Below are 115,343 nucleotides of genomic sequence, written 5' to 3' on the forward strand. Positions count from 1 at the left end.
GGCGAATGCTACTTAAGAAGGCTTGAGGGGCTGTTTTTTCAGCCCCGCCTTCCCAACAGATTTCCTCAATGAGGAATCAATCAAAGCCAGATGGGTAGCTGAGCACGAATTTCATCTGGCTGGCTGTCGACCAGGTTTTTACCGGTCTCTCCGGCAACGGTGGCACGAGTGGGCGTTTTCAATGCATCGCGCAAGCTCCCCACCATATAGGGTTCAGCCACAATATATAACTTTTCAAAGCGGCCTTCTTGGCGCCCACGCTCCAGTGTATGGGCAATTTTCCTGGCAAAATCTTCACCACTGCGGCGGTGTAGATTTGCAAAATTTCCCATCGCATGGCGGCCCTGGCCGTAGCTGTCGAAGCTGCGTCCAGGTGCATCGCTATCTATTTCGCGTCCTGATAGTCGGGACTCTGGATGGAGTAGGGCTTGAATTTCATGGAGGTTGCCGGCGCGTTTTTGTGCTTCAAATATTCTGGCTTGCGATTGGTTGGCCACAAGAACCCATGCTAAAGCCATGAGCGTATCCTCATTCTTTTACTCTCTCTTATCCTAGTTAATTTCAGCGCCATCCACTATCTGTCTGGATTTAATTGGGTAACTATCTGTTTTTTTTTCATTTTCCAGAATATTGGAGAGTTAATTGTGGATAGAGGAGTGGGATTTGCCTGCGATGCTTTTCGGTTCATTTCGTAGAGCGTTATAGATTTTCTAAATAGATGAAATCTAAATATTCACAGTTGTCTTTATGCCTTTTGTGATGGTTATTGCAGGCACATATTCCTACCGAATGGCGTGAGATTACCTAGAATGAAATCAAGATGTGAGAGGCGCAAGCCGGATCCATGGGTCTAGCTTGCGCCTCTTGCGACATAGCGGTAGATGGAGGTTGTAAGTATGAGTCTGATACCCAGAGGTTCCCTGCTGGATCTGGATAATATGTTTGAGCAGATGTTGTCACCTGGCCGCGCTATCGGCAGTGAAAGGGAGGGATTTTTCTCGCCACGTATTGACGTGAGTGAACGGAAAAACAAATATGAAATCAGTGCCGAACTGCCAGGTGTTGGTAAGAATGATATCAATATCACTTTGGAGAATGGAGTTTTAACCCTAGAAGCGGAAGTACATCGCGAGATCAAGGAAGAAAAAGATGGCCGGATTCTGCGACAAGAGCGCCGTTATGGCAAATTCCTGCGTAGTTTTAATCTGGGGGAGGATGTTCGAGAAGATGAAATTGATGCGAATTTCAAAGATGGCATTCTGACGCTGACTGTCCCCAGACACGAGGGACATCCGCCACAGAGAAAGCGTATCGAAGTGCACTGATTTTTTCATGCGACGGGCTTCCGTCGCTTTAAAAGTATGTTTTCAGTATTAGTTGAGGTAAAGAAATGAAAGTGAAACAGGCAATGCACCAGGGTGTGACCTGGTGTACACCAGATACCTCTCTACAGGAATTGGCAAAAATCCTGCGGGACGAGGATATCGGAGCGGTTCCCATCGGTGAAAACGATCGATTAGTGGGTATGGTAACCGACCGAGATATCGTATGTCGCGGTGTTGTGCAGGGAGGCAATCTTTCTTCCCTAACTGCCCGTGATGTAATGACTGAGGGCATTGAATGGTGCTGGGAAGAGGATGACCTTCTCTCCGCGGTACACAAAATGGAACAGCAGCTGCTACGGCGAATGCCAGTTCTAAATAGTGAGAAGCGCATGGTCGGCATTCTCAGTCTCGGCGATATCACCTCAGCCATTGCCAGTAAGCAGGGTGGTCACTTCGCCTCTGCGGTTTCGGCTCACCACTAGTTTCCGTAGCCCCATTATGGGGCTTAACTTATTTTTCTGGGCCCTGTGGGGAGAATTCTCCGATGGGGCCCAGTCTTATTTTACTTTCTTATTGATTCATAGGTTCTGGTAGGGTTGCACGAATTAGCGAGTGAGGGCGTATACTCCGCACTTTTTGAGGTAATCCATGGCGGTCAGTCAGGAACAGCTGCTTCAGCGCAGTGGTGGTCAGTGCGAACTCTGCAAAGCTCAGGATAATTTGGAAGCTTATGAACTGCCGGAGTCCCCTGTCGGGACGGAGGGCCATTTACTCCTGTGCCAGACCTGCCGCGATCAGCTGAACAATCCAGCCGAACTCGACAGCGCTCATTGGCAGTGTTTATCTGACAGCATGTGGAGCCAAGAGCCGGCGGTGCAAGTTTTGGCCTGGCGGCTTCTCAAGCGCCTGTCTACGGAAACCTGGGCGCAGGATTTACTAGACATGCTTTACCTGGATGACGATCTTCTTAACTGGGCCCAAGCCGGCGCACTACCTCAAGCGGGCGACATTCTTGTTCACCGCGACAGCAACGGCGTGCAACTGCAGGCAGGTGATAGTGTGACCATTATCAAGGATCTGGATGTAAAAGGGGCCAGTTTGGTGGCCAAGCGCGGTACTGCAGTTCGTGGTATCAGTTTAACGGATAACCCAGAACACATTGAAGGGCGTGTCGAGGGGCAGCGTATCGTTATTCTGACTAAGTTCGTCAAGAAAATTGGTTGAAACTCTATTGATTGCCAGCTTTGGATATAGGACTAGTTTACGAAGGGAAGGGGTGTTTCCTGTCACATTTCAGTCTTGTGAAAGATTACTGGAATAAATTTGCCCTGTTATCATCCCTGGAATACTTCCCTAGGACTTTAACCGCCTGGCATTGCCCGTAGATCCCAATGCTAGCTGGTGCGCATGGCTATGGCTGTGGTTGTAGCTGTGACAGGCAGTGGAGATGGATTGATGAGCCCAACCTATGAAATTCGCAGCGGCACCCTCGCGGGTTTCAACACTCTGGTTCCCCAGTTGGGCGGAATACCTTCGGATTTGCTCGCTGAGGTTGGCCTACCCGCGGATTGTATGCGTCGCCCGGATATCTTGATTCCAATCTCTACTCTGATCGACCTGTTAAACCTGTGTGTGCGTGAGCTGCAATGCAATGACTTTGGCTTGCGGCTGGCGGAGCAGCAGGGCCTGCGTATGCTTGGAGTGTTGGGTAAGTTGGTGCTCAAAGAGAAAGACCTGGATGCCGCGCTGAGTGCCAGCCACCGCTACATGGTATTACACAACCAGGCTGATCACTGGCGAATAATTGAGCGCGATAGCAGACTCTACGCTTATCGCATTAGCCATTATGAAGGGCTTGGAGTTACTGAGCAGTACAGCGAGCTGGCCTTGGGCGCCGCCTGCAGGCTATTTAGGGAGTTGGCTGGAGCGGATATTCGCCCGCGCCAAGTGCATTTTTGCCATGTACCGGTTTCTTCACTCCAGCGTTACCGTGAGTACTTTGAAGCTGAGGTATTTTTTGCCCAGGAATATGATTGTCTCGTGTTTGATGCTGAAGTGTTAGAAAGGCCTTTGAATGCGGCTAGTGAGGGATTGATGCAATATTTTGAGGAATTTACCCAGTTGCTCATTCAGGGGCAAAGGGGGGATATAGCGAGTCAAGTGCGAACGCTGATCTTGCAGACATTGGGGGCCCAACAGCATAACCTGGCACAGGTTGCCCAACTGGTGGATACCCCTGTTCGAACTTTGCAGCGCCATTTACGTGCTGCCGGCACCTCTTTCAAGCAGCTTTTACAAGAAGCGCGCATGGAAACGGCTCGATGGCATTTACGGTCCTCAAATATTGATATTGCTCTACTGTCGGCGAGCCTTGGTTATACCGATACCAGTGCCTTCTCCAAAGCTTTTCGCACTGTGCATGGGAACTCCCCCTTACAATGGCGCAAGCTACAACATTGATTTTTACTTCTAGGTTTTTCAAAGGGTATTTACCCGGCAGTGTCCCGCCTCATTTCAGTATCCTATTTTGTCCTTCCCTTTTTGCCTCATAAATACTGGCAGGCTATGCTGGGCACCTGTTGATTGAAACAACGACTAGTAAGGAATAACACCATGGGTGCAGAGACGATTCGCTGTAAAGCTGCTGTGGCCTGGAAAGCGGGCGAGCCGCTTTCTATCGAGGAAGTTGAGGTGATGCCGCCGCAAAAAGGCGAGGTACGTATCAAGCTGACGGCTACCGGGGTCTGCCATACCGATGCTTTCACACTTTCGGGGGAGGATCCTGAGGGTGTCTTCCCTGCGATCCTTGGCCATGAGGGAGCGGGTGTTGTGGAGTCGGTGGGTGAAGGAGTTACCGGCTTAACGGTTGGGGATCATGTTATCCCGCTATATACCCCCGAGTGTGGCGAATGTAAGTTTTGTTTGTCTGGCAAAACGAACCTCTGCCAAAAAATTCGAGCAACCCAAGGTAAAGGTTTGATGCCGGATGGCACCACGCGTTTTTCTATCAATGGAAAGCCCATCTATCACTATATGGGCACCTCCACTTTTTCTGAGTATACGGTATTACCGGAAATCTCCCTGGCGAAGATTAATCCCGAGGCGCCACTTGAGGAAGTTTGCCTTCTTGGCTGTGGTGTCACTACGGGGATGGGAGCGGTGATGAATACCGCTAAGGTAGAAGCGGGCTCAACCGTTGCAATCTTTGGTTTGGGTGGAATTGGCCTATCGGCAATTATCGGGGCCAAGATGGCGGGTGCTGAGCGTATTATTGGCATTGATATCAATGAAGATAAATTTGCCCTGGCAAAAAAACTCGGCGCGACAGAGTGTATTAACCCCAAAAATTATGAACAACCCATCCAGGAAGTCATTGTCGACCTTACCGATGGTGGAGTGGATTACTCCTTCGAATGTATTGGTAATGTAAATACAATGCGGTCTGCGCTGGAGTGCTGCCACAAAGGTTGGGGCGAGTCTGTAATTATTGGCGTTGCCGGTGCGGGTCAGGAAATCAGCACGCGCCCCTTCCAGTTGGTTACTGGTAGGGTGTGGCGCGGCACTGCATTTGGCGGAGTGAAAGGTCGCTCTGAACTTCCGGATTATGTCGAGCGCTATCTGGCCGGGGAATTTAAGTTGGATGACTTTATTACCCACACGATGCCCTTGGATAATATTAATGAGGCCTTTGATTTGATGCACAAAGGCAAGAGTATTCGCAGCGTCATTCATTACGAAAACGTTTGAGTGGGATAACCTATGTCAATTAAGCTTGTCAGTAGCACCAGATTGTTTGATGGGTTGCAACAAGAATACCGGCACCGCTCCGCTGTGTTGAATTGCACTATGCAGTTTTCTATTTTTTTGCCCCAGGGTACAGAAAGCGAAGAAGGGCATCGCTATCCGGTGCTTTATTGGTTATCGGGCTTGACTTGCACCGATGCTAATTTTAGCCAGAAAGCGGGCGCCCAGCGTATGGCTGCAGAGCTGGGTATTGTGCTGGTCATACCAGATACCAGCCCTCGTGGAGAGGATGTTGCCGATGACCCCTCCTACGACCTTGGCCAGGGAGCAGGGTTCTATGTGAATGCCACTCAGGAACCCTGGAAGCAGCACTACCGCATGTATGACTACATAGCGGCTGAATTACCGGCGCTAATTGAAGGGCATTTTCCGGTAAATAAGAAGCGCGCTATCAGTGGTCATTCCATGGGAGGTCATGGCGCCCTGGTTATTGGCTTGCGTAACCCTGAGCGATATACCTCAGTTTCAGCATTTAGTCCGATCTGTAATCCGATCGCTTGCCCCTGGGGAGAGAAAGCGTTTGGTGCATATCTGGGCGCGGATACAACCTGCTGGGAAGGTTACGATGCGAGTGTTTTAGTAGGGCGAGCGACAACGCACCTCCCGATACTGGTCTCCCAGGGGGATGAAGATCAATTCCTTGAGCAGCAGTTACGACCCGAGGCCCTGCAAATGGCCGCCGAAGCTTGTAGCTATCCTCTGCGACTGGAGCACCATGCTGGATATGATCATAGCTACTTCTTTATCGCCTCATTTATTGAGGAACACCTGCGTTTCCATGCGGATTACCTCTTGAGTAACGATAAAATTCCTGCCTAAAGCTGCTGTCATATCGTTTAGAGCTGCGCTACAACCGGGCACTTTATAATTGCCCGGTTGTAATACATGAGCTTTTTATCGAGCTTATCTGGGTGTCTTTCACCTATCTGATTGAGCGGCAACTGCACGACATTCACCGTGAATCTCTGCCCGGCCTTTCTCGAAAGTCTGTTCAATCAGGAACCAGCCGTTAGAACAGAATCCATTTTCATTTGTGAGGAGTTCCACCCTCGCCATTGCCATTTTCTTAATATCGCCTGAGTTTGATTGACTGTGGCCAGGTTTACCAGAGCTGGGTTTGCCCCTTGCTGGCTTACCCTTACCGCCCATTCCGGGGCCACCGTTATGTTTACTGCCGTGGCTTCCATCGTCATGGGGCGCTGCCCCCAGGCTTGCCTTATATACAAAGCGTTTGTGTCCTAGTTCAGTGATGTTAGCAACAAAAGATTCGTTAGTGGGAACCTTAGGCGTGGAGCTACAGCCGAAGATGAGCAGGGAAGCTCCCATAGTAGAGAAGAGGTTAGCCTTCATTGTTGTTATCCTGTGAGTCATTCGTTTCCAGTATGACCTTTGCCCTGTACTAACGTCGGTTAAGCAGAGTAAACAATTGTTAAGGTCAATCAATTCAACAAGGTGTTTCTTTCTTAGGGGCCTTTACCGGATATTTTCTTCTTACCTAAATAAGTTACTCTTGAAATCTGTGTTTTTATATATGCGTAGAGGTCTACCCAGATTATTTTTACTCTAATCTATGGCTTGATAATGGGATAAGGGCCTAAAGAATAAAATAATTTTATAGTTCTATGACGATTTATAGAGGAGAAATAGAGAGCAGATTTTCGGGTTTGATTTTAGGGTGCACAGTGTCTCCTCGGCAGCTGGAGAGGCCTATTTTTCTGACGCGCTAGGAAATTGTCCTCGGTTACAAAGACCTGTAGAAAAGTTATAATCTGACAACAAAGTGTGGCACAAGCATATAAAAATGCTTTTTTCAACGAATTCGCCCTGGTATTGGTCGGCGGCGGCAATACGTCCTTGTATTGTCTCACTTATCTACTGTGATTTACGGTGAGGAACTATAGTTTTCCTAGGCGCAATAAAGTTTTATCAGGCTCGTCGTCTCTGAAAAGAAAGCAATCCGACAGCAGTCAGCGTTTTTAATACTGAGGTCCAAGCACTCATATTTGGTTTCGTTGGCTTTCCTTTGCCAATAAGGGCCAGCTGTTGTTCGTACCAAGTGACATCCAGCATAGCCATAAAATCCAGTCTGGGAATACCTGTGGTGAGCTTTTTCAATGTTATCTTATGGTTGCCATCCGATAACAGTTTGTGCGATAGCCGTGGGTCAACCGCTAATGGGCGGGCTAGGCCGATCATATCCACGGCATTTGATACAAGGGCGGCCTCCATGGCAGCTGCGGAACGGAAGCCACCGGTGACTACGACAGGAATTTGCAACTGTGCACGTGCCTTTTCTGCATAATCGATAAAATAGGCCTCTCGCTTGATAGTGCTTTCTTTCACATTGGCACCAACCATACTTGGGTTTTCATAATTGCCGCCGGAGATTTCAATTAAGTTAATACCTTCATCCTGCAGGGCTTTCAGAACCTGCATGGATTCCTCTTCACTGAACCCACCTTTTTGAAAATCTGCTGAATTGAGTTTTACGCCTACCGGAAAATCTTCACCAACCGCTTCGCGAATAGCGCTATACACCTCGCGTAAAAATCGTAAGCGATTTTCTAAGGTACCTCCCCACTGATCATTTCGCCGATTGTGGTGAGGGGATAGAAACTGATTGATCAGATAACCATGAGCAGCATGTATCTGAATCCCAGTAAATCCAAGTTCTTTCGCCTGTGCTGCGGCCCAGGCAAATTTTTTAATGATAATTACTATTTCATTTTCAGTGAGTTCTCTCGGGCGGTTGAACGTTTTCTCTAAGCCATTAGCCAATGGAATTGCAGAAGGTGCGACGGGTTCGGTACTTAAAAAGTTGGGTGTTTGCTTGCCTGGATGATTTAATTGCATCCAGATTTGTGTACCGTTTTGGCGCCCAGTTTGGGCCCATTTCCGGAACAGGGAAAGGTCCGACTTCTCGTCTAATACCACATTCCGCGGCTCACCCAGAGCTGTTCGATCAACCATGACGTTGCCGGTGACCAGTAAACCTGTGCCTCCTTCTGACCATGTGCGATATAAGTTTATCAGCTCCTCGGTGGGGGCATGATTGGGATCCGCTAATTGCTCACTCATAGCAGATTTAAACAAGCGGTTTTTCACACTGGTTCCCGGCAGAATACTCAGTGGACGAGCGAGAGGTGTAGCTCGATCGGTGTTTTTTAAGGCGTTGATACTATTTTTCAAAATGAATGTCCTGCCTGTAAGTTTTAATACTGGCCAGTGTTTGTTCCCCTTGTTGCGTCACCAAGGTGCTAAAAAACGTCCGTAGCTGTCTGAGTAAATCATTGGGATCACCGGATACCTGGTATTGCAGAATACTGCCCTGCCAAACGCTATAACACAGTGTCGCAAGGTTATCGGCGGGGACGTCACTGCGTAGATCTCCTTGATCTTGTGCCAAATGTAATATCGACTGAAGATTTTCCAGCCACCTGTGCTCTACAGACTCAATGGCTTCACGGCAAAGAGGACTGGCCTGGGCTACCTCGGCCGACATCGCGCCGAGTAGACAGGCACAAGACTGACCAACTTTTACTTTGTTTTGAATACGGTTATGAAAGCAGCACCAGAGCTGGATCAAGCCAGGTGCCTGATTGAGGTTTATTATCGTCTGCGCTAGTTCCGCATCAATCTGCTGGCCGTAGCGGTGAATAATGCTGGCTACGAAGGCCTCTTTACGGGGGAAATAGTTGTAGAACGAACCTTTGGGTACACCTACTGCATCCAAGACCTGCTTGATACCAGTGCCGTGATATCCCTGGCTGGTCAGCATCGCGGTGCCTGCTTCTAACAGTGCTTCTTTGGTGTTTTCGCTTTTACGTGGTCGAGCCATGAATATTAGACCGGTCGTATATTAATTGGTGGTCAATATATGACCGATCGTCTTGGAATGCAAGAGGGAGTGTTTTGTTTTGGTATTTTCTAGGCTAGGGATCAGGAAAAGGTTGCTAATATGGGGAGATTGGCCCCGACGGCCTATTAATCATTGGCCACACACAATAGTTTACTGAAATCGAAAATACTCTTTCAGAATAAAATTTATTCAGGGATTTTGAATCAATATAAAGCTTTTTGTGCTCTTTAATTGGTTATTTTTGGTTTAAATTACCTGCTTTGGCAGGGGCGCTACTCTTTTCATCGCCGCATACTGAGATGGTTCCTCTATCAACTTGCCTGCTCCGACTATAGAGTCTCCCACAGAGTTAGATAAGTAAATGGATCGATTGTGATTGAGTTCGCGGTGGAAACTGGGAAGGGCTGCGACCTGGATATCTTTGGCGGCAAATTGTTATGGAAGGAGGTGAGAACTGTTTTAATAGAAGAAGTAGGTTGGTTCTTCTTATTGATTTTGTTTCGCCAAAAGCCAGCCCCAAGATTGTCTTCAGGCACTGCGAATATCGATGATGCAGAGTAAATGACGGTAAAGTAAAACAATTGCAGAAGGTTTGATTGTCACTCTGTTAAATTCAGAAAGAGAGCTTGATGCCCTCCGTTATCTGGAGATTACATTGTAGAATTCAAGGACTTTGTTGCTTGCAGAGAAAGTGGTTTAACGCCTTTCTTAACGCAGATTTGCGCCTAGCATAAAACACTAAAACAAAGAGCCCTTCTATGAAAAGAAAACTGCTTGCCCTACTTAGCTGTACAACCTTTGCGGGACTCTGTTCCGCGGATACGTTGACTATTGAGCGAATATTCTCCGATCCGGCCCTTGGAGGCACAGCGCCACGTGCCCTTGAGTACTCTCCCGATGGTAGTCGGGTAACTTTTCTGAAGGGGCGTGATGAAGACTATAACCGTTACGATTTGTGGGAATATAACATTGCCGATAAAGAGTCCCGTATCCTGGTGAATTCCGATAGCCTGCACAGTGGTCATGAGGAATTGTCCGATGAAGAAAAAGCCCGACGCGAGCGCCAGCGAATTTATGGCAGTGGCATTATGGAATACAGCTGGTCGGAAGATGGTAAGTCCCTGTTATTTCCGTTAGCTGGAGATGTTTATTACTACGGCCTGGATAGTAAATCCGCGCGGCGCTTAACTGAAACTGAAACTTTCGAAACCGATGTGCGGGTTTCCCCTAAAGGGCGTTATGTTTCTTTTATTCGCGACCAGGATATTTTTGTTGTTGACCTAAAAAATGGTAAAGAGCGTGCATTAACCAGTGATGGCCACGGGCCTATTAAAAATGGTATGGCCGAATTTGTTGCTCAGGAAGAGATGGGGCGCATGAGCGGATACTGGTGGTCACCAGATGACCGTCATATCGCCTTTCTGCAGGTGGATGAGTCTCCGGTGGATAAGGTGACTCGCAGTGAAATCTATGCTGATCGCATTGACCTGATTCAGCAACGCTATCCCGCCGCAGGGAGAGCGAATGTAAAAATTCAGCTGGGCATTCTGAATGTAGAAACCGGTAAATCCCGCTGGGTAAGCCTTGGTAATGAGCAGGATATTTATATTCCTCGCGTGCAGTGGGCGCGCGATAATCTACTGACTTATCAATGGCAGTCCCGCAATCAACAGAAGTTGCAATTGCGTGCTTTTGATCTGAAGACGAACACTGGTAATACCCTGTTGATTGAGTCCAGTGATACCTGGGTAAATTTGAGTGATGATCTTCATTTCTTGGAGAATAAAGATCAATTTATCTGGTCTTCAGAGAGAGATGGTTTTAAACATCTCTATCTCTATGATCTAAGTGGTAAATTGTTGAATCAGATCACTCAGGGTGACTGGGTAGTGGATGAAGTTGAAGCGATTGATGAGAATCAGGGCCTGGTGTATTTCACCGGGCGTAAAGATACTGTGATAGAGCGACATTTGTATCGAGCGCCATTCAATGGGGATGGAAAGATACAACGTATCTCTAGCAAGAAGGGAATGCATGATATTGAGTTTTCCCAAGATGCCTCGGGTTATATCGATAAATTTTCCAGTGTAAATACCCCGCCTCAAGTAAGCTTGCATAATGCCAGTGGCGAACTAACGACCTGGCTGGAAGAAAATGCGGTTATTAATGGGCACCCTTTACACCCTTACAAAGCTGGTTGGATTACTCCTGAGTTCGGTACCATTGAATCCCCTCTGGGGCATCAGCTTAATTATCGACTTTATAAGCCAGCTAATTTTGATGCATCAAAGCGTTACCCGGTTATGGTTTATGTCTATGGTGGACCCCATGTTCAGGTAGTTACCAATAGCTGGGATAAAGCCTTTAACCAGTTTATGGCCCAGCAAGGGTATGTCGTTTTTTCTCTGGATAATCGAGGTTCTGCTAACCGCGGAACGACTTTTGAGAACCCCATTTTTAAAAATATGGGTAGCCCTGAAGTTGAAGATCAGGTTACTGGAGTGAAATTCTTGCGCACACTACCTTTTGTTGATAGTGAGAATATTGGTATCTTTGGGCACAGTTATGGGGGCTATATGGCTATTATGAGTATGTTTAAAGCGGGTGACTATTTTAAGGCAGGTGTATCCGGTGCTCCTGTTACCGATTGGTCCCTTTATGATACCCATTATACTGAGCGTTATATGGGGAACCCCGATACCGATGCGGATGCCTATCAGGCTTCATCAGTTTTTCCGTACACTGAGGGACTTAAGGGCTCCCTGTTGATTTATCACGGTATGGCGGATGATAATGTCTTGTTTACTAACACCACCCGACTGATCAAACAGCTACAGGATAATGGCCAGCAGTTTGAATTGATGACCTACCCGGGCAAGAAGCATAGTTTGCGCGGTAAACAAACTCGGATTCACCAGTACAGAATGATCAGAGATTTCTTTGATCGACATTTACGTTAAGACAGCTAATTTTAGTTATATTATTTTCTGTATATCAGGACCCCAGGCAAATAAAGCTTGGGGTTTGATCAGTGAAGTACTGATATCATCCTTATCCCTTCTACATTTTTTGTACCAAGTCTCCAATCATCCCAAGAACATCTCTATTTGTCTCATATGGTGTTCAATTATTTTTGGTGATTGATATTTTCTGTTTACTTTCTTTCTCATGGATTATGTTGTTTGAGGAAATTGGGAGTGCAAATAATCTACTAAGTGATTTTTGGTGGATCTGTTCAGGAATATATTGGGTTAGGGTGAATTATGTTGAATAGAATTGGTGGTAGATTTATTGTATTAGCTGCATTAATAAGTTTTTTTGGATGTGCTGGTGTTGGAACTGAAAAAGAGATGCCGTCACAGGAAGTAAGTCGCGAAATGGTGGGAGTTGAAGCAGGACTACTATCTGCTTATATGCAGGACCAATCCCTATTGACTCTAGTTGATGCGCGAACAGTGGGGGAATTTGAGGCTGGACATGTAAACGGTGCAATTAATGTCCCTCTAGGTGATTTCGATGAAATGAGAGAGCATTTAACAATAGGTCTTGACGAGATGGTATTGGTTTACTGCAAAAGTGGCACACGGGCAAAAAGATTGGCAAATAAATTATTTGCAGTCGGCTATAAGGATGTCAGAGTTATATCATCGCACCAGTTGAAATTTATTGAAGGAGAAATAATTTTTGCAAACTTGGATTAAAGTTTGATGTGGCTAAAAGAGACAAGGTAAACCGGCTGATATGCTGGTTTACCTTGAAGTAATTATCGTAAGAACCATTTACTGACTAGCTGTGTCAAAACGATCCAGATTCATTACCTTAGTCCAGGCTTTAGAAAAATCCTGCACGAATTTCTGCTGAGAGTTATTGAAGGCATAGACCTCAGCGACTGCTCTGAGCTCGGAGTTGGAGCCAAAGATTAGATCTACAGGGGTTGCCGTCCACTTTACCTTACCGGTTTTGCGGTCGCTACCCTCATAAACCCCCTCTGCTTTATCGGATTTTTTCCATATTGTGGACATGTCTAGTAAGTTGACAAAAAAGTCGTTAGTGAGTATTCCTGGTTTATCGGTAAAGACGCCGTTTTTCGATCCATCAGTATTGGCGTTCAGCGCGCGCATACCGCCAATCAAAACCGTCATTTCCGGTACAGTGAGGGTCAACAGGCTGGCGCGGTCCACCAGCATCTCGGTGGGTGTACGGCTATTATTACTGCTGAAATAATTGCGAAAGCCGTCGGCTGTGGGCTCAAGCATGGCGATGGAATTAACATCAGTCTGTTGCTGGCTTGCATCGGTACGACCGGGCTTGAAAGAAACGCTGATCTTTTGCCCCCCATCCGCAGCTGCTTTCTCAACAGCGGCAGTGCCACCGAGAACAATAAGGTCGGCGAGAGAGACTTTCTTACCCCCAGATTGGGCATTGTTAAACTCTTGCTGAATTTTTTCTAGCTGTGCTAGAACCTTGGCAAGTTCCTCTGGGTCATTGACTGGCCATTGTTTCTGGGGATCCAGCCGTATACGTGCGCCATTTGCTCCTCCACGCATATCTGAGCCGCGAAAAGTCGAAGCAGAGCCCCAGGCCGTTCTTACCAGCTCAGGCACGGTAAGGCCAGAGGAGAGGATTTTCGTTTTAAGTTGGCCGACATCATTGTCATCTATTAGAGGGTGATCAACTTTTGGTACTGGGTCTTGCCAGATCAGATCTTCTTCGGGAACTTCCACACCCAGATAACGCGCTTGTGGGCCCATATCGCGGTGAGTCAGCTTGAACCATGCCTTGGCGAAAGCGCGTTTAAATTCCTCAGGATTTTCCTGAAAGCGCTTGGCAATTTCCCGGTAACTGGGATCAAACTTTAAAGATAAATCGGTGGTAAACATGATTGGTGCATGCCGCTTGTTTTTATCAAAAGCGTCTGGCACCAAGTTGGCCGCAGCTTGATCATCGGGGATCCACTGTACTGCACCAGCGGGGCTCTTGGTTTTTACCCAGTTAAACTTGAATAAATTATCCAAGTATTGTTGGCTCCAGTTAATAGGAAGGGCCGACCAAGCCCCTTCAAGCCCAGAGGTCATTGTGTCATCGGCATTACCCTTACCACACTTGTTTTTCCAGCCCAGTCCCTGTTGCTCAATTGGGGCTGCTGCCGGTTCTGGGCCTAAGCAATCGGCTTTTACCGCGCCATGAGCCTTGCCAAAAGTATGGCCACCAGCGATCAGAGCAACCGTTTCTTCATCGTTCATGGCCATACGGGCAAAGGTTTCACGAATGTCGATAGCCGCAGCCTTGGGATCAGGATTACCGTTAGGACCCTCTGGGTTTACATAAATCAATCCCATCTGAACGGCCGCCAGTGGTCTTTCTAACTGGCGATTACCGGTGTAGCGCTCATCGGCCAGCATCTTTGTTTCCGGGCCCCAATAAACCAGATCTGGCTCCCAGTCGTCTATACGGCCACCGGCAAAGCCGTAGGTCTCAAATCCCATGGATTCAAGAGCAACGTTGCCAGTGAGCACCATTAGGTCAGCCCATGATAGATTGGCGCCGTATTTCTGCTTGATAGGCCACAGCAGGCGCCGTGCTTTATCTAGATTGGCATTATCTGGCCAACTATTCAGAGGGTCGAATCGCTGCTGCCCCCCCCCTGCGCCTCCGCGTCCGTCGTTAACCCGGTATGTACCTGCGCTGTGCCAGGCCATTCGGATCATAAAGGGGCCATAATGCCCATAATCCGCAGGCCACCACTCCTGGGAAGTTTTTAACAGCGTTTCAATGTCACTCTTTACTGCTTTGAGATCCAGTGTTTTAAAAGCCTCGGCATAATTAAAGTTTCCTCCCATGGGGTTAGACTTTGGGGAGTGTTGCCGCAAGGGGCGCAGATCCAGCTGGTTGGGCCACCAGAATTGGTTTGATTTAGGTTGGAAGTCCTTTGGGCCCTGGCGGGTGACGGGATCGGTCACTACCTCCTCCTCAGCAGAATACGTATTTGACGCCAATAATGACAGTGTGATGAAAAGAGCGGTACCAAGTGAAGCTCTATAGAATCGCATTGCAATCATCTCCATACGATAAGGAATGCAGATTACAGCTTTTTAATTTGGTCTTTCTTACGAATTTAAAGAGGTATATAGCCTATATTGGCGACGTAATTTTTGCGAGCTTTGTCGGACCAAGCAGCTGAGAAAGAGTTTTATTTCCGGTGGATGATAAATAAATAATATTGGCTAGCGTGGTTTTTTGGGGGCGATATTGGACGTTATCCGTATTTATCTATCGTGATTTTATAGGTACTAATCACCTTTGTCTTTGATGAATAATTTCTAAGGATTAAATGTAATCTATTTGGTTGTTAAGCTTCTTTAAAAACTTAATTGTTGAAAATGACGAAATAAATACGGGTGCCTAGCACTATTTTTTAATATTGGTGGCTTTTATGATGTGTGAGCGATAGCTTCTTTGGGAAGTTAAAACAAGACCACCTCAATACGCAGAGATAAGCTGTTGCGTTCAGGTGTGCTGGCCCATGATTCTATTTTCTTATTCTAGGGCTAAGCCTATGGCAATGATTTATAAGGAGATTCTGTATGCGTATTTTTTTTATTTTTGGGGTGCTTTGTCTTTTATTGATGGCTTGTGGTGAATATTCACAAAAAGCGACCAAACATTCTGAGGAACTGAATGCCAAAGTTAAGCCGGCGAGTAAAGTTACCAAAGCGCATAACTTGTCTGTAGCGAAGCAATTGCCTTTCTCCAATGACTTGGATTTCCGCCTAGCCAAACGTGGGTTTATTGCCACGATTCCGGGAGCACAGGTTACAAACGCTATGGGAAGAGAGGTCTATGGACTGGCTCAGATGCAATTTCTAGATGGGGCGCCAAAGGATACAGTTAATCCGAGTCTTTGGCGGCAGGCTCAACTTAATGCTTTGAACAATGGGTTGTTTGAAGTTGTTGAAGGGATTTACCAGGTTCGCTCACTAGACCTAGCCAATATGACCTTGATCAAAGGGGAAACGGGATGGATTGTTATCGATCCCTTAACCTCTATGGAGACAGCTGCTGCTGGCTTGGCCCTGGCTAATAGGGCGTTAGGCAATAGGCCTGTTAGCGCTGTAATTTTTACCCACAGCCATGCGGATCATTTTGCCGGTGTAGCGGGAGTTCTCACCATGCAACAGCTAGCCGAAGGAAGTGTGGAAATTATCGCGCCTGACGGATTTTCCGAGGAGGCAATCAGCGAGAATGTCCGCTCGGGCAATGTGATGCAGCGGCGGGCGCTCTACCAATTTGGGGACCTGTTACCATCCAGCCCAGATGGATTTGTGTCCTCGGGTCTTGGCAATCGCGTGTCTGATGGAGAGCACGGTATTGCAACGCCTACACAGTTGATTCCCGAAGAAGGGGCAGAGATGAAAATAGATGGTGTAGATATCATCTTTATGAGCACCCCTGGAGCCGAAGCTCCCACTGAGATGGTCTTCTTCTTTCCCCAGTTTAACGCCCTATGTATGAGTGAGATTGCCAATCACACTTTACATAATATCTATACGCTTCGCGGTGCTAAAACTCGGGATGCGCTGGCGTGGAGTCGCTACATAGAGAGAGCCATGGAAAAATTTGGTGGAGATACCCAGGTGGTTTTCAGTAGCCATCACTGGCCCACCTGGGGAAATAGTGAGGCGCTGGATTACCTAGTAAAGCAACGAGATCTCTACAAATATATTCACGATCAGACTCTACGCCTGGCTAACCATGGCCACGACATGATCGAAATCGCCGAACAAATACAATTGCCAGAGGCGCTCTCCCACACCTGGGCTAACCGGGGTTATTACGGTACGGTCAATGTGGGCGCAAAAGCGGTGTACAACCGTTATCTAGGATATTTTGATGGGAACCCTTCCAATCTACACCCACTCCCTCAGGAAGAAGCCGCGCTTCACTATGTAGAGTATATGGGGGGGGAAGAAGAAATAATGAAACGGGCACGGCAGGATTTTTCCCAGGGAAATTACCGTTGGGTGGCGATGGTGTTAAAGCACTTGGTTTTTGCTGAGCCAAAAAATCAGGAGGCACGTTATTTATTGGCGGATGCTTTCGAACAGCTGGGGTATCAGGCGGAGTCTGGAATTTGGCGCAATTTTTATTTAAGCGGTGCCAGGGAGTTACGCCACGGAGTTGAGTTCCGTGAAGAGATGCAGCCGCCGGAAGAAATTGTAGCGCGGGTGCCTCTACAACTTTTATTCGATGCCATGGCGGTGCGCCTTAATGGGGAGAAGGCGGCGGAAGCGGATATCCGCTTAAATATTGAGATGACGGACAACAAAAATAAATACTTAGTGGTCGTTAAAAATGGAGTTTTACACGGTTATCCAGATCGACACAGTGAAGATCCCTCAGCGAGTTTGGCACTAAGTAGCACCGACCTGCGACTGATGTTCAGTGGTTTGGTCGGTGCTCCCACCATGATCAAGGAGGGGCGCTTAAAGGTGCGCGGCAATCCCTTGGCTTTGATCCAGTTTGGCAGACTCTTCGATAAGTTTGATAGGAACTTCAACCTGGTGACCCCTTAATTGGGAGATGCCGGGCAAGGTGGGCAACAGTTTGTCGGGCCTCATATCACCCGTTAGTCGTTGCGGTATGAGTCCCTGATAAGTGGAAGCGGCCGGCTTCGCTTTTAGAGCAAAATTGTTACAAGTAGCCTCAACTTTGAGTGCCGGTGACATGCCGCTTTCCTTGGAAGTGAAGTCCACACCGTTAATACCAGTGCGCGCGGCAATAACAAGCCCGGTATTTATACCGCTAAGCCAACTATTGAGAAGCCCGGAAGACAGAAGATCGATACTTTCTAAACCCTTATAAAAAGGCACAAAGCTCTCTGCCAGATTGCCACGTACCGATGAGCCCCCCACAGAGTTCCAGGTGGCGTTTTCCTCACTCCAGTTATTGGCGGCCTGGTAGATACCGAAAGTGCTACCCGATCGATTCGTGACATTCAGCTGCAGAGTGGCAGAGCTGATAGAGGAGCAGTCGGAAAGACTGCCTAGATCAAATTTAATCAGTGTGTAGAGTGTCCCATAGGTGTGGTCACTCCCATCGGCCAGTAGTCCTTCGGGGTCATGGTTAAAATTACTTGATGCGTAACGGGAGGAGATAAACACATCATCGCTTATTGGTAGGGAAAAGCTGCCGTTACTATCTGAGCTCTCTTGAATCACGGTGCGGCCAGCGTTATTAGCGATCAAATTCATGGATTCCCCCAGGCGGTTGGCGGTCCACCAATTCACATTATCTGGCAGGATGAGTGGATCGGCGGCACGCGCCTCCCGAGTCAGAGTTTCTGCAGTGTCATCGAACTGTGCAGTGCGCACTACCAGTCCACTTTCACTCACCTGGATGACCTTAAACTGCTGGATACTGGCCATGTCGATGGTCCAGGTTTTGGCGTCGTTAGCGGAACGCGCTGGAGCGCCCCAACTCCCTTCCCCCACGTAAACGGTACCGCCGTTATTGGTGGTAGAAAAGTTAATGCCACTGGGTATCACGGCCTCAGTCATTTTGGTGAGATGAGTATCGGATTCCACCACCAGGTTCATCGCATAGTCGTAAAATGACTGCGCCCACCAGTTAAATAAAGTGGGATTGTCAGACTTGCCGCTGTAATGGGGGAACATGGGCTTGTGATATTGGGCGAGACGCCAGCTGGCGGCGCTGCCATAGCTGGATAAATCGCTCGACAGCCAATTATTCATTGCGCTGGCGTAAGAGGACCATCCACTATTCTGAAACTGGCTATTTAAGGTGTAAATACGCAGTAAAGGTGACACCTGCACGGCACCATAAGTGTCGCTGGGCGAACAGTCTCCATCGCCATTAAAATCCACGCCGAAGACTTCGCAGATGGTCGAGTAATTATCATCTTCGTGATTGCCGTGAGTGGGGATCAATGGGTAGATTCGCTTGTAGCTATAACCATCAATCGTATCGCTGGAGTAAGTCAACTCCCAGTCGTCGAGGAATTCTCGCATTTCTGAGGCGCTATTGGCATTGGTGAAGTCGCCGCCATGCATCACTGCGAGAGGGCGTATTTTAGCTAGCAGAGTATTTCCCTGGCGACGAGTGGTATGTCCTGTGCGGGTATCACCACCGGCAATTACTACAAAAGGCGCGTTTTCTGCTGGAGCTGTCCTAAACCAAAATCGCTCACCACAGCCATTTTGGTCACATACACGAAAATAAACAGGAGAGTCCGCATTCAAATCTTGCAGGCGTACAAAATGGCTGGTGATACCGCTATCGAATGTTTCGCTATTGCTGACAAATGCGCTGTTCCAGCTGCTTTCATTGGTGGAGTAACCGTAGCTGACATAGGGATTACTGCTGTTGCCATCTGGAGAAAAACCGATGACAGCACTGCTGGAAGCATCGCCATCCCAGGCAAGGCGGTAGTGTTTGGTGGCGGCACTGACGTTGACTGCCAGCAACAATGTCGAAATAGTGAGAGCGGGGCCTATATATCGTCTCATTGCGGAAATTCCTCTGCAAAGTTGGGACTTTTTGTGAGAGGCCACCGCCTGGAGGGGGCAGGTTGGTGGCGCGCAGGAATTATTGGGGAACGATGTGACAGATGCTTGAACGATTGGTTACCAAGCGTGTGAAAGCTGCATTGCGATAGGGAATTGTGACGGTTTGCCCATTTATAAAATTGACCGCTGCGCCACCGACTTTTAGATAGGAGTAGATGCCTTCGAGGGGGAGGTCGCCATCACTGGTCCAGTAATCACCGCGCTGGGTTTTGGGGAAGTATCCAGTTTCGATACTGGGGCTTCCCGGCTGTGCGTCTGGAGCCACCAGTGAACGCAGTTCGCTGGAGGAGGGCAGGCGCCAATGTTTTGCATCACAGAGTTGTTCCCGGTTAGTGTGCCGGATTAAATCCTCTGTGTCACAGCGCTCTGCTTCGAAATAACAATCTCCATTATTGGCAACGCCCTGATTGTTTAATAGTCGCGAATAAGTCCAACGTCCATCGTGAATGTCCTCACTATCTGTCTTGACCTCCCACAGCAGACCGCTGCGGCTATCGCAGACACAGGACCAGGGGCCCTCCCAGGTATCCATTACTTTTCCCTCAGCGCTCACTTTTAGAAGGTGGTATTGCTGCGGTTTTGGAGCCTGTGGTGTGTGGATAACGGCAGCACCAATCAGACAGGCGGGGAGAATAAAAATCAAAAAGAATCGCGTGATCATAGCGCTTTACTCAGATTCAGTTGGATGGCTCTGGTATGACGGGTGTGGGCAACTTGTGCGCGATCAAATGCGGAAACCCACAGGCAGGTGCCATCTTCGATAGAAATGTCCAGGGGAGAGGCTGTATTTAATTTGCGTACAAGCTCTAGCGACCAGTATCCATCACGCCAAATACCTTTGGCTCTAACATCCGCACGATCACCCTCGAAGCGATTGGAGGTATAAAGTACCGAAGGCATAAGAGTACCTGGTGCTATCAGGTCGCTTTCTGCTGAGTAAGGTTGGTAATCAAACCAGGAGATGGTCCAATCAAGCTCCTGGCCTTCTTTAACATTTTGAAAGGGAGCCAATACATTAGCATCACTAGGCAAGCGTTTAGGAGTGATGCCAGTGGGGGAATACCATTTCCAGTTCAGTAAATAAGCACCGGATTCCTTTGCATCCTGTTGGTAACCTGCGGTGTAGCGGCGTTTACCTGCACGCACTTTATCTGGCGCGCCGATAAAATTGTCATCCGCCAGATACATTTTATTAGTGCGTACTGCTTTCCAGTGCCAAAGATCGTGAAGTTGCCCCGATTGGCTGTAGTGATACCCCTTGCCATGCCAGTTTGATGGCTTGTTTGCCAGTGGTGAACGTCCGAGATGGGCGGTGCCAGCACCTCCGAAGTCACAGTGACTGGAAAGTAACAAGGCAAATTTGTCTTCGTAAAAATTCTTTTCATCAAAATTCTCAAAGCCTTGCTGCTTGATCTTCCAACCTTGATCCGTTTTTTTCAGGGGTAAATGAGTCAGGCTTTCTGTGGGATCCTGCCAGGAAATATGAAAATAAATCTCCTCACCATTTTGCAGAGCTTTGAGATGCACATCAGTACGACCCTGATAAAAATTTGCGCCGCCATCGGTACTGATTTTTAGTGGCTGAGCTTTTGCCCATTGGGGTTCATCGGCATGGCCATCAATATCAATGATCGTATGTATAGGAATTGAGGTTACCGGCAGTTGATAATAAGAAAATTTGGTCAGAAGCAGCCAACCGCCGAGCAGAAAGATGGGCAGCAAACTACATAGCAATGCCAGTTGAACTCTTCTGTTTGTGGCTGGCTTGAGGATATAGAGAAGAGCACTTTGCCCGAACTGCAGTAGATAAACGCCTGCGTGTAGAAAAATATAGACGCTGAGTCCAAGCGCGGCGAAAAAATGTAATATTCGGACCAGTGATAACTGGCCTATCCCAGTAAAGAGCAGCCAGCCACTGGCCAACGAGATGCCAATGAGGCTAATGCCCCCCCAGGTGACTACTCGGTGGTAATTCCATTGTTTATGAGCGCATGATTGTTCAATTCGATAAAGTCGAATAGCATTCGAGTATAAATAGGAAAGGGCAACCAGCGAAAGCAGGAGTGCAGAGAAGAAATGTACACTGTGTACCTCTCCCTGGGGCAGCAGTTCTTCAATTGAGGCAATGGCGGGTTTAGTGAGTGTGGCAATACGCAACCCACTGAAAAGACTGCAGATCACTGCTATTGCTAATGCAGCATGCAGCAGTATCCACATGGGGCTTTTTGATCTGTCAGACATAATTAGGCCCTAAAAAAGCCCACAGGCTATCGGCGGGATATGACAGTTTAGAGAAACTTATGTGGCTCTGAGAAATGGTTAAAACTCATTACTCCGCCAAAATGCAGTCTTTGCTAGAAAAGTGATGTAGGGAGATACGTTGAAAATATTTAAGTCATGCTTAATTAAGTTGAAATTGCAGGCAGTCTTGGCGACGCTAAGTTTTACTTACAGATTTAAGAGCTAAGTTAGTCGCGTAATGGCGTTATTTTGAAGCTTTCTCGTACTTCGAGGATTTCTGATAGGGCGCTTAGTTGTGGCCTATCTTTGCGCCAGTTGAAGTCTTCGTGCCGAAAATCTAGGTATGAAAGTGCTGAGCCGAGCGCAATTTGTAGAAGACAAAATGTCTGGGGAAATTGAAGGACTCTGGCTTCAAAAAAATCCAGGGTACGATTGATTGCACTGTTGTAGCGCTGCCACCAAAATTCTGAATGAAGCCCTTCACGCCCGCGAATTTTCTCTACCTGTCTGTGAACCAAGATCTCCATTAGACCTGAGGACACACTATAGAGTGTTTTTAAATTCCAGTCATTGTCTATCGCAGAGCTGAGGTGGCCATCTCCAAGTTGTTTATCTAGGAACTCACAGATCACTTCGCTATCCATAATAACGTTGCCGTTATCTAAGGTCAGGCAGGGAACTTTACCTAAAGGATTACTGGATATTAAATCATTTGTATTGTGAAAAGGGTGAGAAAAAACTTCACTAACGCGGGAGTGTAACTTGAGTTCTTCTATAACAATTCGGGTTTTTCGGGCAAAGGGGGAGGAGTAAGTCAGAAAGAGTTGCATAACGGCGCTTAATCACTCAGCCACTCTATATGGTCGGCATTGGTGATGAGGCGCCGCTAATTTTGCAAAATAACTACTAATGATGGGGAATGACATCAGTAATACGGTTATAGAGGTGTTGTTTGAGATAGGCGCGTTGTTTTTTTAGTCTTGAATAGTGATCGTCATCAGTGCCGATGCCACTATCCTGTAGTCCTCTAATTTGTTTATCCAGTTTTCGATATTGGTCGTTATCTAGCTTGAATTCTACGTCATTCCTGATCAGGTGCTTGATAGTATCGGCGTACTCGGGAAAATCCAACTCCAGCTCATGCGCGGCTATGGACATAGAAAACCTCCCCTCCATTCAGTTAAAGCATCAAGGGTAATATTAGTTTGTGAATTTAAAGTCACAAAAATCACCACCAAGAAGCAGACTGGGCTGCTAATCATTGGACGATGATTTACCCCCGTTGTTTCAAGCTGATAACGTATTAGGCGGCTAATTTTTAGGTGTGAAAAGGTTGTTCAATTATAGGATTTCTTGAAGGCGGTATTCTTTATGAAGAAAAATTCTAACAAAAGAAAATTTTAGAATGCCAGTTTTTTTAGAGAGTATGCTTGTGATTGATCAGAAGTTTACTCTGAGTGTGTCGTTTATGACATTGTAAGGCGAAAGCGATGGTGAAATGTTAATGGCTTTCAGTATTGCCGCATTCGTAATTTTTATATTGATAAAAAATGAAATTTAACTAATTGGAAGTTTTGTTGGCTGGGTACACAAAAAAGCCTGGCAAATATTATTGCCAGGCCCTAGGTGTGTCGATATTATCTAAATTTTAATTAATAAAATTTAGGCTTTATGCAGAGGCTTCTAATGGAGCAAAGCGCAACTGACGTCTTTGCAACAGCTCTCCGAGATACAGCTTTAAGTAAGCTGCAGCGGCACGCTTGCCCTCTGCGGCGGCTTCCTCGGTAATTCTTCCGAAACGCGAGTATGCCTGGGAACAAAACGAATCATTGATATTGATGGCGCACATAAAACGGTCGCGCCAGTCCTGTGATGGAGGCAACTCAAATTCACGAGACAGATTCTTAATCAAGGTATCTGCCAAGCGCCAGTTGTTTTCCATCTGTAATTGACGTAGAGCCCAGCTGGACTGTGGCCCGTAGTGTACTTTGAGTGCGGAGATATTATCTTCGTAATAACTACGCACTAAGTCGCACAGGTGGTAGAGCATATCTTGCCAGCTATCCGCTGGTGAGAAATCAGAGTGCCCCAGTACCACATCGCCAAATGACTTGTAGTGACGTTCCGCCAGAGCGGTAAGGCTGGCATCTACGCTTGGGAAAAAGTGGTACACGGATGCAGCTGGGACCCCAGCTACCTGGCTCAGATTGGCTAGACTTATGTCCGTGGAATCCTGCTCGGCAATGAGGGTTTCCAGCGCGTCGAGAAGCTTTTCATACTTCTCACGGCCGTTTTTACGTTGTGGTTTGCGCGGACTAGCAGTGTCGCGCCGGCTAATAGCACGTCGATCGATTTGGTTCAAATTCACCTCCCCTTAGACAAGCGCAGTTGGCAAGCGCCAGAAGTGCGCTTTACTTCCTTGTAAAAAATTGTCTTCTGGAATTGATGATTATTATCGTACCAATTTCGGGGAGCAAGGGGATTTTGTTCGAATTGTGGGATAGTTCCGCGCTGGCGGATTAATTTTGATCAAGTGTTACTATCCCACACAATTCGAAAAAGGTTGTGCTAATGGTAGTGAAGTTCGGAAGCTTTACCGCGAAACACATAGTACGAGAATGCCGTATAGATCAGTATGATCGGCACTACAATCAGGGCGCCCACTAAAATGAATTTCAGTGAAGCGGTGGCACTGGCTGCCTGCCAGATATTCAGCTGCCCAGGCACTATGTCGGGAAAGAAGCTAAAAGCCAGGCCGATAAAGCACATCAGAAAAATAGTCACTACCAATGTGAAGGGCAGCGCACTGTGCCTATCGTTGGCTTTGGGTAACCTGGCCAGCAGGAGGTCATTAAAAATAAAAGCCAGAAAACACAGGGTGGGTATCAGGAGTACGAACATCACCAGTGGATAGCTGAACCAACGATCAAAAACGGCTGGATTGACCAGTGGATTGATCGTGGAGACTGAGACTACGCCAAGGAGAGTCGCCCGCCCAGCCCGACGCGCCCAGCGTACTGCCCGTTCCTGCAACAGTGACTCGGTTTTCAATACCAGCCAGGCCGAGCCCATATAGCTGTAGGCGGCAGTTACCCCCAGGGCACTGACTGCAGAGAAAAGCTGTGCCTGCCAGCCAGGCTGGAACCCCATCACATATTGCCCCAGCATATAACCCTGGGCCAGGCTGGTGATTATGGATCCTGCTTTAAACGTCCTGTCCCAAGCGAGCTTATGCCCCACGGCTGCTTTGGCGCGAAAGTCAAAAGCCACGCCGCGCAAAATCAGCCCCACCAGCATTATCGCTGCTGGTATATAGAGATGCATCAGCACTAGGTTGTGGGCGATGGGAAAGGCGATAAGCAGCAGGCCGATGGCGAGCACCAGCCAGGTTTCATTGGCATCCCAGAAAGGACCAATCGAGGCAATCATGGTGTCCCGCTGGGGCTCGTCTTCCTTACCCAGGGGGAGGAGAATACCCACCCCAAGGTCGTAACCATCCAGAATGGCGTAAACCAGTACTGCTAGACCCATTAGGCCGATAAAGACAACGGGTAGCCAATAGGCTGCGGATGATGCGGCCTCATTCATGGGATTCCCCCTTGGATTGCTCTTGGGTGGATTTCGGTAGGTTGGTCAGGCTGCCACCGGCGAGAGGTTCTTTGGTTTCAAACTCCTCCACTTTGACAGATTTCAAAGCCATTACTTTTAGGGTGTGAATATAGGCATAGAGCAGGATGACATAGACAAGCAGATATAGGGTGAGAGAGAAGCCCACATGGGAAGGTGGAATCTGGGTTACGGCATCTGCGGTTTTGAGAACCCCGGTCACAAGCCATGGTTGCCGACCAATTTCAGTGACATACCAGCCTGCTAAGGTGGCTACCCAACCCGCGAACGTCATTCCTACCAGGGTTTTGAGCGCCCAGTTGGGTAGCTCTTTGCGCCGCCAGAGGAGGTAGCAACCTCCCCAGGCGACAGCCAGCATTAATATCCCCATACCCACCATAATTCGGAAGGCGAAGAAAACGGGTGCAACCGGCGGATGATCATTGGGGAATTCTTCGATACCTTTTATTTCTCCATTTAAATCATGGGTCAGAATAAAGCTGGCCATTTTGGGGATAGCTATCTCGAAATGATTGGTCTTCTTCTCACCATCGGGTATTGCAAATAGTAATAGTGGCGCGCCCCTTTCGGTCTCCCATACTCCCTCCATTGCCGCCACTTTCTGCGGCTGGTACTTAAAAGTGTTAAGACCGTGTAGGTCGCCGACAAAAATCTGGATTGGAATAAAAACAGCTGCCAATACCAACCCGGTTTTTAGTGCTAGCCGCGGTGCACGCTTTGGGTCACCTTTAAGTATCCGGTAAGCAGAGATACCTGCGACAAAGAAGGCTGCAGTGAGACCCGAGGCCAGTAGCATATGAGTGAGGCGATAGGGGAAAGAGGCATTAAAAATAATAGCCAGCCAGCTCTCGGGGTAGGCGACACCATCTCGTAGTTCAAAGCCGGATGGGGTCTGCATCCAGGAATTGAGTGCAATGATCCAGAAGGCGGAAAGTGTGGTGCCAATAGCTACTACAAAGGCTGAGAAGGTGTGAACTTTGCTGGGGACACGATTTATTCCAAACAACATGATACCTAGAAAAGTGGCTTCCAGAAAAAAAGCGGTAAGCACTTCATAACCCAAGAGAGGCCCGGCGATATTGCCAACCCGTGCCATAAATCCTGGCCAGTTGGTACCAAATTGGAAAGACATAGTGATGCCACTAACGACACCGAGCGCGAAGGTTAGGGCAAAGACCTTTACCCAAAAACGATAGGCTCTCATCCAAACAGGATTATCAGTTTGGTCGTAGCGAAGCTTGAAGAAAACAATAATCCAGGCGAGGGCTATTGTGATGGTGGGAAAGAGAATATGAAAACTGATATTGGCCGCAAACTGTATTCGGGAGAGGATCAGAGTATCTAGCATGGGAGCCTCTGCTGGTCGGACTAATTTATTAACCAGATAACCGGGCGACTCTTCCTGATAGGCCCGGGGGTGCCCGTTAAACACCATTGCAGGAGTATGGACCCACGGTGTTTATTGAGCGGCTGCCGACGTTGTGTCGGCGGCGGTTTATCCTTTTACCGCCTGTCTTGGTTGCCCAGCGGGCAATTCAGGTATAGGTTTATTCTGGAGCCTTTCCTCCTGTCATTTTACTTTTCAGCTCCAGTAGCTTGACGATGCCGGAGCCCAGTTTCATTAGCTTGAGTAAATCGTCGTGTTCCAGCTTGCTCAGGGTGTTGGCAAACTCTTCAAGTAATTCCAGCAGACTGTAGACTTCTTGAATTTTTTCCTGGGCCTGTGCTTCTTGTTCATCCTGAGGCTCATTGAGCAAGAGCTGGCGCAATAGGCTCAGGGTGGGGTCCAGTTCACGTTTACGTCGCTCTTCAAATACAGTTCGAGCAAGCTCCCAGATGGACCCTGCAGCGGTGAAATAGTCTTTTCGGTCACCTGGCTGGTGCTGTAGCTCAACAAGGCGCCAGGCTTGCAGTTCTTTGAGGCCCATACTCACATTGCCGCGACTGATCTTCAGTGCCTGAGCCAGCTGCTCGGCATTTAGGGGGGAAGGGTGGATGGTAAGCAGGGCAAACATCTGGCCCACGGTGCGATTAAAACCCCACCGGCTGCCCATTTCTCCAAAGTGCAGTACAAAAGCCTGGGCTTGACTGGATAGTTTCATTATCTTCTTAAGTTTCAGAAATTTCTGAAAATTGTAAATATAAATTGATCCAAGTCAATAAATAATTGGAAAAATTTTGCTTTAAGTTTTTTGCTGTGGGCTTTAGATAAGTAAATTGGTAGGGAGGGCGGGCCCACAAGTAGTGGTAGGCAGAAAGTGTTTTCTCTCAGGACGTTATGGGTGTTTCTGTGGGAATGATGCCTGTGCTCTACGCGGCCAGTCGCTAGGCACAATAAAGCCGCGACCCATTTCACCTTCTTGGCCCATAAGAGCAAAACATAGAGGCTTATCAATTGCTGAGCTCTGAAGTCCGGCCATAAGTTGCTCAAAAGAGACGCCGTGGGGTTCTTCCCATTCTATTGATGCTAGCCAGGCTTTTTTGGGAAGTTGGAGCCAGCGCAGGCCTGCTGAGATATTTCCTTGAGTGGCAAGGTTTCCGAGGGTTTCCAAGTCGGTCCACCAATTACTATTGCATAGTTGTTTCAGATTACCCCCAGCTGTCCGATTACCAAGAGTTGGTAATCGGTTAAAGAGTCGGCCTGGCATCAGCGTCCACTGCCGATCAATATAAAGCTCCTGAGCTTCTAATAGAGTTTGTACGGATTGTTGCTGGATGAGAGGCAGTTGATGTTCCGCCATACGCTTTAATTTGATATCCAGGCGATCCTTGAGGCCTGGGCCAACCCAGAAGCCGACGGGCTGAGCGAGGTAGAACTTCACCGCAACCTCCCAGTGCTCGCAGCGATTACTGGGTAGGTGATGAACCACAAAGTCCAGTTCGCCGAGAGTTCTACCCTCAATACGCAGGGGCAGGTTCTGGTGCAGCAACTGGTAATCTGGGTGGTATTGAAAAGCGAAAGACCAGAGTCGCTCAAAGTAAACGCCAAGCCGGTTGGTGGGTTTGTGTCGGTCGCCTTCAATCAGGTATGTTTCGAGCTTATCTATTAATTCTTGTTTGACTTCTTTGTGGGAAAAATAAGTGTGCAATTGGTTGCGGCGAGCCATAGGTAGCCATGGCAGGTCAATGGTGCTAGTTGATTTGTCACTAGTATCAACAATATCGCTACTGCCCAGGGACCAAAGTAGGTTGGACCAGTCATCTACAATAGGGCTGGGAAGTCGATTGGTCATATAAACCCTGTTAGCGGCAAAAAAGCGCTCTGATTCTACCAGAATCGGCACTTGACTTGGGACTGTGCTAGGGTTCATCTTCCAGAGAGATATTTAATAATAAAACTGCTGTCCCCCTATATCTCACCTCGTGTGGATTACACGTTTTTGCCAAAGCGTAATCTACATGGGATATGGGGAAATATAGCCAGACAATAATAAAAAGAGGAGGTGAATGTGGAATCAGGGCCTATGATCTCGATCGGTCTACCCATCGCACTGTTTATCATTATGGTGGGCATTGGAATGACCCTGACCGCCAGGGATTTCCACCAGGTGACGGTAAAACCAGGTGGGTTAGTGGTGGGCACACTTGCCCAGATTGTACTTATGCCACTTGTGGCTTTTGTTCTGTGTTGGGCGCTCAGTTTACCCGCACCGATAGCTGTGGGTTTGGTGATTATTGCAGCCTGCCCGGGTGGAACGACCTCAAACCTTTTTACGTTGCTCGCTCGCGGTAATGTAGCGCTCTCCATAGTGTTAACGGTTTCGGCAAGCCTAATTACGATTCTGACCCTGCCATTCTTCACCAATTTTGCCCTGCGCCAATACTTTGGAGCAGAGCAGGAAATCGTTCTCCCTTTTGCCAAAACTGTCGCCATGTTATCGGTGATAGTCTTGCTGCCCGTGGTGATTGGTATGTTGATACGGGCTTGGAACCCTCATTTAGCCAGCCGCGCTGAGGGCATTGTAAGTATTTTTGGGGCGCTGGTACTGGTCATTTTAGTGGTGGGATTGGTGTGGGGTATGAGAGACCGGATTGGAGAGCTCATGCTGTTGGCCGGCCCCTCTACAATTTTGCTGAATTTACTGGGGGTGTTGACTGGCTTAATCATCAGCCACTTCAGTGGGCTTTCCCGGCGGGATGGTCTGGCAGTAGCTACCGAGCTGGGCATCAAGAACGGGACTATTGGTCTCATGGTGACCCTCACACTGATGCACTCCAGTGAAATGTCGGTGCCTTCAGCCGTATATGGAGTACTTATGTTTCCATCGGGGATGTTGCTTGCCTATTATGGCCGCAAGAAAGCGCGCGAAGCTGGTGAGGCAGACGCGGCGCAAGCTGGCGAGGTCGGATGAAATCCTCTCAGTCCAACAGCTTTATATAGGTATCCAAGTGCGAGATATCCGGCACACTGATGCGACCGTAAGAGCACTCTATTAGTCCCTTGGATTCAATATTCTTTAATACCCGGTGTACTCCCTGCCGGGTCATCCCCATGGTGTTGGCGAGTAGTTCTTTGGTGAGGCGGAAACTGGTTGGGCCACTTTTTTCGCCGCCGTTGTGCATTTGGGCCATAAAAAGCAGACGTCGAGCAATTCGCGCTTCGGTACCACGTAGTACGTCGTCCTGGATAATGGACATTACTGTCCAAAGCCTGAGGCTAATTTGTTCCAATGCTATTGGGTAGGCTTCGGGGTGTTGTTTCATTTTTGCCCTCAAGATTTCACCCGGAATATCGACTACAGCACAGTCAGCGTGAGCGCATGCACCAAATACTCGCGGAGTGCCAGGGCAAAATACGGTATCACCAAACCAAGCTCCACTATCTAAAATCGCAAGGGTCGCTTCGCGCCCGGCAAAATTACTGGAGCATATTCTTACTTGTCCTTCAGCGATAATTGAAAGGCGCTCCTGATGGGAGCCCGAAGGGTAGATGCAATCACCCTGAGAAAAGTACTGGCATTGTGCCTGTTGGGCTAAGAATTCTCGACCCTCACCGGGTAGGCCAGCTAGCAGTGGGCATTTATCAAGGAAACTAACGTTTTTATTCATTTGCCAAGTGTAAACAATTTGACAGTGTTTACAGCAGGGATGATTCAGAATTTGAGCTCTAATAAAGCTGGGGAGAGGACGATGAAACTGGAAACCATACCTTCACTTAAGGGACGTGTTAGGGATGAAGAGTGGCAATTGCGTATAGATTTGGCTGCGGCTTACCGATTGATCGCCTATTTTGGGTGGGACGATACTATTTTCACTCATCTCTCTGTACGTATTCCTGGGCCAGAATCACACTTTCTTATTAACCCTTTTGGAATGTTTTTCGACGAAATTACTGCTTCAAGTTTGGTAAAAATCGATTTGCAGGGGGATAAAGTGGATGAAAATGTGGCAATGGTGAATCCTGCAGGGTTTACTATTCACAGTGCAATTCATGAAGCGAGGAAAGATGCCCACTGCGTTATACATACCCATACTACTGCCGGGGTAGCTGTATCTGCTCACGCAGAGGGTTTACTGCCAATCTCGCAGCAATCACTATTTCCCCTTGCAAGTATTGCCTACCACGACTATGAGGGAATTGCTGTGCGCAAGGATGAAAAGTCACGTTTGGTGGCTGATCTGGGATCAGCGAACTATATGATCTTGCGCAATCACGGACTGTTAACCTGCGCTTCTACTATTCCTGATACCTTTTTAGCAATGTTTATATTGCAGCGTGCCTGTGAAATTCAGGTCACAGCTCTTGCTGGCAACCCACCACTCACTCCGGTGCCCCAGAATATTGTGGATAAAATAGTGAGTGAAGGAGATATGGTTACCAGTAATCAAGGGGGGCTATTGGCTTGGCCTGGATTTTTAAGGAGGTTGGATAGAGTTAACCCTGGGTATAATGAATAGCATTTGTCTCAAATGCCCTGAATGTGATTTTTAGGCTCTATATTTCTGGGCATTGATCAACAATTTAAACTGGATGTTGGGGAATTAGGCGCCACAATCAAAGGCTCCCTGATTTAGGTCTGGCTAATGGACTTTACTTTCAACAAAATGGAATTAATGTGGGCTTATCGTCACCAATGAGTCCTCGAAGGCTAATCAACGGTATTCCAACATGCTCCAGTATTTTCTTAAAAAAAGATTAAAAAAACATGATTCTAATAATAATTTAAAGGTGGAGTCTCTGGTTTTAGGTCATCTTCTAGGCTTGAAGGCTCTGAATTGCGAGTCATCCGGCATTGGCAATGATAAGCCACATAATATAGTCGTTTCACTGACTTCTTATAATAAGCGTATTTATGATATTTACTTATGTATAGAAAGCCTTTATCAACAATCCTTGAGAGCAGATGCGATAGTTCTATGGTTATCCTTACGTGATTTCCCCGATAGGAGATTACCTGAGATACTTCGAAAACAGCAGGCTAGAGGCCTACAAATTCATTTCGTGGAGAATGATTTTGGGCCTTATATGAAATATATGTATGCCTTTGATATGTTTCCAAATAGTCTCATCGTCACTGTGGATGATGATGTGCTTTATCCTTCAGATACTATCGATTTACTATATCAATCTTATTTGAGAGCTCCCTCACATATCCATTGTCATAGGGCACATAAGATTCTGTTAAACGGAAAAGGGGAATTGAAACCTTACGAAAGTTGGCGCTCTTATGGGCTAAATAGTGAGCCATCTCCTTTCCTTTTTGCTACGGGAATGGCTGGGGTTTTGTACCCTCCGGATTCATTACATGAGGATGCTTTCAATAGTGAAAAATTTATGGAGTTATGTCCTGCTGCTGATGATGTTTGGTTGAAGGCGATGAGTTTATTGCGAGGAAAATATGTTACTAGGGTTCCAGACTATCGATACTGGAGGGAACGCTTTCTTACTATTCAGGGGTCACAGATTCAACAGTTAAAGGAGATTAACTTGAGAGGCACAGGTGGTAATGACTGCAAGATTAAAAGGGTGTTTTCAGAGTATCAATTACTTGACTATTTACAGGAGCGAAACCAGCCTGTTTTAAGTCCTCACTAGGAGGTGAGTTGGGTGAAAGATCAGAGCTGCCCTAGATAGGGGTAAGCTACTCAAGCACTTTTTTTTAGGTGAAAGAAACTGCCCCTCGGCCTTTAATTGGGTTTTTGTCCTAAATATGGTGTTTGAGTGGCCATTGGCTGTGGCATCTGGCATAATCTGCCAAGTTTGTACCCACTTCCGCCCTCTTCTCTTTTGATGGTGTTCCCAAGCTGAGCGGATTGCTGTTCGGCTATTCGGTACAATAGGTTGAGTTTGCTGGATGGCCCTGAATGTTCCAATATTTTTTAAAGAAGCGCTTAAAAAAGCACGACCTAAACAATAATTTGAAGTTGGAAGCACTTGTTCGCTGCCAGTTGCTTGGTCTACACGCTTCAAGCAATACAGATCTTGGAGTGGGAAATACTAAGAGAGATAATATCGTTATATCTCTAACGTCCTTCGATAAGCGAATCCACGATTTATATTTGTGTATTGAAAGCCTTTTCCAGCAATCCCTTAAGGCTGATGCAATTGTTCTGTGGTTGTCTACCAAGAACTTTCCAAATAAGACCTTGCCCGAGACCCTTAAAAAGCAACAGAAAAGAGGACTGCAAATATTTTTTGTTGAGGAAGACCTGGGACCCTATAAAAAATATGCTTATGCTTTTGAAAAATTTCCTGATAGTTTGATTGTTACTGTTGATGATGATGTTCTTTATCCGCCGGATATGATTGATTTACTTTATCAGGCATATGAAAAAGATCCATCCAAGATTTATTGCCACAGGGCTCATCGAATGCGTCTAGATAAAAAAGGAGCACTACTGCCTTATGGAAGTTGGGAAAGTAGTATAAGGGACACAGAGGCATCTCATTTAGTCTTTCCAACAGGCATGGGAGGGGTTATGTATCCTCCAAACTCTTTGCATAAGGATGCGTTTGACCCCGAAAAATTTATGGCCTTGTGCCCAAATGCAGATGATATTTGGTTGAAGGCAATGAGTATTAAAAGCGGGACTTTGGCTGCGCGTATTTCTGATTCCCGTAGCTGGAGACATCGCTTCTTAATGATTCAGGGCTCACAAGAATATGCATTAATGAAGGAAAATCATAAGAACCGTCAGGGGAATGATTGCAAAATTAAGAAGGTTTTCTCTGAATATGACATCTATGATTTGTTAAAATAGTAAAAGATTGAATTGTCGTTGAGATTAGAAGCTAGAGTCTACCATTTATAACGAAATCCAAGCTCCAGCCCTCCCACAAAACTGTCCCCAATACTCTCCAGGCCGCTGCTGAAAAATAATTCGGTATAAATGGAACAGTGGTCCCCGCATTCCTCATAGCTAGCCCCCATTCTTAAGTCTACATACCAAAAGTCTGGTTTTTGGTAGAGGCGGGCTCCAGAAATGACCAAGTCAGTTTCCTGATTGAGATTTAGAGTGACTCCAGGAGTTACATAATAACCAAAGCGCTCCAGAGGTAGGGAACCGTACATATTTCTACTTGATTTGCGCTGGCTTTTACGCTTTTCGAAAGTGGTGCCTAGGCGAAGTAAAAAACCATTATTATTAATGTCTCCTACTTTTACTTCGTAGGTATCATCGAAATCCTCCGCTTCCTCAGAAGTATAAATAAGTTGTGCATGGGGGGTAATGGAATAATAATCATAGAGCTTGAAGCTCCACCCTCCTTCTACAGAAAAGCCATAACCATAGCCCTCACTGCTATTACGAAGAGTACGTAGGTCTTTTGCGTCAAAGTCAAAGTCAAACCAACTTAGCTTAAACTGAGTATCCAGGTATAGGCCTTGGTAGCCATACCAGGTTAAATAGCTACTGACCCCATATGTTTTGGCATCTATATTACCATCACCAAAAAAAGATTCTACTGTATTTCTTGAATCGCCATAGTGCAAAGCCAAACTAACAATAGGTGTGGTGTCAAGAATTAATAGGTTGAGAGGAAAGTCGATACCAACCTGAAATTGATAATAAGTTTGATCCCAACTTGCCCAGGTGGTGGACTCTTTGGGAGTTGTAGTTATGTAGCGTGCGCCATTACGTAGCCATAGTCCCTTGCGATCAATAGAGGTTTCCAATGAACTGGTGTAATCGGTGTTATAGACGTCCCGATAACTGCTACCAACCCAATAACGATTGCCTACACGACTCCGTAATGTGGAGGGGATATTTAAAGAGCGCAGCACTTGCGGAAGGGTTTCATACATTACCGCAGCGGGCTGCCAGCGAATCATACCGCCTTTGGGAAGGCGGCTTGAATTACTTACCGTAGAACGTAGATACCAATTACCATCCTCATTTCCAGTTTCGTCACTGTGGTGCAGGGTATAGGCGTATGCTCCACCAATAGTCGCTGGTTGCTCATCCTTGGTAATGTAGTCGCCGTTTAAAATAAAAGCATCTTCAGTAGAGTCACCCTCGATAGAAATTAGTTTTATTCCATTGTCTTGGGTGCGTGCGCCAGTGCCGTTGCGATTATAAACGGTTATATAAGTTGATCCGCTGGTATCCCCTCTGATGATTAGCTGGTCACTGCTGGCAGAGCTGTCATTGAGTGCTACATCTAACCACAAGCGTCCTTTGTCGCCGCTATAGTGTCCATAATTATTATCACTATCTTTTTGAATGATTAGAGTGTTGAATTCTTTATTCGCCAGATCGATAGTACCGTCGTTAGCTACGTTGCCGGTAATTCTATACTCTTTGGCATCTATAAAAGTTTGGCCGCCCCATTTGATGTGTAACCCTAATGGATTGTTTTCAGAGTCTTGGCCGCCGCCAACATTTAAACTGCCCGTTAAAATAATTTTTGAACTACCCCAAACAACAACACGTTCCCAGTTGGTTAGTTTGTTGCCATCCACACGGTAGTCTAGCTTGAAAATCAGTGTGTCGATATCCCCATCTTCTGCACTGAGATCATCACCACCATTTAAAATTGCATCACCCTCGAAAGAATAGGAGTCAATGACTAAGGTATCTGACCCATAGCCACCGCGTATCTCATTGCTAATTCCCTCATCCCAGTGGATGTAATCATCTCCCCCGCCGGCATCCAGGTAATTAAAAATGAAACCTCCATCCAGAGTGATTTGGTCGTTACCTTCACCACCCCAAACATGAAAGGTGAGTCCGTCTAAAATTTGGATATTATCGTCACCAGCTCCGCCATAAATACCCCCGCCATTGAGGTAGTTACCAATGTCGCTACTGCGATTATCCAGTACGATTAGATCGTTTCCATTTCCGCCAAAGACAGAATCTTTAACTATTGCCCCTTTCACATGAATGGCATCGTCGCCATCGCCACCGAAGACGCTAGTGATCGTGCCGCCATTTAAATCCAAAGTGTCATTGCCGCCTAGTGCATCGACATCGGCCTCTTCTGCATCATTATCTTCGTCACAGATTATTTGATCTGCGCCATTGGTACCCGTATTACTCGGAGTACACTGCGCAATGGCTTTCAAGGGGAAAATAATCGCTAGTGTCAATGCGGGAGAAAAAAGTAAAGCATTAATCCACTGGCGGACGAAATAGTTTGATTTATAGTTTTCCATTGGGGTGTCTGCACTAAGTTTCATTTACAGAGTTCCGCCATTCAGAACTTGGTGCCAATGCCAATATTGATGATCCAGGGGTTGTAATCGAAGTGTGCGTAGAGGCGGTCTGATCCTAACTCTGTGGGGAAGTTAACTGTGGGGTCGGTATCTGATAAGTAGTAAAGAGCCGCCAGATTAATTAACAGAGGATAACGAAATTGACGGAAATCTAGGTTGAAGTCGATTCCCCCTTGAAGAGCCCAATCCCAGGAATGTCCCATATTAAGATCCCCGGGCGCCACTGACATACCTGAGTCCATCAAATATTCATCAAATTGTCGGCTGATAGAAACTGTATGGTAATCGGTATAGTTAATACCGGCGCCAAAATAGGGTCTAAAAAAATAGGATGGATCGAGAAAATACCAGTTAGCAAAGGCGAGAGTGGTTGATACCTTAAAATCCCCCAGTTGAATTTGGCTGCTGCCTGGGTTGCCAGTAAAGTTGTCGAGGGTCACATCATAGGCAGCACTGTTGATGTGCATCAGCTCGAACCCCAAGCGGTCTGAGGGGCGCCATACTCCGGAAATTTGCCAAGTTTGTGCTGTGTCTATTTCCCAGGTCGAATTATATAAGTCCCATTGTTGTAATACGCGGTATTTCAGTGAAGTTCCGGCATCATTAGGAGCAACATAACTGAGCCCGAAGCGAACTATAAATTCACCCCAGTCAATGTTGCGCCAATCTTCCTGAGCTTTAACACTGATTGTGCTTGTGGCTAAAAGGAATATAAAGAGTCTGAAAATTATTCCCTGGATTTTCATCGTTATACCTTTCTGTGAAAATCGATGACGGCCGGCGCCATTTATTGTTTCTCGTTGCATTAGATAACTGGTGATTTTGGACTCACCAATAGGTATCCAAAAAGTAGCAGGATTCGGCAGGTGCAGAGGAAATTTGACGAGTATTAAATCGGGATTTTTTGGTGGAAGATTGGCTATCAGCCAAGAGGTTTAACCTGTGTGCGGAGTTAGCCAATTCAAATACTGAATTTTTCTGTGCTTTTACACTATGGATTATTGATTGGGAGATAGAGGCCAAGCGATACCGCTCTCTACCGGTACCGTCTCAAGGTTGCGGGCATACTCAAGAAATTCTGCGGCGGCAGGAGATAATGGACGGGACTTTCGCCTGGCCAGATACCAATGGGTAATAATTGGCAGTGATTCCACTTCTAAAATTGACAGGCCGGAATGGCCGCCAAATGCGAGAGTATGTTCGGAGAGAATAGATACCCCGAGCCCTGACATTACAGCGTGCTTTATCGCTTCATTACTTTCGATGGTCATGCGAATATTGAGGTCGATATGTCTCTCCTGTAGGAAACGCTCAATGGCGTGACGGGTTCCAGAGCCCTCCTCTCGCCGCAGGAAGGGACCGCTGGCAAACTCTTCAAGGGGAATTTTTTTTCTACCTGCTAACGGGTGCTTCTCCGGTGCTATGGCCAACAGTCGATTGGGCAGGAATTCCACCAATTCCAGATCAGGGTTTTTGGGAGGATGGCTGAACACATAAAAATCATCCTCATCCTCACTGGTGTAGTCGATGATCTGCTGACGATTACCCACGCGAAAGAGAATATCCAACTTTGGATGCTGCTCGTAAAATTCGCCAATCAGGTGGGGAATAAAATATTTGGCGGTAGTGACGACTGCCAGTTGTAAACGCCCTGTTTCTAGACCGCGCAGTCTGGCTAGCTTTAATTCCAGATATTCATAGCTCTTGAGGATTTCTCGGGCACTGTCCACCAGAGTCTGTCCGGCTTCAGTGAATTGCAATTGCTTGCCTACGGCGTAGTAGAGGGGCAAGCCTACGGCACCAGACAACTTGGCCAACTGCATGGATATACTGGGCTGAGTCAGGTGCAGCGCTTTTGCGGCGCCACTGATACTACGGTGTTCATATACTGTAAGTAAAACCTCCAACTGCCTGACAGTGCCGATGCGGGAGTGAGCTCTGCTGGATAACATGATTTTTCTTATTCATAGATAAAAGATGATAGTTAGCATAATCATTATCTATTTTTATCTATTGGTCTACCTAGGGATAATGCGCCCACTTCAATCTATAGGGGGCCTCTGCATGCACAAGTCACAACTTTACTTTGGTACCTTGGTAGGACTGTTAGTTATGTCCATTGGATGGATATTGGTGCTGGTTGGTATTGATGCCGCCGCACTAATGGTGGTGGGGCTGGTGGTGGTGCTTGCCAATGTGGGGTACGTGCTAATGAAGCGTGTTCCCCAGAAAATTCGAATACCCCTATCTGAACTCCGTGATCGCTCCAAGCGCGGGAAGCACTGATCATGCAGCTGGATGTTGTAGTTGGTTTCTTCATCCTTGGGGCTCTGGCGCAGCTGGTACGTAGTGATTTACGCCTGCCCACCGGTCTCTACCAAAGCTGTGTGATCTTTCTGCTGCTGGCTATAGGGCTCAAGGGTGGGGCGGCGCTCAGTACTTATTCCGCTTCCACCCTGATTCCTCAATCTCTCGCAATTTTGGCCTTTGGTGCACTGCTTCCTTTGTTGGCCTTCCCGCTTCTCTATTGGATAGGCAAATGGAGTCGGCTGGATGCAGCGGCTACTGCAGCCCACTACGGGTCGGTCAGTGTGGCAACCTATGCTGTGGCGGTGGCCCTGTTGGAGGCGAAGGGTATCGATTATGAAGCCTATTTCCCCTTATTTGTTGCCCTGCTAGAAGTTCCGGCTATCGTGGTGGGAATTCTTCTAGCACGGAAATCGATGCAGAACAGCAACAAGGGGCGCCTGGCTCATGAACTGACTTGCAATCAGGGGGTTCTTCTCCTGCTTGGCGGGATCGCCATCGGCGCCTGGGCCGGTGAGCGCACTGCAACAGTAATGCCTTTCTTTGGCCAGTTATTTCACGGTGTACTGGCTCTTTTTCTGCTGGAAATGGGCAGAGTCGCGGCGGCGCGACTGGCAGATGTGCGCGGGCAGGGTGCGTTCTTGCTGAGTTTTGGTATATTTATGCCCCTGCTAGGCGGTGCAGCCGGGGGTGCCCTGGGAGCATTACTGGGGTTGTCGGCGGGAGGAATTTTCCTGCTGGCAGTACTCGGTAGCAGCGCCTCCTATATCGCGGTGCCCGCAGCTATGTCTGTGGCTCTGCCGCAGGCCAATGCCAGCGTGTCCATCACACTGTCCCTGGCGATAACGTTCCCTTTCAATGTCCTGGTGGCGATTCCCGTCTACCTGGCGTTTGTTCAACATTGGAGTTAGCCGCAAGTGAAATCACTGCCCTTTGAAAAAGTCACCATCGTTATGGGGTCGCGATCGGATTGGCCCACCATGGCCAATGCCACCAAACCCTTGAACGAGCTGGAGGTTCCTTTTGCCACTGCGGTTGTGTCCGCTCACAGAACCCCCCAGCGTCTGGTGGAATTCGCCAGTGAAGCCCACAAAAACGGCACCCAGGTGATTATTGCCGGAGCTGGTGGCTCTGCCCACCTGCCGGGAATGATTGCCGCTATGAGCCCGCTGCCAGTGATTGCCGTGCCTGTTGAAAGCCGTTTTATGACCGGAATGGATAGCCTTCTTTCCATCGTGCAGATGCCCAAAGGTATCGCCGTAGCTACCCAGGCGGTAGGTGCCTCTGGGGCTTATAACGCGGGCCTGATGGCGGCACAGATGCTCTCCCTGGGCGATGCTGAACTACAGGAGCGACTGATCGCTTGGCGCGAGCGTCAAACTGACCAGGTTCCGCTAACGGTGGAGTGAAGTCAGTGAGTGAAGTAACCAGACATATCGCTATTGTCGGCTGCGGGCAGCTGGCGCAGATGATGGCACAAGAGGGTAAGCCCCTCGGTATTACATTTAGTTTCCTGGCGGAGAAGGGCGAGGACGCGGGTTGTGTTGAAGGTCTCGGCACAATAGTCAGGCTGGATGAGGCGGGCAGTGGCGAGGATTTATTTCAGGCACTTGGTTGCCCTGAGGTGATTACCGCCGAGCGTGAGCAGGTGGATGTGGCGCTGTTGAGAGCGTTGCAACGCTTCTGTCCCGTTTACCCAGATCCCCATGTTTTTGAGAAAGCCCAACACCGCTTGAGAGAGAAGCGGGCACTTACTGAGAGTGGTCTTCCGGTTGCGCCTTTTATGCCGGCGCAGGGGCGCGATGAATTACTGAATGCCTTGGATAAGCTCGGTTATCCAGCGTTTATCAAGAGCTGTGAAAATGGCTATGACGGTAAGAACCAGTGGCGGGTGAAAGATGCAGCAGAGCTGCAGGAAGCCATAGAAGAGGCCAAAGATCTGCCCTGCGTGGTGGAAGCCTCGGTAGATTTTTCCTGTGAGGTTTCCCTGATCGGTGCCCGCTCTGTTTCAGGGGAAGTAAAGACTTACCCACTAACTGAGAACTTGCATCGCCAAGGTACGCTGTTACTCTCCAAGGCGCCTTATCAGGATGAGCAATTATTGGCCAGTGCCCGTGCCTATTTGCAAAAGTTGATGGATGACTGGGACTATGTGGGCGTACTCTCAGTGGAGTGCTTTGTCACCAGTGAAGGCTTGCTGGTGAATGAAATTGCGCCACGGGTCCACAACAGTGGTCACTGGACTTTAGTGGGTGCGGGCACCAGCCAATTTGCCAATCATTTGCGTGCGATATTGGATATGCCACTGGGTGACACCGAGTGCCCACGACCCGCTGCCATGGTCAATATGCTTGGTGTGGATCGAGCGCCAACAGGCAAGAATGAGGGCGTTTGGCTCTACGGCAAGACGCTCCGTCCCGGGCGTAAGATGGGCCATGTGATCCTGGTGGATGACAGTTCAGAAGAGCTGGCTCAGCGCTGTGAGGCGATGATTGCCGATCTCTATCAGCAGTAACTGATTCACCTGGGCAGGATCTACTTTAAGTCCCTCTTCGGATTTTTGAAGCGGGGGCTGGCGGTCCTGCCTCGCCACATAGGGGTGCCTACCCGATAGGCCGCTCGCGCAATCATATGCACCCCGATGGGCACAGTGAAGAGCAAAAATAGCAGCGCCGCCACTGCGCGTGCGGTTACCTGGGTATCGTGGAACATTGCGGCTACGCCCCCCAGTAACAGTCCGCAGCACAGGGTGGCGGCTTTTCCCGAAGTGCTCATGCGAGTGTAGAAATCCGGCATTCGTAACAAACCCAAAGCCGCACTAAAACCGAATAGGCTGCCCACTAGCAAAAGGGTAGCGATAAAAACCTCATCGAATACCACTGCCACCTCCCTCTTGTAATACGGTCTTTTTTCCGCTTTTCTCGATAAAGCGGGCGAAGGCGACACTCACCAGGAAGGCTACCAGCGCCAGGGCAATGGCCGCACTCAGATAGGCTGGCTCTCCCGAGGCAATCGCCAACAGAGCGCAATAGGCCACTGCAAGAATATTCAGCACATCGAGGGCTACAACCCGGTCTGCCAGTGTTGGACCAAGAAAAATTCGCATAAAACACATGGCCAGAGCCAGCAATAAAATGAGTGATGAGACATTAATGGCCGCTACGATTAGCGGCGCGTTGATATCAACGATAGTACTGTGCATCAGGAAAACGCCTCCCGCACGCGTTTCTCAAATCCCAGATGAATTTCCTCACGAAAAATATCTGGGTCATCAACGAACATAGTGTGTACCAAAAATTCAGAGTTATCCGGAGTGATTTCCAGAACTACCGTTCCCGGTGTGAGTGATATTAAATTCGCCAGTATAAAAATCTGGGTTTGATCGGTTATTTCTAGAGGTAGCCGCACTACCTGTGGACGGCTTTGTAATTTTGGTGAGAACACCTCCAAGACTGCACGTAAACTTGAAAGTACCAGTTCTTGTAGAAAAAAACTGCCTAGGCGGATTAGACGAGGTAGACGCTGGAAGTACTTGGTTCCCTCAGGGATCTTGGGCGAAACCCGCAATGCCAGATAACCGACAAAATAACCAAAACAAAAGTTTGTCAGTGTCGCATTACCGGTCAGGGCCGACCAGCTAATGGCCAATATTAAATTGAGTAAAAATACGCGCATAATTAGTGGTTCCCCGCGTATTGGGTTTCCATTCCCAGTACTGCCTCAATGTAATCACTTGGATTCAACAATTCCCCTGCCGCGGCCAGTGAGTAGTCGATTAAAGGGCCCGGTACCAGCCCGAGCACTAGAGTGATCAGAGCTAGTAATGCCACCGGCAATAGGCGCTGGTAGCGCTCCTGCTGGGGAATATTCTTTAAACTCTGACAATAGTCCTTCGGGTGGTCCTTTAAAAAAGCTTCCGCCCAAATTTTGCTCATGGAAAACAGGGTCAGGGCTCCGGTAATTAAGGCCACGGCCACAACCCAGTAAGCGTCTAGATCTAGGCTTGCCTTCAATAGCAATAGTTTGGCCCAGAAACCCGACAACGGTGGAAAACCGGCCAGGCTGAAGGCGGCGATAAAGAAAAAAACAGAAAGCAGTGGACTGGCCCGATAGAGGCCTCCAATCTGGCTTAATTCGTAACTGCCTGTCAGGCGTTTGGCAGTACCACTGATAAGAAATAAATTGGTTTTGGCGACGATATTATGAATGGTATAAAAGATCGCTCCGGCCAATGCCAGTGGCGTATCGAGTGCCAAGCCCAGTACCAAGAAGCCAATCTGGCTGATGATATGGAATGCGAGAATTTTACGAAATTCATAATGTGCCGCTGCGCCCAATACGCCAGTGAGCATGGTCAATAATGCAGTGCCCAGCAAAATAGTGTGGGGGAACTCCAGCTCACTGGGAAAAATAAGAGTGAAGGTGCGGATTAAAGCGTAAACCCCTACCTTTGTAAGTAGGCCGGCAAAAACTGCGGTCACTGTGATAGGTGGTGCATGATAAGAGGCGGGCAGCCAAAAAAATAATGGAAAAATGGCCGCTTTAATACCAAAGGCACAGATAAATAACACCGCCAGAGCAGAAACAGCAGCGGGGTTATCCACAGTGGTTAAAGAGACATGCAGCTGGGCCATGTTCAAGGTGCCTGTCAGACCATAGGTCATGCCGATAGAGGTCAGCATTAGCAATGTGGAAACTAGGTTAAGTGCTACATATTTAATTCCGCCATCCAGTTGAATACGATCTCCACCAAGCACCAGCAATGCGAAAGAGGCAATTAGCATTACCTCAAACCAGACATACAGATTAAATAAATCTCCAGTAATAAAACTACCGCAAACTCCGGCCAGTAATAATTGAAAGAAACTATGAAAGCCCAGTTTAACCCGGTATTTCCTGATATCGGAGAGGGAAAAGACCGATACACAGAATCCAACGATACCGCTAATTAGTAGCATAATGGCGCTCAGCCGATCTGCGACTAAGGTGATACCGAATGGCGCAGCCCAATCTCCCATCTGTGCCGCACGGGTGCCGCCTGTTTCCACCAGGTACAGAATGATAAAGGTCACACCGAGTAGAAGTGTGCAGCCAAAGACAGAAATAGCACCACACAGGCGCTTTCGCCCTCGCGCTGGAAAAGTGGCGAGTGCGGTAAGGATTGGTACTAGGAAGGGTAGGGCCAGTAACCAGCTCAAGGGGATTTATCCCTCTTGGGCAAAACCGGCTCGGCAATACGCATCGAATCCACATCCAGGGTGCCGAGTACTTTATAGGCCTGAGCAATCAGGGCCAGAGCAAAGGCCAGTAGGCCAAAGCCAATCACAATGGCGGTAAGGATTAATGCCTGAGGCAAGGGGTTGGAAATTGGCCCAGGAGCAACTTCCATGCCTTTTGGAATTAGGGGAGGGGCGGCGCGAGTGACGCGCCCCGCGACAAATATTGCCAAGTTGGCGGCATTACTAATGAGTATCAGCCCAAAAAGATAATGTAGTAAATTTCTGGCCAACATCAGGTAGACACCGGTAGCGATCAGAATGCCAACAACGAGAGCGAGTGGACCTTCCATCTTAGTTGGACTCCTCCAGGGCAAAAATCAGGGTCAGCACAGCGCCGAGCACTGCGAAATAAACCCCGATATCAAAAATCAGTACATTGCTAATAGTGATTCCGCCAGTATTTTTACCACCGGTAATCTGCAGCCACTGTCCTGAGAATGGCGCTTCACCAGAAAAAAGGCCCAGCATTCCGGAAACTGCGGCGATGAGTACACCGCTCGAAGCCAAAGTGCTCGGGGGAATCTTTAGGGCACTCTGTGCGGACTCCATACCCCAAGCGATGGCAAATAAGGCAAATGCGGAGGCGGCGATCAACCCAGCAATAAATCCTCCTCCTGGATAATTGTGCCCACGCAGTAACATATAGATAGAGAACAAGAGAATCAGAGCTACTAGTACTCGGGTTGCGGTTTGAAGTATCAGCGAATTCATTGCTTACCTCGCCGCAATTGATGGCCGAGTAGGGTGACTGCAGCCACAGCCGCAGTGAAGACCACAATAATTTCTCCAAATGTGTCCAGTGCTCGAAAGTCCACCAAAATGACGTTGACGATATTGCGGCCGTGGGCTTCCGGAACCGATGCTTTCTCAAAAAACTCGGTGGTTGGGCTCTCCAGAGGTGTCTGTAGTACCGCAAGTAAGCTGAAGGTGACCAGTAGACCTAAAACCGCGCCGAGGGTGGCATCTCGTGGGCGGAACAATACCTTGCGACCGGGATTAAATACCGGTAGGCGCGGCAGGATTGCCGCAACCAATACCAGGTAAAGGGTTTCTACTAGTAGTTGGGTAATCGCGACATCCGGTGCGCCAAGAAATAAGTAGATCAGGGCAATTCCCACTCCTAGGGCTCCCAGGGCACAGATGGCAATAAGTGGCTTGCGCGCCGAGCCCGCCATATAGGCCCCTCCCACGGTCAATAGCAGGGCGGCCCATTCCTTTAGGTTGAGACGTGGCCAAGCGTATTCCATAGGAAATTGTCCACTGCGTATCAGGGCATAAGCGAGGGCCAGGGACACAGTGACAAAAATTACTGTTAGGTAACGCCGCATAATACCGTTTTGTAGTATACGGGTTTGTAGTGCGGCAAAGGCTTTGAGTAAATCCAGAGATTTATCCCACAACTGATCGGCATTGGTGGGCGCATATTTGAAATCCCAGGCCAACCAAGCACGCATGCGCCGTAAGCCCAGATACATGGTGACTCCTAAAACAAAAGTGAGAATACTCATCAGCAGGGGAATATTAATGCCGTGCCATAACTTAAGCTTGATGGTCTCTGGGATTCCCAGAATTGCGCTCAGTGCCGGTTCTACCAAGCCGCCACCAACAAGATCTGGCGCCATACCGAAAGTAAGGCCCAAGCCACTTAAAATTAACGGGCTAATCCACATGCCCAGTGGTGCTTCTTGAACATTGGATATATGTTGCGGCTTTTTTTTCCAGAACGGTTTGATCGCCACCATTCCCGCTACGGTTACCGTGACGGCATTGACAAAAACCGCCACTGTGGCAACCAGCGCCGGTTCTGAGGCCACTGCTAAAGCGCCTTCATATTTAAGCTCTTTGCCGATAAATCCTAAAAAAGGTGGAAACCCGGCCATGGAGAGAGCCGCCGCTGAAGCCGCAATCACAGTAATATGCATTGAGTGACCGAGTCCGCCCAGTTTGTTGAGATTGCGTGTGCCGGCCTGTTTGTCGATAATGCCCACCACCATAAACAGCGCCGCTTTGTAGAAAGAGTGCACGATAAGAAAGGTAATGGCAGCAGCCACAGCCGCCGAGGCATCGGAGCCCAGGAACATGGTCAGGGTACCTAGCGCAATCAGGGTGGTATACGCCAGGGCCAACTTCAGATCGGTTTGTCGCAGCGCCGCCAAGGCCGCTACCGCTGCCGTAGCGGCACCCGTACAAGTCAAAATCCATTCCCAATACTCGGTATGTGCTAACACTGGATGCATACGCGCGAGCAAGTAAATACCAGCTTTTACCATGGTGGCGGAGTGAAGATAGGCACTTACTGGAGTAGGGGCGGCCATAGCATTGGGCAGCCAGAAATGAAAGGGTAGCTGTGCAGACTTACAAAAGGCGCCTATTAATATCAGTATTAAGATCGGTAAATAAAGAGGGCTTGCTCGTACAGTTTCACCGGTAGCCAATACCTGGACTAAATCGAAACTCTCTGCCAGAGAGGCGAGTAGTAGTAACCCAACGAGTAGGCACAACCCACCTAGTGTGGTGACCAGCAAGGCTTGTAAAGCAGAGCGACGTGCAATGGCGCTGGTGTTGTTATAGCTAATTAGTAGATAGCTGGAAATGGTTGTTATTTCCCAAAAAACAAATAGGGTAATTAAGTCTCCCGCCAGAACCAAACCCAGCATCCCCACCATAAAAAGGTAGAGGTAAAAGTAAAATCGGCGCAAATCAATGTCGCCGCGCATATAAGCGGCAGCATAGATGGTAACAAAAATTCCAATGCCACTAATTAACAGGGCAAAAAGGAAACTCAGGCCATCGACATAAAAACGCAGGTCAATTCCCAGTGCTTCAACCCAGGTAACGCCAAAGGAGAATTCCTTACCGGCTGAAATATCCGGCATATGCACCATTAAGATAATGGTGAAAATAGTCGGAAGCACAGGTGAGAGTAGGGATATCCATCTCCCTGGCGTAGCCTGATCGATTTTGCGACCTTCCGTGTCGCCCACTGCGCCCATCAATACATCCCCGATTGCCTCGATCTATTTTAGGAGGGAATTGGCAATAGAGCTGGCGCGGAATCTTAGTATCGAGATTATTATGTTCCTGTCGATTGGAATGCTTTGCAATTGGCACGTATCGAGTTGAATGGAAATTGCGACTAGCTGCTTCTATATATGCTTTTCAGATGAGCCTTTTAAAAAGTAATTTTCAATCAGATAGTTGGAAATAATTCTTATTAGAATTGTTTAAAAGCCTGGAGAGGGTATCCGTCAATTACAGAATCTAAGGTATTTAGGGGGGCAGGTTGAATATCTCGGTGAGTGCCGGTTTATTCGACTAAGAAATTTATCTTACCTAGAGTCAGGTGTTCTTCTGAGGGTATGACTTTGCGCCATATTGCATAAATAGAAGTAGGGTAATAATTTGATGGTGGAATACCTGCTATCGAGGGAGTCTCTGACAAATTACGTAATACCTCTGCAGGCCCTGAATTCAGCGGATGTAGCCTTTAAAGCCTGCTCTTCGGGGCTTTCAGAGCGATTCACACTTTGTTTTGTGTCTTCTTGAAATATCTAGACTCACCTGTGAAGCCGCGTCTTGATTGAGAGCCGCTTTGAAAGCTAGAGGCATCACAGAATTATTTAGTGCCTCCCTGGGTAGTTGGGCAAGATAACAACTTCACTAATCTCATAAATATTATGGTTGAAGGATGCAACTATGGATCGGTCACTTAACGAACATCCTGAGCTAAAGATTCTAGATCAAGATTTATTTGAGTTGGTGCGTGGGGTGGAAATTCTTGCGGCAATTGAGCCAAGAAATTTTCGGGCAATGAAAGAAGAGTTTTTCTCGAAGAAGTTTTCCATTAATCCTCAGTTTGTATACCGTGAACAAAAAATGGATATATTTCAGCGCAAACGGCTGCTTTATGCCCTTCCAGTCGAATCCCTGCCAGATGAGGATCTGACTCAGCTATATAGCGATATCATCGAATCTTATGTCGATAAATTGGATCAGTTTCGCTCTGTGGGAACGGATGATTTTGTTTATAACTCCTTGCGTTACTTTGGAGAGCCCACAGATAAGGATGTAAATAATGCCAATTTTATTCTGCACTTGCCTGATGATTTGGAATCTAGTGATGATCGGTTTCTGAATGCTAATGAGATGATGCAGTATCTCAGTGACTTCGCTAATAGACAGGGCTATAGCTACGATATTTGCATCGATGATCATATGATTGCCAATGCTTTGGTGGCTGGTAGTACGATTAAAATCAACTCCCATGCCAATATTTCGGAAACTGAGGTATCTGCGTTGGCTCACCATGAGCTGGGGGTTCACCTGGTCACCACTCTTAACGCCCGTAGCCAGACGCTAAAAATTCTAGAGTTGGGTTGCCCGGTCAATACAACTACTCAGGAAGGCTTGGCGATTCTGTGTGAGTACCTGGCTGGATACCTCACTCTGCCAAGACTAAAAGTATTGGCCTTGCGGGTGGTTGCGGTGCAATCCATGTTACAAGAGAGGGATTTTAAACGTACTTTTATCCTGCTCAAAGAAAAATATCAGGTGGAGGAAAATCTAGCCTTTACGATTACTACCAGAGTCTATCGAGGTGGCGGCTTCACCAAGGATTATCTTTATCTACAAGGTTTTCATCAGATGTTAAATGCCATGGAAAACTGTAAGAATTTTAATAACCTTATGACTGGTAAGGTTTCAGTAGAATATCTGCCTCTTGTTTCTCGGTTGATTGCTAAAGGCTATCTGCATGCACCACATTTTATCAGCCCTGCGATAAAAGAACCGCAGTCTATTGATCCCGTTAAACGGTTTATTGCCCATGCGATTAAATAATTTTTTTAGAGAGTCTTACCTAAATTCAGTTGGCTGGTAGGTCAAACCACAGGGCCGTGATGCTATTCTTTATCGCTTTCAGTTGTAGTTGTTTCTTGAATAAACCCAGGCCGTCCCCTGAGGCCAGTATAGATTTATCATTTACACTGGCCTCACCTTCAATGACATGTAAGTAGCCGGGCCGCTCATGGGTTTGTATTGTAATGCTTTCTCCGGTATTTAATTGCAAACGGTATAGACTGGTATCCTGATGTATGGAGAGTGTGTTTCCGCTTCCATCGGGGGTGATAAGCGCAGTCAGCTTATCCCGTTGTGGGATTGACTGCTGTTCGTAACTGGGTTTTATGCCTCGGCGATTCGGTTCAATCCAGATTTGCAAAAATTTAAGCTGCTCCGTTTGTGAGTGGTTGTATTCCGAGTGAGTGATGCCGGTTCCCGCACTCATCCTCTGAATCTCTCCAGCTGATACGACCAAACGGTTACCCTCACTGTCTCTATGTTCAATCGCACCCTGCAAAATGTAGGATATAATCTCCATATTCCGATGGCCATGAGTATCAAATCCTGCACCAGGTATAACAGTGTCATCATTGATAACACGCAGTACAGAAAACCCCATATGATTAGGATCGTAATAATGCCCAAAAGAAAAGCTATGTCTACTGTCTAGCCAGCCAAAACGGGCTCTACCACGTGCTTGTGAGGGTCTGTAATAATACATAGCCTGATCCCTATTAATAAGATTGGTTGTGATGATAGGGCTATGATAGATAATGGTTACGAAAACAAATATTGGATAAAAACGGATAAGTAATTCGCCTTAATCGAATGAATGGCCTCCAACTTAACATTCGTCTATCCCGTCTTTCCATGCTAAAAAAGAGAAAGCGATAAAGAAATATGGATCTATGGAGAAGAAAGGAAGCAGGAAAAAATGAAGAATAAGCACTATTACTCAGAGGCTGGCATCTCCAGGGTTAGTAGACGCAGTTCTCCAATAAATTCCCGAGCCACAGGTCCAAGCTTATCCTGGTCTTTGAAGTTTATATAAAAACTGGTGGAACGTGTCCCACCTTTTTTTAAGCGAAGCAGCTTCAGAGTCCCATCATTGAGTGAGTCAGCCACCAGTGGCATAGGCAGCCAGGCAAACCCCATGCCCTGGGTGATTAAATCTAGAGATGCACGCAAACTACCTACTTTCCAGCGTTGCTCTGCTCCCAGCCAGCCGGAATCCCGGTTTGTTTGAATCGCCGAATCCCGCACAATAATCTGCCGATAGGATTTTAGATCTTCAAATGTCAACTCACGGTCAAACTGGAGTAGTGGATGTGCATTGTGAGCCACGGCCACAAATTTGATACGGCAGATTTCATCGTTGAGGCTGTCATCCATGGTAAAGGCCGAAAGGCCCAGGTCTACGAGTCCTTCCTGAATTAATTCGTTGGTACCGGATAAAACAGTATCCACAATATCAATATTGACCTGAGGGTAGATTCCAGATACTTTCTCTAAAGCCTGGAAGACTACTTTCTGTGGAAAGGCTCCATCCACCGCAATGCGTAACTCCGATTCCACCCCTTCACTCAGGCTATCGGCAATAGCCTCAATACGAGATACCTCTTCCAGTAGGAACTTGCCACGACGCAGCATTAATCGACCAGCTTCAGTAAGTACTACCTTACGCCCCGATACTTCAAACAGCTTAACACCGAGTGCGGCTTCCAAGTTCGTTACCGCATGGTGAATACTGGATTGGCTCTTGTGAACCACCGAGGCTGCCTGATTAAAACCGCCAGCATCTACAACGGCCTTGAACATCCGCCATTGCTCAAGGGTAGTCTTTTGCATGAGTTTTCCCTCTCCTGAGAGCCATTTCAGAAAGGCTACTTTATTCCTTGACTACACAGAATGATAGTGAAAATTATAGGCGGTACTCCTGTGAAGATTTTAAAGTAGTTATTTCTCCGGCTTGGTAAGGCGCTATGAAAGAGAAAAAAGTCGGTATCTCCTTGTGTTGTATCTTTACACTTGTTGTCCAGGGGAGGAGAGAATGAGCGAATTAGCGGTTTTGTTTTTGAATGCATCAAAGCCAGTAGGATGAAAAGCAAGATAAGCTCTGATTCGAGTATGGTATTGCTCGTGTCACTTTTGAAACAGATATAGAGAAAAGTTGAATACTCTGCTATTGATATTGAAAAAATTTGTTGCTTTACCGTATTGGTCTTGGCTAAATCTCAACGTCTTATATTCTCTGGCATATTAATCTTTGTATTCCGTACATGGAAAATCTCGAAATTAGCTTGCTCAGTAATTAACTCTGTGAGTTGTAAACTATTGTGACGTGGTTTATCTGCAAACAGACTCACGCTTTAAGACCCCAAAGTAAAAAGGAGGCCGCGTTGCGGCCACTGTAAGGATATGTAGATAAGTGTGCAGTAACGGCTTTTTGGGCTAGGCTTAACCCCGATTGTGAGGGTTGGTGTAATCGATATCTGGTCCCACTGGAACTATCTGAGTTGGATTGATCATTGTGTGACTAAAGTAGTAATGCCGCTTGATATGGTGAAAGTTCACGGTCTCTGCAACTCCGGGCCACTGGTATAGTTCGCGTACATAATTGCTGAGGTTGGGGTAATCCTCAAGGCGTTGACGATTACACTTGAAGTGTCCGTGATAGACGGAATCAAAGCGTATTAGGGTAGTAAATAACCGCCAGTCGGCCTCAGTGATTTTTTCTCCTACTAGATAGCGCTTTTGACCTAAAATATTCTCTACCCGATCCAGGGCATCAAATAAATTTGTATAGGCTTCTTTATAAGCTTCCTGAGTGGTGGCAAAACCGCTTCGGTATACGCCGTTGTTGATATTTTCGTATACTAGTTCATTGATGGTATCAATTTCTGTTTGTTTTTCCTCAGGGAAAAAGTTCTGCGTATCCCGGCTAATTTCATTAAATGCTTGATTAAACATACGGATAATTTCTGAAGATTCATTGCTGACAATACAATTTTGCAGCTTATCCCAAAGTACTGGCACAGTAACGCGACCAGTGTAATCAGCTTTATTACGTGTATATAACTGATGCAAGAACTGATAGCCAAATAGCGAATCACCACTGCTGCCCTCATCGGTATTAAAACTCCAACCATGTTCAAGCATATCCGGGCTGACTACAGAAACACTGATGTGCTCCTCCAGTTTTTTTAACTTGCGGAAAATTAAGGTTCGATGAGCCCAGGGGCAAGCCAGAGATACATATAAATGGTAACGCCCGGATTCCGCCTTAAAGCCACCTCTACCACTGGGGCCTGCGCTGCCATCACGGGTAATCCAATTGCGCAGTTGAGCAGCTTCTCGCTTAAACGATCCGCTGGAATCTTTGGTGTCATACCACTGGTCTTTCCAGTGGCCGTTGACTAATAGTCCCATGTTTCTCTCCTGAATCAGTGTTTGTGCTAATCGGCCCTGAGGTAGCTAGGGCGAGATAAAAGTATGTTGGCTAAATTATCAAATGGTATTTTTACGCTTATCGATGCTTAAGCGCCCGGCGCCATGAGCGGCCAGTACCAGGAAGCCGCCAGCCATGGCCAGGTTTTTAAAGAACATCAAAAATTGCATCTGATCGGCTAAGTTATGGTGATACAAGGCCGCGGTTAGCAGGCTGAATGCCGCAAATGCCAGGGCGGCAAGGCGAACATGGAAGCCGACGATCAATGCCAGGGCTCCGCCAATCTCAAATAAGATTACCAGTGGCAGAAGGAATTCTGGCAGGCCGCCCATAGCCAAGTACTGGGCGCTGCCCTCATAGTTCTGAAGCTTATTCACTCCCGCTAGTATAAAGATTGCTGCCAGGCCGATACGCCCACTGAGGTCGGCGATGTCTGCAAACAGATTCGAGTTTGTACTTGTCTGGGATGTGGATAAAGTAGAAGTGGTCATAGGGATGCTCCTCAAAATGTGAATAAGTGGATAACACTGGGTTTTGGCTAAGTAGTCGATGTCTTTAAGGAGCAGTTTAGTGATATTTAATAGAATGAAAATTGGTATAAATGGGCTTATTCATTCTAATAAATAGAAAGAAGGGGCTGTGATGTACTGAACACCTCAGAAGTGGTAGCCGATACCCAGGGAGTAAACAAATGGGTCTATATCCACATTCACCCGAATGTGAGAGCTATCATCAGCTCCAGAGTGAAAATGGATCTTTGCCTTGGTATCAATATCCAGATACCAAATAGCCGCGTTAAACAACCAGCGGCTCTCCCTGCCAAAGGCGACATCTATACCAACCTCCCCGGCAAGTCCCCAGGAGTTGTCCAGCTTGAGTCTTGCCCGTGATTCAGCTCCGAGAACTGTCTCAAAGTAGTTCTGGGCTACACGGTTGATATGCTCGCTGAAAAAATGGGTGTAATTTACTCCAACACCAATGTATGGCTGCACCCAGGATTCTGTGCATACCGGGTACCACTGCAACGTGAGGGTAGGAGGTAGGTGTTTGATATCCCCCAGGCGAACCCTGCTCAGAGGTTCCCCGGTATTCGGGTCTGGCAGGCCACTCACCTTAAGGTCGTGCTTGAATGGCAGTGCAGCCAAAAGCTCCAGCCCCCAGTGATTGGCGAATAACCAGGTGCCTGTAAAGCTCACGGAGTAACCAGTATCCACGTAAACTCGTGTATCAGGCAGTATGGTGCCATTTAGGCGCAGATTGTCGGAATCGTCGTTGGGAGCTACTGCAGCGGCGCCAACACGAATTATAAAGTCTCCTTTTTTATACTCTGCCAAAGCTTGGCTACTAAAGAGTAAGGCGGCAAAAAGCGTTATTGCCAACTGAAGCCGTTTCATTTCTTGCTTCCCTGCGCATTTTATCGAAATGGAGTTACGCATTCAGTGTAGTTGGTCGGCAAATTGGCGGTTGGGGTAACGCGTTCTTTGATGTGATAAGACGTCTTTAGCAGGAATATATAGATGGGATCTGTGCCAAGCCTTTGTAAGTATTGCTTCAAAAGATAGAGCATATGGAGTTCTTGTATAACCCCACACAAATCATAACTAATTTAACAACTGTAAATAGTAATGGGCCTAAAAAGGCCCATTACATTTTTGAGATAAGCTGATCAGTATTTTTGGTATTTTCAATTTCTGGGGGTCAGAAATTTCTGATACTGGAATGCAGCCCCCAGCATGCACAGCCCCACCAACATACAGACCACAATCTTTTGTATCAGGGAAAAGTCCTGCATATCCCACAGCACAATTTTTAGTGCGGCAATGCCGAACAACATGAGTGAGAGCTTCAGTAACTTTTGGGTATCAGGTCTTAGAGTCTGGAACAGTAGCAGTGTTGCATGCACCACCAAGGCAAATGATATGGCTGGCAGCCACATGGTTTCCAGCACTTGCGCCAGCAGCGCAATATAAGCTGGGATGGCTGTAAGGTGCAGCACCCACAGGTTAAACAGCCTGCGGCCAGGCCATACGGCTCTATTGGCGAAAAAGCGCTGATAAACCAACAGTGAAGCGATTCCCAGGGCCACCAGGTTATACACTCCCAACATTGGCGCCTTAGCGGAATTGGCAATGACCGCTGCAACTTGCAACAAGGTAATAAAATCAAACAGGCGCAGACTCAGCATATAAAGGGGGGTCAACTGGTTGCGCAGCGGCGCTAGTTGGGGTTTAAAAATATACAGACCGGCGAAGTACAGCTGGCATAGTAAAAGTGCCAGTGCAAAGTCACGGCTTAGCGCGTAGCTAATAATAAGTAGCGTTGCCGCGAGATAGTAAAAGGCCAATGGAAAGAGTGGCTTAAGTGCCCGATGTAGGGTCAACCGCCAATCCTGGCCGACTGGCTTCCGCCGCAATCCCTGGCCGATCCACAACAGTGCCGCCATTGATACCAGCCCCAACAGCAACCCACTCAAGGCAAACCCTTGCCAGTTGGCGAACTCCTGCAGAGCACAACTGATTATTGCTACAAAGCTTGCGCCTGCGATCAATATGCGCAGTTCCTGTTTTAATACCTCCAGTTTCAGGTGTGTATAAAGTGCCAGGGCGATAGCGCCAGACAGCCAAACGGCGATGGGGAAGTAGTCGTTGGCCTTATAAAGTACTGTTGGTAGGAAAAATATTGGCACCAGAGCGTAAAACAGCTTGCGCAAATTGAGTGCCAGAGAGAAGCCAGTGGATTGCATATCCAGGTGTTTATACAGAGCTGCAATCATCCACAAGCTAAGGAAGGCCTCTACACTAGCGATCTTTCCGTAAGGTATTTGATCGTAGAAATGCAAGTTACCCACAATCGATGCACTCGCGAGTAGTGGGATAAACAGCAGTAAGTAATGGCTGAGTCCAAACCATTCACTAAATGCTGAGCCAGTGCGCTTGCCGTGCCAGATTAAAAAGCCCATCGGTAGCAAGGCAAGCAGCCACATACCCTGGGGCCAGAGGATGCCAACAGATAGCAGAAAGCTTGCGGATAAAAACACCACAAAAGCGTTATCTGCGAAAGAGGTTAAATGGTGCTCTCTAGGAGTAATCCGATCTGCGCAGTGCTGCAACAGTCGGGTTAATGCGAAGGCAGCCGCACAGAGCGCCAACCAGTTACCCCAACCAGCATCTGCGCTTAATGACAGCAACATTGGTGCGGGAACAACTCCGCCAGCTAACCAGGTCAGAGCTTGCCACAGCATGGTAATGCCAGCTGCAGATAGGGCGATGTAACCCTCGCTTCTTACACTGATAAAACCAAAACGGGCACCGAGAAAAATCAGCAACAATCCCTCTAGGCACCAGACAATCCCCAATAAAGCGGGACTGCACAACGCAAGGATTGCCAAGCCTGCCAGTAATCCACCGTGTAGTAGAGCCATATTCTGTACAACACGGGCGGAAATGCTGATGGCGTTGTAGCCAAACAGCCAGCGTGAATAAATGGCCAGAGCCATCCAGGGTAGAAGGTTCAGCAGCCACACAATGCCCAGTGCGTTACTGTTGGGTGCGAGCGACCAGCTGATGTGGATAAACAGCACCAGGTTTGCGGCAATAATAATCAGGCGCCTTCGCTCCAGTCCTTTGGACTCTATCAATTCAGCGCTTAGTCCCCGCAAGGCGTAATGGGCAAAGCCATAAAAGAAGCCGTGCAATATCAACAATGGCCCCCAGTTTGGGACGGCCCCATCCAGGTTTGAGATCGAAAACTCAAACATGCCTGCGCTCAGTACCATAGTGACGATCGCAAGCTGTGGCCAGCGTATCTGCCTGGATAAATGCAGCATCGCCAGGGCGAGTGCCAATAAATAGCTGAGGTAAACAAGTGCGGAAGGATCAAAATGATTCGCCACCAAAGGCATGGTGGCACCGCCCAGCAGGGTCACCATAGACACCACTCGAGTCTCAAATAATAGGGCCAGTAAGTATGAGAGCCCTGTTGTCGCCACCAACAGGCCGACTCCAACAGGAACAGGCAGCAACTGATAGTAAGGCCCGGCAAAGTACCCACACAGGTAGAGAAGAATCACTCCGAGTGCTATTAATCCAGAGCCGTAGTCCGCCATATGGGGCATACGCCGGCTAAAAGTCACACCGCCAAAAGTGGTTGCCGCCGCAACCAGAAAGCCCAAGATCACCTTACCGGCCGGGCCCAAATAGTTGTTGAAAGAGAACTGCAGCAAGTATGCGAAGCCAAATACCAGTGCCAGTATGCCGGCAGCGGTCATAAAGAATACCGGGGCTTTACCCTGGCGCTGGTAATGGCGATAAAAGTTTGCAAGGGGCTCCCACACGCGATTGAGCGGTTCCAGGGCTGGTGCCAATAGGCTGGCCAGGCCTTCTTGTAACCATGGAGTGGCTACTGATGGTTTACCGGCTCTCTCAGGCGTTGATTTGGATTCAGAAGATTTCGGGGTAGGAGTTGCCGTTGCTGAAGGTATGGTTGCTGAATGAGCTTGCTGAATGGTTTGGCGGGGCTTGGAGGGTGTGCCCATAAGCAGGGCCAGTTCGTCTTCTAACTCAGCAGTACTTTCTACCAAAGCTTCTTTGGTTTCTGTATCGTCCCGCCTGAGCTGTGCCTCAAGGGCGGAGAGCCGTCGTTCGAAGGTCTCCAGCCGGCGTTGATTGTCCCGCTCCAGCAGGGCGAGTTCGGCTCGAAGTGAAAGTAATTCACCTTCCATAATTACCCCATTTTAATATGGTTGCTGGGTATTATTGACTTATTATTCAAAGCAATGCTTAGGTTGGGCTGTCCAAGATAAATGGATAAGGGATACTGTCATCCCTATTGCTATTTTTCTGACAATTAAGTGTTTTCAGCCTCTAATTTGACTGCTTCACGATACCGTGCCAACTCTTTCAAAAGCCAGCTTTGAGATTTTTGCTTAGGCTGGTTTTTACACTTGATATAGTAGGGGTTGCCACTAAAGGTACTTTTACTGGCACTAAGTTCAATAAACTCTTCGGCATTGTCAATTTTGCTAGAAAAATATTTATACTTTTTCTCCATATGTTCTACCGCTTCCAAACTGCTGTGCTCACTGCCATTTCGGATAAATGTACATTCAGAGGTAGATACAAAATTAATCAGATGGTTTATTTCTTTCTTTGAGTTATCCGCCTTTACTGAAAAAGAGATTAAACTGGATAAAAATAAGGCAAGAAAAATTACCAGGTGCTTTGACATTTTTTATTCTCAGGTGCTGAATTTCTTACGAGTTTTATAGAGCAGAGCTGACTTTAAAAGAACCCTTAAGGTGCAGGCCATTAAGGGTTCAATACTTATGATAGTAGCCCCATAGTCCATGTTATGGAGCCTCTATAAAAAAGAATTTAGGAGATATCAGGCGTTTTTACGCACTACTGCTTTCACAGTGCACTGGACACTTTTATTTTCAGCTTCTCCAACAACTTCAGAGGACTCTGTTAGTACCTTGGATACCGTGAGTTCAGAAGCGGAAATTACTTCCATCATTTCTTTTTTGCAATTAGTGATATTAACTGCATTGGATATGGACGGGTCATAGCTAATTTTGTGAGAAAAATCACGTTCCTCTTCACCATTTCGGCTTCTTTTGATGCTCTGATATGCTTCTTTACTCGCATCTACAGTATCACCGATTACCCTGCCGGGTTTTACTTCAAGCTTCATGCAGGATGTGGTGGCAATGGCTAATGCAATAACGGTAAAAATCTTGTTCATTTTTTCTACTATCTGAAAAGTTATATTCGTTTAACCATGGAAAAAGTGAGGATCTTGTAAGGAGGCCCACTGACCAAACTCGGCAACCTGATAGCTATGCAAATGGTTGTTATATCTTTATCCGGGTTAATTTCGTAGGATCTTATGTAGATTCTGTTTGAAGTCAATCGATTAATAGTATTGCCTTGTTTGAATTGTGCTCGATCTGTCTGCTTATCAACCAAAACTGGCCGGCTATCAGCTTTTAGCGTAATAATGATGGCAGTAGTACCAGTTAGATCATTAATCGAACTATCTTCTTCAGGCGAAAAGTTATCTAAGAGCAAATAACAGGCCGGCCCTTTTCTCTGCCTCTTTTTACTGGGAGGCGTAAAAATTACTGGCTTTCAGTCTATTTTTTGCATCTATACAGCATCCGGTGTCTGCTATAACGAGACTCACTGTGGCTAAAAAGTCTGGTCTCCTTGATGCGCCATATAGATACTGGAACTATTGCAATAAGGCATTGCCGCCTACGTCGACTTGAAAACTTCATTGATGTCGCTTACGCGCTCTTATTTGTCAACTTCGTTTTATATCTTCCTTCGGGAGAAGATATGGCTTGGATAAAGCTTGAATTTGGCCTTCTGAGTCTTTTAGTGGAGAATTCCCAAGAGATTTTCCGCCTATTTATTGCCGTAGGACTAACGCTCGTACAGTGGAATCTGACGCATAAATTACTTGGGCCCGTTGAGCAGTCCAATAATATCCATACTTCGCTGGTGTTATTGCAGCAGGTGGTCGTATGTTTTTATCTCTATTTTGCGATCAATGACCCTAAATTAGTTAGCATCTCGTCCACCGTTGGCCAGAGTGTATGCCTTGCTCTATCGGGATTTATCGGGCTCGCAGGCTGGCAGTATGCCCGCAAGATGGGCTTCGCTAACACATCCCTTACCAGCAATGAAAAAGATAACGTCTTCAAAAGCGCAACGACTGAACCCTTCGTCGCAGTACTTACTATTGGACTTGCATTCATCAGCCCTGTGGTTTGGTCTTTGGGTTGGCTGGTGATTCCGCTGATATTAATAGTGATACATAAAAAGATTGGCCGGAAATAAAAATCCGCTAATTTAGTATTCTATGTTCATCCTTCAATAAATTAGGTTAATTTTTGAGACCTACAGATTCCCCATTCCCAACGATTAATTGGCCAGAATCCTCAGAATTCCAATGTGCATGCTTTCCTAGAGAGTAGGAGGATCTGCTTAGCCTGGTTTTGAGGCCTTTGAAATGTACTTGGCATTCCTGGCTTAGCATGACGAAATCTTTGCGTTTTTCTACTTTATAGCCAGGGGCAGATAATCAGCTTTTAAGACGAATCTGGGGCTTTGAGTCATTTCTTGAGCGATTGGATTAGCTGCACATTTTCACGTCTTACCCCCTGGATTTCTCTTTTATCCGGCGTTTTGGCTCTCCTTTGAATCCTGAGCTGGCTTGGCTTTTGGAGTGTGTTGTATCCAAGCCATGGTAAGTGTGGACGGCTCTACAGTAAGTATCTGTTAAGAAATTCCTCATTATGGACTGTAATAATTTGCGGCCTACGCCGACTAAGGTTGCAATGCACCCAATTTTTACCTTTCCGCTGGGGTGTGCATTTTTATACCGAGGATATGATTAGCATGAAAGTTCTTCACTTATTTCTACGCTCTTTGCTTGTAACTTCCTTCCTTCTTATCGTGCCCTTCGCATCAGCCGGAGAGCCCTTCTCCGAAGAGCGCTTCAAAGAGCTGCAAGCTGCCAAGCAACCCGTATTGATTGATGTACGGGCAGACTGGTGCCCTACCTGTAAGAAGCAGAGCATAATTCTTGCGCAGTTCCAGGAAGATAACCCCCAGTGCGGCCTCACAATCTTTAATGTGAATTTCGACAAGCAAAAAGAGTGGGTAAAGCATTTCCGTGCGCCCAGGCAGTCAACTCTGCTGCTCTATCGTGGGGACAAGCAGGTATGGTTCAGTGTTGCTGAAACACGCGCTGATGTTATTCGCCAGAATATCTTTAACTCAGTTAAGGCCTGCGGCGAAAATGCTTGAAGTCAGCGCCATCCCCCTGGCCTTGATTGCGGGCACACTTAGTATTCTCTCCCCCTGTGTTTGGCCGCTGGTGCCAATGGTGGTTGGCGCCTCCAGCAGTGCTGGGCGCTGGGGGCCTTATGCGCTCGCCGTAGGGCTCAGCTTGTCATTTGCCCTGGCTGGAACTGTGCTCAGTTTCCTGTTGGTCTCTTTAGGGCTGGACCCAGAGCTATTTCGTTATATTGCTGCAATCCTGCTTGTGGCCGTTGCCCTTATTCTGCTGATCAAACCCCTTTCCGACTGGGTGACCCTGCGTTTGGCGAAAGTTACCGCTGGGGCGAGTATTACTGGTGATGGCGCCTGGGCCGGACAGTTTGGTATCGGCTTTCTCACAGGAATTATCTGGTTGCCCTGCGTAGGTCCCACGCTAGGTGCAGCAATCGCGCTTGCTTCCATGGGCCAGCAACTAGGCCAATCATTTATGGTGATGTTTTCTTTTGGGCTTGGTACCGGCGCTGCGCTACTGGTGGCAGGCGGGCTATCACGGAAAATTTATAGCCGCTTATCACCATCAGTTGGCGCTTTTGCTGTTGGTGGCAAAGTAGCACTTGGTGCCATACTTTTGTTGCTTGGGATTATGGTGTTGAGTGGCTTTGATAAAGTCCTGGAAACCTGGGCTTTGAACTGGATGCCCGAGTGGACTTTTAGTTTTTAATAATCATCTCGAAGTAAATCACTATTTAGTCGAGGTGTCCAAAGGGATTAATAGTTATTTTAGTGTCTGGAAAAACACTGAAAATTACCTCAGGAATCCAAGAAGTTTTACGAGTAAGTTTAAAGCCCCAGTAATCTTCAATTACTGGGGCTTTTTTTATGTCCTGTTAAGGAACTGTTAAAAATTATGGCTGGTAAGAAGGGTAATCGGTATAGCCTTCATCGGTACCGCCATACATGGTTTCCGGGTCAACCTTATTAAGAGGCCAATCATTGCGAATACGTGTGGGAAGGTCCGGATTGGCAATGAAAGGGCGGCCAAAACCAAAGATATCTCCGTTACCCGCCTGCAGCACCCGCAAAGCCTTCTCTGGGGAATACTTGCCGGCATACATGATGCGCCCGCCAAAGATCTCTCGTACTTCCTGGTAGAAATTCTCAGGTAAATCCGGTGCATTATTCCAATCCGCTTCTGCTAAAGATAGGTAAGCAATTCCCGCCTCGTTCAATAGTTTGATAGCTTCGATATAGGTTGTGTGTGGGTCACTCTCCACCAGGCCAAGATAAACACGGTCCTCATCGGTACTTTCAAACAGCGGAGCAAATCGAACGCCGAGACGATCATTACCTACCTCTGCTGATACCGCTGCAACAATCTCTTTGAGGAAACGCAGTCGGTTCTCCAGGCTACCGCCATACTCGTCATCGCGTTGGTTGGTATGCTCAGAAATAAACTGGTTTACAAGATAACCATTGGCACAATGCAGCTCAACGCCGTCGAAGCCTGCTTCCAAAGCATTGCGTGCTGCCTGGGCATAGAGCTGCACTAGTTCTTTAACTTCTTCTGTTGTCAGCGCGCGAGGATCACTGGGTTCAGCCAAAGCACCTTGCCCTGGCCCTGTCTCAATAAATACCTTTACCGCATCTGCTCGGATTGCAGACGGCGCAACAGGAGCCGTTCCACCCGGTTGTAGTGATGTGTGGGATACACGCCCCACATGCCAAAGCTGGGCAAAAATAATACCGCCTTGATCGTGTACGGCTTTGGTCACTTTTTTCCAGCCTTCGATCTGGTCCTGTGAATAAATTCCGGGAGTCCAGGCATAGCCCTGACCCCGGGGCTCAATTTGCGTGCCCTCTGTAACCATAAAGCCGGCACCGGCACGCTGAGCGTAGTAGTTGGCCATTAAGTCATTAGCGATGTTGCCAGGCTGTGAACTTCGCGATCGGGTAAGCGGCGGCAGCACAATACGGTTTTTCAGGGTGTAAGGGCCCAGGTTGATTTCACTGAACAGTGCTTCGTTTTTCATAACTACTTTCCTGCTAAAAGCTTATTGCAGTGAGGTTTAAAAAAGACCGTAGGGCTTTTCATTAAGGCTGATGAAGATATTCTTCTTCTGGGTATAGGCATCGATCATCGACTTATGGGTTTCGCGCCCGATACCGGATTTCTTGTAACCGCCGAACGGTGCATGGGCAGGGAGTTCGTGGTAGGTATTCACCCATATGCGGCCAGTTTCTACCGCTCGTGCAACGCGCAGTGCACGGTTGATATCCTGGGTCCATACAGCACCTGCCAAGCCGTAATCGGATTGGTTGGCCATCGCTATAACTTCCTCCTCAGAGGAGAAAGGAATCACTACCACAACTGGGCCAAAGATTTCTTCCTGTGCGACTTTCATAGCGTTGTCGGCATGGGTAATTATTGTAGGTTCAATGTAAAAACCCTGTTCCATTCCGGGTTTTTGCAGCCGCTTACCGCCGGTAAGGATCTTCGCACCTTCTTCTTTGGCAATATCTATGTAGCCAAGAATACGGTTCATTTGCGCTTCACTGATCTGGCTACCCATTTGTGTGTTGGGGTCCATCGGATCGCCGACATTCACGGCTTCAAACTTGGCTTTTAGTTCAGTAGTAAAACGCTCAACAATATCTTCGTGCACAAAAAGGCGGGCACCAGATTCACAGACTTGTCCCTGGTTCAGCAGGATAGACAGGGCTCCGCCCTCCAGGGCTTTTTCCCAGTTTGTGTCGGGGAATACGATATTGGCTGACTTGCCACCCAGCTCCAATGTAGCTGGTACCAATTTATCAGCCGCAGCTTTGGCCACGTTATAGCCGATGCCAGTAGACCCGGTGAAGGCCAGCTTCGCGACTTTAGGGTGATCCAGTAAAGCCTGGCCCGCTTCTGGGCCTACGCCGGTGACAACGTTCACCACACCATCTGGTAATACTTCCTTGAAAATCTTGGTCAGCTCCAGCAGGGTGGATGAAGTCATCTCGGATGGCTTAATCACTACGGTGTTACCGGTTGCGATAGCGGGTGCAATCTTCCAGGCGGCCATCAGCAGAGGGTAGTTCCATGGGATTACCTGACCGACTACACCCATTGGCTCGCTGAATACCAAGCTCATGGTTTGATCATCAATCATCACCGCTTCGTCGCTGTGAGAGCGGATAACCCCTGCAAAGTAGCGAAAGTGGTCGATGGCCAGTGGGATATCAATATTTGAAGTTTCGCGAATTGGCTTGCCGGTTTCCAATGCCTCAAGGTGGGCGAAGAATGCTTTCTTTTCTGAAAGCATGTCTGCAATTTTGAGCAGTGCATCCTGTCGTTCAATAGCGGAAGTAAGTTTCCAGATGGGGAACGCCTTTTCTGCCGCAATGACAGCAGCATCGACATCACTTGAATCGGCCAACGGTATGCGAGTCAGTAATTCGCCTGTAGCAGGATTGAGGCTGTCCATCGTACGCCCCGAGTTGCTATTAACCCATTCACCACCAATAAATAATTTATAAGATTCCTGAGGAGCAAAGCGCTTAGTGGGTCGGCTCATATCTATCTCCAGATAATTAGAAGAGTAACTACTTGGGCTATTAAATAGCCCCAGCCAGATGTGGCTGTGCCTTACGATGGTGGGAATAATAGATAGGCAAAGATACAATTAGAAACAACTACTCTTTGTCCTGGTTACAAATATGAATGGTATAAGTCGGTTAGACCTGAAACAGCTACGTATATTGGAAGCGCTACTGCAAGAGAGAAACCTATCGCGGGTAGCGGAAAAGGTAGGGTTAACTCAGCAAGCAATCAGTGAACAGCTGCGTAAGTTGAGGGAAGTATTTGATGACCGTCTGTTCATTAGGCAAGGCAACGGCATGGTGCCCACTCCTATTGCCGAACAACTGGGCGGCAGGATCAGCAGCATTTTAAAGGATATAGAGTCACTGCTGACCCCAATAGCTTTTGACCCGGCAACCTATAAGGGGGTTTTTAGCATTAGCGCCACAGACTACGCGATTCAATCGGTACTACCCCAACTACTAGAGGTTGTCCGTAAATCTGCCCCAGAGCTTAAAGTTATCGTTAGGGATTTTGAAACAGATAACCTAAATCAATTAATGGTTGCCGGCGAGATCGATCTAGCGCTCACTTTCCCTGATTTCATCCCGGATGACTTGCCTTACAAACTGTTATTTGAAGAGCAACATGTTTGTATTGCAGGGAAAAAATCTCCTCTAAAGGGCAAGTCATTAACTTTGGCTGACGTAGCCGAGCTTCCACAATTGATTATTTCGCCTTCTCGCCCGAACTTGAGAGGATCTCATGATGAATGGTTTGCTATGCAAGGACTAAAGCGTAATATCGTAATGTCAGTGCCTTGCTTTTCAGCCGCACCAGATATTATTGCTGCCACTGACACAATTGCTTTTTACCCCTCAAGATTGTTGCCCAATAAGAAAGTGATTCCTCTAAATTTAGATACACAAACCCCAAAATTTGAAGTCATTGCAGCATGGCACAGCCGATCTAATCACAGCCAGCTCCATATGTGGGTAGTTGATCAGCTTATGAGATTATTTAAAAGTGAGATTTCACAATAAGTGGCAATATTCTGGAATTATCGATTCCAGGATAAGGTGTCGATTTCTCGTCTTAGTGAGCAGCTCTCCGGAATGAAGAGCTGCTCACTGTAGTAGTAAATCAAAGCTTTGAACTCTCAGTTGGCTCAAGCAATTTCTCTATAGTTATGCGTGGGACTGGTTATAAATCGTTACTCGCTTTTCTATATGGCCACTCTCAAACAGAATTATTTGATTCCTTAAGCTCCGCCTGACACTCTTCGATCTTCTTGTTTTGGCCAATCAAACTGCGGCGTTTGAACCAGAAAATTATGGCACCTAATGGGAATCCTGCGGTAAGAATTAGTGGAGCATGCTCACTTGCGGATACCGCTCCGCCTCCAAAAAGCTGGAAGCTGAGGAGCTTTATTTGGTAAGCCCTAGTGGTCCAGTTAAGCTTGATTGCCCCGACACTAAATAGGATAAATAGTATCCATAACCATTTGCGCTTTTGTAGTGGTGTTCTAATACAGACTACTAGCGTTATAAGGATAAATATTGGGGAAATAATGGTCATCGCCAGCACTAAATAGTGTAAATGGGATTTGTCGGATAAGGTGAAACGGTTCAATTCCTTTTGTGATGCCAGTGTTTTATAAACATTAAGCCCTATAATGGTAGTCTTTCCCTCCGATCGCTTAATTGCTGCATTTGCCAAGGCCCAGCCACCTTCAAAGTGATACTCGAAGATGAAATTTCCAATCCAAGTGTCATTGGTGGCTTGTGCTTCTGAACCAATTAGCTCAGTGGAAAGCAGGTTCCCCTCTGGAAGGTGGCTGAGCATTTTTTCAAGTAATTCAGGTGTGAGTTCATCAGCCAGCTCTGGATCGACAAGACTTATCACATAGTCGGAATCCTTTTGCATAAATCTGCCAATATAATTTTGGGCGAAGTTTGCATCTTCCTGTGATATCAAGCTGTTCTCCGAAAGCTCGGCAGAGGTCAGTTGAGAATAGATTAATATGGTGAATACGAGGAGTTTCAGAATGCACTTCATTGTTACTTCTTAATAGTACGAGGGTTATAAACTAATGGTTGTCGCCAAATGGTAAATTCCTAGAGGCTGCCATGCCGAGGTGAGCTTTCAGCAGTACATAGTGGGTAAAGGTGATATCCAATAGGAATGTGCGCATGATAAAGCTGGTATTCAATCATGCCAACTGGCTACAGCTTAAGGGATAACTTAATTAGTGGCGGAACCTATATTCACTAAACCTGTGTCGTCACCTTCTAACGGAAATAAGTAAAGAGTTCGTTGTGATAGATAAAGTGGCATCTGTGTACAACTTATGAAACTTACCGATCGCGAGATTACTACAGCAATATAAATCTTAAATGGCTTGATGCGTCGAAAGCATCTAAGAGGAGTAAGGATTTAAATAGTCACTATTGGCATGAAGGTTCAAAAACACAGGAGCTTCTGCGAAGAGATATATTTTCTGCAGAAGAATATCAAGTAAGTGCCGAAAAATGCCGAATACTTTATAGGGAGGAGTATGGCTAGAGGTTATATCGCTGTTGGTATTCAAGGCATCATAAGAATTATAATGATCCTTTAAATAGGGAGCCGAATATGAAGCAGTTTTTCGGAAAAACATTGACAACAATTTTACCACTAATTTTTTTGTCAGCCTGTAGCGGAGGTGGTGGAAGCGGTTCGAGCGATGGTGGTTCGAACAGTGGCAGCCCCAATAGTCCATCCAATCGTACGCCCGTGTTCTTATCCGCAAGCGAAATAGCCTACGGGGAAAATGGTTCCGGTGCTCTACTCACACTATCGGCTAGTGACGCCGATGGAGACAGTATCAGTTACAGAATTATAGGTGGTGAAGATCAGTCCCGTTTTTTGATTGAGAATGGAAACCAGTTACGTTTTGGTTCTGCACCGGATTTCGAGAATCCTGCCGACTCAAATGGAGATAATGTCTACCGGATAACGGTCGAGGCCAGCGATGGTAACGGCGGCCAATCAACCCAGGAAATTGTAATTACCGTTGTTGATGTTAATGATGGCGCTCCCAAGTTTTCTTCCGCAACAGAAGTCTCGGTCGAGGAAGGTGTGAGCGATATTTTTTACATCGCTACGGCTGAGGACCCAGATAAGGACGAGGTCACATACTCCTTAAGCGGCGGCACCGATGCTTTACTGTTCTCTATTGACTCCGCTAGTGGTGAACTTCGCTTTAACACTGCCCCAGATTTTGAGTCGCCTGCGGATAGAGACGAGGATAACAATTATCAGCTGTCCATCAGTGCCTTCGATAGCGAAGGGGTTGCTAACCAGCTTTCGTTGCAAGTCACTGTAACTAACCTGGCCACTCTTTCAGCTCGAATCGATTTCCCGACCGGCGGTGCCAATATGGGCGGGAAGCTTTCCAGCGTCGCTCTTACTGCCAGGGTGTTCGACCAGGAAAGTGGTGAGAATGCCTCTAAGCAATTGGTTAACATCCTTCTCGATGGACAGTCACCGACTGTGGATACAGCTTCTCCGTCAACCTGGTATCTCGATACTCCAATTAGTGAAGGTAGAAATTCTTATGCTCTCTCAAGCCAGTTCGTCACTGGTGAAACGGTTCAAGAATCAATCATCGTCAAGAACGAGCTGTCAATCTCGTACCCAGTAGGTGTTTCCTATGACAACTTTTACGGAGGCTGGTATTTCGCCGACGCCTTTTTAGGAACGATATTTGAGGTAGGCAGTACGCGTCGAGTGATTTCTGGGCCATCGGTTGGTTCAGGCCCGACATTCGATCCGATCGATATGGAACAAAACTTCCCTGAAATACGCAGCAATCCTGCCAATGACTACTTTATCGTATTAGATGATAACGGGAGTATCTACTCTGTCCAACGCGACAGCGGTGACCGCACGCAATTGACCAAATGGGTATCGGGAGACCTCACCTCACTGACCCTGACGGGCTCTGGAGGTGAAGCTTACACCACAAGAGCAGCGGGAACTTATGGAGAGATTATTAAATTTGATCTGTCGAGCGGGGATTACTCCGTGATATCCAGCTCAAACTCATCATCCCCGACGGGTACTGGTGCAGATATGGTGTACCCGAAGGGGGTTGCATTAGATGAGGCGAATGGACAGCTGTACGTGGGTGATGATAGTACCGACTCTATTCTTAGGATAGATATTGCCAGCGGCGATAGAACGACAATAAGCGGTAATGGTATTGGTAGTGGTGAACCTGTCTACCAGCCAATGGATTTAATCGTCGATTTTGATAGTAATCAAATTTATGTCGCCAACGGTAGCGCCCAGAATATTCTGCAAGTGGATATTGCAACTGGTAATCGATCAGTTGTAACTAGTTGGACTAAAGGTAAAGGGTTGCGACTTGAAAACCCTTGGTCAATTGGCCGGGGGGCTGATAGCGATCGTTTGCTGGTTTCTGGAATTCTTATCGATCCGGTGCTCATGTCCGTTGACACCAGTACTGGTGATCGTGCAGAAATTTCCTCCAACCATGTCGGGACGGGACCCAGCTACAGATGGCACGATGTGAGCTATAGTCGTTCGACCGACCGGTTATTGGTGGTCTCCCAAAGTAATCACGCAGCTGCGGAAATAGATTTGCAGAACGGCAACCGTACCATTGTGTCTTACTTTGATCCGAACGACTCGCCGCGCGTGGTAGCGTCTACAATCGTTTCCGGCGCGTCAGGTCGCAACGCCTATATATTCGATGAATACTCCGATCGATTGCTCAAGATTGATCTAGAAAGCGGTGAACCCGAGGTAGTCTCTGCTTCAGATATAGGTGAAGGTCCTGAGTTCTACGGTCTCGTAGAGGCTATGGAGTTGGATGCCACTAACAATCGTATGCTTTTATTACAGGCCTCAGGGCTGATGAGTGTCGACCTTGACAGCGGTGACAGGGAAATTATCTCCGATAACTACACTGGCTCCTCGCCCTTCTTTGACTCCGTCGAGGGCTTAGCACTGGATCTCGTTAACAACCGAGCCTTTGTCAGCGATTCTCGAGTCGGTGATATCGGAGGCATCTGGCAGGTGGATCTGGCTACTGGCGACAGGAAAATTATTGCTGCGCCAGTGCACGGTGGTACCACAGACCAGATTCCTACTGACGTTGTCTTGGATCCAACTGGTAACCGTCTTCTGGTAGGTACTGAAAGTGGAAGTCTGGTAGCCATCGACCTGGATGGGTTTTCACAATCAACCCTCTCCAGCGGTAAGGGGTGTGATAGCGACTGTCGAGGTGGTGGTGTTGCAGTGGCAAGTCTTGACTCCCTGACCATTGATGCAGATGGCCGCAGAATCTTTGCCTATGACAATGGTATGTTTGGTGTCAGAGGAGTCGTTGTTATCGACTTACGTTCTGGCCAACGTGCACTAGCTTCCAAATAACGAGCAACAGGGTCCCTGCTCTAAGGGGCCCTATTTCTCTATCCTGAAATGTGGATTTTAATTTTTCTCAGAGACTATAAAGTGGTTCTCAACCAATACTGTAATTTCTACTGGGATGGCAGTATGCCTATGTCGACTTTGTAAGCTTCCAAATAATTTAATTACTTCTCTGCATTCAATATTGGGTAGCCTAAATTCTCCTAAACTTTTTTCTTGGCTTATCTATTTTTTAAAAAAAGCTCAGCCACTTCCTTTTTAGCGGCAACAACATAGGTAATCATCAGGTTCCCTTGATTAACATCGGTCAAGTAATCGATATCCCTGTGCACTGCCTTCAAAATGGAAAAGTTATCGGTGTCGAGATTGTATGACCACAGCTGATCGTCTCGATTGATTGAGTAAATCACATTATCTTCGATAACGAATCGCTTTTCGCTACCTTGATCAACCAGCTTCTCGATAAGCTGGTCTTCCGCGGCGCCAGGTTGCCAGAAGCGGTTCATATGGTCCATATAGATCAGCCGGCCATCTTTAGTCCTCTGGGCCCAGTTAACTTGTTTTTCATTGATAAACCTGGTCCCAAGGCTATCTAAATCGACCTCTGCAAACTGTGTAATCCCTTTAATCATCAAGGATAACAATACTGAATTATCGATACTGTCCCACTGGAAGAGCTGATCAATCGGCGCATTCAGGGGCAAGCCCTCTACACGGCCATCCAAGAAAATTTTATTGAGCTTGTTATTGGCATTTACCAGGATACTTTTTCCATCGGCAGACCAATGGATACCGTCGATATTGGTATCGATTGAAAGCTGAGATACCTGCCGTAAATCACTGCCATCAGTTACCCACACCTGGTCTTCACCAGAGCGTCTGGAGGTAAATGCAATCAAGTTGCCATTGGGTTGGAAAATGCCGTCAGCTTCCCCGGAAATCGACCGTGTGGCGCTTGGGTAAATTGTGCTGACATCTTCTTCTGAAGGTGTGGTGGTAGCCCCAGGCAGGTTTAGCGGTATCGAGGCAATATCACTATCGTATTGCCCTTGAATAACCAGTGCCCTATGTCCACCTGGATGAAAGTCTGGAGAGCTGGCGGATTGGTCTAGGGGTAACTGAATTTTACTGACCTTGCCATCATAAGTGAGTGAGAAGAGCCGTCGCCCTGTACTAAAGATTAACTCATCCTCTCTCGATGAAAAGTTAGGGGAAATGGCTCTGTGTTCAGATATCACATCTGGATAGTCAATCGGAAGGCTGGTTAAAAGCACCCCCTTAGAATTCAGCATATCAATATAAAGCTGGCCATCTTGATGATAGCTGGTGACGGCTATTAAATCGTCATTGATTGAATAATTAAAGTGGGCTAGGTTTCCCTCTTCCTGGTCATAAAGTACCTGACTCGTGTTATCTCTCACTGAATATTTGATTAACCGCCAACGATCAGACTCTTTATGCAAAATAGCGAGGTCATTGTTGTTTAACCATGCCGGATTCTTAATGGCCGAGTTTTTACAGCGCATTAATACACTTGGCTGTTGCGGACTTACTAATGCCTCTTGGAAGTCCAGGCTTACCAGGTTGTAACAGGTATTCTGGGTTAGCGGTATGGTATAGTCTTCTTCCGGTGCTGTCTTATCCTGTGGAATAGAATCATCATTCTGCCAAATAATAAGAATTGGTTCATATAATGGGAAAGGAAGTGCTCTAAGTATATGGCCTACACACCCACCAGGAAATATACATACAATTCCCGTAGATTGGGATAATGATATTAGGCGTGGTTATGATGGCTGGGTTTTATCAGAGGGTACACCTTATCGTCATATGTTAGACCGGGGAGGAATATGTAATACCGTTGGAATGGTTTTGAAAAGTGGCCCAAACGGTTCTGTACTACCCTGTTCAACGTATTAGTGTGAAAGAAAGAGAGCCAAATTTAATCATTCGTAAGATTTTTTATTATTTAGCTGTGGGCTATGTTTATTTGTTTTCTCTGCATTGGGTGATGAATTAGACTTGAAAGATAAATTATTTTCTGGAAGGGGCGGGGCTGAATAAATATTTCCTATTGCATTTAAATTCTACCGGGAAAAAACGTCTTGTTGAAGATGAATCTATTTCTTTTCATGATTCGAAATTAATCGCAAAGTGTTTGGCTAGATTTGGTGGCGTCGAAACTCCATCTGGGGTATCAAATGAGAATTTAGGCATAAGTCTTTCTAAGGAAAAAAAATAATAACATGGTAACTTTGTCAACATCAAAAATTTATGGTTGGGGTTTGCGTTGCTTTGTAAATAATGATTTAGAAGTGCTAAGTGTTCAATAATTAATAAAGCTCAATGGTATTTCTTTTTTTCGGGTTCAGTAATAGTTTAGCGCTATTAGTAATTGGGAGCTATCATGGAAGATTTATAGTTGCCTATAACCGTTAGATGGGGTTTTGCAGTTGGAGGAAAGTAGTTCTTGATGCCATATTTTAGTTTAATGTGTAGTAGTCCAGACTTGGCCTGTCAGTTACCGGTTTTCAGAAGGTGCTCTGATAGGTCAAGTTCAGTTTACGAGTTTTTCTTTGAGGTTTTTTTGTCCTGATGAGTGTGGTCATTGTTGTACTATGTGAACCATTCATCCATCCTCTTTTGAGGATCCTCTATAGATCTTGCGGCGCAATGAGGGTTAGTGGAGTTCCTGAAAAATGGTTTTATGAAAGCGCTCACAGATACTGATCGTTTGTGTATGTCTGGTTGTTGTCTTGATATGTTCTATCTCGTTCATGCTCAGGTATAACTAATAATTTGGTCTAATTCTAACTAAGAAAAGACATACATTTATTAACGTAGCACATCGCTCAGTTTCCGCGTTTATTATGCTTGCCGATAGCTTAGTTCCGTAAGCTTGCTCAAGGTGAGGCCTTTGTTTTCTATTATAATATACAGCTCTCGAGTATTCACCGATGCGAGTTGCTTCAGCAGCCCCGCAATTGCCTCCAGTAGTGATTAGCCCTCTCAGGTTGTAAATCAGGTTTTGTCAATTTTCACTTTGTTGGTAGTAGTATGTTAAGGTCCATCGCTTGGTTGGGAGAGATGCCGAATTTGCCAGCTAAGCTCTCCCTTTTCAATTGAACTTATTATCCGAAGGCAAGAAAATTTATCCAGCCCAGTGTTTATGCCCATTGCCCCAGGTGTTTTCTTTAACACCGAACACATTTCGGATATAGGAGCTGGTGTGCTTTTTGGCGTCCTTCCCCACTATATAGCCCAAAAGACCAAATCCACTAATAATTGCTATGTTCGCTGCTAAGTTTGGTGAAAGAAGATCAACAGTTTTGTGTACAGAGGCTATCGCTTTTTCCACTTTATCGAATCCGGTAGCTGCAAGGAGGCCACCTGTTATACCACCGCCAACAGTAAATTTAGATCCAACTACCATAGCTCCATCTATCGCAGCTTGTCTTGCATCGGGATTTTTTAAATCCATTCTATTATGTTTTGATCCTAGCCAGCGTATACCCGCAGTTTCACATAGCTCTTTGAGTTTTTTCTCTTTTGTGTTTTTCCCCCGGGGATTAGAAAAGAAAACGCTTTGATTCTCCAGGGTATTTTGCATAGCAACCAATCTAGAAACGCTTGGCTGCTCAATCAGGTGTTGTAGAGCTTGAGCAAATGTGCCAGCGCCTTCGCCGTGTACTAGCCAGTTGATGGTGGCATTATTTGTCTGTGCCTGTTGGATAAGTGCAGCAAGTTTTCTACTATTGGATTTGGTCGAATGATCACGGTTTTGCCAAAATAGAGAGTAGTGTTTATTCCCTATATTTAGATCTTTGGGGTTTAGGGCGGCTTTGTAGGCAGGCACTATATGTTTAATAAGTAATCGGCCTGCCTCTTCCTTATCATCAAACGAACCACTAACTGCAGCGTAATGGGCATTATTCCAACGGTGATTGTAATCCATCGATCGCAATCGCCTAGAGTCAGTTGTCCATTCTTGCGTTATTCTATCTATTCTCACCCGGTAAAGTCCCGAGCTTTGATCTGTGTTATCTAAGGTATTGTCGCTGGTGACAGCAAGGAAGTGAATGCGAACATCACCTTGCGGAGTAATCAGGTAATTAATTTTTGCTCCGTCTATCTCTAAGTTTTTATTACTTAGACTTCTACCTCCGGGGGTCGTTGCTAAACTATAGATAGCTCTTATTAAATTGGTTTTATAGTAGTTGCCAATATACTCATTCTTAATTGTCATCCAAGTGTCGTACAATTGTGAAGATATGAATACATTGCGGTTAATATTAGGACTTTCACCGCTGTTGACAACGGCAATCCAACGAAGTGTATTATTTTTCATAGCTTGTCCTTGCTTAATGTAAAAATTAATCCAACCAGTCTGGCGGTGGGCTACCGGGCTTGATGATAATTATATCTTCATCAAATTCACCACCTCTGTGCCACTCTGGATAAACCCAGGGCTCAAGTTTACGTTTAGTACTAGCTTTGTCATTCGGTCGCTGTCGTTGTACTTCAGCAAGTTGTTTTTTTATATCTATACCAAGCTGTAAGCTAACGCTATTACAAACTGCATCGCGAATACTATTCATAGCTACTAAGCAGTGTTTAGCTGGGGCATAGCCTAGATACCTAAAATTGAGTGTTAGATAGTGGGCTCTATCAAGAGGAATAAAGAAACTACTAGTAAAGTAGGTTTCATGATGGGGATTTTTTGTCAGAATTTCTGGAGAATTAAGGCGATGTCTCTCAAGAAAGATTGCTGTAACCTCACCTAATTTATAAAGTTTCCAATTAACAGGAGCTTTTTGCACATGATCGTTAGGGTTACCAGGGCCCCAGTAATATAGGCAACGCATAACAACCTGTTCAAAGTGCTTGGGATTTAAGCAGCTCATACTGTGGGGAAGGGTGTCGTGGCGATTTAAGATTAGATTAAAATCAATAGTGCCAATGGGACGGCTGCGCCAGATAGGTCCAAAAAGTTCCCAGCTTCGTTCCATTAAGCACTGCCTGGCAACACCTTCACGCTCCATGTCTTCGCAATCACTACCATCATTATAATCACTATCGTCAAAAATATTAATTTTTTCAGGGTAGTTCAATTTGAATTCTGCAAAGCTATCGTGACAAGTGTGAGGAGGGAGAAAAAATTTAACGCGGTTTCCTGAGAGATCAATGGAAATCTTCTCTCTTTCATTGCGATGTGGTATATAGGGGTGTCGGCGGGAAGCAAACAGACGCTCTAGCATTTTGGAATAAATCCTTTGAGTACTTGCTAAGCATTATTCTAATCGACGAATATTTTTGATACATTAAAAATCTATCATTAAATTGAGATGTTAGTCACATAGAGATACCAGTAAAGAGAAATTTCTTGCACGCCCGTTTCAATAATTCCTAATGACTACCCTTATTAAGCAATAAGTCATAATTAGCTGTATATAAATGTAGTTGCACCGTTGATATGGAAGGGAATCTGTTATGGCTTGCAACAGGGTGTAGCTTCTGAAGAGTATTTTTCTGCACCTATTCCCTAAAATGTACGGCACTGAGGAATAGTACTTCTGTCCAATCTGTTGATGACGCTGGCTTCATGGATTTTGTTGCGCTTACTGCGAGTATGAAAAACATCGACACCTCGGTTATCGCAATCTTTAACAATGTGATTGGCACCGACGTCAGGCTTCGCTTATCCCCCAGTACGATTTTTGACTTCCCAAAGCTCCCCTTAAGGTCCGGCTGCTTGATATGTTTCTGATCACCTAGATCAGGAAAGGTATTTCCTTTATGAAGCTAGCTTGTTATTTGGGTATCACTCGCTATGCTGCTAGGCACTTGAAGCAGAGGTTCATACAGGTAATGTTGGAGCGGGGCCAGCGGTATAAGTTGTCCGGTCTTATTGAATTAGATAACGGCTATCCCGGCGGCGAGCATACCGAATTTAAGTGTGGTGCAGAGCCAAGGGAAAAAATTCCCTTTTCAGCTGCAGCGCAGAGATCGCGAATGGGCATTCATGCTTCAATACCATTAAAGAAGCTGGTTGTTTGCATAACCATATTGTTTACGGCACTGCTCAATTTTCTGTCGAGAAACCTGAGTTCTATTGGATGAATACGCTATTTGGTAATTCTAAGAGTGCATCGCGTGACACCCATCATGCGATTAGCCCGAAGATACTTAGCGATGTTTGGCAGAATTACAATATAGATTTATTCTGGAACTAGATTTATCGGTATTCATCCCCAGTCTTGTTTACGCTTCTGTGTAGTGGTCAACTATTTCCATGCAGTAAGTTAAGTTTTTCTTCCGCTTTTGTAGTAGTATTTCAAACGCTTTGCAGTCCAGTTTCACAGGCTCCTGCTCACTAAATCGGTCTATCCAAGAGAGCGGTAGACTTTTTTAGTATCCCTTTCTCCCTTTCCAGGTGATTTATACGGGCCTCAAGCTCCTGAATTTTCGGCTGCTTAGTGGTAAGCGCTCTACTTGCAGGCGTCTCTCCACTCCGCTCTGCCTCTAGTTGCTTCACCCAACGGCAGATAGCCGTCGTAAGTAATTTCGCGCGGCTAGGAAGGCCCCCCAACTTTTCTTCACCCCTGTTGGGGTTGCCCACTCCCGATACCACCCTAATATTTCTTAATAATTTGGGCCTGAGCAGTCCTCATGTTTACTGCTTGCTCTCCCGGCGCTCCAGGTCTTCCCGACCGCACTCGATTAGGTTTGCCCATTCATCGGCAAGGTAAGCCCCAATAACTGCCAGCTCTTGGCTGGTGGCGTTGCTCTCGGATATCAGGCTAATACTTTGGAAAAGGGTGCGTAGCTTGTTTATTGACTCTAGGCTGAAATTTGCGATATCGATTGAACGATCAAGGAAGTTATCTGCTTGAGGGGTAAATGCGACTGGGGCTTGGTTTACCATGGCTTGGGCTCCTTGTATAAGTGAGCCGCTGCCCACGATGTTCCAATCTCAATTGGACGACGGGCTGAATGGGTTAGAACTACCGTTACAAGGGAACGGCGGGCACAAGGCCCCCCAAAGCGCTCACCATAATATGCGGGTGGTTGCTAATTTAGTGCCCCAAGTACCAAGTACCAAGTACCAAGTACCAAGTACCAAGTACCAAGTACCAAGTTTAGCGGTGACTCTTATTCATAATCATCTTTAAGATCTCACGAAAGGTGCTGAATTTCTGTAAAGCAGCTTCGCATTGTGAGCTACAGTGGTCATAAAGTTATCTAGGATTTTTCGGGTCCCTTTAATCGGATGCCAAAATGACGCATCAAGACCTTATTGCCGGCTGCCAGAAGGAATGGGATCTGTTTGTTCATCACCCATTCGTTAACCAACTTGGCGATGGTAGCTTAGACAAGACCTGCTTTCAGCATTACTTACAGCAGGACTACCTGTATCTGATTCAATATGCTCGCGCCTTCGCTCTTGCGGTATTCAAATGCGAGAATCCCGCACAAATGCGGGCCACCATATCGTCATTATCCAACTTGATAGAGCATGAATTCAGCTTACATATGGACTATTGCCTTGAGTGGGGTTTACAGGAGTCTGACGTTATGGATATCCCTGAAGGGTTTGCTACGGTTGCTTATACCCGCTATCTAATTGATGTGGGTTTACAGGGAGATCTGGCTGATCTTTATGGCGCGCTAGTACCCTGTGCGCTGGGTTATGCGCACATTGGCCAGTTTCTTTCTCAGCGAAGTAGTAATACGACAAAAAGTAATCCTTATACGAAGTGGATTGAACTCTACTCAGGCCCTGAGTGCCAGAAGGCGGCCAAATTAACTACAGATTTTTTTAATGAGTTGATTGCCGAAATACCTAATGAATCACATCGCGCCAAGCAACTTCAGAAACATTTCACTACGGCTACCAGGATGGAAATTGCTTTCTGGCAACAAGGGCTTGATCTATCAACTTGAGTCGAATAATAGCTTTTCAGCTCATAGGCAAGGACAAGTAAAAGTTGCGTGATAAAAAAGTTGGTTTAGCTGTAGAGAGTAAAAACGCCTTACTTGAGGGTTTGCCCCACCCAAAATGAGTTATAGGTTTTTAGGGTGTGGTACAGGTAATAAAAAGGCCGACCTTGCAATTGACCTTCTTCGATTTGATGGAGATGACGGGAGTTGAATCGTTTGCTGTAGCTATCGTATTTGCACGGTTTTTATTTGGTTTAATCATAAAAGCCGAAAGAAAACCCCAACACTAAAGCAAAGTAATCCCCCATTTAGCGCGTGATTTATCTGGATCAACTGTGCCCTAGGCTCTCTCTATGTGTCATGCCTCAGCAGGCATTCTTGGGGCGCTTACTGATGTGAAAAAAACCTTTATCGATGTCAACAATTGTCAACAGGCGAGCGGCCTCCTTGATTGTGGATAAACCTTTCTCTCGTGTATAAGTGCATCACATGATCGATGGTTGAGGCTTTGTTCTTTTTGAGGTGAGTGGCTAAGTGGTTTCTTTAAGGTATTTTTTTAAGTTGGTTAATGGGTAGAAATGTGGGTACTCCTAACACAATATTGATCTGACCCCGCTTATTTAGAAGGCTCCGATAGGCATTGAGCCTGCCGGATGAAAAACGTCCAGCACCTAGCAAGTAGCTAATAGGGAAATCGAGACTATCTATTGCTAGTCACTCTTTTAGAGCCGACGTACATTGCAAATAACCGAAGGCCGATGGAAATTAAGACAAGCATACTTGGCGCAGTATAAGCGGGCATTGCCTTTAATTGGGTGATATCTCTTTGAAGGGTTATCGTTTGATGTGGATTGGACTGGTGCTTTGGAACCTGAATGACGTTTTTCTTAAGTAATTTATCGAACGACTCGATTTCTCCCGCAAGCATATCCAGGAGTTCCAACTCGGTCTTGCCGTCCCATGGTAGCTGTTTCCTATATGCGTCAACTGCTTTACCAAGCTTGTTCCATTCTTCTGCGAGGAAGGCTTCAAGTGATGAGAGGGTCCTAAGCTTCGAGTTCATGGATTGATTGGCTCGGTAGGCGTTTTGTCCATGAGCGCCACTCGCCATAATTCCACCAAAGTGCTGTACGTTATGTTTGGCAGTATTCAGGTTCCGGCTGATTAAGCTGAGTTGATCCAAGGTGTGGACCAGAGTCTGATCAAGTCTCGGATCTTTATCCTTAATCGCTGCAAGAGCGGTATTAACCAGTCGACTCACCTGTATCTTGGTTGCATGTTCGTTGATAGACATACCCTTTTATCCTCGTAAATCCATTGAAGAATGTGTTCCACCTCTCTGATTTGAGATGAATGTGCCACATTCAATTTTTTCCTTGATGAATACGCGAATTCTAAATCAAATCTGCCGAGTGTCGTGGTCGAATAGAGTACGAGCCATTGCACGGAAGCCGTGGGCAGTCATGGTTTGATTGTCATGAGTGCAGTCCTCACACCATTATCAGGCAGTGGACGGCTCTGGCATCGAGCTGATGGGAAAACATATTTGCCATGGCCTGTTAGCGGCTCCAGTTCTTGCAGTAAGGCTAGAGCCTGTTTAGCAAGAGGAATAATGTGTGGCGGGTCCATTTTTATCTTTTCGCTGGGCAGTTCTATGTGCTTGCCATCCCAATTGATTTCCGCCTACTCAAGTTTTCGTAATTCTCCAGGGGGGCAGAATAGGAGAGGGGGATAGTTTTAGGGCTGCTCTTACTACTGGGGAGCCCTGGTATTCGTCTATGGCTGTTAGTGGGTGCCCAACTTCAGCAGGGTCTGTAATTGCTGTCAGATGCTTTTTCTTGGTGGCGGTGAGTGCGCCGGCCAAGTCTGTGGTGGGGGGACGGTCGGCCCTTCCGGTATTTGTAGAGCCAGTATGCACGTTGGTACAAGATGCAGCTGTCAGCTCCCCTTCCAGACATGCCAGTAACAATGCCCTCGTAATACAATCGGGCACCCAGAGTTAAAAATATAAGAAGTAGAGCTCGGCTCCAGGTTTGTCTTTGCAAAGATGATGGTATCCGTTATTGATGGGGTGTATAACATATTCCATTAATAGTTTATAGGGGCTAGCTTTTTAGTCTATAAATTGAGCTGAAATTTCGATCTAGGTTAGTTGTGTACCTCAGGTTAGGGCCCATATCTGGTGGCTGTTGCAACCTTCACCGATTGGGCCTACTTAGCAATTATCAGGTTGACTAGTTGTGTGTCAGATTGGTGCTGAGTAGAGGGCCGTGGAGCTTCTCAAGCAGAATTGAATTCTTGAAAGCCACAGTGTAAACATCAAAAGTATCAACAAAATCTCAATCTATTCTAGTAATTTGGTTTATTGGTGGGCCATTACAAATATACTTTGTAGTTAATGGTTCCTACTGGCCAATATCTTCATGCCAGATTTCAGGATGTTGCTGAATGAATTGATTCATCAGACCAATACATTCAAGATTATTAAGAACAACCAAGCTTACACCTTCAGATTTGAGTAATGATTCATCACCTAGGAATGTTTTATTTTCACCGATAAATATATTCTTAATTCCGAATAGACGTATGGCCCCACTGCACATTGGGCAGGGTGATAAAGTCGTGTAAACGGTGCACTTTTGGTAATCTGTAGAACATAATTTTCCCATATTTTCCAGTGCGCTCATTTCAGCATGCTTGATAACACTGTTTTGCTGGACGTGTTGATTGTAACCTCTGCCGATAATTTCACCATTCAGTACTATTACACAACCGACAGGAATTCCTCCCGTTGCTAAACCTTTTCGTGCCTCATTAATGGCTTCTTGCATGTAAGCGTCATGGTTAGCTTCACTCATTACAGCTCTCTGTTTTAGGTATTAAGAATATTTTAACCAAAGAATGTTGAGCATATTATTAATACATCATTGCATTAGTGAGCTACCGACTAGAATCAGTGTAAACAGGCGCTAGGTTGAGCTATGTCGGCGATATTTGGGGGGGGCTGAAAGGGGACTCAGTGAATTGGCGATATGTTTCATAACTTGATTCTTCATCGCTGTGAGTTGCTAGAATGTGTCTTCCTTGCTGCTAATGATCACGCCTTTTTGCAGATGATTTAAATAACTTCTTTTCAAACAGATGTTTGGATTTTAGGGGCTGATTTTAGAGGCTATAGAAAGATAGGCCGGTAAATTTACGTGTCATTAAAGTGACTGGAGTGATCGTCCTAGATTTGTGAGCTGGCCGGTAACCCAGTGGTTTTTAATTGGTTTGTTTAGTGCTATCTAACGGGATTCTTGAATTGTTAGTAACCTGAACAAACGCTAATGGTGAGCTTTTTGAGACCGTCAATATTCGCCATCGATAAGCTATGCCAAAAATTTTCGTCGGAGGAAGATTGAGTAGGGAGTCGACCAAGCAATAAAAAGGCCAACCTTGCGGTTGGCCTTTTTCGATTTGGTGGAGATGGCGGGAGTCGAACCCGCGTCCGTCAGCACTCTGCCAGAGGCTCTACATGCTTAGCTCCGTCTATTGATTTAACCCATTACAGCCCGGCGGTCAGGACGTATAGGGCGATCCCGTAAAGTGTTTAACCGCTTGCCCACGAGTATGGCTTGCGGCGATCCAGTTCTGTATAACAGTCTACAGCGCGATACTGGAACCTTGCTGAAGACTGCTAAGGGACGAACCCTTAGTTAGTGCTTCACAAGCTGCTTACGCAGCGAGTTGGGCACCGTAGTTGTCGTCGTTGGCAACTAATAAAATACAGCTTTGGATTAACGTGATTCGCTGCCATCACGGCATGCACCCAAGGTTTCGTCACCGGCGTCGAATCCAAGTCATCCCCGATAAGAAACACTCTCGTGTGTCATCTAAGTATACCCCAAACTCGGCCATTGCAATAAATTTTTATGCGCCAAGGATTTTTGGGAACTTTGATCAGGGGCAGGGGGAAAGCGGGGTGCCCCGGCAGCAGTGGCCGCCGGGGTAGTTAGAAAAGGCGTTACAGTATCGATTGGGCGAAGGCTACCAGGATCAGCAGTGGGCACACGATGCGCACATACCAGGGCCAGATCTTCCAGAACAGGGTGTGCTCAATATCTTCGTGGCCTTTCTTCAGCTCGCTCAGCAGCTGGTCGCGGCGCCAGATCCAGCCGGCAAAAATACACAGCGCAATACCCAGCAGGGGCTGGCCGTATTCAGTGCTGATGCTAACTGCCAGTCCAAACAGGCTGTCGAAGTTGTAAATAATGGTGCTGCTGATGGCAAAGATCACCAGGCCCACCCCTGGGGTGGCAATACGGCGGGGGATGCCCAGGTTCTCAATAGAGAAAGCCACCGGTACTTCCAGCATAGAGATAGAGGAAGTGAGGGAGGCGATCACCATCAGGGCAAAGAAGGCAATGGCGACGAATACACCAGCTTCGCCCATGGTATCGAACAGCGCTGGCAGCACCTGCAGGATCAGGTTGGGCCCGGCGATGAGGGCACCGTCGGCAGCGAAGATCTGGGTGCCGGCTTCCTGGGCCACATACATGGCGGGCAGGATCAGCAGGCCGGCGGTGAAGGCGATCCCCACGTCGATCAGAGTGACCAGGGCGCCGAGGCGCGGCAAGCTCTCTTGCTGGCTCAGGTAAGAGCCGTAGATCAGCATGGTACCCACCCCTAGAGACAGGGAGAAGAAGGCCTGGCCCATGGCAGAGATCAGTAGCTTCGGGGTGAAGTGACTGAAGTCTGGCATCAGGTACACCTCCAGGCCGGTAAAGGCACCGGGCTGGGTGAGTACATAGGCGATCAAAAGCAGCAGCAGGATAATCAGCGAGGGCATCAACAGGGTGGACCAGCGCTCAATGCCCTTCTCCACACCGCTGGCAATAATCAGCATGGTGAGGCCACTGAAGATCGCGGTAAAGATCAGGTTGCGCTGGGTACTGTTTTCTGTGAGCCATTGGACGGCTTCCTGGGCGCCAAACAGGGCAGCGAAAGGTTCGGCCAGGTGGGCCACCATCCAGCCGGCCACAATAGCGTAAAAACTCAGAATCAAAGAGGCTACCAGGATGCCGCCAAAGCCGGTGAGGCCACCGAAGAAGCGGCTCACAGGGCCAATAGAAATAGCCCGCAGTGCCTGCACCATATTGCGCCGCGCGTAACGGCCAATGGTAAGTTCGGCCATCAGCGCCGGGTAGGCGAGGGCGAAGGCCAAAAACAGATAGGCCACTACAAAGGCGGCGCCGCCGTTGCTGGCGGCTTTGGTGGGGAAGCCCCAAATGTTGCCGAGACCAACGGCGGACCCGGCGGCGGCCATCAAAAAGCCAATATTCGAGCTGAACTGTCCTCGCGGTGCACTCATAGTAAATCCCGTAATTATTCTTCTAGTTGTCTCTGTGCACTACTTGTGCGTGGCGCGCATTAGGCGCTGCTTTTCACGGTTCCAATCCCGTTTTTTCTCGGTTTCGCGTTTGTCGTGCATAGCCTTACCCTTGGCCAAGCAGATTTCGCATTTGACCAAATGGCCCTTCCAATACAGCGCGGTGGCAACCACGGTGTGCCCCTTTTGCTCCACGGCGGCGATCAGCTTGGACAGCTCGCGCTTGGTGAGCAGCAGGCGACGGGTGCGGTCGGGCTCGGTCACATAATGGGTGGAGGCGCTGGCAAGCGGCTGGATATTGGAACCCAGCAGCCAGGCTTCGCCATTTTTAAAAATGACATAGCTGTCGGTGAGCTGGGCCTTGCCCTCACGACAGCTTTTCACTTCCCAGCCCTGCATCTCAACGCCCGCCTCAAACTTCTCCTCTATGAAGTAGTCGTGACGGGCCTTCTTGTTGAGGGCGATGGTATTGGATGTTTGCGCTTTCTTTTTCTTGGCCATGAAAACTTCTAGTGACTAGATAAAACTGTGTCCAAAAAACTTCAGGGCCACGGTGTTGATAAAGATCAACAGCAGTATCAGAGGGATAAAGGTGCCCAGGGAGAAGTTTACGTATTTTTGTGAGAAAGAGCCGGCAAAGGCGGAGTCGCCTTCCTGTAGCTCTTTGTCAAAGTTGGCTTTCTTCCATTTGTAGATCACAAACAGACACACCAGCAGGCCGTTTAAGGGCAGGATGGTGTCGTAGAAAATGATCTCTACCAGGTCGAAGAAGGACTTGTTAACGCCGGCCAACTGTACAAATTCAGTGAACCAGTTGACCATGCCAAAGGAGACGGCGCAAGCGATGGCCAGTACAAACTGTACTCCGGCAACCCAGTAAATGGCTGTTTTACGCTCCATATCGCGCTCGTCGCGCAGGGTGGCGATGGGTACTTCAATAATGGAAACCAGGGACGTGATCGCTGCTACCAGAACCAGGAAGAAGAAGATTGCAGCCACGGCACTTGCGCCGGCATAGCCGATGCTGTCCTGTAGGGCAAGGAAGATCTTCGGTAGGAACAGGAAGATCATTCCGGCAGAGGACTCGCTTAATTCGGAGGGATCAATCTGCGGGTTGAAGTGGAAAATACTCGGCAGAATCAGCAGGCCCGCAGTAAAGGCCACCATGGTATCGGTAATGGCAACGGCGCGGGAGGAGCCGGGGATAGAGTCCCGCTTCTTCATATAAGAGCCGTAGGTGATCATGATGCCCATACCCAGAGACAGCGAGAAGAAGGCCTGGGCCATGGCTTTGCTCACCACGTTGCCATCAATTTTGCTGAAGTCTGGCACCAGGTAATACTTCACACCGAGGATGGCGTTATCCAGGGTCAGGACAAAAATCACCAGGCCCAGCAGCATTACAAACAGCATCGGCATCAGGGTTTTTGCCGCACGCTCAATACCGTCTTTAACTCCCATAGCGAGGATGGCGTTAATAATCAGCATCAGTACCACCAGGTAAATAAATACCTTGGGTGTATTGATAAAGTGGATAAAGAAATCCTGGGTGGCGAGCAGGTTGAGATTACCGGTGACGGTTTCAATCAGGTACCCGAGTACCCACACAGTAACAACTAAATAAAATACCGCGATCATAAAAGGCGTGATCAAGGCTAGCCAGCCGGGGATACGCCACAGGTGTGAACCGTTGGAGAGTTGACGATAGGCACCTACTGGGTCTTTATCGGAGCGGCGCCCCAGAGCCAATTCCGCCATCATAACGGGCAGGCAGATCAGAAAAACAAAGAGGGCATAGACCAGTAGGAAAGCACCGCCTCCGCTCTTGGTGGCCGCTACCGGGAATGCCACCAGATTACCAATACCAACTGCGGAACCAGCTGCGGCCAGGATAAAGCCCAGCCTTGACCCAAAATGCTCTCTCACTGCGGTCATAGTACTCTCGCTATTATTTTTTATCAGATACAGCTTTCGTTTTTGTTATTCCAGCGGGGCCGGGTATGTCCCGCCGGCAAAAAATGCGATTGTTGCAGGAATTCTCTTGCTTGAGTAGCGCCGACTGGCAAAATTAGCGGCCGAACGACAATCCCAGGCGATTTCGCCTGGCGGACTGGATTTGACAACAGGAATGACTGAAATAGAGCGCAGCGCGCTGGTGATGTACAGCGCGGAACAAATGTTTGATCTGGTCAATGATGTGGCCAGCTACCCACAATTTTTACCGGGGTGTCGCAGGGCTGAAATTCTGCATCGGGACGAAGAAACCCTGGAAGCACGGTTGGATTTATCGCGCGCGGGTATTCGTCAAAGTTTTACCACGCGCAATCAACTGGTGCGCCCTACCAGTATGACCCTGACCCTGGTAGATGGTCCCTTCGAAAATTTTACCGGGCACTGGATGTTTACTCCCCTGGCTGAGAGCGCCTGTAAAGTGACTTTTTCACTGTCGTTCTCCATGAAGAGCCGTTTGATCGCCGCCGCCGCGGGTAAGCTTTTTAGTGATCTGGCCAATCAAATGGTGGCGGTAATGTGTGAGCGTGCCGAGGACATTTACGGGAAGCCGCAATGACAGAAGAAAAAATGATTTCGGTAGAGGTGGTTTACGCACTGCCCCATGAACAGCGATTGATGCGGTTACTGGTAAAACCTGGCACTACGGCAAGGGAGGCTCTGATTCGTTCCGGTATTCCAAAAGAGTATCCGGAAGTGGACCCGGATAGTGCCAAGATGGGTATCTTTGGCCAGGTTCTGGGGAGCAAAGGATTGGCGCCGGCAGAGAGCTACGAGTTGCAGCCGGGCGATCGGGTGGAGGTTTACCGCCCGTTGATCGCCGACCCGAAAGAGGCGCGCAAACAACGCGCCGAGAAGGCCAAGCGTATGGCCGAGAAAAAGAAAGGTGCCGAAGACGCTTAGGCTTAGGGCCAGTCAGCCGGCTGCAAGTCACCGCTGGTGGCTACCAGGGAGTCTTCATCAAAATAAACGCTAAAACGCTCCTGGCTGATATCACCCTTCTTGTCGCGAATGCGGTTGACGTAGTCCCAGCGGTTGGGATTGTAAGTGTCTTCCAGCAGCGGGGTGCCAAGAACAAACTGTACCTGGCGGCGGGTCATACCGGGCTTCAGCTGGTCGATCATCTCTTGGGTAATGATATTGCCCTGCTGTACCTCAATGCGGTGCACACCGGGAAACTTAACCAGCGTACAGGCGCCGAGAAGGGCGCAGAGGCTGGCGATGGCGATAAATTTCAGGCTAGGCGGCATTCATTGCTCCATTATGTTCTTTCACACGGCACCTCTCGTACAAATTTTAAACGGTTGTCCGGAATAGGACCCTATACGTAGGGAAAGTTCCCTTCCTCTGCGATTTCCCTCTCTCATGGTGCCTGGGGTTCCGCTGACTCCGTTCGGCATGGGATAATACCCGAAGAGCCGGCTCGCTGACAGGCGGGAATCTGTGGTCTTATTCGGGTATAGACCTTTTCAGTGAGCTGATGCAAGTAAAGACAATTCATAAAATCCTGTCGGGAAATATTTATTCATGTCGAACGAAAACCAGGAATTGCGCAAGGCTGGCCTGAAGGTCACCCTGCCGCGGGTTAAGATTTTGCAATTGCTTGAAAGCACCAGCGAGCAGCACTTGAGTGCTGAAGATGTGTATAAGCTACTGCTGGAAGCGGGGGAAGATGTCGGTCTGGCTACCGTCTACCGGGTACTGACCCAGTTTGAGAGCGCGGGTCTGGTTGTTCGCCATAACTTCGATGGCGGCCACTCCGTATTCGAGCTGGATCGTGGTGATCATCACGACCACATGGTGTGTACCGATACCGGCAAGGTGATCGAGTTTCATAATGAGGAAATTGAGGAACTGCAGCGCCAGATCGCCGATGAGCACGGCTACGAGCTGACAGGCCACAGCTTAGTTCTGTACGTGAAGGAAAAAGAGAAGTAATCCAGTCGGGTGCGGCGTCCGCCGCACCCATCTTATGCCCGCTTACTGCTGTGGCTGGCAGGGTGGCGTGTACAGCTCTGGGAATTTACCGACCTTATCCGCGTAAAACTCCCTTAATTTGTTCAATTCTGCCTCCAGGTTTTCCCCCAGTTGGGCGATAGGGCCGATGCCCACTTCTTTCTTGGAGAAATTGATAAAGCCCAATACCAGCGGCACCTTGGCACTGCGTGCAATATGGTAGAAACCGGACTTCCAGCGCTCACCCAAACCGCGGGTGCCCTCCGGCGGGATGGCAATAACCAGCTCTTTGCGCAGCTTAAACTGGCGCACGGTGGCATCTACCAAGTTGTTAGCCTTGCTGCGGTCTACGGCGATACCGCCAAACCAGCGCATGGGGCCGCCCAGGGGGAACTGGAACAGTTTGTCTTTGCCCATCCACTGCGGAGTCATCTTCAATTTGAGCGCGGCGAGAATAAAGTAGTAGCCGTCCCAGTTAGTGGTGTGGGGAGCCCCGATCAATACATATTTTTTCAGTTTTAATGATTGCTGATCGCCGTTAACGCGCCAGCCGTGAAATTTCAGCAGCAGCTTGGCAACTTGGCGCAGCAGCGGCGTGATAATCGGGGTATTAAAAATCGTTCTCTGCATAAACTCGGCCGATACTACTCAAACAAAGTTAAACAAGCGGCTCAGTATATGGTGACTTCTGCCGCCAGACCCAGTCATATTTGGTCTATTTGTCCTAAAACGGCATTTATCACCGGCAGGCCGGCTATTTTGCCGGATTGTTGGCGGTTATTTATTGATCTGCGAGATATGATTGCCCACCGCTCCATTAAAAGTGATGGGCTGTCCCGATGGTCAGCTTTGAACCTCGGTTGAAGGGCTGTTCTGAGATTGTGGGGGCAGCTTAAAGAGTCCTGGTCAACATCTCTTCCGCATGGGCCAGTGACTGCGGGCTGGGTTGCCCTCCGAGCATGCGTGCGATCTCTTCGCGGCGCTCGCCGTTTTTCAATTCACGCAGGGCCACAAACGCCTGCTCCCCATCACTGTGCTTCTCCACCAGATATTGGCGGTGGGCTCGCGCGGCCACCTGAGCCAGGTGGGTGACGCAGATCACTTGGCCGCTACAGCCATTGCGGGTCTCTCCCAGCTGTCGCAGCAGGCGACCTACCACGTCTCCAGTGGCGCCGCCGATACCGACGTCCACTTCATCAAAGACCAGGGTTGGGGTGCGTGAAGTCTGTGCCGTGACCACCTGTACGGCGAGGCTTACCCGAGAAAGCTCACCGCCGGAGGCGATCTTGCCCAGTGGGCGCGGTGGCTGGCCGGGGTTGGTGGAAATTAAAATTTCCACTTCCTCCAGGCCGTGGCTGCAAGGCTTGTCGAGAGCCTGTAAGGCAAGTTCGACCTTGGCATGCGGCATGGCCAAATCCACCAGTTGCCGATTGACCGATTCGGCGAGTGTGGTCGCTGCCCCACGCCGTAGCTCGCTTAATTTTGCTGCGACTGCCCGAAACTCTTTTTCCAGTTTGCTGCAGGTTTCGGCGAGGCGCTCCAAGGTATCTTCGGTGCCGATATCTTCCAGTTCCTCTTGCAGTTGTCGCTGCAGGGCCGGTAGCTCACTGGGTTGTACACGGTGTCTGCGCGCCGCCTGGTAAATAGCGCTGAGGCGCTCCTCAACGTCACTGAGTCGCTCAGGGTCCATCTCGAAGCGATCGATATGTCGCGACAATGTACCGGCCGCTTCGTCGATCTGAATTCGCGCACTATCGAGCATCTGCGCTACCTCGACCAGGGCCGGTGCCTGTTCGGGCATGGCGGAAAGCAATTGCAGGGCGCGGTGCAGTTGTTCGGCGATATCGCCCTCACCGCCGGACAGCAGCGCGGCCAGCTGATAGCTGCCGTTAAGAATATCGCCGGCATTGGCCAGCTGACGCTGCTCGCTCTCCAGGGCCTCTATCTCACCTTCGCTCAAATCCAGTTGTTCAAGCTCGCGCAGCTGGTACTGCAGTAAGTTGCGGCGCGCCTCGGCCTCTTCAACGCTGTCGGCCAGATTGCGGTAGCGGCGGTATTGGTCCTGCCAGGTCTTGTAGCGACTGCGGGTTTCGGCAGCCAGCTCCTGGGCTTGGGCGTACTCATCGAGCAGGCGGCGGTGGGTTTCCTTCTTCAGCAGGGACTGGTGCTCGTGCTGGCTGTGGATATCAATCAGTTGCTCACCCAGGGCGCGCTGCTGCAGCAGCGTCACCGGCTGGCCGTTGATATAGGCCCGTGAGCGGCCATCGGCGCCGATGGTGCGGCGCAGTATCACTTCCTGCCCGCTATCTAGCTCCTGGGATTTAAGCCAATCGCTGGCGTTGGGGTAGCCGGAGATATCGAGAGTAGCACTGATATCGGCGCGGTTGGCTCCAGCACGTACCAGTTCGGCACTGCCGCGACCACCCAGGGCGAGTCCGAGTGCATCTAGGGTGATGGATTTGCCCGCGCCGGTCTCGCCGGTGAGGGTGCTGGTACCTGGGCCGAACTCCAACTCCAGTTGGTCCACCAGGGTGAATTGGCTGATAGACAGGTGCAGCAACATATAGAGATCGCTTCTGTGTCCTTTCTTGTGGGTGGGTCTGAATACCCAATCAGTGGTTATTTATACAGTATTCCTTTCTGGTTAGCTATAGCGTTAAGCGCAGATTCTCCAGCTATTGCGCGCTAGCGCAAAAAACCACTTGAACTGTGCGGGGATGGCCCCATATAGCCCCCAGAGCCCGCAGGACGGGCCCAACTCATTACTGACAGAGTCGACGCGACGGAGAAAGCAGTGGCCAGAGAGCGCAGCGAAGAAGATCAGATTACAGAGGGGGTGCAGCCGGAAGCACTGGCGGATGAGCACCTGACAGCGACAGACGAGGCGGCTTCCGCGGAGATTGAAGATCCCACCGCGACCGAGCGCGAGCAGGCTGAGCAAGCATTGCACGAAGAAGCCGAGAGTGCCGATGCGCTGCACGATGAAATTATCAAGCTGCAAGAGCAGTTAGTGGTGCAGAAAGACCTCGCTCTGCGCGCCCAGGCTGAGGAGCAGAATGCCCGTCGCCGCGCCCAGCAGGATGTGGATCGCGCACGCAAATTTGCAGTGGAAAAACTGCTGCAGGATTTGTTGCCGGTTGTGGACAACCTGGAGCGCGCCCTCGCCACCATTGATAGCGCTGATGAAAGCAATAAAGCATTGGTGGAAGGTATCGAGCTTACTCATAAATCTTTCGTCGACACCCTGACGAAAAATTCTGTGGAAGTTGTCGATCCAGCTGGTGAGCCCTTCGACCCAGAGCTGCACCAGGCCATGACCCAGGTGCCGAATGGGGAGGTGGAGCCGAACACGGTTCTAGAGGTATTTCAAAAAGGCTATCGCCTCAATGGTCGCCTGGTTCGCCCGGCCATGGTTGTGGTTAGTAAGGCCCCGTAACGGCAAATGCGTGAAACGGCCTTGAATTTCGCTGGCCGGCACCAATATAGCTGACATCAAGAATTATTCGCGCGCTGCATACAGAACAGAGCTGGCAGCGCGTAACAAATGAGGATTTTACAGATGGGAAAAATTATCGGCATCGACCTGGGTACCACCAACAGCTGTGTGGCGGTACTGGATGGTGACAAAGCGCGTGTAATCGAGAACGCCGAAGGCGATCGTACTACACCTTCTATTGTTGCCTTCACTGACGACAACGAAATCCTGGTAGGCCAGTCTGCCAAGCGTCAGGCGGTGACCAATCCCCAGAATACTCTGTTTGCGGTTAAGCGTTTGATCGGCCGTAAATTCAAAGACGACGTTGTACAGAAAGATATCAAGATGGTGCCTTACACCATCACTGAAGCCGACAACGGCGACGCTTGGGTAGAAGTGAAAGGCGATAAAAAAGCTCCGCCGCAGATCTCTGCTGAAGTTCTGAAGAAAATGAAAAAGACTGCAGAAGACTTCCTCGGCGAGAAAGTTGATGCTGCAGTAATTACTGTACCGGCTTACTTTAACGACTCCCAGCGCCAGGCCACCAAAGACGCCGGCCGTATCGCGGGCCTGGACGTTAAACGTATTATCAACGAGCCGACTGCTGCTGCTCTGGCTTACGGCCTGGACAAGCAGGGCGGTGACCGCACTGTAGCGGTATACGACCTGGGTGGTGGTACCTTCGATATCTCCATTATCGAAATTGCCGACGTAGATGGTGAGAAGCAGTTCGAAGTACTGTCCACCAACGGTGACACTTTCCTCGGCGGTGAGGACTTCGACCTGCGCCTGATCGAATACCTCGCAGACGAGTTCAAGAAAGACCAAGGCATCGACCTGAAAGGCGATCCCCTGGCGATGCAGCGCCTGAAAGAAGCTGCAGAAAAAGCCAAGATCGAGCTGTCCTCCAGCCAGCAGACTGAAGTCAACCTGCCGTATATCACTGCAGATGCCACCGGTCCCAAGCACTTGGTGGTTAAGCTGACCCGCGCCAAGCTGGAAAGCCTGGTAGAAGATCTGGTTACCCGCTCCCTGGAGCCGGTAAAAATCGCTCTGCAAGATGCCGACCTATCCGCCTCCGGCGTCGACGAAGTAATTCTGGTTGGTGGTCAGACCCGCATGCCGCTGGTACAGCAGAAAGTCACCGAGTTCTTCGGTAAAGAGCCGCGCAAAGACGTTAACCCAGACGAAGCCGTTGCCATGGGTGCCGCTATCCAGGGCGCCGTTCTGTCCGGAGACGTTAAAGACGTACTGCTGCTGGACGTAACCCCGCTGACCCTGGGTATCGAAACCATGGGTGGCGTTGCGACTCCGCTGATCGACAAAAACACCACTATCCCCACCAAGAAGTCCCAGGTGTTCTCCACTGCGGAAGATAACCAGACTGCGGTAACCATTCACGTGGTTCAGGGTGAGCGCAAGCAGGCTTCCCAGAACAAATCCCTAGGTCGTTTTGACCTGGCCGATATCCCGCCGTCCCCCCGCGGTGTACCGCAGATCGAAGTAACTTTCGATATCGATGCCAACGGTATTCTGCATGTACACGCGAAAGACAAGGCGACTGGTAAAGAGCAGTCCATCGTGATCAAGGCTTCCTCCGGTCTGTCCGAGGACGAGATCGATAAGATGGTTCAAGACGCAGAGGCGAATGCCGAAGCGGATAAGCAGTTCGAGGAGCTGGTGCAAACCCGCAACACTCTCGACGGCTTGATATCTGCCACCAAGAAAACCTTGGAAGAAGCTGGCGACAAAGCCACCGCTGAGGAGAAGTCTGCAATCGAAGCGGCTATCAAAGAAGCGGAAGAGGCGGTGAAAGGCAACGACAAGGCGGCTATGGAAGCTGCCACCACCAAGCTGACCGAAGCTTCCGGCCCGGTTGCACAGAAGATGTACGCCGAGCAGGCCCAGGCCGCTGGCGCTGAAGGTGCCGCTGGTGCAGGCGCTCAACAGGGCGAGCAGCAGCAATCTTCCGCTGGCGACGATGCGGTAGATGCAGAGTTCGAAGAAGTAAAGGACGACAAAAAAGAAGGTAAGTAAGCGTTCGCTTGCATTTCCGGTGGCAGCTTTTAAAGTGGCCGCCGGAGAACTTCAGGGGCGCGGCGCCTTCTTTATTAGGCCCCGCGCCCTGTGTTGTTTCAGGTATCCATCAAAGTTTGTACCGAGTTCGCAGTTTGGTGGTGCTCCGCAATGCGGGGCTTGGTTAGAAACTGAGAAGTAGAAAGAGTTTGGCCGTTCTTGATGCCGGACCAGAGAACATAGTTTTATGTCGAAACGCGATTATTACGAAGTCCTCGGCGTCGAGCGCGGCGCTTCGGATGCAGAGCTGAAAAAAGCCTACCGCCGGGTGGCGATGAAGTTTCACCCGGACCGCAATCCAGATGATGCGGAAGCGGAAAATAAATTCAAGGAAGCCAACGAGGCTTACGAGATACTGTCCGATTCGCAGAAACGCGCGGCTTATGATCAATTTGGTCACGCCGGTGTAGAAGGGCAAATGGGTGGTGGCGGCGCCGGTGGCTTCGGCGGTTTCTCCGATATCTTCGGCGATGTATTTGGCGATATTTTCGGTGGGGGCGGTGGCGGCCGTCGGGGTGGCCCGGCGCGCGGTTCAGACCTGCGTTACGACTTGGAACTGGACCTGGAAGACGCAGTGCGCGGTACCACGGTCAAGATCCGTGTGCCAACGCTCGCTTCCTGTAATACCTGCCACGGTTCAGGCGCCAAGCCTGGTTCCTCTCCGCAGACCTGTAGCACCTGTGGTGGCGCCGGTCAGGTGCGTATGCAACAGGGCTTCTTCTCTGTTCAGCAAACCTGCCCCAACTGTCGCGGTCGCGGTACCACTATCTCCGATCCCTGTGGCAGCTGCCACGGTCGCGGTCGGGTTGAAGAGACCAAGACTCTGTCCGTTAAGGTTCCGCCTGGCGTGGATACTGGCGATCGTATCCGCCTGTCCGGTGAGGGTGAAGCTGGCCCCGATGGCGGGCCCGCTGGTGATTTGTATGTACAGGTGGTGGTGAAGGAGCACGAGCTGTTCCAGCGCGATGGCAAGAACTTGTATTGCGAAGTGCCCATCAGTTTTGCTGCCGCAGCACTGGGGGGCGAACTGGAAGTGCCGACCCTCGATGGTAAGGTGAAGCTAAAGATTCCCGCAGAGAGTCAAACTGGCAAGCTGTTCCGCCTGCGTGGTAAAGGTGTCACTCCGGTGCGCGGTGGCGCTACCGGCGATTTGCTGTGTCGGGTTGTAGTGGAAACACCGGTAAACCTTTCTGGTAAACAGAAAGAGTTACTGCAGGAATTTGCCAATACCCTGAGCGAAAAGAAAAATGCACCACGCCAGACCGGCTGGTTTGAAGGGGTGAAAAACTTCTTTGGGGATATGAAGCTTTAACGCTAAGCGAGCATCCCCAATCGCTATTCGACCATCGGTAATTTAGGGCTTATATAGTTGCTTAACGGATGAGCTCTTTTAAAAGTTAAAAGCAGGAAGAATAGCGAAAACTGGCCCGGTATCTCTGCCGGGTTAGTTGGCCTGGGCAGAACGGGCCCTCAGACGGGCAGCCAGTGCCATCAATAATTCGTGTTGAATCTTACCTAACTCCCTCATCTGTTGTTTTTTTAGTATCCCTTCCAGTTCTTTGTTTGCCTGCGCGCTAATCGCGGCCAATTGCGCACCGATTTCCCCGCGCTGCTTAGGTGTTAAGGTCAGTTTAGGGTTGTCCAAAACGCCATAGCGATCCAGTACGGCTTTTTTCTCTGCAAGGCTCTTTTGCAAGATGGGCAGTACTACTTTTTCCTGGCCAGGGGTGAGCTGCAGACGCAGCGTCACCCAATCTGTAATGTCGTCATATTTCTCCCAGAAGTCGGGGTTTGTAGTTTGCTGTTGTGCGGATACGGGCGCACTGCCAAAGGCCAGGGTTAAAGAAATAACCACCACCAATAAATGTGGCAGGTGGTTTGATCGAATCATTAGTCGCATGTTGGCGCTCCATTTACCCCTCTGGCTTAAGCCTAGCATCGTGATTTGTCATTGCTTTCACTCAATTTCAGTTAGTTGGTAATAAAAATATGTTTTGTTATTTCCTCTATGGCTGGAAGTTTTATGGTCAGTTTGGTCCCCAAAAATGATCACTTTTTAAGATTGAGTTTTTGTAGCTGCTTTCTGGTAGGGCGGGGTAAGATTCGCAGCAATATTGGGCGTAGACAGGAGTGTTGATGTGGCAGTAAGAGTAGCGATCACCGGGTTTGGCGGGCGTATGGGAAGGGCCTTGGCGGAGGCACTGCTTTTAAGTGATGAGGCTGAGCTCAGCGCGGCAGTTGTACGGCCGGGCTCCAGCTTGGTGGGGGCAGATGCCGGTGAAGTTGCGGGCCTCGGGCGCAACGGCATCGCCATTGTCGATAGCCTGGATAAAGCCGACTTCGATGTACTGATCGACTTTACCGCGCCACAGGCAACTGTGGATAACTCTGCCTATTGTGCAGCCAACGGACGCCCCATTGTTATTGGCACAACCGGTTTTGACTCTGAGCAGAAAAATCAGGTGCTGGCTAATGCGGGCAAGGTACCGTTGTGCCTGGCCAGTAACTTTTCCACCGGCGTAAATTTGTGCTTCAAGTTATTGGAGACCGCTGCACGGGTAATGGGTGAAGATGCCGATATAGAAATTGTTGAAGCGCATCACCGTCACAAAGTGGATGCGCCTTCTGGCACTGCGTTAAGCATGGGAGAAGTCGTCGCCGAGACCCTGGGGCGGGATCTGGAGAAAGTGGCGATTTATGGCCGCGAGGGCCAGACAGGTGCCCGTGAGCGCGACACTATCGGTTTTGCCACTGTGCGCGGCGGCGATGTGGTCGGTGAGCACTCTGTGATGTTCCTGGCTGAAGGGGAGCGCGTAGAAATCAGTCACCGCGCCAGCAGCCGTCTCTCTTTTGCCCGCGGTGCGGTACGCGCAGCGATATGGTTGATGGGAAATAAGCAATCGGCACGCGCGCCGGGCCACTACGATATGCGCGATGTACTGGGGTTAAATTAATAGGATCACGCAAAAAAATCGGTAAAGGGCGGCCTTTATTCAATAGTTCTAAGGCAGTATTTATACGGTTGATCGATAGGCGAGCCTTATTTTTATAGTGAAAGTCAATACTTCGGGTTTTCGACTCTTTAGGTAAATCAAAAACTTTTTTGAGGATTTTTTGTTTGGAAAAAAAGCTGATTGTCGGCAGTGAAGAATGGTGTGCGTTTCCCGGTCTAGGTATCCCCGCAGTTAAGGCCCGGGTGGACTCCGGGGCTAAGACTTCTTGCCTGCACGCATATAATATTCAGACGTTTAAACGGGATGGTGAGCCCTGGGTAAGCTTTGAAGCGCATCCATTGCAGCACCAGCGTCGGCCGACCGTGCGCTGTGAGGCTCGAATTCTCGACAAGCGCCTTGTACGCAGCTCCTCTGGTGAGTCGGAGCGGCGTCCGGTAATTCGTACCGCGCTTTCCATCGGCGGAAGTGTCTGGGATATCGAATTGACCCTGACCAACCGTGACAGTATGGGCTATCGCATGTTGTTGGGGCGCGAGGCCATGCTCGGCCGCATGATGGTGGACCCCTCGGAGAGCTTCTGTCTGGGTGAACTGCCAAAAAGTCAGCTGGATGAATTTTATCGGGACGAGCACCATATCGCCGGCACCGGCTTGCGTATCGGGCTGTTGGCCTCAAATCCGGATCTTTATAGCAACCGCCGCATTATGGAAGCCGGTGCCGAGCGCGGCCACCGGATGACTTTCCTGGATGTTCGCCAGTGTTATATGAAACTCGATGCGGATGAGCCCGAAGTACATTATCGCGATGGCAGAATTCTCAACAATCTGGATGCCATTATCCCCCGTATTCGCCCCAGTCAGACTTTTTACGGCTGCGCCCTCACTCGCCACTTTGAGAGTCTGGATGTGTTTGCCCTGAATGGCTCTGCCGCGATCAGCCAGTCGAGGGATAAGCTATTTTCCCTGCAGTTGTTACAGCAGAGTGGTTTGAGTATTCCCACTTCAGGCTTTGCCAACTCGCCGGTAGATACCAACGAGTTGATTGACATGGTGGGTGGGGCACCATTGATTGTGAAGTTGCTGGAGGGAACTCAGGGGCGCGGAGTGGTGTTGGCGGAAACCCGCAAAGCCGGCGAATCGGTGATTAATGCGTTCAAGTCACTTAAAGCCAATTTGCTAGTGCAAGAGTTTATCCGTGAGGCCCAGGGCAAGGACCTGCGCCTGTTTGTGATTGATGGCCGCGTGGTGGCCTCGATCCAGCGAGAGGCGGCGCCGGGAGAGTTCCGCGCCAATATTCACCAGGGCGGCACCGCTTCGGTGGTTAAAGTCACAGCAGATGAAAAGCGCATAGCCATTAAAGCGGCTAAAGCGCTCGGGTTGAAAGTGGCTGGTGTGGATATTATTCGTTCGCGTAAAGGGCCGTTATTACTTGAGGTGAACTCCTCCCCCGGTCTTGAGGGTATTGAGAGTGCCACGCGCAAGGATGTGGCCGGTGCGATGATTATGTCGATCGAGAAGGCGCTCAAATGGCGTCCCGTAACAAAAACCCAGGATGGAAGTGCCGACTTGGATAGCCGTGTACCCGAGTAATCGACGGTGAACGGGGCGCCGACGGTGCAAAGCTCGGTGGGCTAACCTTCAAAGGTGGCCGGGCTTTTCGCTGGCGCGCCGTTCGAGCCTCGGCAGTGGTTGATTGCCCAGGTATCCGCCGATAGACACTTTCTGCCGGAACCGCGCCTTCCGCCGGCAAAAGGTGTGAACTCCAGGGTATCAATGACCGTGAAGACACTCTTTGCCAGACTTTCTATCACTCGCTCATTCCTGACGATTTCCCTGATATTGGGCCTGTTGCTTGCTCCCTTGGTACAGGCCGCAGTACACCTTTCGGATACCCCCCTGGGGCGGCGTGTCATGGTGGATTACATCGTGCACTTCGCCTACAACCTGCAGTGGCCGGTCAACGCTTTTGATAATTACAGTGCCCCCTTTAAGGTGTGCTTGATGGGAGGGGATTCCCTCGGTGAGCAGCTGGCTCTGCGCTTCAAGAATCAGCGTATTGATGGGCGCCGGGTGGCGCTGGAGAAAATTGGCTTCAAAGATATGCTGCGCGCGCGCAAATGCCAGATTGTGGTTCTTGGCTCTATGGACCGCTCGAGCCTCCTAAAGACACTGGTTACAGTGGAGTTCTTCCCGGTTCTTACGGTGAGCGATGCCGAGCGCTTTGCCGCAACTGGCGGCATGATTGAATTTGCCGATAAAGGCGGCGAAGTGGCGCTGCGCATGAACAAAACCATGCTGGAAAAGGCCGAGCTAAAAATGGGCAATAGCCTCTTTCGTCTCGGGCAGAAGCTGGAGTAAAGAGAAGTTTTTCGTCAGGTTTGGCGTATTTTTGCACTAGCGTCTAGAAGCGAATTCGCGTAGAATCTGCGCCCGAATTTGGGCCGGTGTCGCGAAGCTGAATCGCGCAGCGCGAGCCCACCAAAAAAAGCCGGTGGCAAGCATCGGCCAATATGTGAGAGCCGCGCGTGAACAGATTTTTAAAGCGAGATGAAGCTGCGATGTTTCATCTCGCTTTTTTATGCGCGCGCCAGTCAGGAGCCGCGTGCTCCGAAGCCCACAAACCCCGCCCGGAAGCAGTTCTGAAGATTGGAGTTCAATTTGACTAAAGCTGTCCCTACGTCGGAGGCCTTCATGCCCCACAACTTTATGCAGAGTACAACTCCCGCACTGCTGGTGCTCGCTGATGGTAGCGTCTTTGAAGGACGCGCAATCGGTGCCCTCGGCAGTTCTGTTGGCGAGGTCGTGTTTAACACATCCATGACCGGCTACCAGGAGATCCTCACCGATCCCTCCTACGCCCGCCAGATTGTGACTCTGACCTACCCGCACATTGGCAACACTGGCACCAACCAGGAAGACGAAGAGTGCGCTGATATCTGGGCCGCCGGCCTGGTAATCCGCGACCTGCCGCTGCTGGCCAGCAGCTTCCGCAACGAGCAGTCCCTGGAGGACTACCTGCGCGAGCGTAATATCGTTGGTATCGCCGATATCGACACTCGTCGCCTGACCCGCCTGCTGCGCGACAAGGGTGCACAGAGCGGTTGCATCGTTGCCGGTGATAATATCGACCGCGAAGAAGCCCTGGCCAAGGCCAAGGAATTTGCCGGTCTGAAAGGGATGGACCTGGCCAAGGTGGTGAGCACCAAGGAAGCCTACCCCTTTAGCGAAGGTACCTGGGAACTGGGCGAAGGCCATAAGGCCGCGCCGGAACAGCCCTTCAAAGTTGTGGCTTACGACTTCGGTGTGAAGCGCAACATCCTGCGCATGCTGGTGGATCGCGGCTGTGACATCACCGTAGTACCGGCGGAGACTCCGGCTTCCGAAGTACTGGCGATGAATCCCAACGGTGTATTCCTGTCCAATGGCCCCGGTGACCCCGAGCCCTGTGAATACGCGATCACCGCTATTCGCGAAATCCTGGACGCTGGCATCCCCACCTACGGCATCTGCCTGGGCCACCAGTTGTTGGGCCTGGCGGTGGGCGGTAAAACTGCCAAGATGAAGTTCGGTCACCACGGTGGTAACCACCCGGTACAAGACCTGAACAGCACCAAGGTGATGATCACCGCGCAGAACCACGGTTTCGAAGTGGACGCCGACAGCCTGCCGGACAATGTGGAAGTCACCCACAAGTCCCTGTTCGACGGTACCTTGCAGGGTATTCACCTGAAGGACAAGCCGGCCTTCAGTTTCCAGGGACACCCGGAAGCGAGCCCGGGCCCACACGATGTGGCGCCGTTGTTCGACCACTTTATCGATTTGATGAAAGAGCGCGCCTAAGGGCGTAGCCGCCCAGGGTCGGGCAATTAACCGCCGCTTTTGCGGCGGTTTTAACAAGAAACGAATGAAATTTAGCGCAGCCGGCCTTAGCCGGTAGTAGAACGGAAGAAAGATGCCAAAACGCACAGATATCCAAAGCATTCTGATTATCGGCGCAGGCCCCATCGTGATCGGCCAGGCGTGCGAATTTGACTACTCCGGCGCCCAGGCCTGTAAGGCGCTGCGCGAAGAGGGTTACCGGGTGATCCTGGTGAACTCCAACCCGGCCACCATCATGACCGACCCGGCCATGGCCGATGCCACTTACATCGAGCCGGTGGAGTGGCGCACCGTTGCCAAGATTATCGAGCAGGAGCGCCCTGACGCCATCCTGCCCACCATGGGTGGCCAGACTGCATTGAACTGCGCCTTGGACCTGGACAAGCACGGTGTCCTGAAGGAATTCAATGTCGAGTTGATCGGTGCGGACAAAGACGCTATCGAGAAAGCGGAAGACCGCGACCTGTTCGACAAGGCGATGAAGGCGATCGGCCTGGAAACTCCGCGCGCCAAGATCGTCCACTCCATGGAAGAGGCGAAGAAAGTACCGGAAGAGTTCGGCTTCCCGGTAATTATCCGTCCGTCCTTCACCATGGGTGGTTCCGGTGGCGGTGTGGCCTACAACTGGCCGGAGTTTGAAGAGATCTGTAAGCGCGGTCTCGACCTCTCCCCCACCAACGAACTGTTGATCGACGAATCCCTGCTCGGCTGGAAAGAGTACGAGATGGAAGTGGTTCGCGATAAGAACGACAACTGCATCATCGTATGTTCCATCGAGAACTTCGACCCGATGGGCGTACACACCGGTGACTCTATCACCGTGGCCCCGGCGCAGACGCTGACCGATAAGGAATACCAGCTGATGCGCAACGCCTCTATCGCGGTACTGCGCGAGATCGGCGTTGAGACTGGCGGCTCCAACGTACAGTTCGGCGTCTGCCCTAAGACTGGCCGCGTGGTGGTGATCGAGATGAACCCCCGCGTATCCCGCTCCTCCGCACTGGCCTCCAAGGCCACCGGCTTCCCGATCGCCAAGGTCGCGGCCAAGCTGGCCGTGGGTTACACCCTGGACGAGCTGCAAAACGATATCACCGGCGGTGCTACTCCGGCGTCCTTCGAGCCGTCTATCGATTACGTTGTCACCAAGATTCCGCGCTTCACCTTTGAGAAATTCGGTGAAGCCGATGCGCGCCTGACCACCCAGATGAAGTCTGTGGGTGAAGTGATGGCGATCGGCCGTACCTTCCAGGAGTCCATGCAGAAAGCCCTGCGCGGTCTGGAAGTGGGCAGCTTCGGCCTGGAAAGTAAAATTGACCCAAGCAAAGACGGCGCTGAGACCCGTCTGCGCAGTGAACTCTCTGTTCCGGGTGCCGAGCGCATCTGGTACGTGGGCGACGCCTTCCGTATGGGCATGAGCGTCGGTGAAGTTTACGACCTGTCCGGTATTGACCCCTGGTTCCTGGTACAGATCGAAGAGCTGATCAAAATTGAAGAGCCGCTCAAGTCACTGCCTACCTCGGCGCTGACCACTGAGCAAATGCGCTTCCTCAAGCGCAAAGGCTTCTCCGATCGCCGCCTGGCGGATCTGCTGGGGGTGAGCCAGAAGACTGTGCGCGAATTCCGCCACAAGCTGGGTGTATTCCCGTCTTACAAGCGCGTGGATACCTGTGCCGCTGAGTTCAGCACCTCCACTGCGTACATGTACTCCACCTACGATGAGGAGTGCGAAGCGCAGCCGTCCGACAAGAAGAAAATCATGGTACTCGGCGGTGGCCCCAACCGTATCGGCCAGGGCATCGAGTTCGACTACTGCTGTGTACACGCCGCCCTGGCGATGCGCGAAGACGGTTACGAGACCATTATGGTCAACTGTAACCCGGAGACTGTTTCTACCGACTACGACACTTCCGACCGCCTCTACTTCGAGCCGGTAACCCTGGAAGATGTGCTGGAAATTGTTGCCAAAGAGAAGCCGGAAGGCGTGATCGTACAGTTCGGTGGTCAGACTCCGCTGAACCTGGCGCGCTACCTAGCCAACGAAGGTGTGCCGATTATCGGTACTACCCCAGAGCAGATCGACCGCGCCGAAGACCGCGAGCGTTTCCAGCAGATGATTATGCGTCTCGGCCTCAAGCAGCCGAAGAACGCCATCGTGCGCTCTGTCTCCGAAGCCATCCAGGCGGCGAAAGACGTGGGCTACCCGCTGGTTGTGCGCCCGTCTTACGTACTGGGCGGCCGCGCCATGGAGATCGTCTACAAAGAAGACGAGCTGCTCACTTATATGAAAGAAGCGGTACAGGTTTCTGACGAAGCGCCGGTACTGCTGGATCACTTCCTCAACGCTGCTATTGAGGTGGATATCGACGCGGTATCCGATGGCCAGGACGTAGTGATCGGCGCCATTATGCAGCACATTGAACAGTGTGGTGTTCACTCCGGTGACTCCGCCTGCTCCCTGCCGCCTTACAGCCTGCCGGCGGATGTGCAGGACCGTATGCGCGAAGAAGTGAAAGCCATGGCCCGCGAGCTGGGCGTAGTTGGCTTGATGAACACCCAGCTGGCCTACCAGGATGGCGAGATCTACGTGATTGAGGTGAACCCGCGCGCTTCCCGTACCGTACCTTTCGTCTCCAAGTGTATCGGCACTTCACTGGCGAAAGTGGCTGCACGCTGTCAGGCGGGTATCAGCCTGAAAGAGCAGGGCTTTACTGAAGAGATCGTTCCGGACTATTACTCCGTTAAAGAGTCTGTATTCCCCTTCAATAAGTTCCCCAAAGTGGACCCGATTCTTGGCCCAGAGATGAAGTCTACCGGCGAAGTGATGGGCGTAGGCGCCACCTTCGCGGAAGCCTTCGACAAGGGCCTGGTTGCCGCTGGCGATCGCCTGCCGGAGTCCGGCCGCGTATTTATCTCTGTTCGTGACTTCGACAAGGCCGATGCAGTGGGCGTTGCCCGCGATCTGGTGGAGCTGGGCTTCGAGGTGATTGCCAGCCGTGGCACCGCCAAGGTCTTGCAAGAAAACGATATTCCCGTTACAACCGTCAACAAGATGAGTGAAGGTCGCCCGCATATCGTCGATATGATTAAAAACGACGAGATTGCACTGGTGGTAAACACCACCGAAGGTCGTCAGGCGATTCGCGACTCTGCGGATATCCGCCGCAGTGCCGAGAACCACCAGGTGTGTTACACCACCACCCTGGCAGCGGCCCAGGCCATGGCGATGGCCATGCGTCAGGAGCAGCCGCTACAGGTTCGCCGCCTGCAAGACCTTCACCAGCGTGTGGTAAAGCTGTCTTAATCATCTAAAAACAATCCGTCATTTCCGACCGGGCCTTGTGGCAACACAGGGCCCGGTTGCGTAGTAACAATAATGGAGGTCCCACAGTGAACCGGGTACCAATGACCGTTGAAGGCGCGGAAGCGCTACGTTCAGAGCTGGATAATCTGAAAAAAGTCGAGCGCCCTGCGGTGGTAGAGGCCATTGCCGAAGCACGCGAACACGGTGATTTGAAGGAGAATGCCGAATACCATGCGGCGCGGGAAAAGCAGGGCTTTATTGAGGGGCGTATTCAAGAGATTGAAGCCAAGCTGTCTCACGCCCAAGTGATCGATGTGAAGTCGATTGAGCCCAGCGATAAGGTAATTTTTGGCACCACGGTAACGATTATTCACCTGGATGACGATGCTGAAGTGACTTATAAAATCGTGGGTGACGATGAAGCGGATGTGAAAAAACAAAAAATCTCAGTGAACTCGCCGATTGCCCGCGCACTGATTGGTAAAGAAGTGGGGGAAGTCGTTGTTGTGCACACGCCTTCCGGCACGGTGGAATATGAAATCGATACTGTAGAGCATCTATAAAAAGATCTCTTAGTAAGAAAAAGGGCGGCCAGAGGCCGCCTTTTTTCTTTGGGGCAGGAGCAGTTTTTACTGGTGAACGAAACTGTTGTTACTGTCGCCATGTTGGTGAACTTTGGCGGTTTCATTGTAGCCAAATTGGGCTACTAAGCTGTTGTTATGTGAACCAATCTGAGTGACTTCTGCATAGTGGTTTTCGCCTATTTGGCCTACATAGACATCATTGCCATAGCCAACCTGCATGGTTTTACCGAAGTGGTGGCTTCCGGCCTGAGAAATATCCGCTTCGTTATACCAGCCATCTTGATACATATAAGCTTCATGGTTATGGCCGATCTGACGGGAATCAAGATCGTTGTGTCCACCACCTGCCTGAATCAAGTGAGCCTTATGGCCTTCACCAACTTGAAGAGCATCAGCTCGATTCATTTCGCCAACCTGTGAGAGCATGGCTTCACTGCCATAGCTGCCTACTTGAGTAACAGTGGCATAGCCGTAGTCGCCGTTTTGTAAAATGGTCGCTTGGTTATTAGCGCCAGACTGTTGATAAGTCCAGGCGGTATTTCCGTGGCCTTCCTGAGCATGGTAGGAGAAGCTATGGTGCTCATCAAACTGGAAAGTTAAGGAACTATTGTCGATACCCAATTGTTCACTCACAGCGGTGTTGCCAGATCCCCCATTTTGAAAGGCATTGGCATAATTACTGTAGCCATCCTGATATTGAAGAACCGTGCTGTGGTGTTCATGAATCTGGATACTAACCGCTGTATTGTATCCCCCGTGTTGTTCCTGATCAGCCAGGTTATGATGGCTACCGGGGCCGGCCTGATCAATATAACCGAGTTGGCCCATACCGTTTTGATCCTGGTAAGCGGTATTGTTATCGGCTATGGCTGCACCGCTGATTACAAAAGCAATAGCGGCAGCGATTGGGGTTAAAGTCTTCATGAGTATCTCCATTACTACTAGAAAAGAGCATCGCGGTTGGGGTTCAGTATCTACCGGCTGAGCGTAAGCACAGCGTAATTCACCCAAGTATTTTGCAGTAATTCGCTAGACGGTATTTAGCGGCAAACTATAAATTACTCAGATATACACTCGCTGTAAGTGCCTGTGCAAAAAGGTAGAATCGAAGGGAAATCAAAGATAGGAAATAGCTGGTTCATTCTGATTGGCATCCCTGTTACTGCTTAGGAGTCCATAAGTTCGTTCCGTCTATATTATTGTTGCTTCAGTGACTAAGAAAAGCCATAGGATAGAAGTTTCATTTACCTGGGAGATAAGTTTTAGTCGGAAATAATGATAAAAAAATTAACAATGAAATTTGCTTTTAATGGGGAATACATACAAGTGCTCAGGGGGAGGGGTTTATTGGGGGTAAGTAAATAATTACAAATGCCAAAGATCGTTCCTGATCTTTGGCATTTGTAGGGGGAGCAATATTTACTGATGTACTATAGCTGTGTTGCCGTAGCCGGTTTGGGTAATATTTGCAGATTCAGAGAATCCGCTCTGAATAACTGTAGCCGTATTCATACCACCAGATTGATTGACCACAACCAAATGGCCTCCACCCATGGCACCACCCCCTGACTGCATAATCGTTGCCCGGTTCATGTAGCCATCTTGAGTCACAAACGCACTGTTATACCAGGAGACTTGAACAATCGTACTGTAGTTGCTTTCTCCCCTTTGGACAATATCAGCCTCATTGTGCATATCGGCCTGGGTTATTTCTGCGGTGTGAGAAATACCAGATTGAGAGATACTGGCATAGTGTCCGGTGCCCTCTTGTCTAATTATGGCCTCGTGATAAGAACCATCTTGGAATATATAAGCTTCAGCATTGAAGCTGGCATACTGTCCAACTAAAGCGCCATGGACATTACCAATTTGCTCAATAACAGAAATGTTATCACTTCCCAAGTGTTGATGAATCTCTGCTTCATTCCCAGCGCCATTTTGGCGAATGGTTGCTTGGCTATTTTGAGTAGCAATTTGGTAGGTATTGGCACGGTTATCCATACCAACTTGGTAAATCAGAGCATTATTACCGAAGCCCCCCATTTGCAAGCTGTAAACGTCATTGAGTTTTCCCTCTTGAACTTGGTGTATCAGGCTGTCGGTTACATTGGTCTGGACAGACTCTACATTATTGAGGTTGCCGTTCTGAGCAATTTCTATGCTGTTGTCGATAGCACTATTATCAGATTGATCAATCAACACCTGATTGTTATTGCCACTTTGTTCTAATGACGTTGAATTCCCCGCTGCATGTGTAAGTCCGCCATAAGATATCATTAATGCCAGCGACAGAACTGGAAACTTCCTCACTTTCAACTCCTGTTTACTGCTGTACCCATTTTGGTTCAGTGTGTTTCTGGACTAGCTATACGTTCACCATTTTGAAGGTAGTAGCTTGCTGATTTAACTTTAGCCTAGCTGGTTGGGAAAAAAGGCTATTGGCGTTGGGTACTTTGATTTGTGAATTTTACTTTTATAGAGGAGAGAGGGATTTAGGATCTTCAAAAAAGAAGAGTGGAATGAGTTTGATGTCTGCTTAAAAGCTGGCCCGTTCTAGGCCAGCTTTTAGTTGTTTCACTTGTTTTATTGAACAAGCATAAAGACATTGCCGTCACCAATTTGAGTGGGCGCAATGTTATTACCGTTAGTTTGCTGTACTACAGAAATAAGGTTGGAATTGCCAATCTGTGTCGCCTCAAATATATTACTGCTACCACTTTGAGTAATAAGCGTTGTATTCATGTTGCCACCGGACTGAGATATGCTTGACATATTCATATTACCGGATTGGTCGGTTGCCGCGTAATTATCTATGGTTAACTGCTTGGTAACAGAGTGATTGTTATTTCCTGTTTGGTCGACAATAGCTATATTGTTTTCCCATTCCTGTATAATATCGCTCACATTGTTACTTCCAGGTTGAACAACGTGAATCTGGTTACTCCTGCCTTGTTGATTGGAGTGAGAAGTATTATTTGAGCCTCCAACTTGAGAGATTAATGCGCTGTTCATGCCGCCGTATTGGGTGGCATTGATTGTATTTAAATTACTGAGTACCTGTACAGCGGTTAAGGTATTTCCGCCAAGAGTACCTCCTGTTTGAGTAATAGTTGCAAAGTTTGTGATTCCGTCAGTCTGATTTATGTGAGCAATATTGGAACCTTTACTTTGAGTTATGGTTGCAAAACTTGAGTTGGTGTTCGTTTGATTTATTGTTGCTAACTGCGGTGCAAAGCCACTTTGAAAAATTTCAGCGGCTGAATTATTGACAGATGCTTGGCTTGTGACGGCTTCGTGCTTGTTGTCAATTTGTCGGATCACGCCAAATGAATTAAGGGCATTATCCTGTGAGGACTCTGCCTTATTCATATTGCCTGTCTGTCTATGGCTAATAACGCTATTGTTGCTGTGATTTGTTTGTTGGGAAGAGGATTCATTAAAATCACCATTCTGATCGATGATAATGGTATTGAAGTTTACTGTTGGGTCTTGAAATGGAAAGGCTAGGTTCCCGTTACCATTCTGATTGAGAAATATATTATTAGATGCCAGTGCACCACTTGAGGAATAGGCTATTAATATTCCAGCTGTAATCGAGGTATATTTCTTCATGGATTACTCCTTAGAGACATCAAATCCAAGTTGTGGGAAGGGTGACTTACAATATGGTCATAGAAATACAACGAAATTGTTATCTTTATAATGAAAAACAAGTCGTATTATTTTTAGCATAAGATACATCTCTCGGCTTCAAGTAATAACTGCAATTTTCTTATGCTGTAGGAAGATCATCTGCAGCCTATAAAAGCTCATTCGTAACATTCTATCCCGTATGCTCGGCGTACCTTTAAAAGCCTGTATTACATACATCTTTCGACTGATCAATTAGGGATGCTTCTCCAAGAATTATGCAAATGCTTTTCGAGAGCGTCCGACTTTCTCAGGCTGTAAATTTGATATTGTTCCTTCTTGCTCAGTTGGTATTAACTCATCAGTGTCCTTCGCTTGATCGGGTGAGATGTAAGCTCTAACAGATGAGCCTCCTCTAACTAATTACTCTATTTATCCGAAACCAAGTTAATTGGTGATGGTAAATAAAGAATTTTTGATTTGTTGAGTTGGTTTACAGATAATTTTTACTGATTTTTGATAAAACTGGCCTGGGGCCAGCTTTAACTTCTTTAAGTAAAATGTTTACGGGAAGGTAAAAATATTACCGTTGCCGATCTGGTGAACTTCCATTACGCTGCCATTATTTTCCTGTACCACAGATATTAAGTTGAAATTTCCAGTCTGTGTTGCTCTAAATGCGTTGGAATCGCCGCTCTGGGTTATAAGATAAGTATTCATGTTGCCGCCTGACTGGGTAATAGTAGAAATATTCATATCACCTGATTGGACAGTTACAGAAAAGTTATCGATCGATAGTTGTTCAACAATCAGGAAGTTGCTATTTCCCGACTGGTTGACAAAAGCTATATTATTCTCCCACGTCTGTAAAATTTCACTAGTGTTGTTATCACCTGACTGTGCGACGCTAAATTGGTTTCCCCGCCCTCTCTGTTGTGAGAGAGACATATTATTTGATCCGCCTACTTGCGAGATGGATAAGCTATGCAAGCCACCATCTTGATCGGCAACGATAGTGTTGAAATCACCATTTACTTGTAAGGTCGTAAGAGTATTCTCGCCAATATCTCCTCCTACCTGGTTGAAAAAAGCAGTGTTAGAAGTGCCATTAAACTGATTTACTGAGGCAAAATTGTGACCGCTATCTTGATTTACCGTAGCAGAACTTGAGGTGACGTTACTCTGGTGGATAACTGCAATTTGTGCCACGGGGCCGCTTTGATGGATGGTGGAACCTGAATCAAGTGTTGAAATTTGAACAGAAGTGGCTTCGTGATTGTTGCCCACTTGATCAATAAGGGAAAATGAGTTCGATGTATTTTTTTGTTGTGATTCAGCTTTATTCATATCACCAGATTGAGTGTGGCTAATCGCGCTAGAGTTGGTGTTGTTAATTTGCTCAGGATAGGACTCATTAAAGTCTCCAACCTGATTGATAATGATAGTGCCGTCGATTACAGAGGCATCTTGAACTGGTGCCGCCAGGTTTCCAACACCATTCTGATTTAGAATGACGGTATTGGCTATGCTGTTACTCGCAGCAAGAGCTATGGTTATTCCTGCAAAAATGGGGTTGTAAATATTCATTAGTCACTCCTTTATGATATCGTCCCTAGCTTGAAAAATATTTGCCTTAGGGATGATATCTAAACAGCATCGAAAACTTTCGTAAAAGTTGCTGTCCTTAGCGTAGGAGAGATTACTCAAGGTTTTCTATGGATATAAAGAAGAAGGTAATCCTCTTTAAATCATTAATAGTTACATATACCTTATGAATATCCGTATTCCATTAGTCTAATTTTGGAGGAGTAGTGCTTATTCACAATGAGAGATTAATCTCATTCATCTAAGAAGAAAGTTTATATTCTACTACCGTTGGTATTTAAGTACTTTATAATTTACAAGCAGAGAATTATCGGGCCGGTCTACGAATAGCAAAGCGATAATCTAATATGCGTCTTTATCATTTGAGTGGGCTAGTGATGAAAAAGCTGGCCCATTAAGGCCAGCTCTATTGGATTTTAGAAGATGATATTACTGGACCAGCATAAAGACATTGCCATCACCAATCTGGGTGGGTGCAAGCACATTGCCATCGGTTAGCTGTACTACTGAAATTAGGTTTGAGTTACCGATTTGAGTTGCATCAAAGAAGTTATTGCTTCCGCTTTGAGTAATGAAGGTTGTATTCATGTTGCCACCAAATTGAGAAATGGCGGATATGTTATTATCACCGGACTGAACGGTTGCAGCAAAGTTATCTATAGTCAGCTGTTCAGTGAAAGAGAAGTTATTATTTCCTGACTGATTTACAATAGCTATATTGTACTCCCATTCCTGCCAGACTACACTCGTGTTGCCATTGCCTGACTGTGCAGCGTTAATCTGGTTTCCTCTTCCCATTTGATCTGACAGGGAAGTATTGCCGGAGCCACCTATCTGTGAAACTAATGCACCATTTAAACCGCCATATTGAGTGGCATTTATGGTATTGAAGCTACCGAGACTCTGTATCGCAGTTACACCGTTACCGCCAACATTGCCACCGGTTTGAGTGACAGTAGTGCTATTAGCAACACCACCAAATTGGTTCACGGATGCAAAGTTAGGGCCTTTTTCCTGATTGACCGTTGCAAAGTTTCCAACCACGAGGGTCTGGTTAACAAATGCTTGTTGCGGTGCAAAGCCACTTTGAAAGATTGATGCACCAGAAAGACTAGAGGAGAGTTGGGTGGTGGTGGCTTCGTGATTGTTGTCCACTTGGTTAATAAGTGCAAATGAACCAGAGGTGTTATCCTGTTGCGACCATGCCTTATTCATATTGCCGACTTGGGTGTGGCTAATAAGACTGTTACTAGTATTATTTGTTTGCTCAGGATAAGATTCGTTAAAATCTCCAGTTTGATCAATGATAATAGTGCCATTGGTGACAGTCGCTTCTTGAACTGGCATGGCAATATTGCCTACACCATTCTGATTTAAAATCACAGTGTTGGCCATGGCGCCACTGGTGGCAAGAGCCATTAATACGCCTGCTGCAATTGGGGTATATTTTTTCATTGGATGCTCCTTAGAGAAATTAGATTTAAGTTGAAACTTATGCTGGAGAAAATATCAAAGCAGCATCAAAAAGAGGTGTGGAAGTTTTTTCCTGGCAAAGGAAAAGCCTCTGAGGGGCTTACCTGATTGGTCGATGGGTAATCCTTTCCTTTTTTGAGTCTGGAAAAATTCATGTCACACTCATGTATATCAGCTTGATGCTGAGTAGAGTCTTGTATTGAAAAAGTAAAACAGCTATAGGAGATAAGTTTCGATAGTTTAGGAAGAAAGTGTGTTTTATGCTGAGGTGATGGCTTAAATGCCGATGCAGAGAGGGTTTTAGATTAGAGGTTATTTGGTTACTAAAAATGGTTGGATGGTTGCTTCTTGATTTGCGTGCATTAGCTATAGGAGGTTTTTCTCAGTAGGTGCCAGCGACGCCTGTTAAAAAGTCAGTTAAATTATCAATTTTTAGGTGTGTCTATTTTGTGAGGTGCTAAAATAATATCCGCAGGTAATTGAGCTTGTGATTAATTGCTCCCCCCTGTTGCGTTTTCTATTTTGGGTATGTTGGTTCGGATTGATGTCTGTGTATTGGGTGAATTTATTTTTTTTGGATGTTGTCTTTTTCTTTTTAATTGTTGTGGGCAAAGCCGCCCCGGCTTGGGCCGGCTTTGCTATAAGTAATTAGGCTTGTATTATTGAACTAGCATAAATACGTTGTTATCTCCAATTTGTGTTGGCGAAAGCATATTGCCATCTGTAAGTTGTGTTACAGAAATATAGTTATAGTTTCCTAGCTGTGTGGCATTGAATATATTAGAGTTTCCCATCTGATCTATATAAGTTTCATTCAAATTTCCGCCTGATTGAGAAATGCCTGATATATTATTGTTGCCACTCTGGTTGAGTGAAGTATGGTTATTCATGGTTAACTGTACAGTTGTAGCTATATTTCGGTTTCCTATTTGGATATGGTTAGCTTTATTGCCATCCGATAGCTGTGTTATTTCGCTTAAATTGTTTTCACCGCCAATATGCGAAACTTCAGCATCGTTATTTCTGCCTTCCTGGTGGGAAATAGATTTATCACCGGATGAAAATATCTGCGAAACGGCAGTCAGATTAGAGCTGCCTCTTTGAGTTGCTTCTATAGAGTTAAAGTTAACTGCTGACTGAAACGCGGCTAAAGCATTATTCCCTGAACCCCATCCTTCTTGGTTGATGGTAATAGAGTTTGCATTAAAACCTAATTGGTTAACCGTAGCTTGGTTAGAGCCTCCTTTTTGGGTTACTACTGCAGTACTTCTTGAAGCTCCCATTTGAAAAATTAGGGCATATTGAGCCCCGAAACCACTTTGATTAATTTCGGTAGATGAACTGATGTTTAGTTGTTGAAAGCTTTCGGCATAATGATTGTCCCCTGACTGGGTAATAATAGAATCATTAAAGAGGTTTGTTCCTTGAAGTGATATCGCAGTATTGTTGTTGCCACGCTGTGTCTGTTTGATCGAGATATCGCCCATATTTCTTGCTTGTATGATGTCTACGTAGTTATTGTCACCAATTTGAATTTGTTTGATATGACTATTTGAATCTTCTGGATTTTCTAGGATGCCCATGGACATATTTCCAATACCGTTCTGGAAAAGGACGTAGGTGTTAGCTATGGCTTCACTGGCAACGATTGCCACAATTACGCCAGCGGCAATGGAGATATACCTGTTCATCAGTTACTCCTTAGAGAAGTTGGGTTGAGCCAGAAAAATTTTTCAATAAATATGTCGCTTCATAAATGTCGAATACCGGCTAGAGCTTTGCAGGAAAAACTTACTTGTCATTAAGTTGATGGTTTCTCGGTCGTTTAGGATAGTATTCCAGTTTAATCTATTAGAAAATTATCCTTGCCAAAACAGATGTGAGTGAACAAAGCTGACCCAATTTTGGTCAGAATTGCTGCAAGTAATTAGGCCTGTATTATTGAACAAGCATAAATACGTTCTTATCTCCAATTTGCGTTGGCGAAAGCATGTTGCTATCTGTAAGTTGTGTTACAGAAATATAGTTATAGTTTCCTGTTTGTGTAGCATTGAATATATTAGAGTTCCCCATCTGGCCTATATAAGTTTCATTCAAATTTCCACCTGATTGAGAAATGTTTGATATATTGTTGTTGCCACTCTGGTTGAGTGAAGTATGGTTGTTCATGGTTAACTGTACAGTTGTAGCTATATTTCCGTTTCCTATTTGGATATGGTTAGCTTTATTGCCATCCGACAGCTGTGTTATTTCGCTTAAATTGTTTTCACCGCCAACATGCGAAACCTCAGCATCGTTATTTCTGCCTTCTTGGTGGGAAATAGATTTATCACCGGATGAAAATATCTGAGAAACGGCAGTCAGATTAGAGCTGCCTCTTTGAGTTGCTTCTATAGAGTTGAAGTTAACTGCTGACTGAAACGCGGCTAAAGTATTATTCCCAGAACCCCATCCTTCTTGGCTGATGGTGATAGAGTTTGCGTTAAAACCTAATTGGTTAACCGTAGCTTGGTTAGAGCCTCCTTTTTGGGTTACTACTGAAGTACTTCTCGAGGCTCCAAATTGAAAAATAAATGTATCTTGATTTCCAAAACCGCTTTGAGTAATTTCAGTGGATGAGCTAACGACTTGTCGTTGTACACTTTCAGCGAAATGATTATCACCTATCTGGGTAATAACAGAATCAACAAAGGAGATTATGAGTTGAACTGATCTTGCAGAATTGTGGTTGCCAAGTTGTGTCTGTTTAATCGATAAGTTGTTCATGCTTCTATCTTGTGCGGTAAATGCGGAATTATTATCTCCAATTTGAGCTTGTCTAAGATAGCCGTCTGCTTCTGGAGTATTTCTATTTAGGGCCGTGGACATATTTCCAGTGCCATTCTGGAAAATTATGTAGGTGTCGGCTATGGCATCACTAGCACCGATTGCCACAATTATGCCAGCAGCAATGGAGATATACTTGTTCATGAATTACTCCTTGGGGACGTTAGGTTGAGCCAGAAATATTTTCCAATAAATATGTCGCTTCATAAATGTCGAATACCGGCTAGTGCTTTTCAGGAAACAAAACTTAGCTGTCATTAAGTTGATGGTTTCTCGGTCGTTTAGGATAGTATTCCAGTTTAACCTAGTAGGATATTGTCCTTGCCCAGACAGATGTGAGTGAACAAAGCTGACCAGATTTGGGTCAGCTTTGCTGCAAGTAATTAGGCTTATATTATTGAATAAGCATAAATACGTTGTTATCTCCAATTTGTGTTGGCGAAATCATGTTACCATTTGATAATTGTGTTACAGATATATAATTAGAATTCCCTATCTGTGTCGCATCAAACATATTTGAGTTTCCGGTCTGGCTTATATATGTTTGATTAAAGTTTCCGCCAGATTGAGATATATATGATATGTTATCGTTGCCAGGTTGATATACTTCAGCCAAATTCTCAATAGTTAGCTGTTCAGTCATGGCCACGTTTCCATTGCCGGACTGATAGTGAATGGCTAAATTACCCTCCCAGAGTTGTGTGATATCACTTAAGTTGTTGTCTCCTGGCTGAGTGACATAAACTTCGTTGCTTCTCCCTTCCTGATAAGAGAGAGAAATATTGCCAAAACCAGATGCCTGTGAAACGATGGCTTCATTAAAGCCACCCCTTTGCGAAGCATCTATAGAGTTAAAATCACCATTTTCCTGTAGCGCAGATATTACGTTATTTCCAAAGAAACCCCCTTCCTGAGTGGTGGTGACAGAGTTTTCGTTACTGCTCAACTGGTTGACTGTAGCTTGGTTCGGACCACCTTCCTGGGTGATAATTACAGTACTTCCTGAAACCGAATTTTGATAAACCTGAGCATGTTGAGGCCCAAAACCACTTTGGGTAATTCCTATTCCTGAAAAGTCGGTATTTAATTGCTTGGTATGGGTATAATGGTTGTCATCACCCTGAGTAACTCTAACATTTGTGGAGGAAGCATTGTTTTGGATTGATTCTACAATGTTATTGTTGCCTAGTTGCCCTTGCTCGATCCTACTATCTTGAGTATTGCTCTCTTGTTCCGCAGTTGCGTAGTTGTGGTTACCTATTTGAGCCTGAAAAATAACACTATCGGTTACGCTAGGGTCACTTTGGTCACCGGTAGCCATATTCCCAGCGCCATTTTGTATGAGGATGTAGGTGTTGTTCGCGGCTATGACTCCACTGGTCGCGATAGCCATAATTACGCCAGTGGCAATGGGGGTATACCTGTTCATCAGTTACTCCTTAGATAAATCAGGTTTAGTTGAAAATATTTTTCCAGCTAAAAATGCTACAGTATAAAATACTCTTGCGGGCGAGATTTTTCTTACAAAAAGAAACTTAATGCTGTTTAATTGAAAATAATCAATACAGAAAATACTCCAATTTATGAATTTCTTTGGTCAGTATGTCGCTTTGTGAATATCGAATACCGGTTAGAACTTTGAGAAAATATAACTAGCTGTCATTTAGTTGATATCTTCTCGGCTGTTTTGAGTAGTATTCCAACTTGACATATTGGGGCGTAGTCTAGCCAATTGTAAGTCAACAAAGCTAACCCTATTTGGGTCAGCTTTGCTGCAGATAACTAAGCTTGTATTATTGAACAAGCATAAATACGTTGTTATCTCCAATTTGTGTTGGAGAAATCATGTTACCATCTGATAATTGTGTTACAGATATATAATTAGAATTTCCTATCTGTGTCGCATCAAACATATTTGAGTTTCCGATCTGGCTTATATATGTTTGATTAAAGTTTCCGCCTGATTGTGAAATGGTAGATACATTTTCGTTGCCAGGTTGATACACTTCAGCATAATTCTCAATAGTTAATTGTTCAGTGGTAGCCACATTTCCATCACCTGATTGGTAGTGTACGGCTACGTTGCCCTCCCAAAGTTGTGTAATATCACTTAAGTTGCTGTCACCTGGCTGTGTGACGTAGATTTGGTTACTTCTACCTTCCTGGTAGGAGAGTGAAATATTACCAAAACCAGAAGCCTGTGAAACGATAGCTTCATTAAAGCCGCCCCTTTGCGCGGCTTCTATAGAGTTAAAATCACCATTCTCCTGTAGTGTGGATATTACGTTATTTCCAAAGTCACCTCCTTCCTGAGTGGCGGTAACAGAGTTTGCGTTGCTGCTCAGCTGGTTGACTGTAGCTTGGTTAGGTCCACCTTCCTGGGTGACAACTACAGTACTTCCTGAAACAGAGTGTTGATAAACCTGCGCATGTTGAGCCCCAAAACCACTTTGGGTAATTTCGGCAGATGAACTGACAGCATTTTGTTGGTGTGTGTAGGCATGATGGTTATCATCGGCCTGAGTAATAACGGCATCTGTAAAAGAAGCATTATTTTGATATGACTCAGCTGTATTGTTGTTGCCGAGTTGTGCTTGTTCGATCGAACTGTCATTTGTATTATTTTCTTGTTCGGCATTTACGTAGTTGTTGTCACCTATTTGAACTTGGCTAATAAGGCTGTCTGTTACAGTTGGATCACTTTGGTCACCTGTGGCCATGTTTCCAGCACCGTTCTGGAAAAGGATGTAGGTGTTGGCCATGGCTCCACTGGTTGCGATAGCCATAATTACGCCAGCGGCAATTGGGGTATACCTGTTCATCAGTTACTCCTTAGAGAAATCAGGTTTAGCTAAAAAGCTTTTTTTGCCAGAGAAAATATCAATACAGCATCAAAAATATTTGTGAGTTAACTCTTCCTGGGTAGAGGAAAAATTTAAGGGTGTTTAATCGAAGTAATCAATTGGGGAAGAGTTCCCACTATGAAATTCTTTAATAGACATGGCACCCTCGTGAATATCAACTTGATGCTGATTAGAGTGTTGTAGGAAAAAAATGATGCAGCCATGGGAGATTAGTTTTAATAAACTAGGAAAAAAGTGTGCTCTTTTGGGGGGCGGCTAATTGAGTGACAACTTAACCGAGGGGGATTTGTATAGTGCTAAAATTGATTTAGTCTGACGTCGATTTAACTTAATTAAATTGTTACTCTGTGGTTCTGGGAAGTTTCCTTCAATTAGATAGAAAAAAGGCGGCCAAATAGCGGCCGCCAAAGGATATTCTCTCTCTAAGGAACTACAGTAAGAGCTACTGTAGAATGAAGCCGACGTTGAAGGCTCCAGCTTGATTTGCTACGGCGGTTTCATTTAACCCAAACTGGATTGTGGTATGAACGTTTGCGAGCCCAAGCTGCGAGGTCGCAGCATCATGACCTATACCTGTTTGGGTGATGGTGGATACGTTAAGAATTCCAGCTTGAGCGGAGAATGCATCGTTGAAAGCA

Annotated in this window: 98 protein-coding genes, 1 other RNA gene and 2 pseudogenes (1 of these 101 running past the window's edge); 39 read left to right on the forward strand and 62 right to left on the reverse strand. The window is 47.7% G+C overall.

The genetic code is table 11. From position 1 onward, the window contains the following. Nucleotides 1-80: 80 nt before the first annotated feature. A complete protein-coding gene (locus tag ACJJIC_RS06240) occupies nt 81-518 on the reverse strand; it encodes a host attachment protein (RefSeq protein WP_252083321.1) in 438 nt (145 codons plus the stop codon). Nucleotides 519-896: 378 nt separating this feature from the next. Between ACJJIC_RS06240 and ACJJIC_RS06245 the strand changes: the two genes are divergently transcribed. The 6 genes from ACJJIC_RS06245 to fghA all read left to right on the forward strand — a co-directional run bounded on the left by ACJJIC_RS06245 (nt 897) and on the right by fghA (nt 5,948). After that, nucleotides 897-1,325, forward strand: coding sequence for an Hsp20/alpha crystallin family protein (locus tag ACJJIC_RS06245; protein ID WP_252083320.1), 429 nt, complete (start codon nt 897-899; stop codon nt 1,323-1,325). A 65-nt stretch (nt 1,326-1,390) separates the two neighbouring features. Beyond that, the gene (locus tag ACJJIC_RS06250; protein ID WP_252083319.1) at nt 1,391-1,807 is read left to right on the forward strand and encodes a CBS domain-containing protein; all 417 of its coding nucleotides are present in this window, start codon (nt 1,391-1,393) and stop codon (nt 1,805-1,807) included. Nucleotides 1,808-1,973: 166 nt separating this feature from the next. Next, entirely contained in the window at nt 1,974-2,549 is a 576-nt protein-coding gene (locus tag ACJJIC_RS06255; RefSeq protein WP_444882765.1) for a PhnA domain-containing protein, read from the forward strand. A gap of 231 nt (nt 2,550-2,780) precedes the next feature. Then, nucleotides 2,781-3,785: an AraC family transcriptional regulator gene (locus tag ACJJIC_RS06260; RefSeq protein WP_445359703.1), complete on the forward strand. Its 1,005-nt coding sequence runs from the start codon at nt 2,781-2,783 to the stop codon at nt 3,783-3,785. Nucleotides 3,786-3,938: 153 nt separating this feature from the next. Beyond that, entirely contained in the window at nt 3,939-5,072 is a 1,134-nt protein-coding gene (locus ACJJIC_RS06265) for an S-(hydroxymethyl)glutathione dehydrogenase/class III alcohol dehydrogenase (protein WP_444903163.1), read from the forward strand. A gap of 12 nt (nt 5,073-5,084) precedes the next feature. Then, a complete protein-coding gene (fghA, locus tag ACJJIC_RS06270) occupies nt 5,085-5,948 on the forward strand; it encodes an S-formylglutathione hydrolase (protein WP_445356617.1) in 864 nt (287 codons plus the stop codon). Nucleotides 5,949-6,047: 99 nt separating this feature from the next. On the opposite strand, the gene ACJJIC_RS06275 is transcribed toward fghA, so the two are convergent. From ACJJIC_RS06275 to ACJJIC_RS06285, 3 genes are all read right to left on the reverse strand, one after another. Continuing rightward, nucleotides 6,048-6,479 (reverse strand): hypothetical protein, encoded by a 432-nt coding sequence (locus tag ACJJIC_RS06275; RefSeq protein ID WP_444910516.1) that lies wholly within the window; start codon nt 6,477-6,479, stop codon nt 6,048-6,050. 576 nt (nt 6,480-7,055) lie between these two features. After that, nucleotides 7,056-8,318, reverse strand: a complete 1,263-nt coding sequence (locus tag ACJJIC_RS06280; RefSeq protein WP_445356618.1) for an NADH:flavin oxidoreductase/NADH oxidase family protein — start codon at nt 8,316-8,318, stop codon at nt 7,056-7,058. Continuing rightward, entirely contained in the window at nt 8,308-8,967 is a 660-nt protein-coding gene (locus ACJJIC_RS06285; RefSeq protein WP_445356619.1) for a TetR/AcrR family transcriptional regulator, read from the reverse strand. The genes ACJJIC_RS06280 and ACJJIC_RS06285 overlap by 11 nt, the downstream gene beginning before the upstream one ends. A 393-nt stretch (nt 8,968-9,360) precedes the next feature. On the opposite strand from ACJJIC_RS06285, the gene ACJJIC_RS06290 reads away from it, so the two are divergent. The 3 genes from ACJJIC_RS06290 (at nt 9,361) to ACJJIC_RS06300 (ending at nt 12,689) form a co-directional block, all read left to right on the forward strand. Next, nucleotides 9,361-9,549, forward strand: a complete 189-nt coding sequence (locus ACJJIC_RS06290; protein WP_444910513.1) for a hypothetical protein — start codon at nt 9,361-9,363, stop codon at nt 9,547-9,549. A gap of 197 nt (nt 9,550-9,746) precedes the next feature. Then, the gene (locus ACJJIC_RS06295) at nt 9,747-11,948 is read left to right on the forward strand and encodes a S9 family peptidase (protein ID WP_445356620.1); all 2,202 of its coding nucleotides are present in this window, start codon (nt 9,747-9,749) and stop codon (nt 11,946-11,948) included. Nucleotides 11,949-12,251: 303 nt separating this feature from the next. Beyond that, entirely contained in the window at nt 12,252-12,689 is a 438-nt protein-coding gene (locus ACJJIC_RS06300; RefSeq protein ID WP_444910511.1) for a rhodanese-like domain-containing protein, read from the forward strand. A gap of 78 nt (nt 12,690-12,767) precedes the next feature. Here ACJJIC_RS06300 and katG read toward each other — a convergent pair whose 3' ends face one another. After that, a complete protein-coding gene (katG, locus tag ACJJIC_RS06305) occupies nt 12,768-15,038 on the reverse strand; it encodes a catalase/peroxidase HPI (protein WP_444910510.1) in 2,271 nt (756 codons plus the stop codon). 534 nt (nt 15,039-15,572) lie between these two features. On the opposite strand from katG, the gene ACJJIC_RS06310 reads away from it, so the two are divergent. After that, a complete protein-coding gene (locus ACJJIC_RS06310; RefSeq protein WP_444910509.1) occupies nt 15,573-17,561 on the forward strand; it encodes an alkyl/aryl-sulfatase in 1,989 nt (662 codons plus the stop codon). Here ACJJIC_RS06310 and ACJJIC_RS06315 read toward each other — a convergent pair. The 10 genes from ACJJIC_RS06315 to ACJJIC_RS06360 form a co-directional block, all read right to left on the reverse strand. Continuing rightward, the gene (locus ACJJIC_RS06315; RefSeq protein ID WP_445356621.1) at nt 17,472-19,514 is read right to left on the reverse strand and encodes a DNRLRE domain-containing protein; all 2,043 of its coding nucleotides are present in this window, start codon (nt 19,512-19,514) and stop codon (nt 17,472-17,474) included. The two genes, ACJJIC_RS06310 and ACJJIC_RS06315, sit on opposite strands and share 90 nt — an antisense overlap. Nucleotides 19,515-19,593: 79 nt before the next feature. Further along, complete coding sequence (locus ACJJIC_RS06320) at nt 19,594-20,235, reverse strand: Lcl C-terminal domain-containing protein (protein WP_444910507.1); 642 nt, start codon at nt 20,233-20,235, stop codon at nt 19,594-19,596. After that, nucleotides 20,232-21,815, reverse strand: coding sequence for an ethylbenzene dehydrogenase-related protein (locus ACJJIC_RS06325; protein WP_444910506.1), 1,584 nt, complete (start codon nt 21,813-21,815; stop codon nt 20,232-20,234). Before ACJJIC_RS06325 ends, ACJJIC_RS06320 begins: the two co-directional genes overlap by 4 nt. A gap of 227 nt (nt 21,816-22,042) precedes the next feature. Then, complete coding sequence (locus ACJJIC_RS06330) at nt 22,043-22,645, reverse strand: glutathione S-transferase N-terminal domain-containing protein (protein WP_445356622.1); 603 nt, start codon at nt 22,643-22,645, stop codon at nt 22,043-22,045. A 76-nt stretch (nt 22,646-22,721) separates the two neighbouring features. Continuing rightward, nucleotides 22,722-22,973, reverse strand: coding sequence for an HP1242/YdcH family protein (locus ACJJIC_RS06335; RefSeq protein WP_252083304.1), 252 nt, complete (start codon nt 22,971-22,973; stop codon nt 22,722-22,724). Between the two features lie 511 nt (nt 22,974-23,484). Next, a complete protein-coding gene (locus ACJJIC_RS06340) occupies nt 23,485-24,177 on the reverse strand; it encodes a TetR/AcrR family transcriptional regulator (protein WP_252083303.1) in 693 nt (230 codons plus the stop codon). Nucleotides 24,178-24,383: 206 nt separating this feature from the next. Continuing rightward, nucleotides 24,384-25,403, reverse strand: coding sequence for a cytochrome d ubiquinol oxidase subunit II (locus tag ACJJIC_RS06345; protein WP_252083302.1), 1,020 nt, complete (start codon nt 25,401-25,403; stop codon nt 24,384-24,386). After that, complete coding sequence (locus tag ACJJIC_RS06350; protein WP_252083301.1) at nt 25,396-26,790, reverse strand: cytochrome ubiquinol oxidase subunit I; 1,395 nt, start codon at nt 26,788-26,790, stop codon at nt 25,396-25,398. The genes ACJJIC_RS06345 and ACJJIC_RS06350 overlap by 8 nt, the downstream gene beginning before the upstream one ends. A gap of 199 nt (nt 26,791-26,989) precedes the next feature. Continuing rightward, entirely contained in the window at nt 26,990-27,544 is a 555-nt protein-coding gene (locus ACJJIC_RS06355; RefSeq protein WP_444887187.1) for a GbsR/MarR family transcriptional regulator, read from the reverse strand. Between the two features lie 174 nt (nt 27,545-27,718). Next, nucleotides 27,719-28,675: a DUF1853 family protein gene (locus tag ACJJIC_RS06360; protein ID WP_444910504.1), complete on the reverse strand. Its 957-nt coding sequence runs from the start codon at nt 28,673-28,675 to the stop codon at nt 27,719-27,721. A gap of 231 nt (nt 28,676-28,906) precedes the next feature. Between ACJJIC_RS06360 and ACJJIC_RS06365 the strand changes: the two genes are divergently transcribed. Further along, nucleotides 28,907-29,794: a bile acid:sodium symporter family protein gene (locus ACJJIC_RS06365; protein WP_445356623.1), complete on the forward strand. Its 888-nt coding sequence runs from the start codon at nt 28,907-28,909 to the stop codon at nt 29,792-29,794. A 7-nt stretch (nt 29,795-29,801) separates the two neighbouring features. On the opposite strand, the gene ACJJIC_RS06370 is transcribed toward ACJJIC_RS06365, so the two are convergent. Next, a complete protein-coding gene (locus ACJJIC_RS06370) occupies nt 29,802-30,491 on the reverse strand; it encodes a Crp/Fnr family transcriptional regulator (protein ID WP_445356624.1) in 690 nt (229 codons plus the stop codon). 81 nt (nt 30,492-30,572) lie between these two features. Between ACJJIC_RS06370 and ACJJIC_RS06375 the strand changes: the two genes are divergently transcribed. The 3 genes from ACJJIC_RS06375 to ACJJIC_RS06385 all read left to right on the forward strand — a co-directional run bounded on the left by ACJJIC_RS06375 (nt 30,573) and on the right by ACJJIC_RS06385 (nt 33,644). After that, nucleotides 30,573-31,340: a class II aldolase/adducin family protein gene (locus ACJJIC_RS06375; protein ID WP_445356625.1), complete on the forward strand. Its 768-nt coding sequence runs from the start codon at nt 30,573-30,575 to the stop codon at nt 31,338-31,340. Nucleotides 31,341-31,551: 211 nt separating this feature from the next. Continuing rightward, on the forward strand, nt 31,552-32,478 hold the full coding sequence (locus tag ACJJIC_RS06380; protein WP_445356626.1) for a hypothetical protein: 927 nt from the start codon (nt 31,552-31,554) through the stop codon (nt 32,476-32,478). Between the two features lie 269 nt (nt 32,479-32,747). Then, nucleotides 32,748-33,644, forward strand: coding sequence for a glycosyltransferase (locus tag ACJJIC_RS06385; RefSeq protein WP_445356627.1), 897 nt, complete (start codon nt 32,748-32,750; stop codon nt 33,642-33,644). 38 nt (nt 33,645-33,682) lie between these two features. Here the strand turns inward: ACJJIC_RS06385 and ACJJIC_RS06390 are convergent, their stop codons facing one another. The 3 genes from ACJJIC_RS06390 to ACJJIC_RS06400 all read right to left on the reverse strand — a co-directional run bounded on the left by ACJJIC_RS06390 (nt 33,683) and on the right by ACJJIC_RS06400 (nt 38,052). After that, the gene (locus ACJJIC_RS06390; RefSeq protein WP_445356628.1) at nt 33,683-36,064 is read right to left on the reverse strand and encodes an autotransporter family protein; all 2,382 of its coding nucleotides are present in this window, start codon (nt 36,062-36,064) and stop codon (nt 33,683-33,685) included. A gap of 17 nt (nt 36,065-36,081) precedes the next feature. Further along, the gene (locus ACJJIC_RS06395; RefSeq protein ID WP_445356629.1) at nt 36,082-36,846 is read right to left on the reverse strand and encodes an OmpW/AlkL family protein; all 765 of its coding nucleotides are present in this window, start codon (nt 36,844-36,846) and stop codon (nt 36,082-36,084) included. Nucleotides 36,847-37,098: 252 nt separating this feature from the next. Further along, the gene (locus ACJJIC_RS06400; RefSeq protein ID WP_444910499.1) at nt 37,099-38,052 is read right to left on the reverse strand and encodes a LysR family transcriptional regulator; all 954 of its coding nucleotides are present in this window, start codon (nt 38,050-38,052) and stop codon (nt 37,099-37,101) included. A gap of 112 nt (nt 38,053-38,164) precedes the next feature. Between ACJJIC_RS06400 and ACJJIC_RS06405 the strand changes: the two genes are divergently transcribed. From ACJJIC_RS06405 to ACJJIC_RS06420, 4 genes are read left to right on the forward strand one after another with little or no spacing between them, the layout of a single operon-like run. After that, nucleotides 38,165-38,386, forward strand: coding sequence for a hypothetical protein (locus tag ACJJIC_RS06405; RefSeq protein ID WP_444903144.1), 222 nt, complete (start codon nt 38,165-38,167; stop codon nt 38,384-38,386). 2 nt (nt 38,387-38,388) lie between these two features. After that, nucleotides 38,389-39,318, forward strand: a complete 930-nt coding sequence (locus tag ACJJIC_RS06410; protein ID WP_252083289.1) for a sodium-dependent bicarbonate transport family permease — start codon at nt 38,389-38,391, stop codon at nt 39,316-39,318. A 6-nt stretch (nt 39,319-39,324) separates the two neighbouring features. Next, on the forward strand, nt 39,325-39,816 hold the full coding sequence (gene purE, locus ACJJIC_RS06415; protein ID WP_286036982.1) for a 5-(carboxyamino)imidazole ribonucleotide mutase: 492 nt from the start codon (nt 39,325-39,327) through the stop codon (nt 39,814-39,816). Between the two features lie 5 nt (nt 39,817-39,821). Then, nucleotides 39,822-40,922, forward strand: coding sequence for a 5-(carboxyamino)imidazole ribonucleotide synthase (locus ACJJIC_RS06420; protein ID WP_445356630.1), 1,101 nt, complete (start codon nt 39,822-39,824; stop codon nt 40,920-40,922). Nucleotides 40,923-40,942: 20 nt separating this feature from the next. On the opposite strand, the gene mnhG is transcribed toward ACJJIC_RS06420, so the two are convergent. From mnhG to mbhE, 7 genes are read right to left on the reverse strand one after another with little or no spacing between them, the layout of a single operon-like run. Continuing rightward, the gene (mnhG, locus tag ACJJIC_RS06425) at nt 40,943-41,287 is read right to left on the reverse strand and encodes a monovalent cation/H(+) antiporter subunit G (protein WP_252083287.1); all 345 of its coding nucleotides are present in this window, start codon (nt 41,285-41,287) and stop codon (nt 40,943-40,945) included. Continuing rightward, a complete protein-coding gene (locus ACJJIC_RS06430; RefSeq protein WP_252083286.1) occupies nt 41,274-41,609 on the reverse strand; it encodes a cation:proton antiporter in 336 nt (111 codons plus the stop codon). Before ACJJIC_RS06430 ends, mnhG begins: the two co-directional genes overlap by 14 nt. Beyond that, entirely contained in the window at nt 41,609-42,082 is a 474-nt protein-coding gene (locus ACJJIC_RS06435) for a Na+/H+ antiporter subunit E (RefSeq protein ID WP_252083285.1), read from the reverse strand. Before ACJJIC_RS06435 ends, ACJJIC_RS06430 begins: the two co-directional genes overlap by 1 nt. 2 nt (nt 42,083-42,084) lie before the next feature. Next, complete coding sequence (locus ACJJIC_RS06440) at nt 42,085-43,605, reverse strand: Na+/H+ antiporter subunit D (RefSeq protein WP_445356631.1); 1,521 nt, start codon at nt 43,603-43,605, stop codon at nt 42,085-42,087. Further along, nucleotides 43,602-43,976, reverse strand: coding sequence for a Na+/H+ antiporter subunit C (locus ACJJIC_RS06445; protein WP_252083283.1), 375 nt, complete (start codon nt 43,974-43,976; stop codon nt 43,602-43,604). The genes ACJJIC_RS06440 and ACJJIC_RS06445 overlap by 4 nt, the downstream gene beginning before the upstream one ends. A gap of 1 nt (nt 43,977) precedes the next feature. Beyond that, on the reverse strand, nt 43,978-44,397 hold the full coding sequence (locus ACJJIC_RS06450; protein ID WP_444882734.1) for a Na+/H+ antiporter subunit B: 420 nt from the start codon (nt 44,395-44,397) through the stop codon (nt 43,978-43,980). Continuing rightward, on the reverse strand, nt 44,394-46,679 hold the full coding sequence (gene mbhE, locus ACJJIC_RS06455) for a hydrogen gas-evolving membrane-bound hydrogenase subunit E (RefSeq protein ID WP_444910493.1): 2,286 nt from the start codon (nt 46,677-46,679) through the stop codon (nt 44,394-44,396). The genes ACJJIC_RS06450 and mbhE overlap by 4 nt, the downstream gene beginning before the upstream one ends. A gap of 688 nt (nt 46,680-47,367) precedes the next feature. On the opposite strand from mbhE, the gene ACJJIC_RS06460 reads away from it, so the two are divergent. Continuing rightward, nucleotides 47,368-48,525 (forward strand): flavohemoglobin expression-modulating QEGLA motif protein, encoded by a 1,158-nt coding sequence (locus tag ACJJIC_RS06460; RefSeq protein WP_445356632.1) that lies wholly within the window; start codon nt 47,368-47,370, stop codon nt 48,523-48,525. Nucleotides 48,526-48,550: 25 nt separating this feature from the next. Here ACJJIC_RS06460 and ACJJIC_RS06465 read toward each other — a convergent pair whose 3' ends face one another. The 8 genes from ACJJIC_RS06465 to ACJJIC_RS06500 all read right to left on the reverse strand — a co-directional run bounded on the left by ACJJIC_RS06465 (nt 48,551) and on the right by ACJJIC_RS06500 (nt 57,715). Further along, nucleotides 48,551-49,246 (reverse strand): pirin family protein, encoded by a 696-nt coding sequence (locus ACJJIC_RS06465; protein WP_445356633.1) that lies wholly within the window; start codon nt 49,244-49,246, stop codon nt 48,551-48,553. Between the two features lie 230 nt (nt 49,247-49,476). Continuing rightward, the gene (locus tag ACJJIC_RS06470) at nt 49,477-50,373 is read right to left on the reverse strand and encodes a LysR family transcriptional regulator (protein ID WP_252083278.1); all 897 of its coding nucleotides are present in this window, start codon (nt 50,371-50,373) and stop codon (nt 49,477-49,479) included. Between the two features lie 609 nt (nt 50,374-50,982). Next, nucleotides 50,983-51,954 carry a glutathione S-transferase family protein gene (locus tag ACJJIC_RS06475; protein ID WP_444910490.1) on the reverse strand — a complete coding sequence of 324 codons (972 nt, stop codon included), beginning with the start codon at nt 51,952-51,954 and terminating at the stop codon, nt 50,983-50,985. A gap of 78 nt (nt 51,955-52,032) precedes the next feature. Then, complete coding sequence (locus ACJJIC_RS06480; protein WP_444910489.1) at nt 52,033-52,464, reverse strand: DoxX family protein; 432 nt, start codon at nt 52,462-52,464, stop codon at nt 52,033-52,035. Between the two features lie 165 nt (nt 52,465-52,629). Beyond that, nucleotides 52,630-53,367, reverse strand: coding sequence for an OmpW/AlkL family protein (locus ACJJIC_RS06485; protein ID WP_444910488.1), 738 nt, complete (start codon nt 53,365-53,367; stop codon nt 52,630-52,632). 290 nt (nt 53,368-53,657) lie between these two features. Continuing rightward, nucleotides 53,658-56,693 (reverse strand): DUF2339 domain-containing protein, encoded by a 3,036-nt coding sequence (locus ACJJIC_RS06490; protein ID WP_445356634.1) that lies wholly within the window; start codon nt 56,691-56,693, stop codon nt 53,658-53,660. A 125-nt stretch (nt 56,694-56,818) separates the two neighbouring features. Continuing rightward, the gene (locus ACJJIC_RS06495; protein WP_445356635.1) at nt 56,819-57,199 is read right to left on the reverse strand and encodes a DUF5329 family protein; all 381 of its coding nucleotides are present in this window, start codon (nt 57,197-57,199) and stop codon (nt 56,819-56,821) included. A 156-nt stretch (nt 57,200-57,355) separates the two neighbouring features. Next, entirely contained in the window at nt 57,356-57,715 is a 360-nt protein-coding gene (locus ACJJIC_RS06500) for a hypothetical protein (RefSeq protein ID WP_445356636.1), read from the reverse strand. A 596-nt stretch (nt 57,716-58,311) separates the two neighbouring features. Here ACJJIC_RS06500 and ACJJIC_RS06505 point away from each other — a divergent pair. From ACJJIC_RS06505 to ACJJIC_RS06515, 3 genes are all read left to right on the forward strand, one after another. Further along, the gene (locus ACJJIC_RS06505; protein WP_445356637.1) at nt 58,312-58,815 is read left to right on the forward strand and encodes a hypothetical protein; all 504 of its coding nucleotides are present in this window, start codon (nt 58,312-58,314) and stop codon (nt 58,813-58,815) included. 561 nt (nt 58,816-59,376) lie between these two features. Next, entirely contained in the window at nt 59,377-59,787 is a 411-nt protein-coding gene (locus tag ACJJIC_RS06510; protein WP_445356638.1) for a thioredoxin family protein, read from the forward strand. After that, the gene (locus ACJJIC_RS06515; protein WP_020414590.1) at nt 59,780-60,481 is read left to right on the forward strand and encodes a cytochrome c biogenesis CcdA family protein; all 702 of its coding nucleotides are present in this window, start codon (nt 59,780-59,782) and stop codon (nt 60,479-60,481) included. Before ACJJIC_RS06510 ends, ACJJIC_RS06515 begins: the two co-directional genes overlap by 8 nt. A gap of 184 nt (nt 60,482-60,665) precedes the next feature. On the opposite strand, the gene ACJJIC_RS06520 is transcribed toward ACJJIC_RS06515, so the two are convergent. Further along, nucleotides 60,666-61,790: an alkene reductase gene (locus ACJJIC_RS06520; RefSeq protein ID WP_445356639.1), complete on the reverse strand. Its 1,125-nt coding sequence runs from the start codon at nt 61,788-61,790 to the stop codon at nt 60,666-60,668. Between the two features lie 36 nt (nt 61,791-61,826). Continuing rightward, the gene (locus ACJJIC_RS06525; protein WP_445356640.1) at nt 61,827-63,317 is read right to left on the reverse strand and encodes an aldehyde dehydrogenase family protein; all 1,491 of its coding nucleotides are present in this window, start codon (nt 63,315-63,317) and stop codon (nt 61,827-61,829) included. 142 nt (nt 63,318-63,459) lie between these two features. On the opposite strand from ACJJIC_RS06525, the gene ACJJIC_RS06530 reads away from it, so the two are divergent. Then, nucleotides 63,460-64,365, forward strand: coding sequence for a LysR family transcriptional regulator (locus ACJJIC_RS06530; protein WP_445356641.1), 906 nt, complete (start codon nt 63,460-63,462; stop codon nt 64,363-64,365). 196 nt (nt 64,366-64,561) lie between these two features. On the opposite strand, the gene ACJJIC_RS06535 is transcribed toward ACJJIC_RS06530, so the two are convergent. Beyond that, nucleotides 64,562-65,380: a hypothetical protein gene (locus ACJJIC_RS06535; RefSeq protein ID WP_444910481.1), complete on the reverse strand. Its 819-nt coding sequence runs from the start codon at nt 65,378-65,380 to the stop codon at nt 64,562-64,564. Between the two features lie 576 nt (nt 65,381-65,956). Between ACJJIC_RS06535 and ACJJIC_RS06540 the strand changes: the two genes are divergently transcribed. Continuing rightward, a complete protein-coding gene (locus ACJJIC_RS06540; protein WP_445356642.1) occupies nt 65,957-68,764 on the forward strand; it encodes an Ig-like domain-containing protein in 2,808 nt (935 codons plus the stop codon). 218 nt (nt 68,765-68,982) lie between these two features. On the opposite strand, the gene ACJJIC_RS06545 is transcribed toward ACJJIC_RS06540, so the two are convergent. The 3 genes from ACJJIC_RS06545 to ACJJIC_RS06555 form a co-directional block, all read right to left on the reverse strand. Then, entirely contained in the window at nt 68,983-70,287 is a 1,305-nt protein-coding gene (locus ACJJIC_RS06545; RefSeq protein ID WP_445356643.1) for a TolB family protein, read from the reverse strand. A 1,625-nt stretch (nt 70,288-71,912) separates the two neighbouring features. Then, nucleotides 71,913-73,109, reverse strand: coding sequence for a hypothetical protein (locus tag ACJJIC_RS06550; RefSeq protein WP_444910478.1), 1,197 nt, complete (start codon nt 73,107-73,109; stop codon nt 71,913-71,915). A gap of 25 nt (nt 73,110-73,134) precedes the next feature. Continuing rightward, complete coding sequence (locus ACJJIC_RS06555) at nt 73,135-74,019, reverse strand: hypothetical protein (RefSeq protein WP_444910477.1); 885 nt, start codon at nt 74,017-74,019, stop codon at nt 73,135-73,137. Between the two features lie 696 nt (nt 74,020-74,715). On the opposite strand from ACJJIC_RS06555, the gene ACJJIC_RS06560 reads away from it, so the two are divergent. Further along, nucleotides 74,716-74,994 carry a transposase gene (locus tag ACJJIC_RS06560; RefSeq protein ID WP_444910476.1) on the forward strand — a complete coding sequence of 93 codons (279 nt, stop codon included), beginning with the start codon at nt 74,716-74,718 and terminating at the stop codon, nt 74,992-74,994. A gap of 97 nt (nt 74,995-75,091) precedes the next feature. On the opposite strand, the pseudogene ACJJIC_RS06565 reads toward ACJJIC_RS06560, so the two are convergent. Both ACJJIC_RS06565 and ACJJIC_RS06570 read right to left on the reverse strand, forming a co-directional pair. Then, nucleotides 75,092-75,314, reverse strand: a pseudogene (locus ACJJIC_RS06565) (IS3 family transposase); the annotation flags it as partial. 120 nt (nt 75,315-75,434) lie between these two features. Further along, entirely contained in the window at nt 75,435-75,686 is a 252-nt protein-coding gene (locus ACJJIC_RS06570; RefSeq protein ID WP_444910475.1) for a hypothetical protein, read from the reverse strand. 353 nt (nt 75,687-76,039) lie between these two features. Between ACJJIC_RS06570 and tenA the strand changes: the two genes are divergently transcribed. Further along, complete coding sequence (tenA, locus tag ACJJIC_RS06575; RefSeq protein ID WP_444910474.1) at nt 76,040-76,705, forward strand: thiaminase II; 666 nt, start codon at nt 76,040-76,042, stop codon at nt 76,703-76,705. A 697-nt stretch (nt 76,706-77,402) separates the two neighbouring features. On the opposite strand, the gene ACJJIC_RS06580 is transcribed toward tenA, so the two are convergent. The 6 genes from ACJJIC_RS06580 to ACJJIC_RS06605 all read right to left on the reverse strand — a co-directional run bounded on the left by ACJJIC_RS06580 (nt 77,403) and on the right by ACJJIC_RS06605 (nt 84,008). Next, complete coding sequence (locus tag ACJJIC_RS06580) at nt 77,403-77,996, reverse strand: hypothetical protein (RefSeq protein WP_444903121.1); 594 nt, start codon at nt 77,994-77,996, stop codon at nt 77,403-77,405. Between the two features lie 1,111 nt (nt 77,997-79,107). Next, entirely contained in the window at nt 79,108-79,560 is a 453-nt protein-coding gene (locus ACJJIC_RS06585) for a nucleoside deaminase (RefSeq protein WP_444910472.1), read from the reverse strand. Nucleotides 79,561-80,162: 602 nt separating this feature from the next. After that, nucleotides 80,163-80,552: a transfer-messenger RNA gene (gene ssrA / locus ACJJIC_RS06590) on the reverse strand. Nucleotides 80,553-80,708: 156 nt separating this feature from the next. Continuing rightward, on the reverse strand, nt 80,709-82,055 hold the full coding sequence (locus ACJJIC_RS06595) for a sodium-dependent transporter (protein WP_444889457.1): 1,347 nt from the start codon (nt 82,053-82,055) through the stop codon (nt 80,709-80,711). Nucleotides 82,056-82,094: 39 nt separating this feature from the next. Next, nucleotides 82,095-82,574: an SsrA-binding protein SmpB gene (gene smpB, locus ACJJIC_RS06600; protein ID WP_152454820.1), complete on the reverse strand. Its 480-nt coding sequence runs from the start codon at nt 82,572-82,574 to the stop codon at nt 82,095-82,097. Nucleotides 82,575-82,589: 15 nt separating this feature from the next. Further along, nucleotides 82,590-84,008, reverse strand: a complete 1,419-nt coding sequence (locus tag ACJJIC_RS06605; RefSeq protein ID WP_252083247.1) for a sodium-dependent transporter — start codon at nt 84,006-84,008, stop codon at nt 82,590-82,592. A 193-nt stretch (nt 84,009-84,201) separates the two neighbouring features. On the opposite strand from ACJJIC_RS06605, the gene ACJJIC_RS06610 reads away from it, so the two are divergent. Together ACJJIC_RS06610 and ACJJIC_RS06615 are read left to right on the forward strand one after the other, a co-directional pair. Then, the gene (locus ACJJIC_RS06610) at nt 84,202-84,642 is read left to right on the forward strand and encodes a type II toxin-antitoxin system RatA family toxin (RefSeq protein ID WP_444910455.1); all 441 of its coding nucleotides are present in this window, start codon (nt 84,202-84,204) and stop codon (nt 84,640-84,642) included. Next, nucleotides 84,639-84,986 carry an RnfH family protein gene (locus ACJJIC_RS06615; protein ID WP_252083245.1) on the forward strand — a complete coding sequence of 116 codons (348 nt, stop codon included), beginning with the start codon at nt 84,639-84,641 and terminating at the stop codon, nt 84,984-84,986. Before ACJJIC_RS06610 ends, ACJJIC_RS06615 begins: the two co-directional genes overlap by 4 nt. Nucleotides 84,987-84,988: 2 nt before the next feature. Here ACJJIC_RS06615 and ACJJIC_RS06620 read toward each other — a convergent pair whose 3' ends face one another. Next, nucleotides 84,989-85,333 carry an outer membrane protein assembly factor BamE gene (locus ACJJIC_RS06620; RefSeq protein ID WP_444903117.1) on the reverse strand — a complete coding sequence of 115 codons (345 nt, stop codon included), beginning with the start codon at nt 85,331-85,333 and terminating at the stop codon, nt 84,989-84,991. Between the two features lie 277 nt (nt 85,334-85,610). Here ACJJIC_RS06620 and fur point away from each other — a divergent pair, with 277 nt between their 5' ends. Next, nucleotides 85,611-86,021 carry a ferric iron uptake transcriptional regulator gene (fur, locus tag ACJJIC_RS06625; RefSeq protein ID WP_252083243.1) on the forward strand — a complete coding sequence of 137 codons (411 nt, stop codon included), beginning with the start codon at nt 85,611-85,613 and terminating at the stop codon, nt 86,019-86,021. Between the two features lie 42 nt (nt 86,022-86,063). On the opposite strand, the gene ACJJIC_RS06630 is transcribed toward fur, so the two are convergent. Both ACJJIC_RS06630 and recN read right to left on the reverse strand, forming a co-directional pair. Continuing rightward, nucleotides 86,064-86,669 (reverse strand): 1-acyl-sn-glycerol-3-phosphate acyltransferase, encoded by a 606-nt coding sequence (locus tag ACJJIC_RS06630; protein WP_252083242.1) that lies wholly within the window; start codon nt 86,667-86,669, stop codon nt 86,064-86,066. 262 nt (nt 86,670-86,931) lie between these two features. After that, nucleotides 86,932-88,602: a DNA repair protein RecN gene (gene recN / locus ACJJIC_RS06635; RefSeq protein ID WP_445356644.1), complete on the reverse strand. Its 1,671-nt coding sequence runs from the start codon at nt 88,600-88,602 to the stop codon at nt 86,932-86,934. Between the two features lie 231 nt (nt 88,603-88,833). Between recN and grpE the strand changes: the two genes are divergently transcribed. The 3 genes from grpE to dnaJ all read left to right on the forward strand — a co-directional run bounded on the left by grpE (nt 88,834) and on the right by dnaJ (nt 92,902). After that, entirely contained in the window at nt 88,834-89,475 is a 642-nt protein-coding gene (gene grpE, locus ACJJIC_RS06640) for a nucleotide exchange factor GrpE (protein ID WP_252083240.1), read from the forward strand. A gap of 123 nt (nt 89,476-89,598) precedes the next feature. Then, nucleotides 89,599-91,551 carry a molecular chaperone DnaK gene (gene dnaK, locus ACJJIC_RS06645; RefSeq protein WP_252083239.1) on the forward strand — a complete coding sequence of 651 codons (1,953 nt, stop codon included), beginning with the start codon at nt 89,599-89,601 and terminating at the stop codon, nt 91,549-91,551. Between the two features lie 226 nt (nt 91,552-91,777). Next, complete coding sequence (dnaJ, locus tag ACJJIC_RS06650; protein ID WP_252083238.1) at nt 91,778-92,902, forward strand: molecular chaperone DnaJ; 1,125 nt, start codon at nt 91,778-91,780, stop codon at nt 92,900-92,902. 132 nt (nt 92,903-93,034) lie between these two features. Here the strand turns inward: dnaJ and ACJJIC_RS06655 are convergent, their stop codons facing one another. Further along, on the reverse strand, nt 93,035-93,490 hold the full coding sequence (locus ACJJIC_RS06655; protein WP_444910453.1) for a hypothetical protein: 456 nt from the start codon (nt 93,488-93,490) through the stop codon (nt 93,035-93,037). Nucleotides 93,491-93,728: 238 nt separating this feature from the next. Between ACJJIC_RS06655 and dapB the strand changes: the two genes are divergently transcribed. The 7 genes and pseudogenes from dapB to greA all read left to right on the forward strand — a co-directional run bounded on the left by dapB (nt 93,729) and on the right by greA (nt 102,286). Next, nucleotides 93,729-94,544 carry a 4-hydroxy-tetrahydrodipicolinate reductase gene (gene dapB / locus ACJJIC_RS06660; RefSeq protein ID WP_444910452.1) on the forward strand — a complete coding sequence of 272 codons (816 nt, stop codon included), beginning with the start codon at nt 93,729-93,731 and terminating at the stop codon, nt 94,542-94,544. A 164-nt stretch (nt 94,545-94,708) separates the two neighbouring features. Beyond that, a pseudogene (locus tag ACJJIC_RS06665) lies at nt 94,709-95,110 on the forward strand (ATP-dependent zinc protease family protein); the annotation flags it as partial. Between the two features lie 84 nt (nt 95,111-95,194). After that, the gene (gene rimK, locus ACJJIC_RS06670; protein ID WP_444885930.1) at nt 95,195-96,133 is read left to right on the forward strand and encodes a 30S ribosomal protein S6--L-glutamate ligase; all 939 of its coding nucleotides are present in this window, start codon (nt 95,195-95,197) and stop codon (nt 96,131-96,133) included. Nucleotides 96,134-96,187: 54 nt separating this feature from the next. Beyond that, nucleotides 96,188-96,901: a YfiR family protein gene (locus ACJJIC_RS06675; protein WP_445356645.1), complete on the forward strand. Its 714-nt coding sequence runs from the start codon at nt 96,188-96,190 to the stop codon at nt 96,899-96,901. A 333-nt stretch (nt 96,902-97,234) separates the two neighbouring features. After that, on the forward strand, nt 97,235-98,383 hold the full coding sequence (gene carA / locus ACJJIC_RS06680) for a glutamine-hydrolyzing carbamoyl-phosphate synthase small subunit (RefSeq protein WP_444899884.1): 1,149 nt from the start codon (nt 97,235-97,237) through the stop codon (nt 98,381-98,383). A 112-nt stretch (nt 98,384-98,495) separates the two neighbouring features. Continuing rightward, nucleotides 98,496-101,723, forward strand: a complete 3,228-nt coding sequence (gene carB / locus ACJJIC_RS06685; RefSeq protein WP_444910450.1) for a carbamoyl-phosphate synthase large subunit — start codon at nt 98,496-98,498, stop codon at nt 101,721-101,723. Nucleotides 101,724-101,809: 86 nt separating this feature from the next. Then, complete coding sequence (gene greA / locus ACJJIC_RS06690) at nt 101,810-102,286, forward strand: transcription elongation factor GreA (RefSeq protein WP_252083232.1); 477 nt, start codon at nt 101,810-101,812, stop codon at nt 102,284-102,286. A 66-nt stretch (nt 102,287-102,352) separates the two neighbouring features. On the opposite strand, the gene ACJJIC_RS06695 is transcribed toward greA, so the two are convergent. The 10 genes from ACJJIC_RS06695 to ACJJIC_RS06740 all read right to left on the reverse strand — a co-directional run. Beyond that, nucleotides 102,353-103,231 (reverse strand): hypothetical protein, encoded by an 879-nt coding sequence (locus tag ACJJIC_RS06695; protein ID WP_444910449.1) that lies wholly within the window; start codon nt 103,229-103,231, stop codon nt 102,353-102,355. Nucleotides 103,232-103,726: 495 nt separating this feature from the next. Beyond that, complete coding sequence (locus tag ACJJIC_RS06700; protein ID WP_444910448.1) at nt 103,727-104,617, reverse strand: hypothetical protein; 891 nt, start codon at nt 104,615-104,617, stop codon at nt 103,727-103,729. A gap of 273 nt (nt 104,618-104,890) precedes the next feature. Next, nucleotides 104,891-105,919, reverse strand: coding sequence for a hypothetical protein (locus tag ACJJIC_RS06705; protein WP_444910447.1), 1,029 nt, complete (start codon nt 105,917-105,919; stop codon nt 104,891-104,893). 582 nt (nt 105,920-106,501) lie between these two features. Beyond that, nucleotides 106,502-107,524 (reverse strand): hypothetical protein, encoded by a 1,023-nt coding sequence (locus ACJJIC_RS06710; RefSeq protein WP_444910446.1) that lies wholly within the window; start codon nt 107,522-107,524, stop codon nt 106,502-106,504. A 447-nt stretch (nt 107,525-107,971) separates the two neighbouring features. Beyond that, entirely contained in the window at nt 107,972-108,997 is a 1,026-nt protein-coding gene (locus tag ACJJIC_RS06715; protein ID WP_444910445.1) for a hypothetical protein, read from the reverse strand. A gap of 677 nt (nt 108,998-109,674) precedes the next feature. Next, a complete protein-coding gene (locus tag ACJJIC_RS06720; protein ID WP_444910444.1) occupies nt 109,675-110,706 on the reverse strand; it encodes a hypothetical protein in 1,032 nt (343 codons plus the stop codon). Between the two features lie 247 nt (nt 110,707-110,953). Further along, nucleotides 110,954-111,985, reverse strand: coding sequence for a hypothetical protein (locus ACJJIC_RS06725; protein WP_444910443.1), 1,032 nt, complete (start codon nt 111,983-111,985; stop codon nt 110,954-110,956). 250 nt (nt 111,986-112,235) lie between these two features. Continuing rightward, entirely contained in the window at nt 112,236-113,270 is a 1,035-nt protein-coding gene (locus ACJJIC_RS06730) for a hypothetical protein (RefSeq protein ID WP_444910442.1), read from the reverse strand. Nucleotides 113,271-113,634: 364 nt separating this feature from the next. Then, nucleotides 113,635-114,663 carry a hypothetical protein gene (locus tag ACJJIC_RS06735; RefSeq protein ID WP_444910441.1) on the reverse strand — a complete coding sequence of 343 codons (1,029 nt, stop codon included), beginning with the start codon at nt 114,661-114,663 and terminating at the stop codon, nt 113,635-113,637. 484 nt (nt 114,664-115,147) lie between these two features. Next, nucleotides 115,148-115,343, reverse strand: partial view of a hypothetical protein gene (locus ACJJIC_RS06740; protein ID WP_445356646.1) — the 3' end only. 752 nt of this gene lie beyond the right edge of the window; 196 of the gene's 948 nt are visible here — the last part of the coding sequence; the start codon falls outside the window, past its right edge; its stop codon occupies nt 115,148-115,150.

It is taken from the genome of Microbulbifer mixtoriginis (SeqCode), from assembly GCF_052468275.1.

What these genes read in the sequence shown, in the direction of transcription:
- ACJJIC_RS06240 (WP_252083321.1), bottom strand. Translation starts at nt 518, where the DNA reads ATGGCTTTAGCATGGGTTCTTGTGGCCAACCAATCGCAAGCCAGAATA.
- ACJJIC_RS06245 (WP_252083320.1), top strand. Translation starts at nt 897, where the DNA reads ATGAGTCTGATACCCAGAGGTTCCCTGCTGGATCTGGATAATATGTTT.
- ACJJIC_RS06250 (WP_252083319.1), top strand. Translation starts at nt 1,391, where the DNA reads ATGAAAGTGAAACAGGCAATGCACCAGGGTGTGACCTGGTGTACACCA.
- ACJJIC_RS06255 (WP_444882765.1), top strand. Translation starts at nt 1,974, where the DNA reads ATGGCGGTCAGTCAGGAACAGCTGCTTCAGCGCAGTGGTGGTCAGTGC.
- ACJJIC_RS06260 (WP_445359703.1), top strand. Translation starts at nt 2,781, where the DNA reads ATGAGCCCAACCTATGAAATTCGCAGCGGCACCCTCGCGGGTTTCAAC.
- ACJJIC_RS06265 (WP_444903163.1), top strand. Translation starts at nt 3,939, where the DNA reads ATGGGTGCAGAGACGATTCGCTGTAAAGCTGCTGTGGCCTGGAAAGCG.
- fghA (WP_445356617.1), top strand. Translation starts at nt 5,085, where the DNA reads ATGTCAATTAAGCTTGTCAGTAGCACCAGATTGTTTGATGGGTTGCAA.
- ACJJIC_RS06275 (WP_444910516.1), bottom strand. Translation starts at nt 6,479, where the DNA reads ATGAAGGCTAACCTCTTCTCTACTATGGGAGCTTCCCTGCTCATCTTC.
- ACJJIC_RS06285 (WP_445356619.1), bottom strand. Translation starts at nt 8,967, where the DNA reads ATGGCTCGACCACGTAAAAGCGAAAACACCAAAGAAGCACTGTTAGAA.
- ACJJIC_RS06295 (WP_445356620.1), top strand. Translation starts at nt 9,747, where the DNA reads ATGAAAAGAAAACTGCTTGCCCTACTTAGCTGTACAACCTTTGCGGGA.
- ACJJIC_RS06300 (WP_444910511.1), top strand. Translation starts at nt 12,252, where the DNA reads ATGTTGAATAGAATTGGTGGTAGATTTATTGTATTAGCTGCATTAATA.
- katG (WP_444910510.1), bottom strand. Translation starts at nt 15,038, where the DNA reads ATGCGATTCTATAGAGCTTCACTTGGTACCGCTCTTTTCATCACACTG.
- ACJJIC_RS06310 (WP_444910509.1), top strand. Translation starts at nt 15,573, where the DNA reads ATGCGTATTTTTTTTATTTTTGGGGTGCTTTGTCTTTTATTGATGGCT.
- ACJJIC_RS06315 (WP_445356621.1), bottom strand. Translation starts at nt 19,514, where the DNA reads ATGAGACGATATATAGGCCCCGCTCTCACTATTTCGACATTGTTGCTG.
- ACJJIC_RS06320 (WP_444910507.1), bottom strand. Translation starts at nt 20,235, where the DNA reads ATGATCACGCGATTCTTTTTGATTTTTATTCTCCCCGCCTGTCTGATT.
- ACJJIC_RS06325 (WP_444910506.1), bottom strand. Translation starts at nt 21,815, where the DNA reads ATGTCTGACAGATCAAAAAGCCCCATGTGGATACTGCTGCATGCTGCA.
- ACJJIC_RS06330 (WP_445356622.1), bottom strand. Translation starts at nt 22,645, where the DNA reads ATGCAACTCTTTCTGACTTACTCCTCCCCCTTTGCCCGAAAAACCCGA.
- ACJJIC_RS06335 (WP_252083304.1), bottom strand. Translation starts at nt 22,973, where the DNA reads ATGTCCATAGCCGCGCATGAGCTGGAGTTGGATTTTCCCGAGTACGCC.
- ACJJIC_RS06345 (WP_252083302.1), bottom strand. Translation starts at nt 25,403, where the DNA reads ATGAATGAGGCCGCATCATCCGCAGCCTATTGGCTACCCGTTGTCTTT.
- ACJJIC_RS06350 (WP_252083301.1), bottom strand. Translation starts at nt 26,790, where the DNA reads ATGCTAGATACTCTGATCCTCTCCCGAATACAGTTTGCGGCCAATATC.
- ACJJIC_RS06355 (WP_444887187.1), bottom strand. Translation starts at nt 27,544, where the DNA reads ATGAAACTATCCAGTCAAGCCCAGGCTTTTGTACTGCACTTTGGAGAA.
- ACJJIC_RS06360 (WP_444910504.1), bottom strand. Translation starts at nt 28,675, where the DNA reads ATGACCAATCGACTTCCCAGCCCTATTGTAGATGACTGGTCCAACCTA.
- ACJJIC_RS06365 (WP_445356623.1), top strand. Translation starts at nt 28,907, where the DNA reads ATGATCTCGATCGGTCTACCCATCGCACTGTTTATCATTATGGTGGGC.
- ACJJIC_RS06370 (WP_445356624.1), bottom strand. Translation starts at nt 30,491, where the DNA reads ATGAATAAAAACGTTAGTTTCCTTGATAAATGCCCACTGCTAGCTGGC.
- ACJJIC_RS06375 (WP_445356625.1), top strand. Translation starts at nt 30,573, where the DNA reads ATGAAACTGGAAACCATACCTTCACTTAAGGGACGTGTTAGGGATGAA.
- ACJJIC_RS06380 (WP_445356626.1), top strand. Translation starts at nt 31,552, where the DNA reads ATGCTCCAGTATTTTCTTAAAAAAAGATTAAAAAAACATGATTCTAAT.
- ACJJIC_RS06385 (WP_445356627.1), top strand. Translation starts at nt 32,748, where the DNA reads ATGTTCCAATATTTTTTAAAGAAGCGCTTAAAAAAGCACGACCTAAAC.
- ACJJIC_RS06390 (WP_445356628.1), bottom strand. Translation starts at nt 36,064, where the DNA reads ATGAAACTTAGTGCAGACACCCCAATGGAAAACTATAAATCAAACTAT.
- ACJJIC_RS06395 (WP_445356629.1), bottom strand. Translation starts at nt 36,846, where the DNA reads ATGAAAATCCAGGGAATAATTTTCAGACTCTTTATATTCCTTTTAGCC.
- ACJJIC_RS06400 (WP_444910499.1), bottom strand. Translation starts at nt 38,052, where the DNA reads ATGTTATCCAGCAGAGCTCACTCCCGCATCGGCACTGTCAGGCAGTTG.
- ACJJIC_RS06405 (WP_444903144.1), top strand. Translation starts at nt 38,165, where the DNA reads ATGCACAAGTCACAACTTTACTTTGGTACCTTGGTAGGACTGTTAGTT.
- ACJJIC_RS06410 (WP_252083289.1), top strand. Translation starts at nt 38,389, where the DNA reads ATGCAGCTGGATGTTGTAGTTGGTTTCTTCATCCTTGGGGCTCTGGCG.
- ACJJIC_RS06430 (WP_252083286.1), bottom strand. Translation starts at nt 41,609, where the DNA reads ATGCACAGTACTATCGTTGATATCAACGCGCCGCTAATCGTAGCGGCC.
- ACJJIC_RS06435 (WP_252083285.1), bottom strand. Translation starts at nt 42,082, where the DNA reads ATGCGCGTATTTTTACTCAATTTAATATTGGCCATTAGCTGGTCGGCC.
- ACJJIC_RS06445 (WP_252083283.1), bottom strand. Translation starts at nt 43,976, where the DNA reads ATGGAAGGTCCACTCGCTCTCGTTGTTGGCATTCTGATCGCTACCGGT.
- ACJJIC_RS06450 (WP_444882734.1), bottom strand. Translation starts at nt 44,397, where the DNA reads ATGAATTCGCTGATACTTCAAACCGCAACCCGAGTACTAGTAGCTCTG.
- mbhE (WP_444910493.1), bottom strand. Translation starts at nt 46,679, where the DNA reads ATGGGCGCAGTGGGCGACACGGAAGGTCGCAAAATCGATCAGGCTACG.
- ACJJIC_RS06465 (WP_445356633.1), bottom strand. Translation starts at nt 49,246, where the DNA reads ATGTATTATTACAGACCCTCACAAGCACGTGGTAGAGCCCGTTTTGGC.
- ACJJIC_RS06470 (WP_252083278.1), bottom strand. Translation starts at nt 50,373, where the DNA reads ATGCAAAAGACTACCCTTGAGCAATGGCGGATGTTCAAGGCCGTTGTA.
- ACJJIC_RS06475 (WP_444910490.1), bottom strand. Translation starts at nt 51,954, where the DNA reads ATGGGACTATTAGTCAACGGCCACTGGAAAGACCAGTGGTATGACACC.
- ACJJIC_RS06480 (WP_444910489.1), bottom strand. Translation starts at nt 52,464, where the DNA reads ATGACCACTTCTACTTTATCCACATCCCAGACAAGTACAAACTCGAAT.
- ACJJIC_RS06485 (WP_444910488.1), bottom strand. Translation starts at nt 53,367, where the DNA reads ATGAAACGGCTTCAGTTGGCAATAACGCTTTTTGCCGCCTTACTCTTT.
- ACJJIC_RS06490 (WP_445356634.1), bottom strand. Translation starts at nt 56,693, where the DNA reads ATGGAAGGTGAATTACTTTCACTTCGAGCCGAACTCGCCCTGCTGGAG.
- ACJJIC_RS06495 (WP_445356635.1), bottom strand. Translation starts at nt 57,199, where the DNA reads ATGTCAAAGCACCTGGTAATTTTTCTTGCCTTATTTTTATCCAGTTTA.
- ACJJIC_RS06500 (WP_445356636.1), bottom strand. Translation starts at nt 57,715, where the DNA reads ATGAACAAGATTTTTACCGTTATTGCATTAGCCATTGCCACCACATCC.
- ACJJIC_RS06505 (WP_445356637.1), top strand. Translation starts at nt 58,312, where the DNA reads ATGGCTTGGATAAAGCTTGAATTTGGCCTTCTGAGTCTTTTAGTGGAG.
- ACJJIC_RS06510 (WP_445356638.1), top strand. Translation starts at nt 59,377, where the DNA reads ATGAAAGTTCTTCACTTATTTCTACGCTCTTTGCTTGTAACTTCCTTC.
- ACJJIC_RS06515 (WP_020414590.1), top strand. Translation starts at nt 59,780, where the DNA reads ATGCTTGAAGTCAGCGCCATCCCCCTGGCCTTGATTGCGGGCACACTT.
- ACJJIC_RS06520 (WP_445356639.1), bottom strand. Translation starts at nt 61,790, where the DNA reads ATGAAAAACGAAGCACTGTTCAGTGAAATCAACCTGGGCCCTTACACC.
- ACJJIC_RS06525 (WP_445356640.1), bottom strand. Translation starts at nt 63,317, where the DNA reads ATGAGCCGACCCACTAAGCGCTTTGCTCCTCAGGAATCTTATAAATTA.
- ACJJIC_RS06530 (WP_445356641.1), top strand. Translation starts at nt 63,460, where the DNA reads ATGAATGGTATAAGTCGGTTAGACCTGAAACAGCTACGTATATTGGAA.
- ACJJIC_RS06535 (WP_444910481.1), bottom strand. Translation starts at nt 65,380, where the DNA reads ATGAAGTGCATTCTGAAACTCCTCGTATTCACCATATTAATCTATTCT.
- ACJJIC_RS06540 (WP_445356642.1), top strand. Translation starts at nt 65,957, where the DNA reads ATGAAGCAGTTTTTCGGAAAAACATTGACAACAATTTTACCACTAATT.
- ACJJIC_RS06545 (WP_445356643.1), bottom strand. Translation starts at nt 70,287, where the DNA reads ATGCGCTGTAAAAACTCGGCCATTAAGAATCCGGCATGGTTAAACAAC.
- ACJJIC_RS06550 (WP_444910478.1), bottom strand. Translation starts at nt 73,109, where the DNA reads ATGAAAAATAATACACTTCGTTGGATTGCCGTTGTCAACAGCGGTGAA.
- ACJJIC_RS06555 (WP_444910477.1), bottom strand. Translation starts at nt 74,019, where the DNA reads ATGCTAGAGCGTCTGTTTGCTTCCCGCCGACACCCCTATATACCACAT.
- ACJJIC_RS06570 (WP_444910475.1), bottom strand. Translation starts at nt 75,686, where the DNA reads ATGGTAAACCAAGCCCCAGTCGCATTTACCCCTCAAGCAGATAACTTC.
- tenA (WP_444910474.1), top strand. Translation starts at nt 76,040, where the DNA reads ATGACGCATCAAGACCTTATTGCCGGCTGCCAGAAGGAATGGGATCTG.
- ACJJIC_RS06580 (WP_444903121.1), bottom strand. Translation starts at nt 77,996, where the DNA reads ATGTCTATCAACGAACATGCAACCAAGATACAGGTGAGTCGACTGGTT.
- ACJJIC_RS06585 (WP_444910472.1), bottom strand. Translation starts at nt 79,560, where the DNA reads ATGAGTGAAGCTAACCATGACGCTTACATGCAAGAAGCCATTAATGAG.
- ACJJIC_RS06595 (WP_444889457.1), bottom strand. Translation starts at nt 82,055, where the DNA reads ATGAGTGCACCGCGAGGACAGTTCAGCTCGAATATTGGCTTTTTGATG.
- smpB (WP_152454820.1), bottom strand. Translation starts at nt 82,574, where the DNA reads ATGGCCAAGAAAAAGAAAGCGCAAACATCCAATACCATCGCCCTCAAC.
- ACJJIC_RS06605 (WP_252083247.1), bottom strand. Translation starts at nt 84,008, where the DNA reads ATGACCGCAGTGAGAGAGCATTTTGGGTCAAGGCTGGGCTTTATCCTG.
- ACJJIC_RS06610 (WP_444910455.1), top strand. Translation starts at nt 84,202, where the DNA reads ATGACTGAAATAGAGCGCAGCGCGCTGGTGATGTACAGCGCGGAACAA.
- ACJJIC_RS06615 (WP_252083245.1), top strand. Translation starts at nt 84,639, where the DNA reads ATGACAGAAGAAAAAATGATTTCGGTAGAGGTGGTTTACGCACTGCCC.
- ACJJIC_RS06620 (WP_444903117.1), bottom strand. Translation starts at nt 85,333, where the DNA reads ATGCCGCCTAGCCTGAAATTTATCGCCATCGCCAGCCTCTGCGCCCTT.
- fur (WP_252083243.1), top strand. Translation starts at nt 85,611, where the DNA reads ATGTCGAACGAAAACCAGGAATTGCGCAAGGCTGGCCTGAAGGTCACC.
- ACJJIC_RS06630 (WP_252083242.1), bottom strand. Translation starts at nt 86,669, where the DNA reads ATGCAGAGAACGATTTTTAATACCCCGATTATCACGCCGCTGCTGCGC.
- recN (WP_445356644.1), bottom strand. Translation starts at nt 88,602, where the DNA reads ATGTTGCTGCACCTGTCTATCAGCCAATTCACCCTGGTGGACCAACTG.
- dnaK (WP_252083239.1), top strand. Translation starts at nt 89,599, where the DNA reads ATGGGAAAAATTATCGGCATCGACCTGGGTACCACCAACAGCTGTGTG.
- dnaJ (WP_252083238.1), top strand. Translation starts at nt 91,778, where the DNA reads ATGTCGAAACGCGATTATTACGAAGTCCTCGGCGTCGAGCGCGGCGCT.
- ACJJIC_RS06655 (WP_444910453.1), bottom strand. Translation starts at nt 93,490, where the DNA reads ATGCGACTAATGATTCGATCAAACCACCTGCCACATTTATTGGTGGTG.
- carA (WP_444899884.1), top strand. Translation starts at nt 97,235, where the DNA reads ATGCCCCACAACTTTATGCAGAGTACAACTCCCGCACTGCTGGTGCTC.
- carB (WP_444910450.1), top strand. Translation starts at nt 98,496, where the DNA reads ATGCCAAAACGCACAGATATCCAAAGCATTCTGATTATCGGCGCAGGC.
- ACJJIC_RS06695 (WP_444910449.1), bottom strand. Translation starts at nt 103,231, where the DNA reads ATGAAGACTTTAACCCCAATCGCTGCCGCTATTGCTTTTGTAATCAGC.
- ACJJIC_RS06705 (WP_444910447.1), bottom strand. Translation starts at nt 105,919, where the DNA reads ATGAAGAAATATACCTCGATTACAGCTGGAATATTAATAGCCTATTCC.
- ACJJIC_RS06710 (WP_444910446.1), bottom strand. Translation starts at nt 107,524, where the DNA reads ATGAATATTTACAACCCCATTTTTGCAGGAATAACCATAGCTCTTGCT.
- ACJJIC_RS06715 (WP_444910445.1), bottom strand. Translation starts at nt 108,997, where the DNA reads ATGAAAAAATATACCCCAATTGCAGCAGGCGTATTAATGGCTCTTGCC.
- ACJJIC_RS06720 (WP_444910444.1), bottom strand. Translation starts at nt 110,706, where the DNA reads ATGAACAGGTATATCTCCATTGCCGCTGGCGTAATTGTGGCAATCGTT.
- ACJJIC_RS06725 (WP_444910443.1), bottom strand. Translation starts at nt 111,985, where the DNA reads ATGAACAAGTATATCTCCATTGCTGCTGGCATAATTGTGGCAATCGGT.
- ACJJIC_RS06730 (WP_444910442.1), bottom strand. Translation starts at nt 113,270, where the DNA reads ATGAACAGGTATACCCCCATTGCCACTGGCGTAATTATGGCTATCGCG.
- ACJJIC_RS06735 (WP_444910441.1), bottom strand. Translation starts at nt 114,663, where the DNA reads ATGAACAGGTATACCCCAATTGCCGCTGGCGTAATTATGGCTATCGCA.